The 97,355-nt window shown below is 59.9% G+C and carries 92 protein-coding genes, 2 tRNA genes and 6 pseudogenes; 45 read left to right on the top strand and 55 right to left on the bottom strand.

All coding sequences use genetic code 11. From position 1 onward, the window contains the following. The 3 genes and pseudogenes from ACEN2R_RS14305 to ACEN2R_RS14295 form a co-directional block, all read left to right on the top strand. Positions 1 to 259 (top strand): ATP-binding protein (locus tag ACEN2R_RS14305; RefSeq protein ID WP_442043348.1); only part of this gene is annotated, 259 nt, incomplete at its 5' end. Positions 260 to 359: 100 nt separating this feature from the next. Then, a pseudogene (locus tag ACEN2R_RS14300) lies at positions 360 to 564 on the top strand (IS66 family transposase); the annotation flags it as partial. Positions 565 to 656: 92 nt separating this feature from the next. Next, the gene (locus ACEN2R_RS14295; RefSeq protein ID WP_442043346.1) at positions 657 to 968 is read left to right on the top strand and encodes a plasmid pRiA4b ORF-3 family protein; all 312 of its coding nucleotides are present in this window, start codon (positions 657 to 659) and stop codon (positions 966 to 968) included. Between the two features lie 123 nt (positions 969 to 1,091). On the opposite strand, the gene ACEN2R_RS14290 is transcribed toward ACEN2R_RS14295, so the two are convergent. The 14 genes and pseudogenes from ACEN2R_RS14290 to ACEN2R_RS14225 all read right to left on the bottom strand — a co-directional run bounded on the left by ACEN2R_RS14290 (position 1,092) and on the right by ACEN2R_RS14225 (position 12,501). After that, positions 1,092 to 2,021, bottom strand: coding sequence for an AEC family transporter (locus ACEN2R_RS14290; protein ID WP_442043344.1), 930 nt, complete (start codon positions 2,019 to 2,021; stop codon positions 1,092 to 1,094). Positions 2,022 to 2,025: 4 nt separating this feature from the next. After that, the gene (locus ACEN2R_RS14285; protein WP_442043342.1) at positions 2,026 to 2,823 is read right to left on the bottom strand and encodes an MBL fold metallo-hydrolase; all 798 of its coding nucleotides are present in this window, start codon (positions 2,821 to 2,823) and stop codon (positions 2,026 to 2,028) included. After that, positions 2,823 to 3,614, bottom strand: a complete 792-nt coding sequence (locus ACEN2R_RS14280) for a TatD family hydrolase (RefSeq protein ID WP_442043340.1) — start codon at positions 3,612 to 3,614, stop codon at positions 2,823 to 2,825. Before ACEN2R_RS14280 ends, ACEN2R_RS14285 begins: the two co-directional genes overlap by 1 nt. Positions 3,615 to 3,623: 9 nt before the next feature. Next, on the bottom strand, positions 3,624 to 4,754 hold the full coding sequence (locus ACEN2R_RS14275; RefSeq protein ID WP_442043338.1) for a DNA polymerase III subunit delta': 1,131 nt from the start codon (positions 4,752 to 4,754) through the stop codon (positions 3,624 to 3,626). After that, complete coding sequence (gene tmk / locus ACEN2R_RS14270) at positions 4,751 to 5,374, bottom strand: dTMP kinase (RefSeq protein ID WP_442043336.1); 624 nt, start codon at positions 5,372 to 5,374, stop codon at positions 4,751 to 4,753. Before tmk ends, ACEN2R_RS14275 begins: the two co-directional genes overlap by 4 nt. Next, positions 5,374 to 6,540, bottom strand: coding sequence for a D-alanyl-D-alanine carboxypeptidase family protein (locus ACEN2R_RS14265; RefSeq protein WP_442043334.1), 1,167 nt, complete (start codon positions 6,538 to 6,540; stop codon positions 5,374 to 5,376). The genes tmk and ACEN2R_RS14265 overlap by 1 nt, the downstream gene beginning before the upstream one ends. Positions 6,541 to 6,563: 23 nt before the next feature. Further along, complete coding sequence (locus ACEN2R_RS14260; protein WP_442043332.1) at positions 6,564 to 7,439, bottom strand: SPOR domain-containing protein; 876 nt, start codon at positions 7,437 to 7,439, stop codon at positions 6,564 to 6,566. A gap of 686 nt (positions 7,440 to 8,125) precedes the next feature. Continuing rightward, positions 8,126 to 8,386, bottom strand: coding sequence for an integrase core domain-containing protein (locus tag ACEN2R_RS14255; RefSeq protein WP_442043330.1), 261 nt, complete (start codon positions 8,384 to 8,386; stop codon positions 8,126 to 8,128). Between the two features lie 52 nt (positions 8,387 to 8,438). Continuing rightward, a pseudogene (locus tag ACEN2R_RS14250) lies at positions 8,439 to 8,678 on the bottom strand (hypothetical protein); the annotation flags it as partial. Between the two features lie 244 nt (positions 8,679 to 8,922). Then, positions 8,923 to 9,228, bottom strand: coding sequence for a transposase (locus tag ACEN2R_RS14245; protein WP_442043328.1), 306 nt, complete (start codon positions 9,226 to 9,228; stop codon positions 8,923 to 8,925). Between the two features lie 75 nt (positions 9,229 to 9,303). Then, positions 9,304 to 10,928, bottom strand: a pseudogene (tnpC, locus tag ACEN2R_RS14240) (IS66 family transposase). 54 nt (positions 10,929 to 10,982) lie between these two features. Continuing rightward, complete coding sequence (gene tnpB / locus ACEN2R_RS14235; protein ID WP_442043326.1) at positions 10,983 to 11,336, bottom strand: IS66 family insertion sequence element accessory protein TnpB; 354 nt, start codon at positions 11,334 to 11,336, stop codon at positions 10,983 to 10,985. Beyond that, positions 11,333 to 11,764 (bottom strand): IS66-like element accessory protein TnpA, encoded by a 432-nt coding sequence (gene tnpA / locus ACEN2R_RS14230; protein ID WP_442043324.1) that lies wholly within the window; start codon positions 11,762 to 11,764, stop codon positions 11,333 to 11,335. The genes tnpB and tnpA overlap by 4 nt, the downstream gene beginning before the upstream one ends. A gap of 647 nt (positions 11,765 to 12,411) precedes the next feature. Continuing rightward, positions 12,412 to 12,501 (bottom strand) — tRNA-Ser (locus ACEN2R_RS14225). A 299-nt stretch (positions 12,502 to 12,800) separates the two neighbouring features. On the opposite strand from ACEN2R_RS14225, the gene ACEN2R_RS14220 reads away from it, so the two are divergent. Then, the gene (locus tag ACEN2R_RS14220) at positions 12,801 to 13,217 is read left to right on the top strand and encodes a transposase (RefSeq protein ID WP_442043322.1); all 417 of its coding nucleotides are present in this window, start codon (positions 12,801 to 12,803) and stop codon (positions 13,215 to 13,217) included. Here the strand turns inward: ACEN2R_RS14220 and ACEN2R_RS14215 are convergent. Further along, positions 13,145 to 13,417: pseudogene (locus ACEN2R_RS14215) on the bottom strand (integrase core domain-containing protein); the annotation flags it as partial. The gene ACEN2R_RS14220 and the pseudogene ACEN2R_RS14215 overlap by 73 nt on opposite strands. A 138-nt stretch (positions 13,418 to 13,555) precedes the next feature. Here ACEN2R_RS14215 and ACEN2R_RS14210 point away from each other — a divergent pair. Then, positions 13,556 to 14,814: pseudogene (locus ACEN2R_RS14210) on the top strand (IS110 family transposase). 218 nt (positions 14,815 to 15,032) lie between these two features. Next, positions 15,033 to 15,319 (top strand): annotated as a pseudogene (locus tag ACEN2R_RS14205) (integrase core domain-containing protein); the annotation flags it as partial. 449 nt (positions 15,320 to 15,768) lie between these two features. On the opposite strand, the gene modC reads toward ACEN2R_RS14205, so the two are convergent. The 10 genes from modC to ACEN2R_RS14155 form a co-directional block, all read right to left on the bottom strand. Further along, the gene (modC, locus tag ACEN2R_RS14200; protein WP_442043320.1) at positions 15,769 to 16,860 is read right to left on the bottom strand and encodes a molybdenum ABC transporter ATP-binding protein; all 1,092 of its coding nucleotides are present in this window, start codon (positions 16,858 to 16,860) and stop codon (positions 15,769 to 15,771) included. After that, complete coding sequence (modB, locus tag ACEN2R_RS14195) at positions 16,857 to 17,579, bottom strand: molybdate ABC transporter permease subunit (RefSeq protein WP_442043318.1); 723 nt, start codon at positions 17,577 to 17,579, stop codon at positions 16,857 to 16,859. Before modB ends, modC begins: the two co-directional genes overlap by 4 nt. 4 nt (positions 17,580 to 17,583) lie before the next feature. Then, positions 17,584 to 18,366 carry a molybdate ABC transporter substrate-binding protein gene (gene modA, locus ACEN2R_RS14190; protein WP_442043316.1) on the bottom strand — a complete coding sequence of 261 codons (783 nt, stop codon included), beginning with the start codon at positions 18,364 to 18,366 and terminating at the stop codon, positions 17,584 to 17,586. Positions 18,367 to 18,433: 67 nt separating this feature from the next. After that, positions 18,434 to 18,817, bottom strand: coding sequence for a winged helix-turn-helix domain-containing protein (locus tag ACEN2R_RS14185; protein ID WP_442043314.1), 384 nt, complete (start codon positions 18,815 to 18,817; stop codon positions 18,434 to 18,436). Positions 18,818 to 19,018: 201 nt separating this feature from the next. Next, the gene (locus ACEN2R_RS14180; protein ID WP_442043312.1) at positions 19,019 to 19,867 is read right to left on the bottom strand and encodes an asparaginase domain-containing protein; all 849 of its coding nucleotides are present in this window, start codon (positions 19,865 to 19,867) and stop codon (positions 19,019 to 19,021) included. A gap of 107 nt (positions 19,868 to 19,974) precedes the next feature. Next, entirely contained in the window at positions 19,975 to 20,394 is a 420-nt protein-coding gene (locus ACEN2R_RS14175; RefSeq protein WP_442043310.1) for a rhodanese-like domain-containing protein, read from the bottom strand. Positions 20,395 to 20,493: 99 nt separating this feature from the next. Beyond that, a complete protein-coding gene (locus tag ACEN2R_RS14170; protein WP_442043308.1) occupies positions 20,494 to 21,501 on the bottom strand; it encodes an LLM class flavin-dependent oxidoreductase in 1,008 nt (335 codons plus the stop codon). A 416-nt stretch (positions 21,502 to 21,917) separates the two neighbouring features. Continuing rightward, a complete protein-coding gene (locus ACEN2R_RS14165) occupies positions 21,918 to 22,574 on the bottom strand; it encodes an acyl-homoserine-lactone synthase (RefSeq protein ID WP_442043306.1) in 657 nt (218 codons plus the stop codon). A gap of 89 nt (positions 22,575 to 22,663) precedes the next feature. After that, positions 22,664 to 23,365 carry a helix-turn-helix transcriptional regulator gene (locus ACEN2R_RS14160; protein WP_442043304.1) on the bottom strand — a complete coding sequence of 234 codons (702 nt, stop codon included), beginning with the start codon at positions 23,363 to 23,365 and terminating at the stop codon, positions 22,664 to 22,666. A gap of 142 nt (positions 23,366 to 23,507) precedes the next feature. Continuing rightward, positions 23,508 to 23,870 (bottom strand): helix-turn-helix domain-containing protein, encoded by a 363-nt coding sequence (locus tag ACEN2R_RS14155; RefSeq protein ID WP_442043302.1) that lies wholly within the window; start codon positions 23,868 to 23,870, stop codon positions 23,508 to 23,510. Positions 23,871 to 24,208: 338 nt separating this feature from the next. On the opposite strand from ACEN2R_RS14155, the gene ACEN2R_RS14150 reads away from it, so the two are divergent. Next, positions 24,209 to 24,877 carry a sugar transferase gene (locus ACEN2R_RS14150; protein ID WP_442043300.1) on the top strand — a complete coding sequence of 223 codons (669 nt, stop codon included), beginning with the start codon at positions 24,209 to 24,211 and terminating at the stop codon, positions 24,875 to 24,877. A gap of 85 nt (positions 24,878 to 24,962) precedes the next feature. Here ACEN2R_RS14150 and ACEN2R_RS14145 read toward each other — a convergent pair whose 3' ends face one another. From ACEN2R_RS14145 to ACEN2R_RS14130, 4 genes are all read right to left on the bottom strand, one after another. Then, positions 24,963 to 25,781, bottom strand: a complete 819-nt coding sequence (locus tag ACEN2R_RS14145) for a substrate-binding domain-containing protein (protein WP_442043298.1) — start codon at positions 25,779 to 25,781, stop codon at positions 24,963 to 24,965. Between the two features lie 17 nt (positions 25,782 to 25,798). Further along, complete coding sequence (locus ACEN2R_RS14140; RefSeq protein WP_442043296.1) at positions 25,799 to 26,521, bottom strand: ATP-binding cassette domain-containing protein; 723 nt, start codon at positions 26,519 to 26,521, stop codon at positions 25,799 to 25,801. Further along, the gene (locus tag ACEN2R_RS14135) at positions 26,514 to 27,221 is read right to left on the bottom strand and encodes an ABC transporter permease (protein WP_442043294.1); all 708 of its coding nucleotides are present in this window, start codon (positions 27,219 to 27,221) and stop codon (positions 26,514 to 26,516) included. The genes ACEN2R_RS14140 and ACEN2R_RS14135 overlap by 8 nt, the downstream gene beginning before the upstream one ends. Positions 27,222 to 27,406: 185 nt before the next feature. After that, positions 27,407 to 28,579: a type III PLP-dependent enzyme gene (locus ACEN2R_RS14130; RefSeq protein WP_442043292.1), complete on the bottom strand. Its 1,173-nt coding sequence runs from the start codon at positions 28,577 to 28,579 to the stop codon at positions 27,407 to 27,409. A 328-nt stretch (positions 28,580 to 28,907) separates the two neighbouring features. Between ACEN2R_RS14130 and rimK the strand changes: the two genes are divergently transcribed. Continuing rightward, positions 28,908 to 29,813 (top strand): 30S ribosomal protein S6--L-glutamate ligase, encoded by a 906-nt coding sequence (gene rimK / locus ACEN2R_RS14125; RefSeq protein ID WP_442043290.1) that lies wholly within the window; start codon positions 28,908 to 28,910, stop codon positions 29,811 to 29,813. A 6-nt stretch (positions 29,814 to 29,819) separates the two neighbouring features. Continuing rightward, entirely contained in the window at positions 29,820 to 30,857 is a 1,038-nt protein-coding gene (locus tag ACEN2R_RS14120; RefSeq protein ID WP_442043288.1) for a succinylglutamate desuccinylase/aspartoacylase family protein, read from the top strand. A 119-nt stretch (positions 30,858 to 30,976) separates the two neighbouring features. Here ACEN2R_RS14120 and ACEN2R_RS14115 read toward each other — a convergent pair whose 3' ends face one another. From ACEN2R_RS14115 to ACEN2R_RS14100, 4 genes are read right to left on the bottom strand one after another with little or no spacing between them, the layout of a single operon-like run. After that, on the bottom strand, positions 30,977 to 31,561 hold the full coding sequence (locus tag ACEN2R_RS14115; RefSeq protein ID WP_442043286.1) for a PqiC family protein: 585 nt from the start codon (positions 31,559 to 31,561) through the stop codon (positions 30,977 to 30,979). A 4-nt stretch (positions 31,562 to 31,565) separates the two neighbouring features. Next, entirely contained in the window at positions 31,566 to 33,656 is a 2,091-nt protein-coding gene (locus tag ACEN2R_RS14110) for a PqiB family protein (RefSeq protein ID WP_442043284.1), read from the bottom strand. Then, a complete protein-coding gene (locus ACEN2R_RS14105; protein ID WP_442043282.1) occupies positions 33,649 to 34,290 on the bottom strand; it encodes a paraquat-inducible protein A in 642 nt (213 codons plus the stop codon). The genes ACEN2R_RS14110 and ACEN2R_RS14105 overlap by 8 nt, the downstream gene beginning before the upstream one ends. Next, the gene (locus ACEN2R_RS14100; protein ID WP_442043280.1) at positions 34,257 to 34,907 is read right to left on the bottom strand and encodes a paraquat-inducible protein A; all 651 of its coding nucleotides are present in this window, start codon (positions 34,905 to 34,907) and stop codon (positions 34,257 to 34,259) included. The genes ACEN2R_RS14105 and ACEN2R_RS14100 overlap by 34 nt, the downstream gene beginning before the upstream one ends. A gap of 530 nt (positions 34,908 to 35,437) precedes the next feature. Here ACEN2R_RS14100 and ACEN2R_RS14095 point away from each other — a divergent pair. The 5 genes from ACEN2R_RS14095 to ACEN2R_RS14075 all read left to right on the top strand — a co-directional run bounded on the left by ACEN2R_RS14095 (position 35,438) and on the right by ACEN2R_RS14075 (position 38,832). Then, positions 35,438 to 36,067 carry an ATP-dependent Clp protease proteolytic subunit gene (locus tag ACEN2R_RS14095; protein ID WP_442043278.1) on the top strand — a complete coding sequence of 210 codons (630 nt, stop codon included), beginning with the start codon at positions 35,438 to 35,440 and terminating at the stop codon, positions 36,065 to 36,067. 138 nt (positions 36,068 to 36,205) lie between these two features. Then, on the top strand, positions 36,206 to 37,474 hold the full coding sequence (clpX, locus tag ACEN2R_RS14090) for an ATP-dependent Clp protease ATP-binding subunit ClpX (RefSeq protein ID WP_442043276.1): 1,269 nt from the start codon (positions 36,206 to 36,208) through the stop codon (positions 37,472 to 37,474). A 145-nt stretch (positions 37,475 to 37,619) separates the two neighbouring features. Next, positions 37,620 to 37,994 (top strand): NADH:ubiquinone oxidoreductase subunit NDUFA12, encoded by a 375-nt coding sequence (locus ACEN2R_RS14085; RefSeq protein WP_442043352.1) that lies wholly within the window; start codon positions 37,620 to 37,622, stop codon positions 37,992 to 37,994. Positions 37,995 to 38,014: 20 nt separating this feature from the next. Beyond that, positions 38,015 to 38,479: an outer membrane lipid asymmetry maintenance protein MlaD gene (gene mlaD / locus ACEN2R_RS14080; RefSeq protein WP_442043274.1), complete on the top strand. Its 465-nt coding sequence runs from the start codon at positions 38,015 to 38,017 to the stop codon at positions 38,477 to 38,479. Next, the gene (locus tag ACEN2R_RS14075) at positions 38,476 to 38,832 is read left to right on the top strand and encodes a DUF2155 domain-containing protein (protein ID WP_442043272.1); all 357 of its coding nucleotides are present in this window, start codon (positions 38,476 to 38,478) and stop codon (positions 38,830 to 38,832) included. The genes mlaD and ACEN2R_RS14075 overlap by 4 nt, the downstream gene beginning before the upstream one ends. Here the strand turns inward: ACEN2R_RS14075 and aat are convergent. From aat to accB, 3 genes are all read right to left on the bottom strand, one after another. Next, complete coding sequence (gene aat / locus ACEN2R_RS14070) at positions 38,796 to 39,437, bottom strand: leucyl/phenylalanyl-tRNA--protein transferase (protein WP_442043270.1); 642 nt, start codon at positions 39,435 to 39,437, stop codon at positions 38,796 to 38,798. The two genes, ACEN2R_RS14075 and aat, sit on opposite strands and share 37 nt — an antisense overlap. Positions 39,438 to 39,539: 102 nt before the next feature. Continuing rightward, on the bottom strand, positions 39,540 to 40,886 hold the full coding sequence (accC, locus tag ACEN2R_RS14065) for an acetyl-CoA carboxylase biotin carboxylase subunit (protein WP_442043268.1): 1,347 nt from the start codon (positions 40,884 to 40,886) through the stop codon (positions 39,540 to 39,542). A gap of 12 nt (positions 40,887 to 40,898) precedes the next feature. Then, entirely contained in the window at positions 40,899 to 41,381 is a 483-nt protein-coding gene (gene accB / locus ACEN2R_RS14060) for an acetyl-CoA carboxylase biotin carboxyl carrier protein (protein WP_442043266.1), read from the bottom strand. A 296-nt stretch (positions 41,382 to 41,677) separates the two neighbouring features. On the opposite strand from accB, the gene ACEN2R_RS14055 reads away from it, so the two are divergent. From ACEN2R_RS14055 to preA, 3 genes are read left to right on the top strand one after another with little or no spacing between them, the layout of a single operon-like run. Continuing rightward, entirely contained in the window at positions 41,678 to 43,009 is a 1,332-nt protein-coding gene (locus ACEN2R_RS14055; protein ID WP_442043264.1) for an NAD(P)-dependent oxidoreductase, read from the top strand. Between the two features lie 42 nt (positions 43,010 to 43,051). After that, positions 43,052 to 43,888, top strand: coding sequence for a class I SAM-dependent methyltransferase (locus ACEN2R_RS14050; protein ID WP_442043262.1), 837 nt, complete (start codon positions 43,052 to 43,054; stop codon positions 43,886 to 43,888). A 13-nt stretch (positions 43,889 to 43,901) separates the two neighbouring features. Continuing rightward, entirely contained in the window at positions 43,902 to 45,206 is a 1,305-nt protein-coding gene (gene preA, locus ACEN2R_RS14045; RefSeq protein WP_442043260.1) for an NAD-dependent dihydropyrimidine dehydrogenase subunit PreA, read from the top strand. 69 nt (positions 45,207 to 45,275) lie between these two features. On the opposite strand, the gene ACEN2R_RS14040 is transcribed toward preA, so the two are convergent. Continuing rightward, positions 45,276 to 45,890, bottom strand: coding sequence for a TetR family transcriptional regulator C-terminal domain-containing protein (locus tag ACEN2R_RS14040; RefSeq protein ID WP_442043258.1), 615 nt, complete (start codon positions 45,888 to 45,890; stop codon positions 45,276 to 45,278). 293 nt (positions 45,891 to 46,183) lie between these two features. Between ACEN2R_RS14040 and ACEN2R_RS14035 the strand changes: the two genes are divergently transcribed. The 6 genes from ACEN2R_RS14035 to ACEN2R_RS14010 all read left to right on the top strand — a co-directional run bounded on the left by ACEN2R_RS14035 (position 46,184) and on the right by ACEN2R_RS14010 (position 52,643). Then, positions 46,184 to 47,434 (top strand): Zn-dependent hydrolase, encoded by a 1,251-nt coding sequence (locus ACEN2R_RS14035; RefSeq protein WP_442043256.1) that lies wholly within the window; start codon positions 46,184 to 46,186, stop codon positions 47,432 to 47,434. Between the two features lie 12 nt (positions 47,435 to 47,446). Then, the gene (gene hydA / locus ACEN2R_RS14030) at positions 47,447 to 48,910 is read left to right on the top strand and encodes a dihydropyrimidinase (RefSeq protein WP_442043254.1); all 1,464 of its coding nucleotides are present in this window, start codon (positions 47,447 to 47,449) and stop codon (positions 48,908 to 48,910) included. Next, positions 48,911 to 49,696, top strand: coding sequence for an ABC transporter ATP-binding protein (locus tag ACEN2R_RS14025; RefSeq protein ID WP_442043252.1), 786 nt, complete (start codon positions 48,911 to 48,913; stop codon positions 49,694 to 49,696). A gap of 220 nt (positions 49,697 to 49,916) precedes the next feature. Next, on the top strand, positions 49,917 to 50,780 hold the full coding sequence (locus tag ACEN2R_RS14020; RefSeq protein WP_442043250.1) for an ABC transporter permease: 864 nt from the start codon (positions 49,917 to 49,919) through the stop codon (positions 50,778 to 50,780). Next, on the top strand, positions 50,777 to 51,622 hold the full coding sequence (locus tag ACEN2R_RS14015; protein WP_442043248.1) for an ABC transporter permease: 846 nt from the start codon (positions 50,777 to 50,779) through the stop codon (positions 51,620 to 51,622). Before ACEN2R_RS14020 ends, ACEN2R_RS14015 begins: the two co-directional genes overlap by 4 nt. A gap of 34 nt (positions 51,623 to 51,656) precedes the next feature. After that, on the top strand, positions 51,657 to 52,643 hold the full coding sequence (locus tag ACEN2R_RS14010) for an ABC transporter substrate-binding protein (RefSeq protein ID WP_442043246.1): 987 nt from the start codon (positions 51,657 to 51,659) through the stop codon (positions 52,641 to 52,643). 52 nt (positions 52,644 to 52,695) lie between these two features. Here the strand turns inward: ACEN2R_RS14010 and ACEN2R_RS14005 are convergent, their stop codons facing one another. The 7 genes from ACEN2R_RS14005 to ACEN2R_RS13975 form a co-directional block, all read right to left on the bottom strand. Beyond that, positions 52,696 to 52,971: a glucose-6-phosphate isomerase gene (locus ACEN2R_RS14005; protein WP_442043244.1), complete on the bottom strand. Its 276-nt coding sequence runs from the start codon at positions 52,969 to 52,971 to the stop codon at positions 52,696 to 52,698. A gap of 186 nt (positions 52,972 to 53,157) precedes the next feature. Beyond that, positions 53,158 to 55,107: an acetate--CoA ligase gene (gene acs, locus ACEN2R_RS14000; protein WP_442043242.1), complete on the bottom strand. Its 1,950-nt coding sequence runs from the start codon at positions 55,105 to 55,107 to the stop codon at positions 53,158 to 53,160. Between the two features lie 86 nt (positions 55,108 to 55,193). Further along, positions 55,194 to 55,943 carry an ABC transporter ATP-binding protein gene (locus tag ACEN2R_RS13995; protein ID WP_442043240.1) on the bottom strand — a complete coding sequence of 250 codons (750 nt, stop codon included), beginning with the start codon at positions 55,941 to 55,943 and terminating at the stop codon, positions 55,194 to 55,196. 12 nt (positions 55,944 to 55,955) lie between these two features. Continuing rightward, positions 55,956 to 56,714: an ABC transporter ATP-binding protein gene (locus ACEN2R_RS13990; protein WP_442043238.1), complete on the bottom strand. Its 759-nt coding sequence runs from the start codon at positions 56,712 to 56,714 to the stop codon at positions 55,956 to 55,958. A gap of 12 nt (positions 56,715 to 56,726) precedes the next feature. After that, entirely contained in the window at positions 56,727 to 57,911 is a 1,185-nt protein-coding gene (locus ACEN2R_RS13985; RefSeq protein WP_442043236.1) for a branched-chain amino acid ABC transporter permease, read from the bottom strand. Positions 57,912 to 57,914: 3 nt separating this feature from the next. Next, positions 57,915 to 58,946, bottom strand: a complete 1,032-nt coding sequence (locus tag ACEN2R_RS13980; protein ID WP_442043234.1) for a branched-chain amino acid ABC transporter permease — start codon at positions 58,944 to 58,946, stop codon at positions 57,915 to 57,917. A 93-nt stretch (positions 58,947 to 59,039) separates the two neighbouring features. Then, positions 59,040 to 60,398 (bottom strand): substrate-binding protein, encoded by a 1,359-nt coding sequence (locus ACEN2R_RS13975; protein WP_442043232.1) that lies wholly within the window; start codon positions 60,396 to 60,398, stop codon positions 59,040 to 59,042. 221 nt (positions 60,399 to 60,619) lie between these two features. On the opposite strand from ACEN2R_RS13975, the gene ACEN2R_RS13970 reads away from it, so the two are divergent. From ACEN2R_RS13970 to ACEN2R_RS13950, 5 genes are all read left to right on the top strand, one after another. Next, positions 60,620 to 61,930, top strand: coding sequence for a short-chain fatty acyl-CoA regulator family protein (locus ACEN2R_RS13970; protein ID WP_442043230.1), 1,311 nt, complete (start codon positions 60,620 to 60,622; stop codon positions 61,928 to 61,930). A gap of 68 nt (positions 61,931 to 61,998) precedes the next feature. After that, complete coding sequence (locus ACEN2R_RS13965; protein ID WP_442043228.1) at positions 61,999 to 62,367, top strand: response regulator transcription factor; 369 nt, start codon at positions 61,999 to 62,001, stop codon at positions 62,365 to 62,367. Continuing rightward, positions 62,364 to 62,687: a hypothetical protein gene (locus ACEN2R_RS13960; RefSeq protein ID WP_442043226.1), complete on the top strand. Its 324-nt coding sequence runs from the start codon at positions 62,364 to 62,366 to the stop codon at positions 62,685 to 62,687. The genes ACEN2R_RS13965 and ACEN2R_RS13960 overlap by 4 nt, the downstream gene beginning before the upstream one ends. Continuing rightward, positions 62,687 to 65,383, top strand: a complete 2,697-nt coding sequence (locus ACEN2R_RS13955; RefSeq protein ID WP_442043224.1) for an ATP-binding protein — start codon at positions 62,687 to 62,689, stop codon at positions 65,381 to 65,383. The genes ACEN2R_RS13960 and ACEN2R_RS13955 overlap by 1 nt, the downstream gene beginning before the upstream one ends. An 85-nt stretch (positions 65,384 to 65,468) precedes the next feature. Beyond that, positions 65,469 to 66,425: a FliM/FliN family flagellar motor switch protein gene (locus ACEN2R_RS13950; protein WP_442043222.1), complete on the top strand. Its 957-nt coding sequence runs from the start codon at positions 65,469 to 65,471 to the stop codon at positions 66,423 to 66,425. A gap of 46 nt (positions 66,426 to 66,471) precedes the next feature. Here ACEN2R_RS13950 and ACEN2R_RS13945 read toward each other — a convergent pair whose 3' ends face one another. Continuing rightward, a complete protein-coding gene (locus ACEN2R_RS13945) occupies positions 66,472 to 66,897 on the bottom strand; it encodes a TIGR01244 family sulfur transferase (RefSeq protein ID WP_442043220.1) in 426 nt (141 codons plus the stop codon). Between the two features lie 117 nt (positions 66,898 to 67,014). Here ACEN2R_RS13945 and ACEN2R_RS13940 point away from each other — a divergent pair, with 117 nt between their 5' ends. Next, complete coding sequence (locus ACEN2R_RS13940) at positions 67,015 to 67,344, top strand: TraR/DksA family transcriptional regulator (RefSeq protein WP_442043218.1); 330 nt, start codon at positions 67,015 to 67,017, stop codon at positions 67,342 to 67,344. Positions 67,345 to 67,364: 20 nt separating this feature from the next. Then, complete coding sequence (locus tag ACEN2R_RS13935; protein WP_442043216.1) at positions 67,365 to 67,577, top strand: hypothetical protein; 213 nt, start codon at positions 67,365 to 67,367, stop codon at positions 67,575 to 67,577. On the opposite strand, the gene ACEN2R_RS13930 is transcribed toward ACEN2R_RS13935, so the two are convergent. Continuing rightward, entirely contained in the window at positions 67,574 to 68,794 is a 1,221-nt protein-coding gene (locus tag ACEN2R_RS13930) for an acyl-CoA dehydrogenase family protein (protein WP_442043350.1), read from the bottom strand. The genes ACEN2R_RS13935 and ACEN2R_RS13930 overlap by 4 nt on opposite strands. Before the next feature lie 72 nt (positions 68,795 to 68,866). On the opposite strand from ACEN2R_RS13930, the gene ACEN2R_RS13925 reads away from it, so the two are divergent. Together ACEN2R_RS13925 and ACEN2R_RS13920 are read left to right on the top strand one after the other, a co-directional pair. Next, positions 68,867 to 69,925 carry a phosphotransferase family protein gene (locus tag ACEN2R_RS13925; protein WP_442043214.1) on the top strand — a complete coding sequence of 353 codons (1,059 nt, stop codon included), beginning with the start codon at positions 68,867 to 68,869 and terminating at the stop codon, positions 69,923 to 69,925. Further along, on the top strand, positions 69,922 to 72,024 hold the full coding sequence (locus tag ACEN2R_RS13920; protein ID WP_442043212.1) for a 3-hydroxyacyl-CoA dehydrogenase NAD-binding domain-containing protein: 2,103 nt from the start codon (positions 69,922 to 69,924) through the stop codon (positions 72,022 to 72,024). Before ACEN2R_RS13925 ends, ACEN2R_RS13920 begins: the two co-directional genes overlap by 4 nt. A gap of 103 nt (positions 72,025 to 72,127) precedes the next feature. Here ACEN2R_RS13920 and ACEN2R_RS13915 read toward each other — a convergent pair whose 3' ends face one another. Further along, positions 72,128 to 72,343, bottom strand: coding sequence for a hypothetical protein (locus ACEN2R_RS13915; RefSeq protein ID WP_442043210.1), 216 nt, complete (start codon positions 72,341 to 72,343; stop codon positions 72,128 to 72,130). A gap of 123 nt (positions 72,344 to 72,466) precedes the next feature. Here ACEN2R_RS13915 and ACEN2R_RS13910 point away from each other — a divergent pair, with 123 nt between their 5' ends. Further along, a complete protein-coding gene (locus tag ACEN2R_RS13910; protein ID WP_442043208.1) occupies positions 72,467 to 72,727 on the top strand; it encodes a DUF2312 domain-containing protein in 261 nt (86 codons plus the stop codon). Between the two features lie 23 nt (positions 72,728 to 72,750). On the opposite strand, the gene ACEN2R_RS13905 is transcribed toward ACEN2R_RS13910, so the two are convergent. Next, positions 72,751 to 73,626, bottom strand: a complete 876-nt coding sequence (locus ACEN2R_RS13905; RefSeq protein ID WP_442043206.1) for a hypothetical protein — start codon at positions 73,624 to 73,626, stop codon at positions 72,751 to 72,753. Between the two features lie 85 nt (positions 73,627 to 73,711). On the opposite strand from ACEN2R_RS13905, the gene ACEN2R_RS13900 reads away from it, so the two are divergent. Both ACEN2R_RS13900 and ACEN2R_RS13895 read left to right on the top strand, forming a co-directional pair. Then, the gene (locus ACEN2R_RS13900; protein WP_442043204.1) at positions 73,712 to 75,370 is read left to right on the top strand and encodes an ABC transporter permease; all 1,659 of its coding nucleotides are present in this window, start codon (positions 73,712 to 73,714) and stop codon (positions 75,368 to 75,370) included. A 41-nt stretch (positions 75,371 to 75,411) separates the two neighbouring features. Beyond that, positions 75,412 to 75,487, top strand: a tRNA-Thr gene (locus ACEN2R_RS13895). A gap of 615 nt (positions 75,488 to 76,102) precedes the next feature. On the opposite strand, the gene ACEN2R_RS13890 is transcribed toward ACEN2R_RS13895, so the two are convergent. After that, entirely contained in the window at positions 76,103 to 77,320 is a 1,218-nt protein-coding gene (locus tag ACEN2R_RS13890) for a DUF3644 domain-containing protein (protein ID WP_442043202.1), read from the bottom strand. A gap of 300 nt (positions 77,321 to 77,620) precedes the next feature. Here ACEN2R_RS13890 and hsdR (ACEN2R_RS13885) point away from each other — a divergent pair, with 300 nt between their 5' ends. From hsdR (ACEN2R_RS13885) to ACEN2R_RS13860, 6 genes are read left to right on the top strand one after another with little or no spacing between them, the layout of a single operon-like run. Further along, on the top strand, positions 77,621 to 80,062 hold the full coding sequence (gene hsdR, locus ACEN2R_RS13885; protein ID WP_442043200.1) for an EcoAI/FtnUII family type I restriction enzme subunit R: 2,442 nt from the start codon (positions 77,621 to 77,623) through the stop codon (positions 80,060 to 80,062). Then, positions 80,059 to 80,793 (top strand): hypothetical protein, encoded by a 735-nt coding sequence (locus ACEN2R_RS13880; RefSeq protein ID WP_442043198.1) that lies wholly within the window; start codon positions 80,059 to 80,061, stop codon positions 80,791 to 80,793. The genes hsdR (ACEN2R_RS13885) and ACEN2R_RS13880 overlap by 4 nt, the downstream gene beginning before the upstream one ends. Before the next feature lie 3 nt (positions 80,794 to 80,796). Next, positions 80,797 to 82,245 carry an N-6 DNA methylase gene (locus tag ACEN2R_RS13875; protein ID WP_442043196.1) on the top strand — a complete coding sequence of 483 codons (1,449 nt, stop codon included), beginning with the start codon at positions 80,797 to 80,799 and terminating at the stop codon, positions 82,243 to 82,245. Then, positions 82,242 to 84,026 carry a restriction endonuclease subunit S gene (locus ACEN2R_RS13870; RefSeq protein ID WP_442043194.1) on the top strand — a complete coding sequence of 595 codons (1,785 nt, stop codon included), beginning with the start codon at positions 82,242 to 82,244 and terminating at the stop codon, positions 84,024 to 84,026. The genes ACEN2R_RS13875 and ACEN2R_RS13870 overlap by 4 nt, the downstream gene beginning before the upstream one ends. After that, on the top strand, positions 84,023 to 84,718 hold the full coding sequence (locus ACEN2R_RS13865) for a hypothetical protein (RefSeq protein WP_442043192.1): 696 nt from the start codon (positions 84,023 to 84,025) through the stop codon (positions 84,716 to 84,718). Before ACEN2R_RS13870 ends, ACEN2R_RS13865 begins: the two co-directional genes overlap by 4 nt. Further along, entirely contained in the window at positions 84,705 to 85,568 is an 864-nt protein-coding gene (locus ACEN2R_RS13860; RefSeq protein ID WP_442043190.1) for a hypothetical protein, read from the top strand. The genes ACEN2R_RS13865 and ACEN2R_RS13860 overlap by 14 nt, the downstream gene beginning before the upstream one ends. An 81-nt stretch (positions 85,569 to 85,649) precedes the next feature. Here ACEN2R_RS13860 and ACEN2R_RS13855 read toward each other — a convergent pair whose 3' ends face one another. The 6 genes from ACEN2R_RS13855 to ACEN2R_RS13830 form a co-directional block, all read right to left on the bottom strand. Continuing rightward, complete coding sequence (locus tag ACEN2R_RS13855) at positions 85,650 to 86,003, bottom strand: HGGxSTG domain-containing protein (protein WP_442043188.1); 354 nt, start codon at positions 86,001 to 86,003, stop codon at positions 85,650 to 85,652. A gap of 306 nt (positions 86,004 to 86,309) precedes the next feature. Beyond that, entirely contained in the window at positions 86,310 to 87,812 is a 1,503-nt protein-coding gene (locus tag ACEN2R_RS13850) for a DUF3987 domain-containing protein (RefSeq protein ID WP_442043186.1), read from the bottom strand. Then, positions 87,809 to 88,585, bottom strand: a complete 777-nt coding sequence (locus ACEN2R_RS13845; RefSeq protein ID WP_442043184.1) for a DUF7146 domain-containing protein — start codon at positions 88,583 to 88,585, stop codon at positions 87,809 to 87,811. The genes ACEN2R_RS13850 and ACEN2R_RS13845 overlap by 4 nt, the downstream gene beginning before the upstream one ends. Positions 88,586 to 88,699: 114 nt before the next feature. Further along, the gene (locus ACEN2R_RS13840; protein ID WP_442043182.1) at positions 88,700 to 89,080 is read right to left on the bottom strand and encodes a hypothetical protein; all 381 of its coding nucleotides are present in this window, start codon (positions 89,078 to 89,080) and stop codon (positions 88,700 to 88,702) included. Positions 89,081 to 89,640: 560 nt separating this feature from the next. Continuing rightward, positions 89,641 to 90,519, bottom strand: a complete 879-nt coding sequence (locus ACEN2R_RS13835) for a hypothetical protein (protein ID WP_442043180.1) — start codon at positions 90,517 to 90,519, stop codon at positions 89,641 to 89,643. Continuing rightward, on the bottom strand, positions 90,516 to 91,724 hold the full coding sequence (locus ACEN2R_RS13830; RefSeq protein WP_442043178.1) for a tyrosine-type recombinase/integrase: 1,209 nt from the start codon (positions 91,722 to 91,724) through the stop codon (positions 90,516 to 90,518). The genes ACEN2R_RS13835 and ACEN2R_RS13830 overlap by 4 nt, the downstream gene beginning before the upstream one ends. A gap of 311 nt (positions 91,725 to 92,035) precedes the next feature. Here ACEN2R_RS13830 and ACEN2R_RS13825 point away from each other — a divergent pair, with 311 nt between their 5' ends. The 4 genes from ACEN2R_RS13825 to ACEN2R_RS13810 all read left to right on the top strand — a co-directional run. After that, positions 92,036 to 92,905 (top strand): N-6 DNA methylase, encoded by an 870-nt coding sequence (locus tag ACEN2R_RS13825; RefSeq protein ID WP_442043176.1) that lies wholly within the window; start codon positions 92,036 to 92,038, stop codon positions 92,903 to 92,905. Then, positions 92,902 to 94,089: a restriction endonuclease subunit S gene (locus ACEN2R_RS13820; RefSeq protein ID WP_442043174.1), complete on the top strand. Its 1,188-nt coding sequence runs from the start codon at positions 92,902 to 92,904 to the stop codon at positions 94,087 to 94,089. Before ACEN2R_RS13825 ends, ACEN2R_RS13820 begins: the two co-directional genes overlap by 4 nt. 15 nt (positions 94,090 to 94,104) lie before the next feature. Next, entirely contained in the window at positions 94,105 to 96,450 is a 2,346-nt protein-coding gene (gene hsdR, locus ACEN2R_RS13815) for an EcoAI/FtnUII family type I restriction enzme subunit R (RefSeq protein ID WP_442043172.1), read from the top strand. Between the two features lie 221 nt (positions 96,451 to 96,671). Continuing rightward, positions 96,672 to 97,355, top strand: a 684-nt coding sequence (locus ACEN2R_RS13810) for a hypothetical protein (RefSeq protein WP_442043170.1), incomplete at its 3' end; no start/stop codon positions are given.

The raw sequence follows: 97,355 nt of genomic DNA, 5'->3' as shown, positions 1-97,355 counted from the left end.
CTTGACGGATCAGCAGCGCCTTGATCTGCTGGAACTGTTCGAGGAACGATATCAACGCCGATCAACCATCATCACAGTGCAGCTGCCTGTCTCAGGCTGGCACCAGATGATCGGCGAACCTACCATCGCCGACGCGATCCTCGACCGCATCATACACAATGCCCATCGCGTCGAGCTCAAAGGCGACAGCATGCGCAGAAAAAGCCAAGCGCAAGGATTGACCCAAGCCGAAAACTCCGAAACCATCACCACAGACTAATGACAGCAACGCAATGACCAGCCGCCAACCAATTGTCCGGGACTTAATGAAACGGCTGTCCGCGACTTAGTGAAATCGCTGTCCGGTTTTGCCGAAATCCGCACCACCTGCCGCCTTGTTCAAGTTCTCCCGTGACCGTCAGATGATCCAGCCGAACAAGCATCTCGCTGGGTTGCAGGGTGTTTTGCAGGCGGATGCCTATTGCGGCTATAGTGACCTATATCTGGCCGACCGCAGCCCGGGGCCTGCGCGCCGCGCTCTGTTGGAGCCACGCACGGCGCAAGTACTTCGAACTGGCCGATGTCTTGGCGTGGCTACCGGACATGCCGGTCTCCCGCGTTCAGGAATTGCCGCCCTGGAATTGGAAAGCCACCACAGAAATGGAAAGGATCGCCGCATGACGCTCGTGGCACGCCTCAAGGTCACATTGTCCGATATCGAGCCTCAGGTGCTTCGACGCTTCGATGTGCCACTAAGGATCAAGTTGAACCGCCTGCACGATGTGATCCAGGCCGCCATGGGATGGACCGACAGTCACCTCTATGAGTTCAGAGCCGGCGGCGTCGGCTGGGGCGTGCCAGATCCTGACGGTTTTTACGATGGCCCGCTGCCAGCCAGCAAGCCCAGCCTGCTTGATGAGCTCGAAGATGTCGGCACCCACTTCAGTGCGAGATCGCGCAAACCCAAAGCAGCGGCAAAACGTATCTGAGAAACCCTACATGCCCACGGCCTTCGCCGGACTGACCCCGCCAAGGGCAAGCCTTCGCCGGATAAAGGATACTGACGGCACATGCCGACAAAGGGCGCGCGGCATCACCGTGGCGCCCGTTTTCTATCCCAGAACCATAAGCCACAGCCAGACTGTTATCACCGACCCTGCCGTTGACATCAAAACGGCGCTTGCCGCCACCCGCTTGGCCCGTCCGTACATATTGGCGAAAACATAGGCGTTGACGCCCGGTGCCATGGACGATGTCAGCACTGCCGACCGGAAGGCATTCTGTGGCAGGTGGAACGCGCTGCCCATCAGCCAGACGATCGACGGGTGCAGGATCAACGAGACGCAGCAGACGAAAAGGATCGTGCGCATGTCGCCTTCGGGGCGATAGCGGTACAGAACCCCACCCAGACCGAACAGGGCCGCCGGAAGCGCTGCGCGCACCATCAGGCCGATTGCGTCGGTCAGGGTGCCGGGCAGGGCCACGCCGCTGATGTTCACAATCAGCCCCAGCGTGATGCCGATCACCAGGGCGTTCTTGAACACGGACCGGATGATCCGCCCGCCGGTTGCCAGCACACCGCCCCCCTGCGCACGGGCGATTTCCATCGCGGCGATCCCCAGCATATAGCAAAACGGCGAATGGATCGCGACAATGGCATAGTTCGCCTCCAGGGCTTCGGTTCCATAGGCGCGTTCCGTGATCGGCAGCCCCAAAAGCAGCGAGTTCGAGAACAGGCAGCAAAAGCCGATAACGACGCTGTCTTCCCAATCGCGCCCGAAGATATAGCGGCCCCCCAGCAATCCTGCCAGAAAGCCGGCCGTGGCCCCGCTATAGAAGCTGAACAGCATCGCGATGTCAAAGTTCTGCCCAAGGTCAAGCATCGATATGGCGCGGAAAAGCAGGCAGGGGATGGCGAAATTCTGGGTGAACTTCATCAATCCATCGACGCCGCTGTCGCTGAACAGGTTGCGCCAAACGGCGACATACCCGAACCCGATCACAAGGAAAACGGGCAGGATGACTTCGATCAGGGCGTTCAAGGGGTCAGACCTCGAATTTAAGGGTCATGCCGTCGTAGGCGGGCGTGATGTGATCGGGGGTTTCCGCGTCAACCGTGGCATAGTCCAGATCGTTGTGCATATTGGTCAGGACCGCCTGTTTCGGGGCCATGCGGGCGATCCAGTCCAGCGATTGCGCCAGATTGAAATGCGTTGGGTGCGGTGCGCGGCGCAGGGCGTCGATGATCCAGCAATCCAGCCCTTCAAGCAGGGGAAGTGCGTCGTCGTAGATCCGTGACACATCGGGCAGGTAGGCCACGCCCGCGACGCGAAACCCAAGCGCGTCGATAGAGCCGTGCTCGACCTTGAACGGGGTCAGTGTGATCGTGCCCCCGGCACCCGTCACCGCGATGTCGCCCTTGATCGTTTGCATGTGCAGGATCGGCGGATAGGGCGATCCGTCGGGTTGCACGAAGGCATAGCCAAAACGCGAGAACAGGTCATTCTGTGTGGCGCCATCGGCCCAGACATCCAGCCGCGTCTTCATGTTGAAAACGACCTGCCGCAGGTCGTCCAGCCCGTGCACATGGTCCGCGTGGGAATGGGTATAGACGACCGCGTCCAGTGTGCCGACGCCCGCGTCCAGCAGCTGTGCACGCATATCGGGGCCGGTGTCGATCAGGACGCGGGTGGCGCCGTCTTCGTTTTCGCGGGTCACCAGCAGCGAACAGCGGCGGCGCGTGTTCTTTGGGTTGGCGGGGTCGCAATCGCCCCAATGCCCGCCAAGCCGCGGCACCCCACCTGAAGACCCGCAGCCCAGAATGGTGAAGCTCAGGCGTGCCATCACAGGGCGGCCTTGCGGAACAGCCGGTCGAAATTGGCGGTCGTTTGCGCCGCGAAGTCGGCGTAGTCCATGCCGAAGGTTTCGGCGGCGCGGCGGGCGGTGTGGGCGGAAAAGGCCGGCTCGTTCCGTTTGCCGCGATGGGGCAGGGGCGCCAGATAGGGCGCGTCGGTTTCCACCAGAATGCGGTCAACTGGCGCACTGGCGAAAATGTCGCGCAGATCGCCCGATTTCGGGAAGGTGGTGATGCCCGACATCGACAGATAGAACCCCAGATCAAGCGCCGCGCGCCCCAGTTCCGCACTGGAGGAAAAGCAGTGCATGACGCAGGAAAAGGCGCCCTTGCGATGTTCCTCGGACAGGATGCGGGCCATGTCGTCATCTGCGGCGCGGGCATGGACAATCAGCGGCAGGCCGGTTTCGCGGGCGGCCGTGATGTGAACCCGCAGGCTGTCCTTTTGGATCTGCGCGCTTTCGGCGGTATAGTGATAGTCCAGCCCCGTCTCGCCGATGCCGACAAATTTCGGGTGCTGTGACAGGGCGATCAACTGATCAACTGTCGCCATCGGTTCCTCGGCGGCGCTCATCGGGTGGGTGCCTGCGGCGTAGAACACCGGCGCGTAGGTTTCCGCGATGGCGCGGACCTGCGGCTCGTTCTTCAGGCGGGTGCAGATCGTCACCATGCGGGACACGCCCGCGTCCAGGGCGCGTTGCACCACGTCCGGCAGTTCATCCGCAAAGTCGGGGAAATCCAGATGGCAGTGGCTGTCTACGATGTGTGGGGTGTCGGTCATGCCGCTGCCTTATCTTGCGGCAACACGCGTTGCCGTCTCGTCAATCTTAAGAACCATATCAAGGATCAGCGCAGCAGGGTCAAGGTTCACGGACTTGCCATGGCGCGCGCGCGCGCCAAGGGTTTGCTGCAATTCGGCCCAGGCCCGCCCCGCGTGATGCGACGGCGCAAGGCGCTGCAACAAGGCGCGTTCCCCGTTCGAGGCCTCGGCGGCGGGGGGTAGCCCCGCACCGACACGGGCGACACGGGCCAGAAACAGATCCATCAGGCGCAGCATCATGTCAAAGCGCGGCTCGTTCGCGCGGCCTACAGCGCTTTCGGCAAGGGCCAGCGCGCGGGGCCGGTCCAGCATCGGAAGGCCCGCGAACAGCGCGATCATCTGGTCGTAGATTGTCAGACCCTCAAGGTTCGTCAGGCGGATCGCCTCTCCCACCGACCCACCCGACAGTTCGGCAAGGGCCGCGGTATCAGGGCCGGCATCGGCGCCCGCGGCGGCAAGGGCCTGCGCCATTTGCGGCGGCGTCAGGGTGCCGCAACGCAATTCGCGGCAGCGGGACCGGATCGTCGGCAAAAGGCGCGAAGGCTGATGGCTGACCAGCAGCAACACCGCGTCGGCTGGGGGTTCTTCCAGCAGTTTCAGCAGGGCGTTTGCGGCGTTCGTGTTCATATCATCCGCGCTGTCCACAATTACCACGCGGCGGCCGCCGTCGGTGGCGGACATCTGGAAAAAGCCTTTGACGCGGCGCACCTCGTCCACGGTGATGTCCTGCTTCAGCTTTTCGGCTTTCTCGTCGTAGGGGCGGCGCAGAACCAGAAGCCGCGATTCCGATCCGGCCATAACACGGCGCATGACGGGAAGTTCGGGGTCGACCGTCAGATCGTGCCGCACAACGGGGGCAGGGGCGAACATGCCGCCGTCGCCCAACTCCTCTGTCAGCAGAACGCGGGCCAGTTGCCAGGCCAGCGTCGCCTTTCCAACGCCGCGCGGTCCGGTGATCAGCCAGGCGTGGTGCATCCTGTGGGTATTCAGCGCGTCCAGAAAGGCCGCCTCTGCCTGCGCCTGCCCGATCAGCGTCAGGGTCTCGCGGGGGTGCGGCGCGCCTTCGATGCGGTCGGGTTCCGGGATGTCGTCGCTGCTCATGCCCGGGCGGCCTCGACGGTGGCAATCACATCGCGCGTCACGCTGTCGATGTCGCGGTTGCCGTCGATCACGCGAAAGCGGTCGGGGAATTCGGCCGCCAGCGCCAGAAAGCCGTTCCGCATCCGCACCTGAAGCGCCTCGCCGAAATCCTCGAACCGTTCTTCTGCCGTTTGGCGCGATTTGGCGCGGGTCAGGCCGGTGGCGGGGTCCATGTCGATCAGGATTGTCAGGTCGGGTTCCTTGCCGATCATCAGCGCGTGCAGCTTGTCCACGGTGTCGCGCAGGTCGCCGCGCGAGAGGCCCTGATACATGCGGGTTGAATCGGCGAAACGGTCGCAAATCACGATTTTCCCTGCATCAAGTGCGGGTTGGATCGTGCGTTCCAGATGGTCGCGGCGGGCAGCGGTGAACAGCAGGATTTCGGTTTCCGCCGACCAGCGATCCGGATCGCCTTCAAGCACCAGCTTGCGGATTTCCTCGGCACCCGGCGATCCGCCGGGTTCGCGGGTCAGCACCACGTCGTGGCCAAGGCCGCGCAGGTGATCGGCCAGAACCCGCGCCTGCGTGGATTTGCCGGAACCGTCGATCCCTTCGAACGTCAGGAACATACCCAAACTCATCAGAAAAAGCCCTGCGCCTCCTTGGCGATACGGCCCATCAGAATTTGCGCGGCCGTTCTGATACGCGGCACAAAGCCACCCTTTGCGACAGCGCGATCCGCAATCAGCGGCAAACGCGCCTCTGGCAGACCTTCGCGGGTGATCACCAGTTCGGCAACCTCCTGACCCTGGGCGATGGGGGCCTCCAGCGGGCCGCGATAAACGATCTGGCCGCTGACCTCGCTTGTTCCGACCGACGACACCAGCAGGCTAAGATCCTTGGGGGCCACAAGATTGATCCGCTGTTCGCTGCCCATCCAGACGGGGGCATCGGCCAGAATGGCACCCTGCTTTGCCACTGTTTTCTCTACAAACTGGCGAAAAGCCCAGTTCACGACCTTTTCCGCTTCCTCGCTCCGCTCTTGTTCGGACGCCATGCCCGAAAGAACAAACACGACGCGGCGGTTGCCTTGCTTTGCCGAACCGACAAGCCCGTATCCGGCCTCGGAGGTGTGGCCGGTTTTCAATCCGTCGGCGCCGATGTCCAGTTTCAGCAGGGGGTTGCGGTTATGGCGGTTATCGGGTGCGCGGTTGTCAAACACGAATTCTTTTTCGCCGAAGACCGGATAGTATTCCGGAAAGTCGGTGATCAGACGCTCTGCAAGAGTTGCCAGATCCTTTACGCTCATCCGGTGCCCCGCCTGCGGCCATCCGTTCGAGTTGGTGAAATTCGATTGCGTCAGGCCGATTTCCTTGCCACGTTCGGTCATCATGCGGGAAAATCCTGCCTCTGTTCCATCGGGCGACAGGGCCTCTGCCACGACGGCGCAGGCATCGTTGCCGGACAGGACGATGATGCCGCGGATAAGATCCTCGACCCGAACGCGGTCGGTGGTGTTCAGGAACATCGTCGAGCCCGCGTAGGACATCGCGTGGGCGGAAACCGGCAGGGTCTCGTCCAGCGTCAGGCGGCCATCTCTCAGGGCCTCGAAAACCATGTACACGGTCATCAGTTTCGACATGGATGCGGGCGGAAGCGGTACATCCGCGTTCGTGGACATCAAAACGGTACCCGTCGTGTGATCAATGACATAGGCGGCGGTCGCTTTGGTATCGAGGGCGGTTGCCGGACCACTGGCCAAAACGGCCAGTGTCAGGGTGATCAGTGTCAGGGTGCGTTTCAGCATCGGGGCATGCTCCGTTTCTATCCTTAGTTCGTCACGAAATAGGCATCGGCAAACCCTTGGCCCGTCACACTTTTCTTAAGCGCGTCCGCCTCTGATTTGTTAGCTGCGGGGCCAACGATGACCCGCCAGAACGTCTTGCCACTGCTTTCCTGCTTTTTCACAGTGGGCACCATACCGGATTTGCGCATCAGATTTGCGGTTGCGTCGGCATTGCTTTCGACGCTGAAAATCCCGATCTGAAGATAGGGTTTGGCCAGCCCCGAGGCAGACGCAGCGGCGGATTTCGGTGCGCCCGCCGGAGCCTTGACCGGTGCCAGCGCGGCTGTCGCAGGTGCCTTCGCATCGGCCCTGGCTATGGCGGCAGCGGCCCCAGCGATCGGGTCCAGCTTTGCCTCTGCGATGGCTTCGGGTGCGGGCAGGGTCGGACTTTCCGTGGCGGCAGGCGCGACCTCTGGCACCTCTTCGCGGCGCAGCGCCGTGACGTTCAGCTTTGCCGGTTGACCGGCCAGCATCCCGAGGGCGTTGGCGGCATCGGACGAGACCTGCATTTTCGGACCCGGATTTTCACGCTCGCGGCGGAACAGGGCACCGATTACGAATTTTCCGTTCGACTGGTTGCGGATGATCACCCGCTCGGGATCCTGAACGCCCGGATAGGCGACCCAGACACCGCCAAGCGACGGGCGACCATCCCACAGACCGTCCTCTGTCACCTGAAACGCATCCGGAGACTCGACATCACGCTCGACAAGTTTCGTGCTGCTGCTGCGGGCCACGCCGCTGTCAGACGCGTCCGTTTTGGATTTCAGAAACCCCATCCGGCTGTTTTCGTCGCATCCTGCCAATAGCAGGGCCACGCCAGCCACTATGGCAAGCCTACCGATGCTTGTCTTGTCCATGCCTTGCCCCCTGTGCACGCGGACTGTGCCGCGTTTTCGCCGATTGTCCGGCCTGTCTGCCCGATTGCACAATTTTGCCCGTGTGCGCAGGCGCATCCTAACCACAGAGAGGTGTATTTGAAAGGGTGCGCGGAAGGACGTCGGCAAAAAACGGCTTGAGAGGCATGCTTTCACAATCACGGCGTAATCTGAGGGACAGCTCTCGTGCTACGCTACCGCTTTCATCAGTATGGAGGAGAAGATGAAGCATTTTGTGGGACTAGACGTGTCTATGAAGGAAACGGCGGTCTGCGTTGTGGACGATGCCGGGGAGCGGATCTGGGAAGGTAGGATTACCGGTAGTCCGAAGAAGCCAAAGGCTAACTCGCACTAGACCGACGAACTAGGGCATTCCTCGGGCGATTTGACCGTCAGCGGGGGTGCTGCGACTCCACGTCACGCGCCCTCACTCTCGGCGATGGGCAGACCGGCGTCTGCATGCGGCATCCAAAGCTGGACAGAAGGGCTGCATAGCATGTCCTGATCCAACACGCCGATGAGAAGCGGAAATTCGTCTGCCCATCCCGTCTCCCCGCCGCTGGACGTCACACGAAACGAAGCATAGACTAAGTAGATCGACGCAACCAGAGGTGGTACTAGTTTTTCGACCAGTTTGCAGCCCTGTTAAGGTGGATCAGGGTTTCATGTCAGGCTGCTAATCTCATTGGTTCTGTTTTGCTTGCATAGGCCTCATTCGGGGTCAAAATGCCGTGGGTCGAGTGCGGCCGTTCGGCGTTGTAATAGGCCAGCCATTTTCCAATGCCGGTTTTTGCCTCTGAACCTTTCTCAAACGCGTGCAAATAGACACATTCGTACTTTAGGGATCTCCACAGCCGTTCGATCATTCGGTTATCAATCCACCGCCCTTTGCCATCCATGCTGATCTTGATCTTCGCGTCGGTCAGCACGTCGATCCAATCGCCGCTGGTGAACTGTGATCCTTGGACGCCCTTCTAAGTGTCAAGCAGCGATCTGAGCCTGATTTATCAGTTTGTGTCGACGTGCGATGATGTTGATGATTTCGCGCGCAATATATCGTTTGACGCAGCGGATCGCTTCGAGTTTGGAGTGGCCTTGGGCTACTCGACGCGCCACGTATTCTTGGGTCGTTGGGTCGTTGGGTCGTTGGGTCGTTGGGTCAAGCCGCAACCGTCCGATTGCGATGATGTGGAGGGCGCTGTTGGCGGACACGATGCCGCCCGCATGCGTGGTTGTTGCGCTTCATATGACGTGCCATTTGGCGCGATCCGTACCACGGCGTCTCCAGGAACTGCTGGTCCCCTCTCGGCAGATTTGTTTCACAAATCGCCTGCCGGGCAATGGATGATTTCCATGAACCGCAGGTTCTCCGCGCTCTCGCCCTTCGGCTCATAGTACAGATTCGATCGCGCCAATGTCAGCAACGCACACTGCCGACGCACACTCAACTCATGATTCTTGCTCACTATTTTTTGCCTCGCGTCCCGAGCAACTGGTGCGAGGCATCGGCCAAAAAATCCCGCTTCACCACAAGCTGGCCAATCTTGGAATGCAGCTTGTCGACTTCAGCCGCGCTGACCTGTTCTGGGGCTGCACCTCGGCGGGTAAATGCCGTCGCCATGTTCTCTATCGCCGCGCGCTTCCAGGTGCCGATTTGGGTCGGATGAACACCGTATCTCTTGGACAACTCCGCCAGCGTCAGCTCCTCGCGGATCGCTTCAAGCGCAACCTTGGCTTTGAATTCAGGCGAATGGTTCTTTCGTTTCTTCATTCTGGATCCCTTCTCTCGTCATGCGATCCACCTTAACAACTGGTCCGAAAGCGTTAGCTGAACAGCACCAGTGGGTTAGCTTGACGGCGCAAACTTCCACGGCAGAAGGTCGTCAATGCGGCTTTGCGGGTGACCGTTGGCGATCGCTGTCAGCGTTGCCTTGAGGTAGGCGAAGGGTTCGACGCCGTTGATCTTGCAGGTCTCGATCAGCGAGGCGATGCGGCCCCAGGCGATGCCGCCCTCGTCGTTACCCGCAAAGAGCGCATTCTTGCGATTTAGAGTGATGGGGCGGATCAGGTTTTCGACGCGGTTGTTGTCGATCTCGACGCGCCCGTCGGTCAGGAAGGTTTGCAAACCGTCCCAGTGATTGTGGATGTAGGTCAGCTTTTCGCCCAAGCGGGATTTGGCCGAGATCTTGCGGCGTTGGGCCTGCAGCCAGTCGCCGAAGGCCGCGACCAGCGGGACGCTGCGGGTTTGACGGGCAGACAGACGCTGGCCGGACGAGACGCCACGGATATCGGCTTCAACGGTATAGATTTCGGCGATGCGGCGCAGGCCTTCGGCGGCGATCTCTGAGCCATCGCGGTCAAAGACTTCCTTCAGCTTGCGGCGCGCGTGTGCCCAGCAATGGGCCACCCGAATGGGGGCACCGCCCTTGCGGGTCAGTTTGGTCAGCCGGTTGTAGCCCTGGTATCCGTCGATCTGCAGGATGCCGTCAAAGCCTGTCAGGAATGTTTCGGCATTCTCGCCCGCCCGACCGGGGGCATAGAAGTAAACCACGGCGGGCGGGTCCTCGCCGCCCCGTTGCGCCAAAAGCGCACCTTTGGTGCGACGCCGGTCATCGCGGGCCAGGGCCCAGAGATACCCGGTCTTTGTCTTTCCGCGCCCCGGATCCAGCACGGGAGCCGTGGTTTCGTCCATGAACAGCTTGCCGGATCGTTTCAGATGTTCGGCGAGCCGGTCGACGACGGGCTTGAGGTGGAACGCTGCCTTGCCGACCCAATCCGCCAGCACGGCACGGTGCAGATCAAGGCCTGCGCGCGCCAGGATCTGGCTTTGGCGGTATAATGGCAGGTGGTCAGCGTATTTGCTGACCCGCTGACCGGCAGGCGATGCTTTGCATCGCCGAGAGGGGGCACATGGGCGATGCTGGCCTCAGTTGGCAACCCACCCATGATCAGGTGCGCTGGTGCTGAAGCTTGGGTCACACCGTCGGTGCAGGTCCGGCAGGCGTATTTGGGCCGGACGGTGACAATCACACGCAACTGGGCCGGCACGATGTCGAGCCGTTCACTGCGGTCTTCGCCGATCTTGTGCATGACGCCGCAGCCACAAGGGCAGATCAGACTGTCGGGTTCGATAACCTCTTCGATGCGCGGCAGTGCGGCGGGCAGGTTGCCGATGGTGCGCTTTGGCGCAGGTTTGGCTGCCGTCTTGTCATCCGTTTTGGCGGCCAGATGTTCCTTCTCTGCCTCGACCTCAGCAAGTGCGATGGACAAGTCCTCGAACGCCAGCTGCCGCTCATCCTCGGTCAGCTTTTCCGACCGTTTGCCATGCAGGGCGTGGTTCAACTCGGCGATCAGGTGCTCTTGCCGTTGGGTGATTTCTGTGAGCGCCGCCACCTTTTCCATCAACGCCAGAACCGCCGCGCGTTGCGCAGCAGGGATCGTCGAAAGGTCAATGGCCAGTGTCGTAATCATGGCCCGAGATTACGACAAAACCCCAGTAAAATCACGCAAAAACATGCGGTTGATTCATTCTGCCGCAGCAGGTGGGCGCGTCTCCAAGGCCTTAACCTTACGCCAGTCCAGTCCGGCAAACAGGGCCTCGAATTGGGCATGGTTCAGCGCCATCATCCCGTCCTTGATAGCCGGCCAGGTGAACGTCGTATCTTCCAGTCGCTTGTAAGCCATCACCAGTCCGGTGCCATCCCAGTAGAGCAGCTTCAGCCTGTCAGCACGGCGCGAGCGGAACACAAACACCGTGCCCGTGAACGGATCCTTGCGCAGCACCGATGACACGATTGCCGCCAACCCATCATGACCTTTGCGAAAGTCCACAGGCTGCGTCGAGACCAGAACCCGCATGCGGTTTGACGGGAACATCATGGCCGCGCCCCGACGGCCCGCACGATCTCGGCAATCCGGTCAGAACTGGTGGTGCCATCAAGCCGGATTGTCACTTGGCCGATCTCAATCTCAATGGGTTTACAGGACAACCCGTCAGACTTTGTGGGCTGCCCGGCGACAGCCGGCACATCCGCACCGCCAACGCCATCCGACACGACAATCGGTGCAAAACAGAAGCTGTCATCTTCAACAGAAGGCAAAACCAACCGGCCATCGCGTGCCCGACTACGCCATTCCGATAACTGGTTCGCCCGAAGCCCATAACGCGCAGCAACCGCATTCACCGTCGCGCCCGGCTTCAACGTCTCGGCAACGATCAGCGCCTTGACCTCGTCGGGCCAGCGACGCTGACCATTCCCACGTATCTCTACACCATAGTCCCTGAGTAACTCACCCGTAGTCGCCATCGCGAAACTCCCGCCCTAATCTACGTCAGATGCGAAATCTCAGGTCAGGTCAGAATTGGGAAGGTGCGGGCCAGGAAACGCTTACACTTCTCTCGTCATGCGATCCACCTTAACAACTGGTCCGAAATTTCGCGACCACCTCTTTATTCTATGTTGCATAGATCCAACCCGCAAAGTGTGAGTTCTACATGCTTTTGATTGCGCGGATGCGGCGAATGGCAGGTTCGACTGGCTGCGCCGCAGCATTCTGGAGGTAGTCGAAGGTCCGGATTGGGCCGCTCATGTAGGTTGCCCGGCGGCGTGGAGATACTTTGCAAATGGCGTTTTCTGCGCATCGCTGCCCCACCGACCTTCGTCCGAACGAAGGGGGCGCACCAGAGGCAGGCTGGGAAACTTGCGTCAGGTGCAGAACACTAGCTGACTCTGACGTTACAAAACCTGACATTGCTACCGGCGCCGTGAACAATTGGATGTTCCGACGTCACGCCCGCAAGAGTAGCCATAAACCGATTCATCGCGGCTGGAATTTGGAACTCTGTTCCGCGCAATTCCAGCATGTTCTCGAAAGAGGTGGGGGATATTGCGGGGGAGGAAATTGGCTATGTGCCAATAAAATAAATGAAAATCAATATCTTACATATAGGCGGTGGCGGATGGGGTGGGATTCGAACCCACGGTGGAGTTACCCCCACGCCAGTTTTCAAGACTGGAGCCTTAGACCACTCGGCCACCCATCCCAGACACAGGCCCATCTAAAGAGCACGGAACCGAAATTCAAGCCGAATTGAGAGCGTATCGGTCAAATCAAATCCCGCCGGACGCTGCGCGCCACCTTGGCCCCGGGGGCAGGCGGTAGGGGCTTGCCCACGAAATCCGCGCCGACCGCAGTGTGAACATTGCCTCCCCCCCGAAAGTCGCGCCTTTCGCCGCTCGCCCGGTTGTCGTCTAATCGTTCAGGGCAATTTTCAGGTCTTCTTTGTCGCGGTGCACCCATTGTGTTGTCGTCTCCGAGGTCAGGTGTTCAGACCGCCTCACAATGGCGCCATGCTTGAAAGAGAGGTGGTCGCGAAATTTCGGACCAGTTGTGTGCTATGATCTAAGACACGTTCTTAACGACGTCGTTAGCGACGTGTCTTATGCGGGGTCTGCGATGCGTGGCGAAATTCTTGGGTTGGAGCGGCGGCGTTTCTGGCGTGACGAGGACAAACTGGAGATTGTCACATCGGTTGGTGTCGGCGGAGCGACTGTGACGCAGGTGGCGCAGCGCCACGAGATTATGCGGCAGCAGATTTACGCGTTGCGGCATGAGTTAAAGAAGAAAGGTCTGTGGTCGCCTGAGGCGGCAATCCCCGGCTTTTTAACGGGGTGCATCCGTAGGAATCACGCGGCCATTTTCAATTTCATGGCGGGTGTGATGCCGCCTATGCCCATGTTGGGGCGGTCGTTGTTATAATTCCACAACCATTGTGTGGCCTGATCTTGGGCCTCCTCGATGGTTTCGATGATGTATTGGTCGAGCCATTCATGCCTGACCGTGCGGTTGTATCGCTCGATGTAGGCGTTCTGCTGGCGCTGGCCGGGTTGGATGTGCTGGATGGTGATCTTGTTCTTCTCAGCCCATTTTCTCAGCGTTTCGCTGATGTATTCGGGGCCATAACACCTTCGGAATATCGCTGATTGAGAGGCTATGACAGCCTGCGCTGCCTTCAAATTGCGCAGCAGGTGGTCATAGCCGGGTTTCAGGTCCCTATAGTGATTTTGCAACAAACCACACCGCAGAGGAGACCGACTATGACCGATACGACTATTGCTCAGTCCGAGCCCGTTTTGGTGGCCATCGACATGTCGAAAGCGCGTCATGAGGTGCTGATTGCCGTGCCCGGCAAGGCGCGCCAGCGTCGTTTGACCGTGCTGAACCAATTGGACGACTTCAACCGACTGGTTGCGACAGTCGCAGAATATGGGCACCCAGTCCGCGTGGCTTTTGAAGCGACGGGTAATTACCACCGGGCCTTGGCTTATCACCTCGGCTGCGCCGGCTTCGACGTAAAGCTGGTGGCCTCCGTGGCCCTCGCCAGAACCCGGGAGACTTTGAACAACAGCTGGGACAAGAACGATCCCAAGGACGCGCAGGTGATCCTGCACATGATGGCGATCGGGAACGAGCAGTTTTATCATGACCCATTCCTGTCTGGCACCAATGACCTTCAGGAGCAGTCCAAAACCCACGACATGGTATCTCGCTCGAAGACCGAGCTCTGGCACCGGGTGCTGACGCATTATCTGCCGCTGTATTTTCCCGAAGCCGATCGCTTCCACCGTAGCTCGCGCAGTGATTGGTTCTTTGCCTTCCTCGAACGCTATCCGTCGCCGCACATCATCGCGGCAATGAACAAGGAGGCTTTCATTGCCGATGCTTGGGCGGCGATCGGTCGCCGCGTGTCGAAAGAGCGTTTACTGACAGACATTTACCAGACCGCCAAAACATCGGTGGGGCTGCTGGTCGACCCAGGGTCCGATGCCATCACGATGTTCGGCCTGGTTCTTGCGGAAGGGCGTGGCCTGATTGCACAGCGCAACGAGATAGAAGACCGTGCCGTCGCGTTACTCAAAGATAATCCCGACTATCAGCTTCTCACATCAATCCCGGGCATCGGCCCGATCAATGCCCTGACTATTCTGGCAAAAGCGGGTGACCTGCGCCGGTTTGGGCACCACCGGCAATTCCTGAAGTTCTGTGGTATGGACCTCGCAACCATTCAGCCCGGCATGTTTCGGGGGCAGACCAAGCTATCAAAATACGGCGACGCCCGACTGCGCCGCACTCTGTGGATGGCGGGTCAAGTCGCCATTCTGCAGCGCGTCAACAGCTTCCGTGACAAGTTCGAGCGTTACATCTCAAAAGATCGCCACAACACCCATTTGCGCCGCAAGGCATATACCGCAATCGCTGCCAAAATGGCCCGCACAGTTTACGCAGTCGTCAAAGGTGGTGAACCCTATCGTCCCTTCTTTGAGGGGCGATCGACAGCAGAAGGACCTTTCTCTGATAGGGCCGTGGAGGCAGCGTGCTGACCTCGTAGATAATGTTCAGGCCTTCTGCTCAACGGTGCAAGGATATCGTCTTAAGGACGGTGAGAGCCGCAATAGCGTACTCTGTGTTTGTTATGGGAGAGACCGTTCGTTGACCAAAGCGCCGAACTGAGGCAAAATCCGACGCCGGGATCGCCCGACACGACAATGACCTGATGCCAAATCAGCGACATTCCGAAGGTGTTATGGCCCCGAATACATCAGCGAAACGCTGAAAAAAAATGGGCTGAGAAGAACAAGATCACCATTCAGCACATCCAACCCGGCCAGCGCCAGCAGAACGCCTATGTCGAGCGCTACAACCGGACGGTTCGGCACGAATGGCTGGACCAATACATCATCGAAAGCATAGAGGAGGCCCAAGATCAGGCCACACAATGGCTATGGACTTACAACAACGACCGCCCCAACATGGGGATCGGCGGCATCACACCCGCCATGAAACTGAAAATGGCCGCGTGATTCCTACGGATGCACCCCGTTAAAAAGGGGGAGATTACCGCCTCCCGGTCGGAGCCGGACATAAAGCGCATTCCCGTCGCCCATGCGTTCCGGTTGAATGCCGAATTTCGCAGCTTCGATCCGCTTGTGTGTCAGTCCCATGTTCAGCACATTTCCTGTTCACTGGTTAGGTGCCAAGGTACAAAAAGGCGCTGAACTCGTCTAAATTCCCATGAGGGCCAATGCGGGCCTGTGACGAAAAAATATATGTATAACAGATATTTATGAGTAATTTGTGATACTCTGTGACGGCGGTTGAAGGGCTCGCATGGCTTTCACCCCATCCGCCACAATTCCTGATCCTTGCCTGAGGCTGAGCGGGGGGCGATATGCCGGGGAAATCCGCGGACCAACCGCGCCGTCGAATGCCGCATTTCGTCACGGCAGTCAGTTGCTGCGGCGCATTCAGCTTACACACCGGCCGCGCCGATGTCGTCGCGGGAGACAGAGACGGATTTCACGATCGCAAAGCAGTCGGACCCTGCCCGAAGGTCAAGCGCCTGTGCTGACCGGCGGGTGACGCGGGCCAGCATCAGGTCATCGCCAGCGCGCAACTGGACCAATGCACCGGGGCCGTCGCCAAGGCGAACCTCTGTCACCACGGCGGGCAGGATGTTCAGCGCAGACAGGCCCTGCGGCCGTGTGCGCGACAGGATCACGTCATGCGCATGGATGCGGATGCGCAAGGTAGAGCCAAGCGGTGCCTCGACCCGGGGCAGCAGGATCGCGCCAGCCGAAGTCTCCAGCCGGGTCAGTCCGTCTTCTTCTTGTGCTGCGATGCGGGCAATAATCACAGCGCCGGCTTCGCGAAGGCCAAACCCTTGCGCGGCCTCGGGGGCGGACAACAGGGCGTTTGTGGGACCAGCCCGCAGCACCCGTCCCGCCTCCATCACCACCAGCGTCGTGGCAAGGCGCGCCACCTCGGCCATAGAGTGGCTGACATATAGGATCGGGATGTCGGTCTGGTCGCGCAAGCGTTCCAGATAGGGCAGAATTTCGGCCTTGCGGGCCTCGTCCAGCGCGGCCAGCGGTTCATCCATCAGCAAAAGACGCGGGCGGGCCAGCAGGGCGCGCCCGATGGCGACGCGCTGTTTCTCTCCGCCCGACAGCGCGCCGGGGCGGCGCGGCAGCAGCGGGCCGATGCCCAGCATTTCGACCACCCGTTCCAACGCCACGCCGTCCCCTTTGGGGGCGAAGCGGCGGCCATAAAGCAGGTTCTGCCGCACCGACAGATGCGGGAACAGGCGCGCCTCTTGAAAGACATAGCCCAGACGACGGCGGTGCACAGGCAGGTTGCGGCGCGTGGCGCTATCGAACAACAGCAGATCATCCACCGCCACCCGGCCCTGATCGGGGCGCAGCAGGCCGGAGACCGCGTTGATCACCGTTGTCTTGCCCGACCCGGACCGCCCGAACAGTGCCGTCACACCGGCGGGGGCCTCGAATGCCACATCCAGCGTGAAGCCCGCAAAGGCGTGTTTCAATTGCACCGAAACCGTCATGCGCCCGCGATCCTTTTGGCCACGATCCGCCCGATCCATTCCGACAGGATCAGCGCCACCATGGCGATGATGACGGCGATCAGCACCAGTCGGAACGCCTGCGCATCGCCCCCCGGAATTTGCAGCAAGGCATAGATGGCAGAGGGCAGCGTTTGCGTCTGACCGGGAATGTTGGAAACGAAGGTAATCGTGGCACCGAATTCACCCATCGCCTTGGCAAAGGCAAGGATCGCGCCCGCGACCACTCCGGGCAGGATCAGCGGCAATGTGACCGTCAGAAAGACCCAAGCCCGCGACGCGCCAAGGGTTCCGGCGGCTTGTTCCAGTTTCGGGTCCACCGCCTCGATCGCAAGGCGGATCGCCCGCACCATCAGCGGAAACGCCATCACGGCGGCGGCTAGGGCCGCGCCTGTCCAGCGGAACGCCAGCACGATCCCCAGATATTGCTCCAGCAGCCCGCCCACCGGCCCCTTGCGCCCGAAGGCCAGCAACAGCAGGTATCCCGTCACCACCGGAGGCAGGATCAAAGGCAGGTGCACCAGGCCGTTCAGCACCTGTTTTCCCCAGAATTCATACCGCGCCAGCACATAGGCCACATAAATGCCCAAAGGCAGGCTAAGCGCTGTGGCCCAGAACGATACGCGCAGGGACAGGGCCACTGCGCGCCATTCATCAGGGGTCAGGGCGGCGAACCAGTCGCCTGACAAGCCTTCCAGCATCCGCTTACTTGTTCAGAACGGTGAAGCCCTGGCGCTCGAAGGCTGCCACGGCCGCAGCACTGGAAAGATAGGTCAGGAAATCCTCTGCCTCGGGTTTGGTGGTCTCGGCGGTGACGGCTGCGGGATAGATGACCGCAGGGTGCGTTTCGACGGGGAAGGTGCCGACCACACTGACGTCCGGCTCTGCCACCGCATCGGTTGCATAGACGATGCCCATCGGGGCCTCGCCCGTGGCGACCAACGCCAGCGCCGCGCGCACGTTGTCGGCCTGTGCGACGTTCGGCGCGACCGTCTCCCAGACGCCAAGGCTGGTCAGGGCGGCCTTGCCGTAAACACCCGCAGGCACACTGTCGACCATCGCCATCGCCAGCTTGTTCGCGCCTAGCAGTCCGGCCAGATCAAAGCCGGATGCGATATCGACCGGGGCGGCATCGGTGCCATGGGCGATCAGCACGATGGAGTTGCCCAGAAGGTCAATGCGGGTGTCGGGCTTGATCAGGTTTTCGCTCTGTAAGGTGTCCATCCAGTTGACCGCAGCCGAGATAAACACATCGGCAGGCGCGCCCTGCTGGATCTGCTTGGCCAGTGCCGAACTGCCCGCATAGGACACGACCGCGGTATTGCCGGTCTCGGTGGTCCAGTTGGTTATAACCTCGTCCAGCGCGTTTTTCATGCTCGCGGCGGCAAAGACGGTGATGTCCCCGGCCATCGCGGCAGCTGGCAACGTCAGCGATGTTGCCAAGGAAAGGGCAAGGACCAGCGTGGCGCGGCGGGTGCAGGTAAACATCGGGCCGTCCTTTGGTTTGGATATGTTTTCAAAAACATATCACGGGTTGCGCCAGAAAAAGCAACCGCTATTTCCTGTCGGGAATATCCCTTAGCATTCCGCGCAGAACGGAAATCTGCGCCGCGCCGCTTTTGGCGACGGTTTCCTCAAAGCTGCGATATTGCGCCAGAACGGCAAGCCCTGTCTGCGTCAGTTTCGCCCCGCCGCCCTTTTTCCCGCCGCGCGTGCTGTCCACCAGCGGCTCGCGGAAAATGGCGTTCAGCGTCTCGACCAGCATCCAGGCGCGCTTGTAGCTCATCTGCATCTGCCGCCCGGCGGCCGAAATCGACCCGGTGTCGCGGATGCGTTCAAGCAGTTCCGCCTTGCCGGGGCCAAGCATTGCATCCTCGTCAAAGACCAGCCGGATGCGAACCTTTGTCGGGGATAGGGCAGTGGGATTTGTATCATTCATTGGCGCAATGTTTCGCCGCAAGGCGCGCAATGCAAGCGAAATGATCGGCTGGAATGTGCTGGAAATGGAGCAGGTTATCGAAAGGGTGTTCGCAACCAACAGATCGGACGTGTGACACGGGACAGGGTGCCGGGATCAATCGGATAAGGCTAACTATTACGCAGTGGGTTTGTTGCCGGGGTCTATATTGAAACGCCTGACTCAAGGGTTCAGCCACAGATGGATCAATGCCGCCTCCGATGTCTCTGGTCCGCCGTTTTCCACACCCGCCTGCCACAGCCCGGCACCGGCGGCATATGCGCCGGGTTCCAGTCCGCCGGCCTCGCACTGGCTGACCGCGCGAATGCGTTTTCCCTGTGCGACAGCGTCGGTCAGGGCCGCAAGTATGGCGGGGTCGGACATCACCGTGCCCGCGCCAAAGACCCGCAAAACGGCAGCGTCCAATCCCCCAAGTGCGGCCACCAGAACGGTGGCGGGCAAGCCGGGCGACAGCGTCAGGATCGCAAGGCGCCTGTCGTCAAAGCGGCGTTTGCGGGGCGGCAACAGGGTGGCCTGTGGCTGGCTGCGAAAGGCGTCGTGGCCACGACTGTCATGTTTCACAAGTCCCGCCGCGGCAAGGCGCTGTCCCGAAAAGACAAGTTCGACCGTCGCGTCGGGGCTTTGCGCGGCACGGACCGCCAGCGCCAGATTGGCCTCGGCGTCGCCGCCTTGCCCAAGGGGCACCATGGACCCGCACAAGACCACATGCCGGCCCGATCCGGCCAGAGCCTGTGCAAGGGCCGCGCCGGAAAATGACATCGTATCAGTGCCATGGGTCACAATCACGGGGATTCCGGGGTGCGCGTCGATCACGTCAAGAATGCGGTTCCAGTCAGACGGGCTTAGATCCGCACTGTCCAGAAGCGGGTCAAAGATATGGGTCAGAAGCTGGACATTATCCGGCAAAAGGGCGGTCAGTGCCTGTTCGACAAGACCCGCTGCGGGTTCAAGGCCCAGCGGCCCCGGTGCCATGCCGATGGTGCCGCCGGTGTGAACCAAAAGAAGGGTCATGCCATATCCTTTTTGCGGGTGACTGCCCCGTTCTTGTGCGACGCAACCCGCCGCGTCAAGGCGAACGATTGACCCTGTTGCACGCCCGCTGACGGTCACAAACGCGGCTAGCCCAGCTTGCGATAGGCGTTCAGGCCGCCCGCAATGAATTTTGCGTTCTTGAATCCCATTCCCCGCAGCGTTGCCGCAGACAACGCGCCGCGGTTATAGGCGTTGCAGTAGCAAAGGATCGTGGTTTCAAGGTCGGGGATCACCCCCTCGACGTTCATTTCCAACTTGCCGCGGCTGATGTTGACAGAGCCTTCGATGTGCCCTGCGTCATGCTCTTCCTTGTCGCGAATATCCAACGCCACGGCACCCGCCGCGATCAAGGCGTCAACGTCTTGCGGGTTTACTTCGTCAACCTGTGCGCGTGCGGTGTCTGCAAGGGTCTGGAACTTTTCGGTATAGGCCATTTTCAGGTCTTTCTGTGTTTGAATATCCGGGGTCCGTTGACCTGCAGCGCCGCCACAGATCACGTGTGCCATATTAGATCCCGCAGCCGCGTGGGGCCATCGCGTAACGGGGGTTGCGACAATCTGCGTGCGGCACCGGCATTTTCCTTGCCCTTGGGGGGGACACCCGTTTCAGGCCGCCGGTCGCCGCACGTCCGCCTCTGCCAACAGGCCCGCTGCGATCTCGAAGGACCGCAATCGCGCGGCGTGGTCGTGGATTTGTCCGGTCAGGATCACCTCGTCCGGTTGGTAGCGATCCAGCAATGCACCCAGTTCCGATCGCACCTTGTCCGGCCCGCCCGAGGCGGAACAGGCCAGCGCCTGATTGACCATCCGCAGCATCGCGGGGTCGATGTGCCGGGCAATATCATCGACGGGGCGTGGCAGTTTGCCGGGGCGTCCGCTGCGCAAATTGGCAAAGGCCATTTGCATCGAGGACTTAAGATACCGCCCCGCATCATCGGTTTCTGCGGCAAAGACGTTCATCGCAAGCATGAAGCGGGGCCTGTCCAGATGGACAGATGGCCGGAACGTCTGGCGATAGATCGTCAGTGCCTGATCCAGATCGGCCGGTGCGAAATGCGAGGCGAACGCATAGGGCAGGCCAAGATGTGCCGCCAGTTGCGCACCATAAAGGCTGGACCCAAGAATCCACACCGGCACATGCGTTCCCGCTCCCGGAATGGCCCGAACCGGTGTTCCCTCGGGCGCTTCGCCCAGATATCCGATCAGTTCCGATACGTCCTGTGGAAAACCCGTGCCGTCATCCAGCGTCCGGCGCAAGGCCCGCGCCGTTGCCATATCGGTGCCGGGCGCACGCCCGACGCCGAGGTCAATGCGTCCGGGGTGCAGGGTTGCCAGGGTGCCGAACTGCTCTGCGATTATCAAAGGCGCGTGATTGGGCAGCATGATCCCGCCCGACCCGACGCGGATGGTCGTGGTGCCGCTGGCCACATGGCCGATCAGCACCGAGGTTGCGGCGCTGGCGATGCCCGACATGTTGTGATGCTCTGCCAGCCAGAACCGGTTATAGCCCCACTGCTCGGCGTGCTGCGCAAGGTCAAGGGTATTTCGCAGCGCGTCTGCGGTTGTCTGGCCCTCTGGAACGGGTGACAGATCAAGGACGGAGTGGGGGATCATCGGGCGCGCCTTTCAGGTGGTGGCCCCTTTAGATAGTGCCTTGTGGTCGGGATTGGTAGGTCAGCGCAGCCCGATCCACCGCAATCGGCGCGGAACGCCTGTCCGGTCCTGTCCCGCCGATCATTGAAAGGCCGCAGGGCGCGGATCGCGATGCGGCGTTTCCGCCCTGACGCGATCCGATATGCGCCCCACAGAGGTCTAGTTGCCCGTTCCGTAGGGCAATTGCCTGTCAGACATGCCCCACGCGATCTCTTCAACAAGGTGAATCGCGGCGGACAGTTCTTCTGTCGTCTTTGCGCATCGGATCTGCTCTGTGCAGTAAATGCGCAACCCCTGGTTTGTTATCGACGAAAGAAGGTCTGAAAAAGCATCGCGTTCCAACCGGGTGGGCGGAGGAAAATCGATTACTTCGCTCATTATGCTACTGCCTTTTCGGATATTCTGGATGCGACCTCTTCCGAGGCGAAGATATCCCCGGTGATCCCCGCAAAGTCGCGAATGGCGTTGATCCGTTCGGAAGAGCAATCCATCAACGCGGCCAGCGCTGTGACTTTGCCCATGGATTTCGGCGATCCCAGATAGTCGTAAGGTGCATTTGCCGACCGTTTCAGAACCCGGTCCATAATCGGGTCAATCACGGCCACAGCATCGGTAACACCTGCCCTGCGGGCATATTCGAACGCGCCCAGCATCACTTCGCTGGTGACGTAAGAGATGGAGTTGCGGGTGCGCCCGCCGGACAGGCGCTCGGTATCAACGCAAAACCGCGTTGCTTCCCATAGTGTCGAACTGCGGAGTGGTGGCTCGCCGTCAAGAAGGTTGGAAAAGACGTCCGACAGCATATGCGGTCCGGTCGTCTGAAGAAGCCGCATGCATCCCACGACATGCCCTTCTTCGTCAAAGCTGACAACATGGGCCGGATTCAGTTTGTCGAAGGCATCAATTTCACACCCGTTTACGACCTTGACGTCCCAATCAAGCCTGTTTTTGAAAACGCGTGCCCGCAACCTGAAAACTTCTGTCATCAGTTCGGGAAAGCGATGTTCGTTAAGCCCGTCAATTACGAAAATCATCTAGGTAGCTCCTTACATAGGTAAGGAGATAGTCACTGTTCCAGATATATATGCTATACGGTAAATCCCTTAGTCGTGGTTAACAGGTCTTAACCTGGCAGGATCAAACCAAGTCCGATCGCGCGTCCGACAGCCTGCGCCGTTGTCAGCGCGCCAAGCTTTTCGCGTGCGGATCGCAGATGCACCTCGACCGTTCTATACGAAATGCAAAGAATGTCACCTACGTCTTGTTGCGATTTTCCCGCCGCTGTCCAGTGCAATATTTCCAGTTCGCGCGTCGACATCTTTGGTTGGCGCAGGGCGCTGGACAAAACGTCTGACTGCATCACTGAATCGTGCATGTGGACTGCGGCCATCTGAAGCTCGCTGGCGATTTTCCGGCGCAGCTTTTCCCATTCGGTCTGGGTGCAGGATTTCGTGATGCTGAACAGGCCGCAATCGCCATATGGGCCGCGGACAGGGACGGTGATGCCGCGCGAGGATATCCCGAAATCATGGGCGGCAAAGAACACCGATCGAAATTTCTCGTCCTTCTCGAACCGTTCCCAATCGACCGGCGCGATGCTTTTTGCGGATTGATGCAGGGTCGGGTCGATCCGGTGCAGACCCATTTTCATATATCGCATTTTCCATGCGTCGGGATAATTGGCGTAGCCCTGCACCGCCCCCGTAATCGGGTTTGTCGCCGCATAAGAGGCATAGTCGACCTCCAGCAGGTCGCAGATCTGGTCCAGATAGGTCACATAGCTGTTATGCTCACCCTTCAGCGCGCTAAGGTCGATCAGGTTCATAACAAAGACCGCCTTTCGCTTGGCAACTTATGGGTGTGTCTGCATTCTTCGGGTGGCATAATGCTTTTAGGTATACCAGCAGTATACGTCTCTGGCGTCAACAGTTTGAACTGCCCGCTTTCGCGACACGTGCAAGGACATCCTAAGAGGGCAGCGTCGGCTTGCCCGCCGTGTCAATTTCCGCATGGATCAGGCTCAATCTGGTCTTTGCATTGCGATTTGCTCGCACGAAACTGCCCCGTGCTTCCGCTTGCTGGTCAAGCGAAAGATCATAGTGCGGGCCGTGAAAGAAGAAGGTGACGGGAACACGCAAAAAACCGGAAATCAACCAAAGGGCCAAGGCGCTGACCCGCAGTGTTCCGGCTTCGAACTCTTGAAGCACAGCGACGCTTACCCCGATTTCATCTGCCATAAAAGGCACAGATATATCGAGTTCCATTCTTTTTGCGCGGATCCGTCGACCGATGTTCCGGTCGATCGCGCCTGTCTTCGGGTCCGGATGCATATCCCGCCTGTCCATATTGTCCCTTTCCGCATGGACCAAATATCGCAACGCGGTTTGATCCGTCGGTTGTCAGAGGTTTAAGCGTCGGATCGACCCACCGCAGGGCGACCCGTTACTGATACCTTGGGCGCATTGTGGTGCCCCAATGCGCGGTCAGGGTGAATTTCCTTGACACGGGCGGGGGCCGATCCATGCAACCAACACAAATCGAACTGCGGCAAGGGATACACCAATTTGATGCAAATATAAACTTAAAGGTGATTAAATATTTGGTAACTCTCCCCTGGCTAGGATCAAGGCAGCGCCAGTCGGGCGTGCGTTGATCCTGGATGTTTCCGATGCAGCATGTTGTGTTTCTTGTTCCCGAACGGACCGCCATCGCCCAACCCGATCCTGTTGTTATCCCCGCAAGGGGCAAGCGGGTGTTCGATGTGGTTTTCGTGTTGCTGTTGCTGCCGTTTGTCGCCCCGCTGATCGGGCTTTTCTGGGTGCTTGCCAGACGGGACGGGGGGCCTGGTTTCTTCGCCCATACCCGTGTCGGGCAAAACGGAAAACTGTTTCGATGCTGGAAGTTGCGGACGATGTTGCAGGGGGCCGACGACCTGCTTTTTGCCCATCTGTCGCGCAACCCGCAGGCGGCGATTGAATGGCGCGACAATTTCAAACTGCGCGACGATCCGCGCATCACGCGGTTCGGCGGCTTCCTGCGCCGGACAAGTCTGGATGAGCTGCCGCAAATCTGGAATGTCCTGCGCGGAGAGATGAGCTTTGTCGGCCCGCGCCCGGTGGTTTCGGCGGAACTGGAAAAATATGACAGGCATGTCTGGGCCTATCTGGCGATGAAACCGGGCATCACGGGGATATGGCAGGTGTCGGGCCGCAACGACATCGCCTATGAAGAGCGGGTGCAGATGGATGTCGACTATATGTCCACCGCATCGCGCCTGTATGATCTTTGGATCATTGTCAAAACGCTTGGGGTGGTGTTCCGGCGGACGGGGTGCTGAGCGTTTGAAACCAAATCAAAACCGACGGGTTGCAGGCCGAACGTGATGTCGGCCTGCCTGTTTTGATCGGCGGGAAAACTCTGCGCTATTGCCCTGCGTTGGGAAAGAACAGTTGCTGGCCGTCGATCTTGTAGTCTGCGATCGACGCCTGACCTTTATCCGAGATCAGCCAGTCGACAAAGGCCTGACCGTCTTCGGCTTTGACGCTTGGGCATTTGGCGGGGTTCACCAGAATCACACCGTATTGGTTGAACAGGTTTGTGTCGCCTTCGACCTCGATCTTGAAATCGGCCTTGTTGGCAAAGCTGATCCATGTGGCGCGGTCGGTCAGCACATAGGCCCCCATGCCAACCCCCGCATTCAGCGTCGCCCCCATGCCCGAGCCCGTGGACCGATACCAGCCCCCCGAGGCCGCAGCGGTGTCGATGCCGGCGGCCTGCCACAATTGCAGCTCTTTCTTGTGGGTGCCGGAATCATCCCCGCGCGAGGCAAAGGGGGCTTTGGCGTCGGCGATTTTGGTCAGGGCGGCGGTGACGTCTGTCATGCCGGCCACCCCCGCAGGATCGGCTGCGGGGCCGACGATGACAAAGTCGTTGTACATCAGGTCAAAGCGGGCCACGCCAAAGCCGCTTTCGATGAACTTTTCTTCGGCGGCCTTTGCATGCACCAACAAAACGTCGCCATCGCAGTTCTCGGCATTCTTGATCGCTTGCCCGGTGCCGACGGCCACAACATTGACGGTGATCCCGCTGTCCTTGGTGAACTCGGGCAACAGCGTGTCGAACAGGCCGGAATTCGCGGTCGATGTGGTCGACTGCACCAGAATGGATTTGTCCTGCGCCATGGCGGGCAGGGCGATCAGCGTTGCGGACAAAAGGGCCGCGGTAAAAGTTTTAAAGTTCATCACATCCTCTGGGTTGGTTAGGGAAAAAGGTCGCCCGCCAGATAGGCGCGCGCCGCCGCGCTTTGCGGTTTTGCAAAGAAGGGGGCGGCGCGGGTCACTTCGGTGATCCGACCGTTGTGCAGAAATACAATTTCATCTGCCATGCGCCGCGCCTGCGCGGGGTCATGCGAAACAAAGATGATCTTGGTGCCCGCCTTGTGGACCGCGTTCATCGTATCCTCGAACAGTCGGACGGACAGCGGGTCAAGATTGGCGGTCGCCTCGTCCAGAAACAACACTCTGGGTCGCAGTGCCAGGGCCCGTGCCAGTGCAAGCCGTTGCTTTTCGCCGCCGGACAGCACCTGCGCGGGCGTCTCTGCCTTGTCGAGCAACCCGACCTGATCCAGCAGGTGCCGCGTCAGATCCGCCCCCGCCTTGCCGCGCAGACCTGCGGCAAAGGCGATGTTCTGCGCGGCGTTGCGCCGAAGCAGAACGGGTTTCTGGAACACCATCGCCTGCGCCTCGCGGCCCGCGCCTTGTGCCCAGACGATCCGCCCCGCACTGGGTGCGATCAGCCCGTGCAGACAGCGAAGCAACAGGCTTTTGCCCGCGCCGTTGAACCCCATAAGGCAGGTGCGCGCATCCGTGCCCAGCGTCAGGTCTATCCCGTCAAGCAACACCCGGTCGCCCGACAAAAGCCGCACCCCCTCGACCCGTAAGGAGCAGGGCGAGGGGGTGAGCTGTGGTTCGGTGTCAAACATATCCGACCCGCCGTTCTGTGAACCTGAAGGCAGAAATCGCCGCATTCAGGCCAAGGGCGATCATCAGCAGGATGACCCCCAATGCCAGGGCAAGCGGTAAATCCCCCTTGGAGGTTTCCAGCGCGATTGCCGTGGTCATCACCCGCGTCAGGTGGTCGATGTTGCCGCCGACGATGATCACCGCGCCGACCTCGGCGATAGAGCGGCCAAATCCGGCGAGGGCCGCAGTGACCAGCGAAAACCGCGCGTCCCACAGAACGGCGCGCATCGCCGTCCAGCGGCCGACCGTCATGGACACGAACAACTCTGCGTATTCGTCGTGCAGGTCTTCGACAATCTGGCGTGCGATCGCGGCGACAATCGGCGTGATCAGAATAACCTGCGCGATAATCATCGCGGTGGGTGAATACAAAAGCCCCAGAAATCCCAGCGGGCCAGAGCGGGACAGGTTCAGATAGACAATCAGCCCGACGACGACGGGGGGTAGCCCCATCAGGGCGTTCAGCACAAGCACGACAAAGCCGCGCCCGCGAAACCGGGTCGTCGCCAGAAGGGCCGCCAGCGGGAACCCGATCGCACAGGCAATCGTGACCGCGCTAAGGCTGACAAACAACGACAGGCTGACGATCTCGATCAGGTCGCGATCCATCGCCGCGATCAACCCGAAGGCCTGTGCCAGAACACTGTCTTTCATGTGCATAATTTACCGAAATTGCCATATTCAGTAAATTATGCATCTCAATGGGTGGAAACACAACCTTTATCCGGATGCCTGACACACTGTCCGGCCTGTACCTGTTGCTGGCCTTTTGCCGTCGGGGCTGTAGCACAAAAAAGGGCGGCACCCTGCCTAAGGTGCCGCCCCGTTCCATGCGTGGGTCAGGTTCAGATAACGACGACGTCCAGCGGCGGGAAGCCGTTGAAGCCGATCGACGAATAGGTCGAGGTATAGGCCCCGCAGTTGCGGATGATAAAGCGGTCGCCGGACGTCAGCCCGAGGGGCAACTGAACGGGGCGCTTTTCATACAGGACATCGGCACTGTCGCAGGACGGCCCGGCCAGAATGCAGGCGCCCATTTCCTCGTGGTCACGGTCGGTGATGAACTGATACCGGATCGCTTCGCCCTCGGTTTCGGCAAGGCCGGAAAACCGACCAATGTCGAGGTAGACCCAGCGGTGCATGTCACTTTCGGATTTTCTGGACACCAGCAGCACTTCAGCAGCGATCATGCCAGCCTCTGCCACCAGACCGCGACCGGGCTCTGCCATGATCCGCTCGACCTTGCCGAACCTTGCGCGCACCAGGTCCATCACGGCGGCGGCATAGGCGGTGGGGCTGTCGATTTCCTCGCCGTAGAAGGCCGGAAAGCCGCCGCCGATGTTCAGCGTTGTCAGGGCGTAACCCGCGGCAATCGCGCTGTGCCAGATCTCGGCGACCTGATCCAGAACAGTGGTCCACATGCGGGCCTTGCGGGTCTGCGACCCGACGTGGAACGAGAAACCCACTGGCTTCAGGCCCAGTTCTGTCGCCAGTGCCAGCAGGTCCAGCGCCTTGTCACGGGCGCAGCCGAACTTGCGTGTCAGGGGCCAGTCGGCCTCGGACGCATCGACGATCAGCCGGACGTAGACCTCTGCGCCGGGCGCTTGGGCGGCGATCTTGTGCATCTCTTCTTCGGCATCGACCGCGAACAGGGTGATCCCCGCGTGAAAGGCAAAGGCGATGTCGGACGGGCGTTTGATGGTATTGCCGAACGAGATATCGTCCGGTGCCGCACCCAGCGACAGGCACAGCTCGATCTCGCCGCGCGAGGCCGCGTCGAACCGGCTGCCGTTGGCGATCAGTGTCTCGATGATCTCGCGGGCGGGGTTTGCCTTGACGGCATAGTGAATGTGGGCCTCGCCCAGACCGGCCTTCAACGCGCGGAACTGGGTTTCCACGACCTGCGTGTCGATCACCAGAGTCGGGTGGTCGAAACGGGTCGAGCGGATGAAGTTTTCGATACGGGAGGCGGGCGCGACGACAGGGCCGCCGACGATGTCGGTTACAGTAGCATTCATTGGTCATCTCCAGACAGACCCGGCCATATATGACCGCTCACTTCCAAAAGGAGACGTTACCGTCGCTACGTAAACACGGGTGGACGTAAGACCCACCGGCCAGAGGCGCGTGCGTTGGCGTCTATAAAACGGCACATAGGGCCGCGCGTGATTCACCGCAAGACGGAAAGTCCCCGCAGCGCATTTTTTCCCGCAGGGGCTGCGCCAGCACGGTTTTCGCCCCCTGAATGCCCCTTCGATCCCGCTGGCCGGACGCCCCCGGACCGTATAAGAAGCCGCGACACCGATACGCGCCACATGGGGCATCCCCCCGACCGGAGAGACCCAGATGAAAATCGCCATGCTAGCCCGCAACCCCGACCTTTATTCACACCAACGGCTGAAGCAGGCCGCCGAGGATCGCGGCCACGAGTTGGACATCATCAACACGCTGCGCTGCTATATGAACATCGCGTCCCGCCGGCCCGAAGTGTATTATAATGGCGAAAAACTGGGCCATTATGATGCGGTCATTCCGCGGATCGGGGCCTCGATCACCTTCTACGGGCTGGCCGTGCTGCGCCAGTTCGAGATGATGGGCGTCTATCCTCTGAACGAATCGGTCGCCATTGGCCGGTCGCGCGACAAGCTGCGCTCGATGCAGTTGCTGGCGCGCGACGGAATCGGCCTGCCGGTGACGACCTTTGCCCATGACGCCAAGCAGACAGAGGAAATTCTGGCACTGGCGGGCGGCGCGCCCTTGGTGATCAAGCTGCTCGAGGGCACGCAGGGCATCGGCGTGGTTCTGGCCGACACCAACCGTTCGGCGAAATCGGTGATCGAGGCGTTCCGCGGTGCCAATGTGAACATCCTTGTGCAGGAATTCATCAAAGAGGCAGGCGGCACCGATATTCGCGCGATCGTGGTGGGCGGCAAGGTCGTGGCAGCCATGCAGCGCACCGGCGCCGAGGGCGAGTTCCGCTCGAACCTGCATCGCGGCGGCACGGCCAAAACCATCAAGATCTCCCCCGAGGAACGCTCGACCGCATTGCGGGCCGCGAAATCGCTGGGCCTGAACGTCTGCGGCGTCGATATGCTGCGCGCCAATCACGGCCCTGTGGTGATGGAGGTCAACTCCTCTCCGGGGCTTGAAGGCGTCGAAGGCGCGACCGGACTGGATATTGCCGGAATGATCATCGACTTTCTGGTCGCCAAGGCGAAACCCCACGCGACGAAAACCAAGGGCAAAGGATAACGCGCCATGGTGCCTGCGTTCAAGATCGCGGGGCATAATGTTGCCGCCGGAACCCGCACCACGATCAACCTTCCGGTCAGTGTGTTGTCCGACCATACGCCCGTCACGATGTCGGTGCATGTGGTCCATGGGCGCAAGCCCGGACCGGTGATCTTTGTCAGCGCGGCGGTTCATGGCGACGAGGTGATCGGCGTGGAAATCGTGCGCCGCCTGCTGCGCGCACCCAACCTCGACACGCTGCATGGCACGCTGATCGCGGTGCCTATCGTCAACGCCTTCGGCTTCCTGAACCATTCACGCTATCTGCCCGACCGCCGCGACCTGAACCGCTCGTTTCCCGGCACTCCGGGCGGCTCTCTGGCCTCGCGGCTGGCGCATCTGTTCCTGACAGAGATCGTGGCACGGTGCGATTTCGGGATCGACCTGCATTCCGCCGCGATCCACCGCACCAACCTGCCACAAATCCGCATATCCCCGAAAAAGGCGCAGACGAAAACCCTGGCAGAGGTCTTCGGTGCCCCTGTGATCCTGACTGCCCCGGTGCGCGAGGGATCGTTGCGGGGGGCCGCGGGCGATCTTGGCGTCGATGTCCTGCTTTACGAGGCCGGAGAGGGGCTGCGGTTCGACGAATTCTCGGTCCGCGCCGGCGTCTCGGGCATCTTGCGGGTGATGCGCGAGTTGAACATGGTCGCGGCCAAGGGCATCGCCAAGCCCAAGACGACCGCGATGCACTGCTCCACCAGCAAATGGGTGCGCTCGCCCGCGGGTGGTCTGGTGCGCACCTTCAAATCTTCGGGTGACGTTGTGGAAACGGGCGACCTTCTGGGTATCGTTGCCGACCCCTTCGGGCAGGCGGAAACCGAAATTCTTGCGGGTGCCCCCGGCATCATCATCGGTCGCGCCGTGCTGCCGGTCGTGAACGAGGGCGACGCGCTGTTCCACATCGCCTCGGTCCACCCCAAAGACGACGCAGAGAAAAAGATGGAAACCCTGACCGCGCAACTGGATGCGGACCCGCTGTTTGACGAAGACGAGATCATCTGACCCGCCCTAACGACCGGTCTTGCCCCTCTTCTCGGCAAAAATACTCTCGCGCGAAGCGCAAAACCCGAGCCCCTGAAAGGGGCGAGACCAAGGCAATCGCGCGCAGCGCGTCTGCTGGGTCAGCGGCCCATGCGCTTGGCAATTGCCTCTGACAACAGGCGCACGGCTCTCGCGTTGGCGCGCGACAGCGCGATATAATCCTCGCCCGCCACCGGCACTTCGAACGCGAACCGCTCGGCCCGTTCGCGCGCATTGCCCGAAACAGAGGTCACGAAATAGGTGCCGTTGAACTTCAACACACCGCCCAGCGATGCGATCAACTGGTCGACACGCACTTCGATCCGCGCATCGGGGTATTGCTCCAGCGGCCAGGGTTCGGCTGCCACAGTGGCCGATGTAATCTGCGCCAGATTGCTGGCCAGCATCGAAGTCAGCGCGGCATCCGGGGCGTCGGCCCAGACCTGTTTGTCGGTGATCCGCACCGATCCGTCCGCCGCCAGAACCGGAATTTGCTCTGCCTTGGCGTATAGCGGCAGGGCGATGGTCCGCACCTCGATGTAATTCGGGGCGACGTTGACGCGCGCCGTGGTTGTGTCCGCCTCCAGCATGACGCGGGCGATATCCGCGTCGCTTGTGCATCCGGCGAGGGCTGCAAGAGCAAGGCACAGGGCGATGGGTGGGATAATGGTTTTGCGAAATATCATGGTTTTAACGTCCTGTAATCAAGGAATTGGGGCGTCGTTCTATCGCACGGGACAGGGATGCAAAGGCCGCTGCGGCCTCTTTGATCTGGCGGATCGCGTCGCGCGTTTCGCGGCTGAAAGCAGAATTGTCATCATAGCCGGACAACGTATTGCCCGCCTGTGTCGCCAGCGCGTTCAAGCGGTTCGTCAGGGCGGGCAGGTCGGCCACGGCTGTGGCCACCGCATCCGACGCCGAGGCCGCCGACGACAGAGCGGTGTTCAGGTTGTCGACAGCGCCGCCATCCTCCAGCGTGCCAAGAAAGCTGCGCACGCGGTCCAACGCGCCATTCAGGGCGGCGGGCAGCTCTTTCGCCGCCTCGGTCCCGATGACGCTGTCTGCCGTTTCGATCAGCCCGCGGGTCGAGGTCATCAATTGTTCCAACGGTAATCCGGCGGCGGTTGTGGCCAGTTTATCCAGCTGCGCCACCAGATCCGGCAGGGCCTGCGTTGCGGCATTGACGGTCTTGGCGGCGGCGTCGGCCTCGTTCAATGCGGACAGCAGGCTTTCCGCCGCGCCGCCCGCCTCGATGGTCGCCATCATGCCCCGGACCTGTTCCGAAATCGCCCGCAGTTCCGCCGGGATCGCCTTGACGTCGTCAGAGTTCACAAGGGTCCGCGTGTCATTCAAAAGTGCCACAACCGCGTCGGGGGCCTCTTTCATGCCCTCGCTTGCGGCGATGCGGCTGACGTTGTCCATCAGGTCGATGGCAGAGCCCATCAGCTCCTCGATCGGCAGTTCGTTGATCCGGTTCAGCACGCCCTCGGCGGTGGCGGTGAAATCGCTGACGTTCGATGCGATAGACGGCAGGATCGGATAGGGTGCGCGTTCCAGCGAGACATCCATATCGACCGGCGCCACATCGTCCAGCTGCACCAGTTCCACCACCAGCGATGTGCCCAACAGATTGGCAGAGGCAATCCGTGCCCGCAGGCCCTGCGCCACATTCGCCTGAAGGAATTCAACCGTTGCCTGCGGGCTGGTGCCCGATGGCAGGCCAAGCCGCGACGGATCGATCACGATATTGACCAACAGGCGCACATCGGCCAGCGCCCCGTCCACCACATCTTCGACGGAGGTGGTGATGCTGTCGACCTCGCCCACACGCACCCCGCCGAATTCCACGGCAGAGCCCGCGTTCAACCCGCGCACGTTGCCCTCGAAGATGATCGAAAGGCGGGTGGCGGCGGCAAGGCGGCGGTTGAAAATACTGGCGCGGGCGGTTTCCTCGTCGTCGAAAATGTCAAAGACCTGTTTTTCGGAAATGGCAAAGCCGCCGGAATAGACCGTGTCGAAGCCAAGCCCGCCCTGCACCAGCGACGCAAGGCTGTTCACGTCCAGCGAAACCCCCGATGTGTCCAGTTTCAGGCTGAACCCCGACAGGTTCCAGAACCGCGATGCGGTGGAAATCAGCCTGTCATAGGGCGCGTCGACAAAGGCGTCGACCACGACACTGTCGCCAAGTTCGCTAAGGTTCACGGTTTCGATCTGCCCGACCTTGACGCCGCGATACAGGATCGGAGAGCCAACCGAGATCGACCCGCCGGTCGGTGCCCGCAACTTGATCTGCTTGCCCTTTGCGCCGGGCCGCACCAGCGGCGGGATCTCAACCCCGGTGAAGACGGTCATCGGCCTGCCGGCCTCTGCGTTCCAGCTACCCTCGATATAGGCGCCGGCCAGAACCGTATCCAGCCCCGAGATGCCCTGCGCCGTCACGCGGGGGCGGGCGATCCAGAACTGCGCGTCCTCGTCCATATAGGGCACAACCGTTTCATCGACGCGGGCGGTGACGATGACATGCTTGATATCATTCGAAAAACTCACGCTTTCCACCATGCCGATTTCAACATCGCGATACTTTAGACGGGTCTTGCCCGCCTCGACCCCTGCGCCGTTCTCGAACTGGATGGTGATGGCGACGCCGCGATCGGAATAGGATTGCCAAGCCACGAACATAGAGATCACAAGCGCCAGAAGCGGCACCAGCCAGACAACCGAAAGGCGCGCCCAAAGCGGGCGGCTTTTTGTGCTGATGGCAAGGTCTGCGGGGTCACTCATGAACATCATCCTCGTTCGAGACATCCCAGATCAACCGGGAATCAAAGCTTTGGGCCGAGAGCATCGTGAATGCAACGGACAGGGCGAAACAGGCCGCAGCCGGGCCGGGGTTGACCGTGGCGACAAAATTCAGCTGCACCAGCGCCGACAAGATCGCAACCACAAAGACGTCGATCATCGACCAGCGGCCGATGAATTCCACCACTTCGTAAAGCACAAGGCGCCTGTGCCCGTCCAGAAGGGCGGGGCGTTTGATGCTGATCGCCAGAAACGCCACAGCCATGAATTTCATCACGGGAATCACGATACTGGCAATAAACACGATCGCCGCGATCCCGTAAGAGTGGTGATGCACCAGCTCTATCACCCCGCCGATGATGGTGCTTTGGGTTGCGTCGCCAAGGGTCGAGGTCAAAAGCATCGGGTAAAGATTGGCAGGAATATACAGCAATAGACCCGCCGCCATCCAGGCCCAGACCCGTTGCAGGCTTTGTGGGGACCGCGATTCCAGGCGTGTGTTGCAGCGCGCGCAAATAAGGTCCGCGGGCGGATGAACCAGCCCGCAACTGGTGCAGGCGACAAGGCCCGCCTCGCGGGCGGTCAGGCCGTGAGCTTTTTGGTCAGTTCGTTCCATATGGTCCAATTGCAGATCATGTTGTCCTTGAGGACGGTGATGATGACAAGGGCGCAGAACGCCCAGAATGCGGGGCCGGGCAGGACGGTGGCAAGGCCCGCCACCTTGACCAGTGCAACCGCCACCCCGAGGATGAAAATTTCCGCCATCGCCCACGGTTTCAGGTGTTGGGCCAGCCGGAACGCCTGTGCTGCATGGCGGGCAGGGGGGCGGCCCCAGACCAGCGGAAACAGCGCGTATAGCAGCGCCACGACCCGCGTCACGGGGATGACGACGATCAGCGCGGCCACGGCAAAGGACAGCGGAATCAGCCAGCCGTCGGAAAAGGCAGATGCGGCGTCGAACAGCGAGGCATTGTTGCTGAGCCCGCCGGTTTCGAGGTGCAGAAACGGGAAAAAGGTTGCCGCGAACATCAGGATAAGGACCGTGATCGACAGGGCGACGATACGCGGGATCGCGTCCAGCCGGCCGGTGATCAGAACGGTTCCGCATTGCGTGCAGCGCGCGATCTCGCCCACCTCAGGCCGCTGCGCGCGGTGCAGACGGTCGCAGCGCGGGCAGGCCACCAGATCGCTCAACGGGCCGAGGGCCGCTGTTGGGCTCGAGAGGTCCGACATGGGTTCGCGCCTTTCTGTATCAGGGCTGCAACATGAACGAGCTGCTGGCAAAGTTCAACTGCGCCGACGGCTTTCCCGTTACATCGCATCGCATCGGGCCGGTCCAGCGGTATCACGGGAAAGGCCCCGGGGCGGGCTTCACAAGTGCGGCACATTCCATCCACATCTGGCCAAGCATATCGGATGCACAAACCCCGCGCATGCAACGGGGGGGGGGCGGTGCAATGCCGGTGCGGGGAAACGTCTGTGAGACTGCCTTCACGATTAAGCGTTCGTTAAGGCTGGTCTGATACTGCGCCCTGATCCCAGATGCCGTTCCGGCAATGTATCCAAAAGGTGCCGACCATCGTTACCCATGGCATTTCCCGCAGCAGGTGCTGTCACACAGGCTGAACCCAGAACCGGAGCCCCAAGTTTCCCGGCAACTGTCATAAAGTGGCATCGGCCCCTTGCAGGGGTCGGACTGCAGAACTAAGACTCTGGGTATGACCGCTCTTGCGAGAGCACCCCTTACGCGGCAAAGGCTGAAAATGTTCGATCCTATTTCGCAGGTCCAAAACTTCATCATCCCGACGGTCGAGGAAACAAATTCACGCGGTTCGATCCGCTACGATATTTTCTCGCGCCTTCTGAAAGAACGTATCATCTTTGTCTCTGGTCCTGTCCACGACGAGATGGCGACCGTGATCGTGGCCCAGCTTTTGTTTCTCGAGGCGGATAACCCGAGCAAAGAGATCGCGATGTATATCAACAGCCCCGGTGGCGTTGTGACGTCCGGCCTGTCGATCTATGACACGATGCAATATATCAAACCGAAGGTGTCGACGGTTTGCATCGGTCAGGCGGCCTCTATGGGGTCGTTGTTGCTGTGCGCGGGCGAGCCCGGCATGCGCTATTCTTTGCCCAACAGCCGCGTCATGGTGCACCAGCCGTCCGGCGGGTATCAGGGGCAGGCGACGGATATCATGATCCACGCGCAGGAAACCCAAAAGCTGAAGGACCGCCTGAACAACATCTACGTGCGGCACACCGGCCAGACCCTGAAAAAGGTCGAGGCGGCGCTGGAGCGGGACAATTTCATGTCCGCGGAAGATGCAAAAGACTGGGGCCTGATCGACGAAATCGTCGAAAACCGCGCCAAACTGGACGAGGCGAAGTGATCACATGTTCCTGCGGTCGCACGGCCGCAGGGCATTTTGACGTTGTAGATGAAATTTCGCTGTCCTAGACTTACAGGCTAGGGGGCGAATGCCCAGGTGAAGCTGGTAAAAACGAAGGCAAAAGCCTAGGGGAATTTGATGGCGAACAAGGCAAGTGGCGATAGCAAGAACACTCTCTATTGCTCGTTCTGCGGCAAAAGCCAGCACGAGGTCCGCAAACTGATTGCCGGACCCACGGTGTTCATCTGTGATGAATGCGTCGAGCTGTGCATGGACATCATCCGCGAGGAAACGAAAACCGCCGGCCTGAAATCGGGCGAGGGCGTGCCGACTCCGCGTGAGATTTGCAGTGTGCTGGACGATTACGTCATCGGACAGGAGCACGCAAAGCGCGTGTTGTCCGTGGCCGTTCACAACCACTACAAGCGTCTGAACCATTCGTCGAAATCCGGCGATATCGAGCTGGCGAAATCCAACATCATGCTGATCGGCCCGACCGGCTGCGGCAAGACCCTGTTGGCGCAGACGCTGGCGCGCATTCTGGATGTGCCGTTCACGATGGCGGACGCGACCACCCTGACCGAAGCCGGTTATGTGGGGGAAGATGTTGAAAACATCATTCTGAAGCTGTTGCAGGCGTCCGAATACAACGTCGAGCGGGCGCAGCGCGGCATCGTCTATATCGATGAGGTCGACAAGATCACGCGCAAGTCCGACAACCCCTCTATCACCCGCGACGTGTCGGGCGAGGGGGTGCAGCAGGCGCTTTTGAAGATCATGGAAGGCACGGTTGCATCGGTTCCGCCGCAGGGCGGGCGCAAGCATCCGCAGCAGGAATTCCTGCAAGTGGACACGACCAACATCCTGTTCATCTGCGGCGGCGCCTTTGCGGGCCTCGAGCGGATCATCGCGCAGCGCGGCAAGGGGTCCGGCATCGGCTTTGGTGCCGACGTCAAGGACAACGAAAGCCGTGGCGTTGGCGAGGTGTTCAAAGAGTTGGAGCCGGAAGACCTGTTGAAATTCGGCCTGATTCCCGAATTTGTCGGTCGTTTGCCGGTGATCGCGACGCTGACTGATCTGGACGAGGACGCGTTGATCATCATCCTGACCAAGCCGAAGAATGCGCTGGTCAAGCAATATCAGCGCCTGTTCGAACTGGAAGATGCCAAGCTGACCTTTACCGAGGATGCGCTGGCGGCGATTGCAAAGCGTGCGATTGCCCGCAAGACCGGCGCGCGCGGATTGCGGTCGATCATGGAAGACATCCTGTTGAACACGATGTTCGAACTTCCGGGGCTTGAGGGAATCGAAGAGGTTGTTGTCAACGAAGAGGCCGTGAACGCAGGGGCGGCGCCATTGCTGATTTATGGCGATACCGCCAAGAAAGAACCCGCCGCAGCGCGGTAAGTTTCGGACAAGTCACAGAAAACGGCGGGCAATGTCCCGCCGTTTTTCGGTTTTGCGCCACGCGTCGTGGCAAAGCATGCCCTTGCCACTGGACCTTGCCCGCCGCATCGGGCATATCGGGGGCAACGATCTGCGGAGGCGTTTCATGGGTTTTATTCTTCGTCTAGTCACCTGGTGGAACAGCCAGACTGTCGGCACGCAACTGTTCACATGGCGCAAGGGCGTCAAGGTGGGCGAGGACGCGCAGGGCAATATCTTTTACGAGACCCGCGACAAGAAACGTCGCTGGGTCATTTTCAACGGCGAGGCGGAAGCGTCGCGGGTCGATGCCGATTGGCACGGCTGGTTGCACTGGACGTGGAACGACGCGCCCACCACAACACCGCTGACGCACAAGCCATGGGAAAAGCCGCATCAGGAAAACCTGACCGGCACCGCGCTGGCCTATGCGCCTGCCGGATCCATTCGCCGCGCGCACCCTGCCGAGCGCCGCGACTATGAGGCGTGGACGCCCGAATAGGGCGCCACGAGGACGCATTTATGTCGGAAAACACTACAGAAGTGATCGTGGGCGGCGTTGTTTTGGCGGCGGCAATCGGGTTTGTGGTCTTTGCGGGGCAGGCAACGGGGTTTTCCCGCGCTGGCGGCGACTATCCTTTGGTCGCCAGTTTCCGGTCTGCCGAAGGCATTGAAATCGGGTCCGATGTCCGCCTTGCGGGCGTCAAAATCGGCACGGTGACCGGGCTTGAACTGAACGCTGAAACCTTTCGGGCCCAGACCCGCGTGGCGATCGTGAATAGCGTCCAGATTCCGGATGACAGTGCGATTGTCGTGGCGTCAGAGGGACTGCTTGGCGGGAATTTCGTGGAAATCATGCCCGGCGGGTCGTTGACCACATTCGCGCCCGGTGACGAGATCGAGGACACGCAGGGGTCTGTCAGTCTGGTGTCGTTGTTGATGAAATTCGTGGCGGGCAGTACGGCACCGGCAGAGGTGACAAATTGATCCGCAGGTTTGCCTTGGCCACGATCCTGTGCGCGGGGACTGCCCATGCGCAAGAGGTGGCAAGTTCCGGGACGGCGGTGCTGCGGACGCTGGACAAGGTCGCCGGCACGACGACCGATGTCGAGATCAACGCGGGCGACAGCAAGACCCAAGGCCGGTTGCAGGTGACGCTGGGCGATTGCCGGTATCCTGCGGGCAACCCCTCGGGCAATGCCTATGCCTATCTGACGATCCGGGACACGGGCAAGGATGCGCCTCTCTTCCAAGGCTGGATGGTCGCCTCGGCACCGGCATTGAACGCGCTGGACGATCCGCGCTATGACGTCTGGGTGTTGCGCTGCAAAACGTCCTGAGCACTGGGGGTTTCGCCCTGTGCCATAAAGTCCGCCTTTGACTTCAACGCGCGCTCAAGCAGCTTTTTATAGGCGGCGCGGCTGATTTCAATGCCGCCCAGCGACGCAAGATGGGGCGTGATGAACTGTGTATCCAGCAGGCTGAAGCCGCCGATGCGCAGCCTGTCCACCAGATAGGCCAGCGCGATTTTCGAGGCGTTGGTGCGCCGCGAAAACATGCTTTCGCCGAAAAACGCCCCCCCGATCGCCACACCATACACACCGCCGACCAGTTCGTCGTCCTGCCAGACCTCTACCGCGTGGGCAAAGCCGGTCATGTGCAGCGCCATATACAGCCGGTGGATGGTGTCGTTGATCCAGGTTTCGTCGCGGTCGGCACAGCCGCGCAGGACGCCGGAAAAGTCGGTGTCGACCGTGATCCTGAACGGTTCCGCCCGCATGTGCCGGGCCAGAGAATGCGAGATGTGGAACCCGTCCAGCGGCAGGATGCCGCGTTTGCGCGGATCGACCCAGAACACCTCTTCGTCATCGCGCCCCTCTGCCATGGGAAAGATGCCCGCCATATAGGCGCGCAGCAGAAGTTCGGGCGTGAGCGGCAGGGTCATTGTGTTCGGAACACCTTTGTCAAAAGGGGGTATTCGGACGAACCTAAGTCAATTTATCGCGCGGGGCCAAGGCTTTCGCAGCAATGGCCCCGCGCATTTGTCTTATTGCAGATGGGTTTCCAGCCAGTGTTCCAGCCAGTGGATGTTGTAATCGCCGGATTGGATGTCCGGTTCTTGCAGCAGCGCGTGGAACAGCGGGATCGTGGTGTCGATCCCGTCGATGATCAGCTCGTTCAGGGCGCGGGCAAGGCGGGCCAGCGCCTCTGTCCGGTCGCGGCCATGCACGATCAGCTTGCCGATCAGACTGTCGTAGTAGGGCGGGATCGAGTAGCCGGCATAAAGCGCCGAATCCATCCGCACGCCAAGGCCGCCGGGGGCGTGGAACGACACTACCTTGCCGGGGCAGGGCGAGAAGTTCGGCAGCTTTTCCGCATTGATCCGCACTTCGATTGCGTGACCGTTTATCACCAGATCGTCTTGCGTGAAGGACATGGGCAGGCCTTCGGCCACGCGGATCTGCTCGCGCACCAGATCGACGCCAAAGATGCCTTCGGTCACCGGATGTTCCACCTGCAAGCGGGTGTTCATCTCGATGAAATAGAACTCGTCGTTTTCGAACAGGAACTCGATCGTGCCGGCACCGATATAGTTGATCGAGGCAACGGCATCGGCGCAGACCTTGCCGATACGGGCGCGCAGTTCGGGGGTGATCGCGGGGCCGGGGGCCTCTTCAAAGACTTTCTGGTGGCGGCGCTGAAGCGAGCAGTCGCGTTCGCCCAGATGGACGGCATTGCCCTTGCCGTCGCCGAACACCTGAATTTCGATGTGGCGGGGCGTGGTCAGATATTTCTCCAGATAGACTTCGTCATTGCCAAAGGCGGCCTTGGATTCGGACCGCGCGTTGTGAAAGGCGCTTTCGATGTCAGCGGCGGTTTGCGCCACTTTCATCCCGCGCCCGCCCCCGCCCGCCGTGGCCTTTATGATCACGGGGTAACCGATTTCGGCGGCGACCCGTTTGGCATCGGCAAGGGTCGGCACGCCGCCATCGGACCCGGGCACGCAAGGCACGCCCAGCTTTTTCATCGTGTCCTTGGCGGTGATCTTGTCACCCATGATGCGGATGTGTTCGGCGGTGGGGCCGATGAAGGTGATGTCGTGATCCTCGAGGATCTGCACGAAGCTGGCGTTTTCGGACAGGAAGCCATAGCCGGGGTGGATCGCGTCGGCGCCGGTGATTTCGCAGGCCGAGACAATCGCCGAGACCGACAGATAGCTGTTGGCGCTTGCGGCCGGTCCGATGCAGATCGCCTCGTCAGCCATGCGCACATGCATGGCGTCGGAATCGGCGGTGGAGTGGACGGCGACCGATTTGATCCCCATCTCGCGGCAGGCGCGGATGACACGCAAGGCAATCTCGCCCCGGTTGGCGATCAGGATCTTTTCGAACATATCGCGTGGTCCTTATTCGATGATCATCAGGGGGGCGCCGTATTCAACAGGCGCGCCGTCTTCGACCAGAATGCGTTTCACGGTGCCCGAACGCGGTGCGGGGATCTGGTTCATGGTCTTCATCGCCTCGACGATCAGCAGGGTTTGACCTTCGGTCACGACGGACCCGACGCTGACAAAGTTGTCCGCCGTGGGTTCCGGTTTCATGTAGACGGTGCCGACCATAGGCGAGGCCACGACGCCCGGATGGCTGGAGGGGTCTTCGACGGCGGCGGGGGCTGCGGCGGCAGGGGCGGGCGCGGCTGCACCTGCGGTTGGGGCTGCTGCGACCTGCGCGGCTGCGACGACCTGCTTTACGCGGCTGACGCGCACGTTAAGGCTGTCGTCTTCGCCGTATTCCCGCTTGACCTGAAGTTCGGTAAGGTCGTTCTCGCGAAGAAGCTCCGCCAGCGCCTGAATGAAAGCAACATCTGAATCGTGTGAATTTTTTGTCATGCCGTCCTCGATCGGTCTTGCCTGCCCGTTTGAAGCGGGTCTGCCTTGTTGATGCTGTGCTTATACGTCAGCAAGGCATAGGTGAAAAGCGCCTCGTGTGGATTTCTGGCGTTGGGGCATCTTCTGCATGCCTGATTTTGGTGCATTGGGCGGGTTTTTCCGCGAAATCGGGCGCCGCCTTGTGTGCGGGGCATGAAAACAGGGGTTTTGCGCGGTTTCTAAAATTTACCATTTGATAAAAAAATGGACCTGTGGCAGCGTTTGACCATCAAGGATCAGCCATCAGGGAGGCAGGTATGCCGAATAGCCCCATGACACCCGGAATTGCAGCGGCGCGTTTGCCGGATCAGGATTACGCGCGCAACTTTGACGATCTGCACGCGCCCTACGACGGGCACGAGGCGGCAGTGGCGGCGGACCGGTGCTATTTCTGCTATGACGCGCCCTGCATTCAGGCCTGCCCGACGGCGATCGACATCCCCCTGTTCATCCGCCAGATCCAGACCGCACAACCCGAGGCGGCGGCAAAGACGATTTTCAGCCAGAACATCCTTGGCGGCATGTGCGCCCGCGTTTGCCCCACGGAAACCCTGTGCGAAGAGGCCTGTGTGCGCGAGGCGGCAGAGGGAAAGCCGGTCGAGATCGGCCGTTTGCAGCGCCATGCGACCGATATGCTGATGGCGGCAGGCGTGCATCCGTTCACCCGCGCGGCGGCGACGGGAAAGTCCGTGGCGGTGCTGGGGGCGGGGCCGTCGGGCCTGTCGTGCGCGCACCGTCTGGCGATGCTGGGCCACGAGGTGACAGTGTTCGAGGCGAAGGCGAAGGCGGGCGGATTGAACGAGTTCGGCATCGCCAGCTACAAATCCACCGATAATTTCGCGGCGAGAGAGGTCGAATGGCTGCTGTCGATCGGCGGGATCACGGTGCAATATGTGCGCCCGCTGGAAACCGAGGACGACCTGAAGATGATCCGCTCGCGGTTCGATGCGGTGTTTCTGGGCGTCGGTCTGGGCGGGGTGAACGCCCTGCAGACCAAGGGCGAGGACAAGGACGGCGTGCGCGACGCGGTGGATTTCATCGCGGAACTGCGGCAGGCGAATGACCTGTCAACGCTACCGGTGGGGCGCAATGTTGTGGTGATCGGCGGCGGGATGACGGCTGTGGATGCCGCCGTGCAATCCAAACTGCTGGGGGCGGATCAGGTGACGATTGCCTATCGCCGTGGCCGCGACCGGATGGGGGCATCCGCCTATGAACAAGATCTGGCGGCGTCGAAGGGCGTGCGCATCCTGACCAATGTGCAGCCCGTCGCAGTGATCGGCAATGGCGCGGTGCGCGAGGTGGAATTCGAATATACCGCCGAGACGGGCGCGGGGCTGAAAGGCACCGGAGAGACGATCCGCATCGCCGCCGATCAGGTGTTCAAGGCCATCGGCCAGACATTGGCGACGGATGTCGGCCTGACCGTCGAGGGCGGCAAGATCGCCGTGACGGGCGCCGGGCGCACGTCGCTTGCGGGGGTCTGGGCGGGGGGAGATTGCGCCAGTGGCGGCAACGATCTGACCGTCACGGCCGTGGCCGAGGGGCGCGATGCGGCGATGGACATTCACTCGGTTCTGGTCGGTTAATGTGGTAGAGTCAGGTTCGCCGGAACATTTCAGGAGGTTGCCATGACTCTCGAAAAAAGCGTTTCCCAATACTACACGACGAACGACCTGCTCGACCGCATTCTGACCGGTCTGAAACAGGCGGGAATTGATCCCGACCATCTTGCCATCGACGATCTGAAGCCGGTGGACGAACTGCATACAGGCGGCATCGAGGCGACCTCGGCGTTGTTGGAGCAGATCGAGATCACGCCGCAGATGACCGTGATCGACATTGGCTGCGGCATCGGCGGCGCGGCGCGGCACATCGTGCATCGTTACGGTGCGCGGGTGCTGGGCGTTGATTTGACCGAGGAATTCGTGGCCACCGGGCGGGCGCTGAACGCGCGGTTGCATCTGGAGGACCGGATCGACCTGCAACAGGGCAGTGCCACCGCCTTGCCGTTCGAAGACGAAAGCGCCGATCTGGTGACGATGTTTCACGTCGGCATGAACATCGAGGACAAGACCGCGCTTTTTTCCGAAGTTGCGCGGGTGCTGAAACCGCTTGGGCATTTTGCCCTGTTCGACGTGATGCGCGATCAGGATGACAGCCCGCTGGTCTATCCGCTGCCCTGGGCGAACACCGCCGATACCAGCCATGTCGCGGCGCCGGGTGTCTATCGCCGCGCCGCCCATGCCGCCGGACTGACAGAAGTCACCGAGCGGGACCGGCGCCAGTTCGCGTTGGATTTTTTCGGCAGGGCCTTTCGACGTATCGCAGCCGAAGGCCCGCCGAAGCTGGGGCTTCATCTGGTGATAAAGGACGCGATCGAAAAGCTGAAAAACTATGTCGCCAATGTCGAAGCGCACCGGATCACTCCGGTCGAGATGATTTTCAGACGGCCCAAGGGCCAATGACAGGAGGACGCCAATGGCCGATCTGACCAGCAGTTTCATCGGGATCAAATCCCCCAATCCGTTCTGGCTGGCCTCGGCGCCGCCGACAGACAAGGAATACAACGTCCGCCGCGCCTTCGAGGCGGGCTGGGGCGGCGTGGTCTGGAAAACGCTGGGGTCAGAGGGGCCGCCCGTGGTTAACGTCAACGGCCCGCGCTATGGCGCGATCTGGGGGGCGGACCGGCGGCTTTTGGGGCTGAACAACATCGAGCTGATCACCGACCGCCCGCTGGAGGTGAACCTGCGCGAGATCAAGGCGGTCAAGCGCGACTACCCCGACCGGGCGATGATCGTATCGCTGATGGTGCCCTGCGAAGAGGCCGCATGGAAGGCGATCTTGCCGCTGGTCGAGGACACGGGGGCCGACGGAGTCGAGCTGAACTTTGGCTGCCCGCACGGCATGGCCGAGCGCGGCATGGGCAGCGCCGTGGGGCAGGTGCCAGAGTATATCGAGATGGTGACGCGCTGGGTCAAACAGAACTCGCGTCTGCCCTGCATCGTCAAGCTGACGCCGAATATCACCGACATCCGCGCCCCTGCCGCAGCGGCAAAGCGGGGCGGGGCCGATGCGGTCAGCCTGATCAACACGATCAATTCGATCACATCGGTCAATCTGGATGCGATGTCCCCCGAGCCGATGATCGACGGCAAGGGCACCCATGGCGGCTATTGCGGGCCTGCGGTCAAGCCGATCGCGATGAATATGGTGGCCGAGATCGCACGCGGCGCCGACACGCGCGGCCTGCCGATTTCGGGGATCGGCGGCGTGACCACGTGGCGCGATGCGGCGGAATTCATGGCGCTGGGCTGCGGCAATGTGCAGGTCTGCACGGCGGTGATGACCTACGGGTTCCGCATCGTGGAAGAGATGAAGGCGGGCCTGTCCGAGTGGATGGACGAGAAAGGCTATGCCAGCGTCGACGCGTTTGTCGGGCGCGCGGTGCCCAATGTGACCGACTGGCAATACCTGAACCTGAACTATGTCGCCAAGGCGAAGATCAATCAGGACGCCTGCATCGGCTGCGGCCGCTGCTATGCCGCCTGCGAGGATACCAGCCATCAGGCGATCAGCATGTCCGCCGACCGCGTGTTCGAGGTGATGGACGATGAATGTGTCGCCTGTAACCTGTGCGTCAACGTCTGCCCGGTGGAGGAGTGCATCACCATGGTCCCGATGGACAAGGGCGCGGTTGACCTGCGCACCGGCAAGGTTGTGGCGGCGGATTATGCCAACTGGACAACGCACCCGAACAACCCCGGTGCCACGGCGGCCGAATAGGGCGGGATTGCCTGCGGCGCGGATATTTTCAGAACCAAGAACGGGCGCCGCGCCGCGCCATCCTCGATGTCAGGGCTTAAGAAGTTTGGTGAAAAGCTGCGTCAGATATTCCTGTGCGCCCTTGTGGGGGTCGGTGACGTCCGGCCCCAGAACGGTGCGCACCTGCACGTCGAAATCGGCGTAATGCTGGGTCAGCGACCAGATCGAGAACATCAGGTGATAGGGATCGACCGGCGCGATTTTACCGGCCTCGATCCAGCCCTGAATGACCTTTGCCTTTTCGTCGACCAGCGGTTTCAGCTCTTGCGAGAGGCCGTCGTGAATTGTCGGCGCGCCTTGCAGGATGTCGTTGGCGAACAGGCGGCTTTCGCGCGGCAGGTCGCGGCTCATCTCCAGTTTGCGGGTGACGTAGGCCAGCAGCTCTGTCACCGGGTCGCCATCCGCATCAAGGTCGCGCAGCGGGTCAAGCCATGTGTCCATCAGGCCCGACAACAGTTCGACGTGTATCGCCTCTTTCGAGGGGAAGTAATACAGCAGGTTGGGTTTCGACAGCCCTGCGGCCTGTGCGATCTGGTCCAGTGTCGCGCCGCGGAACCCGTATTGCGAAAAGACGTCCAGCGCGGCCTCCATGATGGCAGAGGTGTTCTTTTGCTGGATGCGCGTGCGCGGGCGGGCAGTGGTCATTCTGGCATCCTTATCCCGTAATGGGGTCACCTGGACTATATCAACCGTCAGTGTCGCCCATTTTTGTGACACGGGAAAGCGGACTTTGCGGTTTAATGTGGCTTTCGATGGTGCGGGCCAATGTGGTGGGGTGCGAAATCCTTGACTGCCCGAAAGGCTCTGCTAGCGTGATCTTGACCGATTGGTCAAACTATTGACCCGCGTGCGACCACGGGCCTGCGCCACGCAGAAGAACGACGACAGGGCGCGGGCGGGCCTTTGTCGGGATGGAATTGAACCGAGGAGAGAGCGCAATGGCAGCCGCTGGTGAGAACCTGAAGATCAACGCAGAGCGTTTGTGGGACAGCCTGATGGAGATGGCGAAGATCGGCCCCGGCGTGGCCGGTGGCAACAACCGCCAGACCCTGACAGACGAGGATGCCGAGGGACGGATGCTGTTCCAGAGCTGGTGCAAGGAGGCGGGGTGTTCCATGGGGCTGGACCAGATGGGTAACATGTTCGCGCGTCGCGAGGGGACGGACCCGGATGCGCTGCCGGTTTATGTCGGCTCGCATCTTGATACGCAGCCGACGGGCGGCAAATACGACGGTGTTCTGGGCGTGCTGGGCGGGCTGGAAATTCTGCGGTCGTTGAATGATCTGGGGATCAAGACGCGGCACCCGGTCATTGTCACCAACTGGACCAACGAGGAGGGCACGCGCTTTGCCCCGGCGATGCTTGCCTCTGGTGTTTTCGCGGGGCTGCACGATCAGGATTGGGCCTACGGGCGCGTTGATGCCAAGGGCAAGACCTTTGGGGACGAGCTGACGCGGATCGGCTGGCGCGGAGACGAGCCAGTGGGGCAGCGCAAGATGAAGGCGTTCTTCGAATTGCACATCGAGCAGGGCCCGATCCTTGAGGCCGAGGGCAAGGATATCGGCGTGGTGACCCACGGGCAGGGCCTGTCCTGGACCGAGGTGACGATCACCGGCAAGGACGCGCATACCGGATCGACGCCCATGCCGATGCGCAAGGACGCAGGGCTGGGGTTGGCGCATTGCCTTGAACTGGTGAACCAGATCGCCCTGTCCCATGCGCCACATGCGGTGGGGGCTGCGGGTCACATCGACGTTTTTCCCAACAGTCGCAATGTGATACCGGGCAAAGTCGTGTTCACCGTTGATTTCCGCTCGCCCGATCTGGCGGTGATCGAGGATATGGAGACGCGGTTCAAGGCCGGGGCGCAGGCGATCTGCGACGAGATGGGGCTTGGCGTGACCTTCGAGAAGACCGGCGGCTTTGATCCTGTTACATTCGACGAGGGCTGTGTCAGTGCCGTGCGCCGCGCCGCCGAGCGGTTGGGCTATAGCCACATGAACCTGATTTCCGGCGCGGGGCATGATGCCTGCTGGATCAACCGCGTGGCCCCCACGGCCATGGTGATGTGCCCCTGCGTCGGCGGGCTAAGCCATAATGAGGCCGAGGAGATCACAAAGGATTGGGCGGCAGCGGGGGCCAACGTGCTGTTTCACGCCGTGGTCGAAACCGCCGGCATCGTAGAATAGGGAGACAAGACCATGACCAAAGTCATCAAGGGCGGCACGGTCGTCACCGCCGACCGCCAGTACAAGGCGGATGTCCTGATCGAGGGCGAAAAGATCCTGGAGATCGGCGAGAACCTGAAGGGCGACACCGTGATCGACGCCGAAGGGGCCTATGTCATCCCCGGCGGCATCGACCCGCATACGCATCTGGAAATGCCCTTTATGGGGACCACGGCGGCGGAGACGTTCCAGTCCGGCACCTTTGCGGCGGCGGCGGGCGGCACCACCATGCTGGTCGATTTCTGCCTGCCCGGCGCGGACGGATCGCTGCTGAACGCGATTGACGACTGGGACCGAAAATCGCGCGACCAGATCTGTTGCGATATCAGCTATCACATGGCAATCACTGGCTGGAATGAACGCATTTTCAATGAAATGGCCGAAGTTGTTAATGCACGCGGCATCAATACGTTCAAGCATTTCATGGCCTATAAAGGCGCGCTGATGATCGAGGATGACGAGATGTATGCCTCGTTCAAACGTTGCGCGGAACTGGGTGCGCTGCCCTTGGTGCATGCGGAAAACGGCGATATCGTGCAGGAGTTGCAGCAGAAATATCTGGCGATGGGCATCACCGGGCCAGAGGGTCACGCCTATTCCCGCCCGCCCGAGGTCGAGGGCGAAGCCGCCAACCGTGCCATCATGATCGCCGATGCGGCGGGGGTGCCTTTGTACATCGTCCATGTCTCCTGCGAGCAGGCGCACGAGGCGATCCGGCGCGCGCGGCAAAAGGGCATGCGGGTTTACGGCGAGCCGCTGATCCAGCATCTGACGCTGGACGAATCCGAGTATTTCAACAAGGACTGGCACTATGCCGCGCGCCGCGTGATGTCGCCGCCGTTCCGGTCCAAGGACCATCAGGCGTCACTTTGGGCAGGGCTTGCCTCGGGGTCGTTGCAGGTGGTGGCCACCGATCATGCGGCGTTCAGCGACAAGCAAAAGCAGATGGGGCTGGACAATTTCACCGCCATCCCCAATGGCACCGGCGGGCTGGAGGAACGCATGGCGATGCTGTGGACCACGGGGGTTGAAACCGGCCGCCTGACACCCGAAGAATTCGTTGCCGTGACCTCGACCAATATCGCTAAAATCCTGAATATCTATCCGATGAAAGGCGCGATTGTGCCGGGGGCGGATGCCGATGTGGTGGTCTGGGATCCGACGATATCCAAGACGGTTGCGGTCAGCACGCAAAAATCCATCATTGATTACAATGTGTTCGAGGGCCGAACCGTCACGGCGCAGGCGCGTTTCACCCTGTCGCGCGGCGATGTGATCTGGGCCTATGGCCAGAACAGCCAGCCGCAACCCGGGCGCGGCAAATTTGTGCGCCGCCCGGCGTTTTCCAGCGCCAATCAGGCGCTTTCAAAGTGGAAGTCGCTGAACACGCCGCGCAAGATCGAACGCAATCCACTGAATATTCCGGCAGGGGTGTAGATGACCGATCCAGTGATCGAAGCGCGCGGGCTGGACCTGACGTTTCAGACGAATGACGGGCCGGTTCACGCGTTGAAAGATGTGAACCTGACGATCAACAAGGGCGAGTTCGTGTCCTTCATCGGCCCGTCGGGCTGCGGAAAGACAACGCTTTTGCGGGTGATCGCGGCGCTGGAACAGCCGACGGCGGGCATGATTACAGTCAACGGCATGTCACCGGACGAGGCCCGCCGCGTCCGTGCTTACGGCTATGTGTTTCAGGCGGCGGGGTTATATCCGTGGCGGACAATTGCGGGAAATGTGAAGCTTCCGTTGGAAATAATGGGGTATTCACGGTCAGACCAAGAAGAACGTGTTCGAAAAGTGCTGGATCTGGTGGATTTGTCTGGGTTCGAGAAGAAGTTCCCCTGGCAACTGTCCGGCGGAATGCAGCAACGCGCGAGCATCGCACGGGCATTGGCCTTTGATGCGGATATCTTGCTGATGGACGAGCCATTCGGGGCGCTGGATGAAATCGTGCGCGACCACCTGAACGAACAACTTCTGGCGCTTTGGGCGCGGACGGAAAAGACCATCGGCTTTGTCACCCACTCGATCCCCGAGGCGGTCTATCTGTCGACCAAAATCGTGGTGATGTCGCCGCGCCCCGGACGGATCACCGATGTGATCGACAGTCCCTTGCCGAAAGAGCGCCCGCTGGATATCCGCGACAGCCCTGAATTCATCGCAATCGCCCACCGCGTGCGCGAGGGCCTGCGCAGCGGTCACGGCGAGGCGGACGCATGATCGCCCTGCAGACAATCTCCCGCCCCGACCAAGGGACAGGAGACCGACTTCGTTCGCGGTCATCGGCTCTCCAGCCTGTACCGCAGGGGTATTCAGACCCGATTCTGGTTACTTTGTTCTTAAAATACTCAAACTCCGTAAGCACAATTTTCCCGGGGTCTGGACCGTGCGAACCCGCCAGATTTGAGTATTTAAGGAACAAAGTGGGGAGGAGGGGCGTATGAAGCGGTTTTATCCGGTTCTGACGGTTCTTGGGGCGGCGATTGTGCTTTGGTATGCGGCTGCGGTCTGGATGAACGGCGCTTGGGCGCGGGATCAGGCGGCGCGGGCGGGGGTGACGTTAAGCACGACGGCCTTTGTGGCGGAGACCTGGACGCAGGATCGGCCGGTGCTGCCCGCGCCGCATCAGGTGATGACAGAGCTGTGGCAGACCGTGGCGATGAAGCCCGTGACGTCCAAGCGCAGCCTGGTCTATCACGGTTGGATCACGCTCAGCTCGACCCTGCTGGGGTTTGCCATAGGCACCGGGCTTGGCATTTTGCTGGCCGTGGGGATCGTGCACAACCGTGCGATGGATATGAGCGTCATGCCATGGGCGATTGCCAGCCAGACGATCCCGATTCTGGCGATCGCGCCGATGATCATTGTGGTGTTGAATTCCGTTGGTATTCAAGGGCTTGTGCCGAAGGCCATCATCAGCGCCTATTTGTCGTTCTTTCCTGTGGTGGTGGGGATGGTCAAGGGGTTGCGCAGCCCCGATACGATGCAGTTGGACCTGATGAAGACCTATAACGCCAGCGGCGCGCAATCGTTTCTTGCGCTTCGGCTGCCGTCCTCGATGCCGTATTTCTTCACTTCGCTGAAGATCGGCATAGCGGCGGCGCTTGTCGGTGCGATTATCGCCGAGTTGCCCACGGGGGCGGTGCGCGGCTTGGGGGCGCGACTGTTGTCGGGGTCTTATTACGGTCAGACCCTGCAGATCTGGGCGGCGCTGTTCACGGCGGCGATTCTGGCGGCGTCGCTGGTGGCCATTGTCGGCATGATCCAGCGGCGAACGTTAAAGCGGATGGGGATGCAGGGATGAGCTGGATCGTCTTTGCCGTTTTGTTCTGGCTGGGCGCATGGGCGCTGAACCATTGGCTTTCGGTTTCTCGATGGTGCGATGCGCGGGTGGTAAGGCTGGCGGTGCCGACGGTGTTCGGCGTGACTTTGCTTGTGATATGGGAGGGGCTGGTGCGCGGGTTGAACGTGTCGCCGGTGATCCTGCCGCCCCCCACGGCGATTGCGGTGCGGTTCGGGGCAAGCCTGCCGATCCTTTGGGTGGATTTCGTGCAGACCTTTGTGAAGGGCGCGCTGTCGGGCTATGCGATTGGTTGCGGGGCCGCCTTTGTCACGGCGATTCTGATCGACCGCTCTGATTTCCTGCAACGCGGATTGCTGCCGGTGGGCAACTTTATCGCGGCGCTGCCGATTGTGGGAACGGCCCCCATTCTGGTGATGTGGTTCGGGTTCGACTGGCAATCCAAGGCGGCGGTAGTTGTCGTTATGGTCTTTTTCCCGATGCTGATAAATTGCGTGCAGGGACTGGCAGCGAGCGATTCCATGCAGCGTGACCTGATGAACACCTACGGGGCGACCTACTGGCAGCGGCTGTTCAAGTTGCGGCTGCCGGCGGCGATGCCGTTCATCTTTAACGGGCTGAAAATTTCGACAACGCTGGCGCTGATTGGCGCGATTGTGGCCGAATTCTTTGGTTCGCCGACGCTGGGCATGGGGTTCCGCATTTCGACAGAGGTCGGGCGGCTGGGGCTTGAAATGGTCTGGGCAGAAATCACCGTCGCGGCCCTTGCCGGCTCGGCGTTCTACGGGCTTGTTGCAGTGATAGAGAAGGGGGTCACGTTCTGGCACCCCTCGCAACGGGGCTGACACCACACCAAAAACAACAATCAGGAGGTTAATTATGAAACGGATTTTGACAACAGCACTGGCGGGGGCAATGACCTTTGCCGCCGGTATGGCGCAGGCGGCAGACGATCTGACGCTGCAACTGAAGTGGGTCACGCAGGCCCAGTTCGCCGGCTATTATGTGGCCAAGGACAAGGGGTTCTACGACGAGGAAGACCTGAATGTCACGATCAAGCCCGGTGGCCCCGACATTGCGCCGGTACAGGTTCTGATCGGCGGCGGCGCGGATGTGATGGTGGACTGGATGCCGTCGGCGCTGGCTGCTCGCGAGCAGGGCGCGCCGATTGTGAACATCGCGCAGCCGTTCAAATCGTCGGGCATGATGCTGACCTGCCTGAAGGAAAGCGGCGTCGCGTCACCCGAGGATTTCAAGGGTCGCACCCTGGGCGTCTGGTTCTACGGCAACGAATATCCGTTCCTGTCGTGGATGAGCAGCCTTGGCATCGGCACCGAGGGGGGCGATGGCGTGACCGTGCTGAAGCAGGGGTTCAACGTCGATCCGTTGCTGCAAAAGCAGGCCGATTGCATTTCGACGATGACCTATAATGAATACTGGCAGGTGATCGACGCGGGCCTGACGCCCGAGCAACTGGTGACGTTCAAATACGAGGACGAGGGCGTGTCGACGCTGGAGGACGGGTTGTATGTGCTGGAAAGCGCGCTGGCCGATCCGGCGATGGAGGAGAAGCTTGCGCGGTTCGTCCGCGCCTCGATGAAGGGCTGGAAGTACGCAGAGGCCAACCCCGACGAAGCGGCGATGATCGTTCTGGAGAACGACGAGACCGGTGCGCAGACGGAACAGCACCAGAAGCGGATGATGGGCGAGGTGGCCAAGCTGACCGCAGGGTCGAACGGCGCGCTGGACGAGGCGGATTATGCCCGCACCGTGGCCACGTTGATGGGTGGCGGGTCTGATCCGGTCATCACGAAAGAGCCGGTTGGCGCGTTCACCCATGCGATTACGGACAAAGCCCTGAACTGAGTGCATTCGCGACGAACGATGGAAAGGGCGGCCCGCAGGCCGCCCTTTTCGGTCAGATGCAGCGCACGACGCGGTAGGTGCCGTCGCCGTTCGAAATCGCGCATTGCTGTGTGGCATTGTTCTGGGCGACGATTGTGCCGATTGTGGCCCCTGCAAGGCCGGCGATGAGAACCCAGTTGCGGTCGGCATCGAAGGCATCCGCAGTGATGACGCCCAGCGTGGCGCCCGCCAGTCCGCCCACAACCATCTGCTGGTCGCTGGTCATCGTTTCGCAGGCTGCAAGCGACAGAAGGGCTGCGCATATCAAGGGACGTGTCAGGTTTTTCATTTTGTCCTCCTTGGATGAAAGAGGGCAGTATGATGGGGTTTTCCCCGGCGCGAAATGACGGCTGTCAAGCGGGTGGAGGCGTGGTTCCAGCCTTCGGCAAGGATATTTGGAGACGCAAGAAGGGCAAGGAAACGGCGAAGGGCCAGCGCGGTGCACCGGCCCTTCGTGGCCCGCAGAAATGCGGGATCAGGCGTGGTTCATGCGGTTTGTGATCAGATCGTCCACCACCGATGGGTCGGCAAGGGTCGAAGTGTCGCCAAGCGCACTGAAATCGTTTTCGGCGATTTTGCGCAGGATGCGGCGCATGATCTTGCCGGAGCGGGTTTTCGGCAGACCCGGTGCCCATTGGATCAGGTCGGGTTTGGCGATCGGTCCGATTTCATTGCGGACCCATTTTTCCAGATCCTTGCGCAGATCGTCCGTTGCCTCGACGCCGTTCATCAGGGTGACATAGGCGTAGATGCCCTGTCCCTTGATCGAGTGGGGATACCCGACCACGGCAGCCTCGGCGACGGCGGCGTGGGCGACAAGCGCGGATTCGACCTCTGCGGTGCCCATGCGGTGACCCGACACGTTGATGACGTCGTCGACGCGGCCTGTGATCCAGTAATAGCCGTCCGCATCGCGGCGGCAGCCGTCACCGGTAAAGTAGTAGCCTTTGTAGTCGCTGAAATAGGTCTGCTGGAAACGGTCGTGGTCGCCGTAGACCGTGCGCATCTGGCCGGGCCATGACTCTTTGATGCAAAGAACACCTTCGGCGGCGGTTTCGGTGATTTCGACGCCCGTGGTCGGGTCAAGGATCACCGGGACGATGCCGAAAAACGGTTTGGTCGCAGAGCCGGGCTTTGTTGCGGTGGCGCCGGGCAGGGGGGTCAGCAGGTGGCCGCCGGTTTCGGTCTGCCACCATGTGTCGACGATCGGGCATTTGCCCTTGCCAACAACGTCGTTGTACCAGGTCCATGCCTCGGGGTTGATCGGCTCGCCCACGGTGCCCAATAGCTTCAGGCTGGACAGGTCGTGCTGTTCCACGGGGTCTGTTCCATGGGCCATCAGCGCGCGGATCGCGGTGGGGGCGGTGTAGAACTGGTTGACCTTGTGCTTGGCGCAGACCTGCCAGAACCGGCCCGCATCGGGGTAGGTCGGCACGCCTTCGAACATCAGCGTGGTGGCGCCGTTCGCAAGGGGGCCGTAGATGATATAGCTGTGGCCGGTCACCCAGCCCACATCGGCGGTGCACCAGAACACATCGCCCTGATGGTAGTCGAAGGTGTATTCATGGGTCATCGAGGCATAGACGAGGTAGCCACCGGAGGTGTGCACCACGCCCTTGGGTTTGCCGGTAGAGCCGGATGTGTAAAGCACGAACAGCGGGTCTTCGGCGTTCATCTCGGCAGGGGCGCACTCGGCAGAGGCATTGGCCGCCAGCGCGTTGTAGTCATAGTCGCGCCCTTCGGTCCATGTGGTCTGGCCACCGGTGCGCTTGACCACAAGGTTCTTCACCGTGTCCTGGCAATGCAGCAAGGCCGCGTCGGTGTTCGATTTCAGCGCGGTGTTGCGGCCGCCACGGGGGGCCTCGTCGGCGGTGATCAGCACTTTGGCTTCGGAATCGTTGATCCGGTTGGCCAGCGCATCGGGCGAGAAACCCGCAAAAACGATAGAGTGGATCGCACCGATCCGCGCACAGGCCAGCATGGCATAGGCGGCTTCGGGGATCATCGGCAGGTAGAGCACAACGCGGTCGCCTTTGACGACGCCCAGATCCTTTAGCACATTGGCCATCTTGCAGGTGTTGGTGTGCAGTTCGCGGTAGGTGATATGCAGCGCTTGCTCTGTCGGGCTGTCGGGTTCCCAGATGATCGCGGTCTGGTCGCCACGGGTGGCCAGATGCCGGTCGATACAGTTGGCCGCGACGTTCAGGGTGCCGTCGGCATACCAGTTGATAGAGACCTTGCCATAGTCAAAGGTGACATCCTTGACGCTCGTGTAGGGCTTCATCCAGTCGATGCGCTTGCCGTGCTCGCCCCAAAAGGCGGCGGGGTCTGCGACAGAGGCGGCATACATAGCCTCGTAGCCTGCCGCGTCGATATGGGCGTGCTTTACGAAATCGGCGCTGGGGGCGTAGGTCTTATCGGTCATATTCGTATACTTTCTGTCTGTCCGGCTATCTGTCCGGTTGTGGTCCGCGCGCCGGGATCACTGTGGCGGCGCGCGGCAATTGGCCGTCAGATGGCCAGATATTCATGGCGCAACTTTTCGTTGCCAAGCACGTCTTCGGCTGTGCCGTCAAAGACGACCGTGCCCGTGTCAAGGATCACGGCGCGGTCTGCCAGATTAAGGGCGCGGATCGCGTTCTGCTCTACCAGGACCGTTGTGATGCCTTGGGCCTTGATGATGTTCAAGGTTTTTTCGATCTCGTCGACGATCACGGGGGCTAGACCTTCGTAGGGCTCGTCAAGCAGCAAAACCTTGATATCGCGCGCAAGGGCGCGGGCGATGGCAAGCATCTGCTGTTCGCCGCCCGACAGTGTGATGCCCTCTTGTTTGCGGCGCTCGCCCAGGCGCGGGAACAGGTCGTAGATCCGTTCAAGCGACCAGCCGATGGGTGGCGCGATCTGCGCCAGCTTCAGGTTTTCCTCGACCGTCAGGCCCGCGATGATGCGGCGGTCTTCGGGCACAAGGCCGATCCCCGCAGCGGAGGCCTCAAAGGCCTTCATGTTGTGCAGCGGCTGGTGATCCAGCCAGACCTCGCCATGGGTGATGCGCGGGTTTGCCAGCCGCGCGATGGCCCGCAGGGTAGAGGTTTTGCCAGCCCCGTTGCGCCCCAGAAGGGCAAGGATCTCGCCCTCGTGGACGTTAAAGCTGACGCCCTGCACGATGTAGCTTTCGCCGTAGTAGGCGTGCAGATCCCAGACCGAGAAAAAGGCGGGGGCGTTCGCGGCGTGGCTCGCGTTCATATTGCTTGGCGCGTTCATGGTTCTGCTCCCTTACCCGTGCGACGTTCCAAGGTACGCTTCCTGCACCTTGGGGTGGCCTTTAATGTTCGCCGGTATATCCTCGACCAGCGGTGTGCCCTGCGCCATGACGGTGATCCGTTCCGCCAGCGAGAACACCACATGCATGTCATGTTCGATGATGGCCATGGTGATGTCGCGCTTGGACTTGATCTCTTTCAGCAGGTCGATGGTGTTGTTGGTATCGGCCCGCGCCATGCCGGCGGTGGGTTCGTCCAGCAACAGCAATTTCGGGTCCTGCACCAGACACATCGCCATTTCCAGGCGGCGTTTGTCGCCGCGCGACAGGCTGGCGGCATGCATGTCTCGTTTGTCCTGCATGTTCACGTCGATCAGTATTTGTTCGGCCTTGTCGCGCATATCGGCCTGATTGCGCACCATCGACAGGGCGTTCAGCTCGAATGCGCCATCGCGTTTGGCAAAGCAGGGGATCAGAACGTTTTCATAGACGGTCAGGTCGCCGAAAATTTCCGGCGTCTGGAACACGCGGGAAATGCCCATCTGGCAGATCTCGTGCGGTTTGCGGCCCAGAACCGACTGCCCGTCGAACATTACCGATCCGGTGTCGGGCATCAGCTTGCCGATCAGGCAGTTCAGCAGGGTGGATTTACCGGCCCCGTTCGGGCCGATGATTGCATGAACCGTGTTTTCCTGAACCGACAGGTTCACATTGTTAAGGGCTTGCAGACCGCCGAAACGCTTGCCGACCCCTTTGATTTCCAGGATTCCCATATTTCAGGCTCCTTATTCTGCGGGGGACGTGGCGGAGGTGCCAGCGTCCTTGGGTTTGCGGCGGAACAGGCGCCCCAGCTTCTGACCGCCCTCCATCAGGCCACCGGGCAGGAAGATCACCACGGCCATGAACATCAGGCCAAGGGTCAGGCTCCAGCCTTTGCCGACAAAGGGATGGACGATGAAGACAACGAAATCCTCAAGCCCGTCCGGCATGAACGAGAACCACTGGTGCAGCACGTTGTCGTTGATCTTCGAGAAGATGTTCTCGAAATACTTGATAAAGCCCGCGCCAAGGATCGGCCCCAGAAGAGTGCCGGCCCCGCCAAGGATCGTCATCAGCACCACCTCGCCAGAGGCTGTCCACTGCATCCGGTCGGCCCCTGCCAGAGGGTCCATCGAGGCCAGAAGGCCACCGGCCAGACCGGCATACATGCCCGAGATCACAAAGGCCGCCAAAGTGTAGGGGCGGGTGTTGATGCCGGTGTAGTTCAGGCGCTGCTGGTTGGTTTTGACGGCGCGCAGCATCAGGCCGAAGGGCGACCGGAAGATGCGCATCGAGATGTAGAAGGCGACCAGCATGATGATGGCCGACAGATAGAAGCCCGCGTTGAACTGGAACGCCCAGGGACCCATCGCAAGGGTGTAGGTTTCATTCATCTGAAGGCCGAAGATGTTGGTGTATTTGGCCGAATTCACCCCGTCCAGAATACGCGGATCGCGTAGCGTGATCTGCAGGCCGGTTTCGCCGTTGGTGATCGGGGTCAGCACCGAATAGGCCAGGTTGAACGACATCTGCGCAAAGGCCAGCGTCAGGATCGAAAAGTAGATGCCCGAACGGCGCAGCGAGATATAGCCGATCACCAAAGAGAACAGGCCCGCCACGATAACGCTGAGCAGGATAGCGGGGATCACGTTCATCGTCAGCAGCTTCATCATCCAGACGGCAGAGTAGGATCCGACGCCCAGAAAGGCGGCGTGACCGAAGGAAAGATAGCCGGTCAGGCCGAACAGGATGTTGAACCCGATCGCGAAAATCCCGAAGATCACGAACCGTTGCATCAGGTCAGGGTAGCCCGCGTTGAACTGCGCAAGTTCCGATCCCGAGGGGAAGGGGTTCAGCAGGAACGGGGCCGCGAAGGTCATCAAAGCGACGATGACAAGAAGTGTGGTGTCTTTTTTGTCCAGGCCAAACATGGCTTATTCCTCCATCACGCCTTTGCGGCCCATCAGGCCACGGGGACGGGTCAGCAATACGATGATCGCGATCAGGTAGATGATGATCTGGTCGATGCCGGGGATCAGGGACTTTATCTCGTTCATCGAGGCAAAGCTTTCCAGAATACCCAACATAAAGCCTGCCAGAACGGCGCCGGGCAGACTGCCCATGCCGCCGACAACCACCACGACGAAGGACAGCACAAGGAAATCCATGCCCATATGGTAGTTCGGACTGTTGATCGGCGCATACATCACTCCGGCAAGGCCCGCGACTGCGGCGGCAAGGCCGAACATTATGGTGAAACGCTTGTCGATGTTGATGCCCAGAAGGCCCACGGTTTCACGGTCGGCCATACCGGCCCGCACGACCATCCCGAAGGTGGTGAATTGCAGAAAGGCGAACACCGCACCGATGATCATGGCTGAGAAGCCGAAGTAGACCAGACGCCAATAGGGGTAAATGATCGCGTTGGGATCAAATCCGAGCAGAACACCGAAATCGAACGATCCGCGGAAAACCTCGGGGGCCGGGGTCGGGATCGGGTTGGCACCGTAGTAATATTTGATGACTTCCTGCATCACGATCGCAAGGCCGAAGGTCACAAGGATCTGGTCGGCATGGGGGCGTTTGTAGAAATGCTTGATCAGGCCGCGTTCCATGATGAAACCAACGGCGACCATGATCGGAATGGCGAACAGGATGGCCAGCGGAACCGACCAGTCCAGTATGGCACTGCCGGTCTCGACCCCGAACCAGCTTTCCAGAATAGGAGTCTTGATGACCTGAGGGTTCCCGAGAAAGTCGAGCTTTGTCGGATCTATCGTCTCTGTGGAGATCGAAAAGATCTTTTGAAGGGTGACCGCGCAGAACGCGCCGATCATGAACAGGGCGCCATGCGCAAAGTTCACCACGCCAAGCGTGCCGAATATAAGTGTAAGTCCGAGAGCAATCAGCGCATAGGCGCTGCCTTTGTCCAGACCGTTCAGGATTTGCAGAAGGATCGCGTCCATGTCCCCACCCGATTGATGTGATTGGTGGACCGGCAGCGGTTTTACCGCTCCGGCAGGAACGACCGCACCCGAAGGTGCGGTCGATGAGTAGGCTTATGCGCCCGGGTTGCATTCACCCAGTTCGCCACCGGCAAACATGGGGTGATCCGGCGGATAGGTAACCTGTGCGGCTGGTGTGACCTCGACCAGTTCCAGCAGATCGTATTCGTTCTCGGGGTTCTCTTTACCCTTCACAACAAGCACGTCCTTGAAGCACTGGTGATCCGAGCCACGATACAGCGTCGGGCCGTTGCCCATGCCGTCGAACTCGAAGTCTTCGAGGGCCGCGACAACCGCACAAGGGTTGAACGAACCGGCACGCTCGACCGCGTCCGCATACAGCAGGGTCTGGACGTAGCAAGTGTGCGCGGCCTGTGACGGCGGGAAGCCGTATTTGGTGCCGAACGACTTGACGAAGGCGGCTGTGCCCGCATCCTCTAGCTGCCAGTTCCAGTTGGACGAGCCAACGATGCCCTTGATGTTGGCGCCAGCGCCTTTTGCCATCAGCTCGGAGTAGAGCGGAACAACGATTTCGAACTTCTTGCCGTTCACTTCCTTGTCGCGCAGGCCGAACTGGACCGCGTTGGTCAGCGAATTGACCATGTTTCCGCCGTAGTGGTTCAGAACCAGCACATCCGCGCCGGAGTTCAGAACGGGCGCGATGTAGGACGAGAAGTCCGTCGCGGCCAGCGGGGTCAGCACGTTGTTGACCGTGGTCCAGCCCAAAGCCTCGGTTGCGGCCTGGATCGACTCTTGCTGGGTCCAGCCCCAAGTGTAGTCGGCGGTCAGGTGATACACTTTACGGTCATTGCCGTATAGCTTTTCCAGAACCGGTGCCAGCGCGGCAGCAGACATGTAAGCGTTGAACATGTGGCGGAAGCCGTTCGCCTTTTTGTCTTTGCCGGTGGTGTCGTTCGAGTGGGTCAGACCCGCCATGAAGATGACGCCGGCCTCTTGGCAGAGACCCTGAACAGCCACAGCCACACCAGAGGACGAACCGCCCGAGATCATGATTGCGCCGTCTTTTTCGATCATCGACTTGGCCGATGCGCGTGCTGCATCCGACTTGGTCTGTGTGTCACCGGTGACATACACGACTTTCTTGCCGAGAACGCCGTTGCCTTTCAGCGCCTTGGACGAGAAGGTCTGCAGCATGCCGCCGTCGCCTTCGCCGTTCAGATGCTCGACAGCCAGCTGGAACGCCCGCAGTTCGTCCGCGCCTTCGTCGGCATAGGGGCCGGACTGGGGCACGTTGAAGCCGAACGTTACGGTGTCGCCTTGTGGTGCGTTGGTAAAGCCGGTGTGCGCAGCGGCGTTAACGCCACCCGTGTAAAGCGCGGGCACTGCAAGTCCGGCGCCGGCAATGGCGCCTGTCTTGATCACGCCGCGGCGTGTCAGATTAGAATTGGACATAAATATCCTCCCATTTCGTGAAATGCGGTTTCCGTCTCCTCAAACGTCGACCGCTGACCTTTTACAGGCTGTTCACAGTATCGTGCTGAATACGAAAATTTCGCAACAACTGCTTTTAAAGAAACAATTATTTTGTAAAGAAATATTCAATGTCGTAAGGTAAGTTGTAAATTAGTTTACGCGCACTTGCAGAAACCCTTTGACAACTCGGGACAAATTCGATGCCACGTGACACTTTGACCGGCAACCGCATCCGCGAGCGCCGTTTGGCGTTAGCGCTAAAGCAGGGCGACCTTGCCAGTCAGGCGGGAATATCGGCGTCCTATCTGAACCTGATCGAGCATAACCGGCGCAGAATCGGCGGTAAACTTCTGGTCGATATCGCGCGCATTCTGGATGTCGACCTGTCCGCCCTGACCAGCGGGGCAGAGGCGTCGTTGATCGAAACCCTGCGCGATGCGGCGGCCGGGGCAGGGCGCGGCGCAGTTGAAATTGACAAGATCGAGGATTTTGCCGGACGCTTTCCGGGTTGGGCGCGTTTGATTGCCGATCAGCACCGCCGCACCGCAGCGCTGGAACGGACGGCGGAAACTCTGTCGGACCGCCTGACGCATGATCCATTTCTGTCCGCGTCGCTGCACGAGGTCTTGTCGACGGTGACCGCGATCCGGTCGACCTCGTCCATTCTGGCAGACACGCGCGACGTTGATCCCGAATGGCAGGCGCGGTTCCACCGCAACCTTTACGACGATTCCGTTCGGCTGGCCGAGGGGGCGCAATCGCTGGTGTCCTATCTTGACAGCGCGGGTGATGCGGCGGCCAGCCTGACCTCGCCCCAGGAAGAGGTCGAGGCGTTCCTTGCTGCGCGGGATTACCACATTGAGGAGTTGGAGCGGGCCTTGCCCCCGCCGCCCGCGCGCCTGATCGCCGATGCGCCGGAACTGACCAGCAGCCCGTCGCGGTCTTTGGCCGAAGGGTTCTTGCGGCTTTACCGGCGGGATACGGAGCGAATGCCGCTGGAGCGGTTCACCGCCGCCGCCCGGTCCGCAGGATATGATCCCGCACGGCTGGGGGCGGAATTCGGCACTGATCTTTTGTCGGTCTTTCGCAGGTTGGCAGCACTGCCCACGCCCGAAGGTGCGCCGCCCATCGGGCTGGTGGTCTGCGACGGCTCGGGCACACTGACCTTCCGCAAGCCGCTGGATGATTTCCCGCTGCCCCGGTTTGGCGCGGCCTGTCCGCTTTGGCCGCTGTATCAGGCGCTGACCCGTCCGATGGTGCCGGTGCGCACCGTGGTAGAACCGGCGGGCCGTATCGGGCGCAGGTTTCTGACCTACGCCATGTCGCAACCTGCCCATGCCGCAGGGTTCGACGGGCCGACGGTGTATCAGGCGGCCATGCTGATCCTGCCCGAAGACCTTGTCAGCCTGCCCGAAAATCCGCCCCAAAGGATCGGAACAAGCTGCCGGATCTGCCCGCAAAGCGATTGTGTCGCACGACGCGAGCCGTCCATTTTGTCGAACGGGTTTTGACAGCGACTGTTTTTGTGGCAATAGTCATGGAAAACAAGACTAAACATAACTCTGGGAGGGGGATACGGATGGGCAAACGTGTCCTTCTGATAGAAGACGAGCCGAACATCATCGAGGCGATCCGGTTTATCCTGTCGCGCGACGGGTGGGCGGTCGATACCCATTCCAATGGGGCGGATGCGGTTGATGTGGTGCGGGCAAAGGCCCCCGATGTGCTGATCCTGGATGTGATGCTGCCCAATCGCAGCGGCTTTGACATCCTGAAAGATCTGCGGGCCGATGGGGCGACGGCGGGCCTGCCCATTCTGATGCTGACCGCGCGCGGGCAAACCAAGGACCGCGAGCTGGCAGAGCGTTACGGCGTCAGCCGGTTCATGACCAAGCCCTTTTCGAACGCGGAAATCCTGACCTCTGTCCGGGCCCTTGTGACGCCATGAGGGAACAGGGGAAACCCGTGTTTCTGGCCCGCCAGACCTATCGGCAGAGGCGGATCATGGACGCGGCGCGGTTGTTGCCGATTGCGGGCGCGTTTCTGTTTTGCGTGCCGATCCTTTGGTCACCCGCCACGACACCTGCGGCAGAAACCGCAGGGGGCACGATCTATCTGTTCGCCGTCTGGGCGGGGCTGATCATGATCGCCTTTGCCCTGTCGCGCCGGCTGTCGGGGGCGACGCAGGACAAGGGCACACCCGATACGGCCAATGATGTGACGACTGATGCGACTGCCGATACGACTGCCGTGACCGGGGATCGCTGATGGTTCCGTTCAACCTGCTTGTCGGTGTCTGTATCGGGTATGTCGCCTTCTTGTTTCTGATCGCCTTTCTGGCAGAGCGCCGCGCGGAGGCGGGCAAGCTGGGGTGGCTGCGATCACCGCTGGTCTATACGCTGTCGCTGTCGATCTACTGCACCGCCTGGACGTTTTACGGCGCGGTGGGCTATGCGGCGCGGTCGGGGCTGGAATTTCTGACGATCTATCTGGGGCCGACGCTGGTGATGATCGGCTGGTGGTGGGTCGTGCGCAAACTGGTGCGGATCGGGCGCACGCAGCGCATCACCTCTGTCGCCGACCTGATCTCGTCGCGATATGGCAAGTCGAACCTGCTGGGGGTGATCGTGACCGTTCTGGCCGTGGTCGGCACCACGCCCTATATTGCGCTGCAATTGCAGTCGGTTACCCTGTCCTTTGCGGTGTTCGCCGCTGCCTCTCCGAATGGGTGGGAAATGCAGGACCTGAACGCGACCGCGCTTTGGGTTGCGGCGGGGCTGGCGCTGTTCACGGTCATTTTCGGCACGCGCAACCTTGATGCGAACGAACGGCACCACGGCGTTGTCACCGCGATTGCCGTCGAGGCGGTGGTGAAGCTCGCCGCCCTTTTGGCTGTCGGCGTCTTTGTGGTCTGGGGCGTGGCCAGCGGCCCGACAGACATCCTTGCGCAGATCGACGCCTCGCCCATTGCCGAGTGGCAGTTGAACAGTGGCCGCTGGGTGACGCTGACGTTCCTGTCGGGGGCCGCATTTTTGTGCCTGCCGCGGATGTTTCAGGTGCTGGTGGTCGAAAACGCGGATGAACGGCACCTGGCCACGGCAAGCTGGGCCTTTCCGCTGTATCTGTTCCTGATGAGCCTGTTTGTTGTGCCGATTGCCGTTGTCGGCCTGTCCCAGATGCCTGCCGGATCGAACCCGGACCTGTTCGTGCTGACATTGCCCCTGTCGATGAACCAGGAGGGGCTGGCGATGCTGTCGTTCCTTGGCGGGTTTTCCTCTGCCACCTCGATGGTGATTGTGGCGGCGATTGCCCTGTCGACGATGGTGTCGAACCATATCGTCATGCCGATCTGGCTTAGCTCTGCGCGACAGGGGGCCAGCATGTCGGGCGACGTGCGATCCGTTATCCTTCTGGCGCGGCGGGTGTCGATCGGGGCGATTCTGGCGCTGGGCTACGCCTATTTCCGGTTTTCGGGCGGCGGCACCGCGCTGGCGGCCATCGGGATCGTGTCCTTTGCGGGGCTGGCGCAGATTTTGCCTGCGATGCTGGGTGGTTTGTTCTGGCGCGGGGCGACGCGGGCCGGGGCGGCGGCGGGCCTGTTGATCGGCTTTGCGGTCTGGGCCTATTGCCTGCTGCTGCCCAGTTTCGGCGCCTCGTTTCTGATGCCCGAAAGCCTGCTGAACGCGGGGCCATGGGGCATTGCCTGGTTACAGCCGCAGGCGCTGTTCGGGATCACCGGACTGGACCCTGTTGTGCACGCGGTGTTGTGGAGCATGACGCTGAACCTGTCGGCCTTTTGTATCGTGTCGATGTTCAGTTTCCCCGGCCCGCTGGAACGGCTTCAGGGCGCGCAATTCGTCAATGTATTCGACCACAGCCCGAACGCGCGTGGCTGGACCCAAGGCGCCGCCGAGACCGAGGATCTGTTGTTGATGTCACAGCGGATCATCGGACCGGCAGAGGCGCAAAGCATCTTTCAAAGGGCCGCATCGGCACAGGGGAAACGCGGCTATCTACCTGATCCAACACCGGAATTCATCCAGAATCTGGAACGGGAACTTGCCGGGTCCGTGGGGGCGGCGACGGCCCATGCGATGATCGGTCAGATCGTCGGCGGGGCGACGGTCTCTGTCGAGGACCTGATGGCGGTGGCGGACGAGACCGCCCAGATGCTGGAATATTCCAACCAACTGGAGGCGAAATCGGCAGAACTGTCACGGGCGGCGCGGCAATTGCGGGACGCCAATGAGAAATTGACAGAGTTGTCGGTGCAAAAGGATGCCTTCCTGTCGCAGATCAGCCACGAGCTGCGCACGCCTATGACCTCTATCCGGGCGTTTTCGGAAATTCTGCGGGATGGCGGCGGGGCGATGACGCAGGGCGACCTGACGCGCTATTCCTCGATCATCCATGACGAGGCCATCCGCCTGACGCGGCTTCTGGATGATCTGCTGGATCTGTCGGTGCTGGAAAACGGGCAGGTCACATTGCACATGCAGGCGGGGCGGTTGCCGGCGCTTCTGGATCGCGCGATTGCGGCGACCAGTGCGGCGACGAATTCGGGCCATGAGGCGCACAAGCTGGTCATCCTTCGCGAGGACGTGTCCGAGGATCAGCCGCTGTGGACCGACACCGACCGCCTGACGCAGGTGTTCATCAACCTGATCGCCAATGCCGCGAAATATTGCGATGCCAGACGGCCAGAGCTGCGCATCCGCGTGCTGGACCAAGGCGGGCGCACCCATGTCGATTTTATCGACAACGGGTCGGGGATACCGACGAAAAGCCAGACGCTGATCTTCGAGAAATTCTCGCGGCTTGGCGATCATGCGGCGGCGGGCGGCGCGGGCTTGGGTCTTGCGATCTGCCGCGAGATCATGGCCAAGCTGGGCGGCGAGATTTCCTATCTTCCGGGGCAGGGCGGCGCGGCGTTCCGTGTGTCTTTGCCGCCGCCTGCGGCATAAGGCTTGCCGCGCCCCGCTTGCGTCAATGATTTGGTAACCCCGTTCTGCCACTTCTGGGATAACAAAGCCCGGGGCGGTTCACGGCATGGAGAAAGACAGCATTCAATCGGTTCTATGGCGCAAGGCCCACGCGGGGCAGCCTGTGGCGGGGGCCTCGCCGATGACCGTGGTCAAGGCATTGCGGCTGGCGGTGTCCAAGGCGGCGGACAAGGTGCTTGGCCTTGCGCTGGCCGTCACCAGCGTGACCGAGGAAATGGCCGCGCTTGATCCGCTGTTGGCGGCGCTTGACGGCGATGCGCTGCTTGCGGTGCTGGAAGGGCCGGATGGTGCGCTGGGCCTTGTGATGATCGAGGCGCAGGCGCTGGCAGCCCTTGTCGAGGTGCAGACATTGGGGCGGGTGACACCCGCACCCGCCCCCCCGCGCCGCCCGACCCGCACCGATGCCGCGATGATCGAACCGGTGATAAACCGGATGGTTGTAGATTTCGGACTGGCCCTGGCAGAGGACCCGGCTGCGGTCTGGGCCGGCGGGTTCACATATGGCGTCTATGTCGATCAGCTGCGCACGCTCGGGCTTATCCTTGACGACGTGCCGCACAGGGTGTTCCGGCTGTCGGTCGATCTGGGGGGCGGGGCCAAGCAGGGCGAAATCCTGTTGGCCTTGCCGCGCGATCCGAAGCAGGTGCAAGCCGCCGTTCCCGCCGATGACCCGCACGAAGGCTGGACCGCCGCGCTGCACAGCACGGTTCTGGGGACAGAGGTGCAGATGACCGCCGTGTTGCACCGCCTGACCCTGCCGCTGGCCACGGTCACGGAATGGGCCGTCGGCGACATGGTAACGCTGCCCGCATCGGCGCTGGTCAATCTGCGGTTGGAAGGGGCGGATGGCATGACGCATGGCCGCGCCAAGCTGGGGCAATCGGCGGGGTTCAGGGCCTTGCGCATTTTGCACGACGCGCCGGATGTGGCACTGCCCCCGGACCCGCGCCCTGCGGCAATTTCGCCGCCCGAGACCCCGAAAATGGCCACGGCGGCGGAATGAGGCCGATTGCGGGGCCCGGCATGTCGCCCGCCGGAGCGACCCCGGACTAGCGGTGTGCCAATGCGTCCAGATGGGCGCGGAGACCGGAAAGGTTATAGCCGGCGTTTGCTGCGGTTTCGATGATCTCGTCCGTTGGCAAGGTGCCGGCGTTGGCCATGCCCCAAACGATCGAGGACCGGTTGCCCGATGCGCAATAGGCCAGAACCGGACCTGTCGCCTCGGCGATTGCCCCGGCTTGGGTCTTCACGTTGTCCTCGGTCATGATGCCCGGAGAGACCGGATTGACGACAAACACCAGCCCGGCCTGTGTTGCGGCCGCCTCTATTGCCGCCGCCTGCATATGGGGCGGGATCTCGGCGTCGGGACGGTTGCAGATAACCGTTTTGAAGCCCGCAGCGATGATTGCTGGAATGTCGCCCACTTCGATTTGCGGGCTGACGGCGTATGCGGGGGTAAGGGTGCGTATATCCATGGACGATTCAGTAGCGCGGGGTTCAGGTTTCGTAAAGATGGTTCGGCAGGTTTGACCTGTGTCAATGCGCACCGTCCGGCCGACTGCAACTGTGATCTTGCAACATTGGAGGATGGAATGGTCACACTTGAGGAACGACGCAAGGCATTGAACGCCCGCCTGGCCGAACTTGATGATCGGCTGCATGTCATAGAGGACGCGCTGGACGAGACCCCGGATCGCGACTGGGAGGAGTTGGCGCTGGAGCGCGAGGATGACGAGGTGCTGGAGACGATGGGGCTGACAGCACAGGCGGAAACGCGTATGATCAAGGCTGCGCTAGCGCGGATGGATGACGGCACCTACGGTGTTTGTGTTTCCTGCGGCGAGACGATCTCGGACGCACGTCTGGATGTGCTGCCCTACACGCCGTTCTGCAAGACCTGCGCCGATCCGGAAAACCGCTGATCCCGAAAAGGAGGACACCCATGGCATTCGAACAATTTATGGCCGGTATCTATCTGCTGCTGGACGAAATCCAGAAACGCCCAGAGGATGCACATATCCTGCAAGAGCAGCTGCGCGAGAAAATCGCAGAGTTGCATGTTCTGGGCCTGCCGGTGCCCGAGGATCTGGCAAAGCTGGAAGAAGAGCTGTCTGCGGACGGTGCCGACGAGCTGTTCGACAATATGCCGGTCTAGATCCGGTCCTGCGTATATCGGCGCAGTTCGGCCCGCGCCACCTGGCGACGGTGCACGGCGTCGGGTCCATCGGCCAGCCGCAAGGTCCGCAGGTGGGTCCATTGGCGGGCCAGCGGGGTGTCCTGACTGATGCCCTGCGCACCGAACATCTGCACGGCCTGATCGGTGATCTTCAGCGCGATCGCGGGGGCCACCACCTTGATCTGGCTGATCCACGGCGCGGCGGCGCGGGCATCGCCCTGATCCATCATCCACGCGGCTTTCAGGCATAACAGCCGGGCCTGCTCTATCTCCATCCGGGCATCGGCGATATGGTCGTAATTCGCCCCCAGTTGCGCCAGCGGTTTGCCGAAGGCGTGCCGGTCCAGCGACCGTCGACACATCAGTTCCAGCGCCTTTTCCGCCTGACCGATCGCCCGCATGCAGTGGTGGATGCGCCCCGGCCCAAGGCGCCCCTGCGAAATTTCAAAGCCTCGCCCAAGCCCCAGCAACAGATTGTCCGCCGGAACGCGGACATCGGTGAACCGGATGTGCATGTGCCCGTGCGGCGCGTCGTCATGCCCGTAGACCTGCATCGGGCGCAGTTTCTGGATACCCGGCGTCGCGGCGTCCACCACGATCATCGAATGTTGCGCGTGTTTTGGCCCGTCGCCGCCGGTGCGCACCATGACGATGTAGACAGCACAGCGCGGATCGCCCGCGCCTGTCGCCCACCATTTCTCGCCGTTCAGCACAAAATCATCGCCGTCGCGCACACAGGACATGGCAATATTGGTCGCGTCGGAACAGGCCACCTGCGGTTCGGTCATCAGATAGGCCGATCGGATCTCGCCCGCCAACAGCGGCGCCAGCCAGCGCGACTGCATCGCGGGGGTTCCGTATTTCGCAAAGACCTCCATATTGCCGGTATCGGGGGCGTTGCAGTTAAAGACCTCTGCCGCCAGATGCGCTTTGCCCATTTCCTCGGCCAGATAGGCGTATTCGACGGTGCCAAGGCCATGCCCCGCACCTGCGTGCCAGAAATTCCACAGGCCCGCCGCCTTTGCCTTGGCCTTCAGGCCCTCCAGAATCGCGGTCTGGCGCGGGGTAAACTGCCAACGGTCGCCGATGTCGACCTCGGCCAGAAAGACCTCGTCCAGCGGTGCGATGTCGTCGCGCACCATGGCCTTGACCTGTTCCAGAAGGGGGGCAAGGCGGTCTGTAATCCCAAGGTTCATACCGGTCATATCTGTCTCCTGATCGGGGGCAGGGTTGCCGCCTGCTGCGGGCTTGTCAATCAAGGGATTGCAATGCCGGGGGGGCTGGTCGAAGAATACGCTATGGATCAGGGACTTGGCTTTGATATTGACCGGCTTGGCGCCTACTTGCAGACCCGCGTTCCGGGGTTTTGCGGGCTACGGCGCGTCGCGAAATTCGCCGGTGGCCAGTCAAACCCCACCTACAGGCTGGACGCCGACAGCGGCACCTATGTCCTGCGGACCAAACCTGCGGGCGCGCTGCTGCCCTCGGCGCATATGATCGAGCGGGAATACCGCGTGATGCAGGCGCTGTCGGGCAGTGCGGTGCCGGTGCCGAAGATGCTGCATCTGGCGGACGAGAGCGGGCCGCTGGGCCGCGGGTTTTTTGTGATGAGCCATCTTGAGGGGCGCATTTTCCGGGATCCTGCGCTGCCCGATCAGTCGTGGGTGCAGCGCGGGGCGATCTATGATGCGATGAATGCCGCGCTGGCGGCGCTGCATTCGGTCGATGTGGGACGTGCGGGGCTGTCGGATTTCGGGCATGCGGGCAATTACTTTGCGCGGCAGACGGCGCGTTGGTCGCGGCAATACCGTGCCTCGGCGGGGCGCCCGTCGCCGGAAATGGAGCGGATCATCGATTGGTTGGCCGCAAACATGCCCGACGATGACGGGCAGGTCGCGCTGGTGCATGGCGATTACCGGCTGGACAACATGGTCTTTGCCCCCGACAGCGCGGCGGTGATCGGCGTGCTGGACTGGGAGCTGTCGACGCTGGGCCATCCGCTGGCCGATCTGGCCTATCAATGCATGCAGTGGCGTTTGCCGCATCAGGGCGGCATGCGCGGGCTGGGCGGGCTTGACCGCCGCGCCCTTGGCCTGCCATCAGAGGAAACATATGTCGCCGCCTATTGCGACAGGCGTGGATTGACGGTGGCGGATCATTGGCCATTCTATCTGGTGTTTGCGTTTTTCCGTCTGGCGGCAATACTGGAAGGTGTGGTGGGACGCGCGGCAGGGGGCAATGCTTCTGATCCGCAGGCGGCGCGCCGCTATGCAGAGGCGATCCCCGTGCTTTTGCATATGGCGGTCGGTGTAATGGGAAAGACATGACGATGGGTGATCCGGTAACCGTAAAGATCTTGGATGGCACGGCCTTTGTGACCATCGACAACCCGCCTGTGAACGCATTGGGTCATGCGGTGCGCGTCGGATTGCTGGCCGCGCTGGACCGGCTTGAGGCGGCCCCGGTCGTGCAAGAGATTGTGCTGCTGGCAGAGGGGCGCACCTTTCCTGCGGGGGCCGAGATCAAGGAGTTCGGGAAAAAGCCCGAAGACCCCTGGTTGCCCGAGATTTTCGACTGGATAGAGCAGTGCCCGAAACCCGTGATCGCCCTGCTGCACGGAACGGTGCTGGGCGGCGGGCTGGAACTGGCAATGGCCGCGCACTACCGCCTGGCCGATCCCGAAACAAAGCTGGGATTGCCAGAGGTCGCTTTGGGGATTTTGCCGGGGGCGGGGGGCACCCAACGCGCACCGCGTCTGATGGGCGCCGATGCGGCGCTGGACCTGATGTTGTCCGGCGCACCGATCGGCGTGGCCGAGGCCAGCCGCAAGGGCATCATCGACGGGGTGGTGCGTGGCAATCTGCCAAGCGCAGGGGCGGCGTTTGCGAAATCCCTGCGCGACAGGGGCGCGGGGCCGCGCCCGACACGCGACGTGACACAGGGCTTTACCGATGCCGCCGCCTATCAGACAGCGGTCAACGCGCGGCGCGCGGCAATGGCGGGCGCGCCGCAGGACAACATCGCGCGGATCATAGATTGCGTCGAGGCGGCGCCTTTGCTTCCGTTCGAGGCGGGGATGGCGTTCGAGCGGGACGCCTTCGACGAGCTTGTCGCATCGGACCAGTCAAAGGCGCTGCGCCACGCGTTCTTTGCGGAACGCCGCGCCGCAAAGGTGCCGGAACTGGCAACGGGCCGCGCCCGCGCCATCCACCGCGTTGCGGTGATCGGCGGCGGGCTGATGGGCGCGGGCATCGCGGTGGCCCATCTTGACGCGGGGCTGGAGGTGAAACTGCTGGAGCGCGATGCCGCCAGCCTGCAATCCGCCCTTGCCCGGATCGCGCAGATTTACGACCGCGCAGCCGCGCGCGGCACGCTGTCCCGAGAGGACCGCGCCGCGCGCCTCGGGCGGGTGTCGGGCACCTTGCACTACACCGATCTGGCCGACGCGGACCTCGCAATAGAGGCGGTGGTCGAGGATCTTGCCGTCAAGGCGCAGGTCTTTGGCCGGCTGGATGCGGTGCTGATGCCCGGCGCGATTATTGCCAGCAACACCTCCTATCTGGATCTGGACGTGCTGGCGGCCGAAACACAAAGACCGGGCGATGTGATCGGCCTGCACTTTTTCTCGCCCGCGCATGTCATGACCCTGCTCGAGGTCGTGGTGGGGCGTGAAACCGGCGCCGATGCCGTGGCAACCGGATTTGCGCTGGCGAAACGGCTGGGAAAAACGGCGGTGCGCGCAGGCGTGACCGATGGCTTTATCGGCAACAGGATGCTGGCGGCCTACCGGCTTGCGGCGGATTACACCGTTGAACTGGGCGCGTCCCCCTTCGAGGTGGACGCGGCGATGCGGGGCTATGGATTTGCAATGGGGCCCTATCAGGTGCTGGATATGGCGGGGCTGGATATATCCTGGGCGCGGCGCAAACGTCTCGCCCCGACGCGGGCCGAAGGCGCGCATTATGTCGCATTGGGCGACAGGCTGTGCGCGGCCGGGCGGTTCGGTCGCAAGACCGGGCGCGGCTACTACCAGTATCCCGAAGGCAGCAAAACCGGACAGCCCGACCCCGAGGTGCTGCAGATGATCGCCGCCGAACGCGAGGCGAAAGGGATCAGCCCCCGCAGCTTTGCCCCCGCCATCATCCGCAGGCGCTGTCTGGCGGCTATGGCCAACGAAGGTATGAAACTGCTGGACGAAGGGATCGCCCTGCGCCCGTCCGACATCGACACGGTGATGATCCACGGCCACGGCTTTCCGCGCCATGCGGGTGGCCCGATGATGGCCGCCGATCTGACCGGATTGCCGCGTCTTCATAAGGACCTGCGCGACCTTTCGTCCGAGGACGATGCACTATGGTCGCCCCACCCGATGTTGGGCGAGCTGATCAAGAACGGCTGGAAATTCGACAGGCTGAACGAGGCTTGATCCATTCTTCTCGGTCCAAATACTCTCGCGCGAAGCGCAAAAAAACCTTTTTGAAACGATTTGCCTGCGGCGCGGATATTTTTAGAACAAAGAACGTGAAAGATCAGGCCAGAAAGATACCGACGACGACCATCATCAGGCCGATGACCGACAGGAAAAGCGCCCCGAGGTTGATGACCACGACCCGTTGCAGACGGGCGCGCATGTCGGGTTCGGACAGATTGGCGCGTTTTGCCCTGGCGGCAACGACGATACAATAGACCAGCCCCGCAAGGCCGGTCATAGACACTGTAGCGCCTGCCCAGATCAGAAATTCCATTGCGCGTGCTCCTGCCGATAAACCCACAGATGCGCTAATGGATGCGGTGCGGTATGGCAAGTGTCTTGCGGGGCGCGGGCAGGGCGGGTATCCAGTGCCTCCAGATGATTTGAGGGGCCAGACATGAGCGACACATCCACCGATGCAACCTACCGCGTGACCGCCGACGAACTGCGCCAGTTCATCGAGCGGATCGAGCGTCTGGACGCCGAGAAGAAAGACCTTGCCGATCAGCAAAAAGAGGTCATGGCCGAGGCCAAGGGGCGCGGGTACGACACAAAGATCCTGCGCAAGCTGATTTCGTTGCGCAAGCGCGACAGCAATGACATCGCCGAAGAAGAAGCCATTCTGGAGCTTTACAAAGAAGCGCTGGGGATGAGCTGAGGCCGACGTCCTGATCGAGGGGCTTAGGGGGTGATGAAATTCACCCCCGGCATGCGCTGAATCCGGTACATATCTTCCTCGTAGAGTTCGGTCAGTGTGTCGACGTAGACATCCGTCCAGCCGGGAAGGTCCAGTTCAAGCTCGATCTGGTCCTCTATCGCGAATTTATCCAGAAATGCCGAGATGATGCGGCGCAACTGCACTTCGGTCTGTGGCGGGTGCGATTCCAGATAGGCGCGGAAACGCTTCATCCCGTCGGGGGTCATGATCTCGGCCAGAAGGTCGAACGAACCGACGAGTTTCGTCATCGGCTCTGCCCCGGATATTTCCCGCAAGAGCTGTGACCAGATCAGCGGCGTATCCTCGTTGCACCAGACCGTCAGCGCGGCAGAGGGGCTTGTTGCGCGGATCCGTCCGACCATATCCGACCAGCGCAGGCCCATCGGATCGGAGCCCTGAAGCAGCGTATCGTATGTCAGATTGTCCGTGCGCGTCAGAAGGGTGGGGATGAAGGTTGCCGGATTGCTGACCGAAAGGTGGAATTCGACCGGACACCCGGGAAAGAGGTTCGACAGAGCGGCGATCTTTTCCTCGGTCTGGTCATAGAGGCGACCGTTTTCGAAAATGCGCGGCACGACGCAAATGAAATGCTCGTTCGACAGGATCAGGCGGTCTGCCTCGTCCTCGTCCATTGTGGCATCCAGAAGCAGCTCTTGAACGCTGGCGGGGGCTGGCGCACCTTTCAGCGACTGCACCGTTTCGCGAAAAAGCTGGCGATAGCGGCTGGGGCCGGGCACGACTATGCCCTGGCCTACCAGCTCTGCCTTGTTTTTCAACAGACTTTTCAGCAGGCGGTCTTCATCCGTGCTATGGGCGCCGATGTGGAAAACGACCTGCATAATGCTCCGTGAACGGTTGTTTCAATTGCGGGCAATATACGGGGTTTTCTGGACAGGGAAACCGCTTTCCGTTAAGTCGTTCGGCATGACCGAGCAAAACACTCAACTTACCACATGGCGTCGTCCGCGTCTGGCTGTCGATTTCTGGTCGATCGGGGCCCTTTTGATCGCGGCATTGGTCCTTATGCCGATCATCGCTGTCATCTGGCTGGCGTTTTTCCCGACGGAAAACATCTGGCCGCATCTGATTGCCACGACCTTGCCGCGCTATCTGGGCAACTCGGGGATATTGATGGTGTCGGTCGGCGTCCTGTCGGCCTGCGTCGGGACTGGCGCCGCCTGGCTTGTGGCCATGTACCGCTTTCCGGGCGTGCGCTGGTTGCAGTGGGCCCTGTTGTTGCCCCTGGCCATTCCGGCCTATGTCGGCGCCTATGCCTTGGTGGATTTTCTGGACTATTCCGGTCCGGTGCAAGCCGCACTGCGCGCTACATTCGGCTGGACATCCTCGCGTGACTACTGGTTCCCCGAGATCCGGTCGCGTACCTCGGCTGTGATCGTTCTGTCTGCGTCCTTGTTTCCTTATGTCTATCTTTTGGCCCGCGCCGCGTTCCGCGAGCAGTCCGGGTGCAGCTACGAGGTGGCACATGCGCTGGGGGCGGGGCCTTTTGCCCGCTTCTGGCGGGTCGGGCTGCCGCTTGCGCGTCCCGCCATTGCGGCTGGGGCGGCGATTGTGATGATGGAAACGATCAACGATTTCGGCGTGGTCGAGTATTTCGCGGTGCAAACCCTGACCACAGGCATCTTCAGCGTCTGGCTGGAAATGGGTAACGCGGGCGGAGCGGCGCAGATCGCGGTGGTGATTCTGGCGCTGATTCTGGGGCTGGTGGCGCTGGAGAAAACCAGCCGCCGCAACAGCCGCTTTTATAGCCTGTCGCGCCAACAGCGCCCCGTCGAGCCCGCAGCATTGGCCGGATGGCAGGGGTGGCTGGCAACGGCGCTGTGCGTCTTCCCGTTCCTTGTGGGCTTTGTTCTGCCTGCTGCGGTGATTCTGTCCTATGCGGTGCAAAGCGGCGCGGCATGGGTCGATCCCGGCCTGATCCGCGCCTTGATGCATACGCTGGTTGTGGGTGGCGCGGCGGCGGTGCTGACAGTGCTGCTGGCGCTGTTCATGGTTTACGGGGTGCGGCTTGCGGGGCGCGGTCTGCCCCGCACCTTGTTGCCGCTGACAACCATCGGCTACGCCGCGCCGGGGGCTGTTCTGGGGGTGGGGATCCTGATTCCCATGGCGGCGGCGGACAATGCATTTGCCGATCTTGTGCAGGGCTGGACCGGCTTTGACCCCGGGCTATTGATGACCGGATCGTCGTTTGCGATTGTTTTCGCCTATGTGGTACGGTTCTTTGCGATCGCACAGGGGGCCACGGATGCCGCGATGGGACGGGTGACGCCCAGCCTGCCGATGGCGGCGCGATCCCTTGGTCGATCTGCGGGAGGCACCCTGCGCGCGGTCTATATGCCGTTGATGCGCGGGTCCGTGGGCACGGCATTGCTGCTTGTTTTCGTCGATTGCGTCAAGGAATTGCCCGCAACGCTGCTGCTGCGCCCGTTCAACTACGACACCCTTGCGACCCGCGTCCACGAGAAGGCCTCGCTTGAAAATCTGGGCGACGCATCCCCTGCGGCAATCCTTGTGATCGGTGTTGGACTGCTTGCTGTAATTTTGCTTGCAAGAACCAATCGCTAGGGCTTGCATAAGCCGAAATGATTTCGTAAATGAGCCTCAATGCCCCTATAGCTCAGCTGGTAGAGCATCTGATTTGTAATCAGAGGGTCCGCGGTTCGAGTCCGTGTGGGGGCACCATAATTTTTACTTAACTAATTGATAATAAACAGTTTAACCCCAAGGTGGGTTTGAGGTATCCCCTCAATTATACACCTTTTACGTTTTGCTAAAATTTCTTGAAACTCCTAAGCATAGCGGAAAAATCAAGCCCCCACCAAATTCGGACGGTGTTTCAGCCAGGCGGTCGGCAGAAAAGTCATGACGACACTAAAGGCATTCCACCTCGCGATTGTGGCTGCCCCTAGAGGTCAGCGTGGGGCGGTTACGATAATCAAGAAACGGGACGCCGGATGGATGGTCGAGCAGGACTTACTCCTAGAGTCTCTTCTTCTACGGACAAAACCTACAAAACCTACAAAACTCCCCGCTCCCTGTTCCGTGTTAAGCAAGTGGCCAATACCTGACTGGGTGGTCGATGAGATCGAACGCACGCGCGGCGACATCGACTATGGTCTGCTGATGCCTTGGCGCTGCCCGACGGGACAGATCCTGGATTGATGACATCGGGCCCGCCGGGTATGGCCGGGCCTTAGCTTACGGCAAGTAGCCGGAGCCCCGTGCAGGGTTCTGGCCAAAAGGCATGATTTTAGCGCAATTCCTCGGGGGAGGTCATCAGAGTCGCCTGACCCAGTGTCATCGAAATTTGTCGCCTTCAGCCTCGCAGTGAACAAGCACCTGATCCAACCAGCGGTCAAACCAGACCCAGTTGCCGTAGTCGCCGACGCAGCCGTAGCCGTAGCCTTTGCCGTCCTTCTGCGCATCCAGGCTCTTCCAGAGCCGGATATGGTCGTGCATGCGAAACCTCGGGAAACCGGCGGCCTGAACCCTCTCGACCACGCGGCCCGGGGGGTAGCGTTCCTTGTTCACCTCTTTGAAGATTATCTTCTCGACCTCATCAGCCATCGCACTGCCTGCTGGTATGATTTGCACGGCGGTATCGGCTGCTCCTGGCTTTTTCGCAGCCATGGGGAAAAAGCCGTAGGTCATCCGGTAGGCTGGATCCTTGATCTGATCGGCGTTGAGCTCATGTTCGAACGTATCGATCGCTGATGCTATATGCTTGGGTAGGTCCGACGCCATCTTGAGGGCCATTCGTTGCTCAGGCCCGAAAGAGACAAACTGGAGGGCCAGTGGCAGCCGTTTTTCAAGGCCATACTGAGCCCCGAACTCCCTTTTCAGCAGTTCATTGAAGTTCAGCGCACAGGCTTGCAACTTTGCGCCCAAGGCATCGTCAATCCTGTTCGTTGACCGGTGTTCAATTTCATGTCGAATTTCGATCAGGAAGTGCAGGTTCGTCACAGCGCCACCCTTAACCGGGCATTTGTCATGCTTGAGGCATTGGCCGAGCTCCCAGAACTTATCGGCCCCTTCTTTCGTTTTTTGGCCTGGGTAGCGATAGTCCATACCTTCGCGTCGAAGCCATGCATGAAGCAGGTATGTCCATGCGATAATTGCCGTAACGATGAACAGTTCAGCCCGGAACGTCAGGCCCGCCGAATTGAACGTTTGGACAGCGGCAATCATGGCCTCGCGTGCCTTGATCAGAAGTTCGTCACCACGAAGGCTGAGACCAGTCTCGTGATCAATATCGGGCCACATCGAGACAAAGGCATCAAGGTCGTCATCGCTTGCGGCCTTGATTGTCCTGTGTTTGGCCTCGGATCGGATTTCGCTTATGAGACGATGATTGATCGACCGGGTGGGGCGTGTGAAATAGGCAAGAATGTCTTGATCATTTGTGAAAAGACCGCCCCGATTTATCATGGCCTTCGCGATCCCGACTTCCCAATGTTCGAGTGTATTGCCTCGACGCCGCTTGGTCCCCTTGGGCCTGATTTCATTTTTGGACATGCTGCACCTCCAAGAGGTTGGCTATCAGGTGCAGACGAAAGCACAAAGAAGATGCTTCCGCAGATTCCAAAAAGGCGGCAGAGGCAGGTTCTATCCATCGTGAGATGCGCGTCAATTACATGACGCTGTCACTATTGTGGGAAGGGAATCCCTAAGGTTGCGCCTCAACCACGAGCAGCGCACAAAATGCGCCGCTGTTTGGCGTTGCCCCGCGCCGTGAAACCCGTTTAAGCTTGTAAAACAAAACATTTATCCGATTTGCCGCTCTTACGGTGCATCGCGCAGCCGGGACATGACTGCATGGACAAGCGATCGCTCAGTGAGCGCGACATTTGCACCAAGTTTATCACGCCTGCACTTCGCGGTGCCGGGTGGGACGAAATAAACCAAATCCGGGAAGAGGTCAGCTTTACGAAGGGCAGGATCATTGTCCGCGGAAAGTTGGTGAGCCGGGGTAAGGGCAAACGTGCCGATTACATCCTCTCCGTAAAGCCAAACATTCCGATTGCTCTAATTGAAGCAAAGGAAAACACCCAAGCGATCGGAGCTGGGCTTCAGCAGGGTTTGGGGTATGCTGAAACACTTGAAATCCCGTTTGTGTTTTCCTCGAACGGCGACGGTTTTGTTTTTCACGACCGAACTGGCATGAGCCCAACGCCGGAAGTCACCCTGACGCTGGACCAGTTTCCGTCGCCTGCCGACCTCTGGGCGCGGTATTGTGCCTGGAAGGGCCTTTCTGATGCCGCATCGGTTGTGGCGCTTCAGGATTACTTTGACGACGGCAGTGGTAAGACGCCGCGCTACTATCAGGTCAATGCCGTCAATTCTGCCATTGAGGCAATTGCCAAAGGTCAGGACCGGGTCCTTCTGGTTATGGCGACGGGCACTGGTAAGACCTATACTGCGTTCCAGATCATCTGGCGGCTTTGGAAGGCAGGCCAGAAGAAGCGCATCCTGTTTCTGGCGGATCGCAATGTGCTGATCGATCAGACCATGGTGAACGACTTCCGGCCCTTTGCGGGCAATATGGCAAAGCTGTCGACCCAATCGAAAACTATTGAGCGCGCCGACGGCACGTCGACCGACGTGAGGCTGGCCTTGGACAAGCGCCGCAGGATCGATACCTCCTATGAAATCTATCTGGGGCTTTATCAGGCCATCACCGGCCCGGACGAAAGTCAAAAGCTGTACAAGGAGTTCTCACGGGATTTCTTCGATCTGATCGTGATTGACGAATGCCACCGGGGCAGTGCTGCGGACGATTCCGCTTGGCGGGAAATCCTCGACCATTTCACAACAGCGACCCAGATCGGTCTAACCGCCACGCCAAAAGAAACCGAATATGCCTCCAACATCGATTACTTCGGTGCGCCGGTTTACAGCTATTCTCTAAAGCAGGGCATTCGCGACGGCTTCCTTGCGCCCTATAAGGTCATCAAGGTCCATATCGACCGCGATGTGCAGGGCTATCGTCCGGTGCAGGGCCAGCTGGACCGCGACGGCGAAGAAGTCGATGACCGCATCTACAACACCAAAGATTTCGACCGCACACTGGTGCTGGATGATCGCACCAGGCTGGTGGCCCGAAAGGTGTCGGAGTTCCTGAAACAAAGCGGCGACCGGATGGCCAAGACCATCATCTTCTGCGTCGATCAGGAGCACGCCGCCCGCATGCGTCAGGCTCTGATCAATGAAAACGCTGATCTGGTGGCCCAAAACCATCGCTACGTCATGCGCATTACCGGCAATGACAAGGATGGCATCGATCAACTGGGCAACTTCATCGACCCCGAAGCGGCCTATCCGGTCATCGTGACGACCTCCCGGCTTCTGTCCACCGGCGTCGATGCGCAAACCTGCCGCCTGATTGTCCTCGACCGGGATGTAGGGTCCATGACCGAGTTCAAGCAGATCATCGGCCGGGGCACCCGTGTGCATGAGGATACACAGAAGCTTTTCTTCACTGTGATGGATTTCCGTGGCGCGACCAGCCATTTTGCCGACCCGGAGTTCGACGGCGAACCGGTCCAGATTTACCAGCCGGGCCCTGATGATCCGATCACGCCGCCAGATGATGCGCCCCAGACCGGTGAAGATGGCGAGCCGTTGCCGCCAGAACCGGGTGGCGAGGAAACCGTGCTGATTGATCCCGTGGACCCGTTTAGCGGCAGCCCGAACCGTAAGGTCTATGTTGACGGCGTGGGTGCGCTGATCGTCGCAGAGCGGATCGAATATCTTGACGAAAACGGCAAACTGGTCACGGAATCCCTGCGCGATTATACTCGGAAGGCCCTGCAAAAGCAGTTCGCCAGCCTTGATGATTTTCTCAAACGCTGGAATGGAGATGGGCGCAGGCAGGCGGTGTTGGAGGAACTGGAAGCCGAAGGTCTGCCGCTTGACCTGATTGCGGTGGAGCTTGGCAAGGATCTCGACCCTTTTGATCTGATCTGCCACATCGCCTTTGATGCCAAGCCTCTTACCCGGCATGAGCGGGCTGAAAGCGTGAAAAAACGCGATGTGTTCACCAAGTATGGCCCCCAGGCAAAGGCCGTGCTGGAAGCCTTGCTTGAAAAATATGCCGACGAAGGTGTTATGAACCTCGGCGATCTTGGCGTCCTGAAGATCGCGCCATTCAGCGGCATGGGAAGTGTGGTTGAACTCGTCCGCGCTTTCGGGGGAAAACCTGGGTTCGAACAGGCCGTCCACGATCTGCAATCTGCCATCTACGAAGAAAGCGCATGACCAAACCCCCATCGTCACGGCAACTTCGGCTTCCAGTCAAATATGTGGACGGTGTATGGGAATCCGCATACGGCGGAGTCATTCCGGTCAGTCCTGACGCGAAGGCCGCGTTGATTTTAGACAGGAGCTCAATTTCCGACCCGCTGTTTCTTGAGCGGATGGAAACGAAAAATCGGTACAAAGTTCTTGAGCAGGGAACGGAACTTCGCGTGATGCTCTCGATCAAAGAGAAGTCAAAAATTGAAAAGCCGTTTGCCGATCATTTGATCAATGGCAATGACATGCGTAGCAAACTTTCGCCGCTGTGTTTCGATGGTTGGAGCCCTGTGTTTCTGCATTTAGTCAGGGTAACGCTTGGCAAGCCCCATTACGCGCAAATGCGCACATATGATGAAGAATATGGTGGACTTTGGCTGATGACGCACGGCCCCCAAGCAATAGGTTTGCAGTCGACCTCGATTTGTCTGCCCGAACCGTTCTCGGACTCTCCAGTTCAAAGCCTCAATCATGCCTATACAAAACTGTCCGAAACGTACGAACCTTGGCGTCTCTCCCATACAGGTAACATTTACACCCGCGTCCTATATCAAGAGAAGAATGAGCGTTGGTATCCGCTCGATCTTCTGCGCAACGAAGCGTTGGACAAGGTTGATGAGGAAATCGCACACACCCTTTGGGATGATTTCATGAAGAAATCGTCACCTGCACCCCAAGAAAAGAAGAAGTCATAACCTATGTCCGTCCGCACCCTCGTCAAATCCATCCAAGACATCATGCGCAAAGACACCGGCGTTGATGGCGATGCCCAGCGCATCAGCCAGTTGTGCTGGATGTTCTTCCTGAAGATCATCGACGATCAGGATCAGGAACTTGAACTTACCAAGGATAATTACACCTCCCCGATCCCAGCCAACCTTCAATGGCGCGCCTGGGCGGCGGACCCCGAAGGGATCACGGGCGACACGCTGCTGGATTTCGTCAACAATACCCTGTTCACCGAACTCAAGACCCTGCCGACCAATGCAGGCCCCCGCGCCAAGGTCGTCCGCGATGTGTTCGAGGATGCCTATAACTACATGAAATCCGGCCAGCTGATGCGGCAGATGATCAACAAGATCAACGAGGTCGATTTCAACAACCTGACCGAACGCCAGCACTTCGGCGACATTTACGAGCAAATCCTGAACGACCTGCAAAACGCGGGCAATGCGGGCGAATATTACACACCGCGCGCCGTCACCGCCTTCATGGTCCAGCAGATCGACCCCAAGCCGGGTGAGATCCTGTTCGACCCGGCCTGCGGCACCGGCGGTTTCCTGACCTGCGCCATGCGCCACATGCGCGACAACTACGTTAAGCGTCCTGAACAGGAGGCCCAGATGCAGGGCGCCCTGCGTGCCGTGGAAAAGAAACCGCTGCCCCACATGCTCTGCGTCACCAACATGCTGCTGAACGGCGTTGAAGAACCCGACTTCGTGCGCCACGACAACACGCTGGCCCGGCCGCTGGTCAGCTGGACCCGCGATGAGCGTGTCGACATCGTCCTGACCAACCCGCCCTTCGGCGGCAAGGAAGAGGACGGGATCGAATCCAACTTCCCCACATTCCGCACCCGTGAAACCGCCGATCTGTTCCTTGCCCTGATTATCCGCCTGCTGAAACCCGGTGGCCGCGCCGCCGTGGTGCTGCCCGACGGCTCGCTGTTCGGCGAGGGGGTCAAGACCCGTCTCAAGGAACACCTGATGGAGGAATGCAACCTGCACACCATCGTGCGGCTGCCGAACTCGGTCTTCAAACCCTATGCCTCCATCGGCACCAACCTGCTGTTCTTTGAAAAGGGCCAGCCCACGCAGGACATCTGGTATTGGGAACACAAGGTGCCCGAAACGCAAAAGGCCTATTCAATGACGCGGCCGATCCGGCTGGATCATCTGGACGATTGCGCCGCATGGTGGGGCGGTGCCGCGCGCGAGGGGCGGGTCGAAGGCCCGCAGGCGTGGAAGGTCTCGGCGGAAGAGATCAAGGCGCGCGGCTATAACCTTGACGTCAAGAACCCCCATACGGTGGCCGAGGATCACGGCGACCCCGAAACCCTGCTGGCCGATCTGACAACGGCGGAGGCCGAGACTGCCGCCCTGCGCGATCAGTTGAAGGCTATCCTGACCGAGGCGCTGGCCCGATGAAGGACGCCACGTTTTCCTCTGCCCGCCTGCTGGCGCTTTACGACCGCATCTCTGACGCCGAAGACGCCATCCCCCGCCTGCGCCGCTTCGTACTGGACCTCGCCGTGCGGGGTAAGCTGGTGGAGCAAGATGCGGGCGATGAACCGGCGGCGGAGTTGCTGAAGCGGATTGTGCAGGAAAAGGCGCGGCTGGTGAAGTCGGGTGAGATCAGAAAGCCAAAAGCTAAGCCGCTTGATATTTCAGAATCGGAATTTCCTTTCTCGATGCCGGAAGGATGGCATTTAGCGGCACTGGATACGCTATCACCACGCTCTTTAGTTGATGGAGATTGGATTGAGACTAAGGATCAGGCTGAAAACGGTGGCGTTCGACTAATCCAGCTTGCTGACGTTGGGGTTGGCGCGTTCTTAGACAAATCAAATAGGTTCTTGACCGAGGAAACCGAAGTCAGGCTGAATTGCACACGACTAGAAGTCGGCGATGTTTTGATTGCGCGACTGCCAAACCCCATTGGAAGGGCCTGCGTTTTTCTGGGCATCGGTCAACCAGCAATAACCGTTGTTGACGTTGCTATTCTGCGTCCAGACAGGAACGCTTCTGCTGATTTCATTGTGCTGGCGATGAACGCCCCAACTACTCGCGCCCAAATTGAGGCTTACGGGAAAGGAGCGACGCGATTTCGCGTATCAACTGGCCATCTAAAAACAGTTCTGATCCCCCTCCCACCCCTCGCCGAGCAGCAGCGGATCGTGGCCAAGGTCGATGAACTCATGGCGTTGTGTGACAGGTTGCAGGCGGCGCGGGCGGGGAGAGAGGCGGTGCGGGATCGGCTGACCGCCGCCAGCCTTGCCCGGCTGACCGCCCCCGAGGCGGACGCGGAAACCATCCCCGCTCCCTCCTTCCAAACAAATGCCCGCTTTGCCCTGCAATCCCTCACCACCCTCACCACCCGCCCCGACCAAATCAAAACCCTCCGCCAAACCATCTTGGACCTCGCTGTTCGCGGGAAGCTTGTGGCGCAGGACCCGACCGACGAACCGGCGGCGGAGTTGATGAGGCGGATTGAGGAGAGCCCAAAGAAAGCGATGCGCGGGAAGGAGAGTTCTTCCGGCGAAGCAGCAGTCAAATCGCCGCACGATCTGCCGGAACAGTGGGTGTGGACTACGTTCGGAGAATTGCCCGTTGAGGCTCGCGTCGGCCTTGATCGAGGAAAAGCGCAGCAAGGACCTGAGCTCGCGTTCGCCTACTTTAAGATGAATAACATTGCCAACGATGGTGGCATGGATCTGTCGAGTCTTGCCCGCATTGACGCGAGTGAAGATGAGGCCAAGTGCTTCCGCCTGGAGAATGGCGATTTTCTGTTCAATACGCGAAACAGCCGGGAACTTGTAGGGAAGACCTGCATCTTTAGACTGACAGACTCCGAAATTTTCCTCTTTAACAACAATATACTTCGAGCAAAATTCCATCCCGACGTCTGCCCTGATTTTGTGGATATTTGGTTTCGAAGCCCCATTGGTAGAGATCTGATCGAAGGACTGAAATCAAACACGACGAACGTATGCGCCATTTATCAGGGCAAGTTGCTTTCCTACCCGTGTCCCCTCCCGCCCTTCGCCGAACAACACCGCATCGTGGCCAAGGTCGATGCGCTGATGGCCCTCTGCGATCAGCTGGAAGCCAGCCTCACCACCACCGCCACCACCCGCCGCAAACTCCTCAACGCCCTCCTGTACGAGGCGCTGGAGCCATCTGCTGAGGAATTGGAGGTGGCGCAATGACCCGTCCTCCTCGCCCGCTTCCGGCGGGGTCGCTAGAACCTGAAAAGATCGCCTATTGGTATTTTCGCCTCAATGGTTTTCTTCAAATTGAAAACTTTGTCGTCCATCCAGAGCGCCGCGGTGCGCAACGCACTGATGCCGATCTCTTAGCCGTACGATTTCCTTACCGTGCCGAGCGTCTGTTTGATGACCCGCAAGACATAATGCACGACGATGAGGCCCGGCTGTCCCTCTCTGCAGACCAGATTGATGTCGTCATCGCCGAAGTGAAGACAAACCAACCCTGCACGCTAAATGGCCCTTGGACGCTCGAAGATCACCAAAACGTGCACCGGGTCTTGGCCGCGATCGGTTGCCTGCCACCCGGCCATATTGAAAAAGCAGCATCGGATATCTACAAATCGGGCATTCACATTAGTGAAATGGGGCTTCGTGTGCGTCTGGTCGCAGTCGGATCTAGCCGAAATGATGATCTCGGTGCGACTTATCCTGAGGTGACGCAGCTTGTCTGGTCCGAAATGCTCGCTTTCATCTGGGATCGATTTCACACTTTTCGCCATCAGAAGACGCAAGTCGAGCAATGGGATGCGCAAGGGCGCCTGCTCAAGAAAATAGCTGATAGGTCGCGAGACGGCCAAGAGTTTGCAGCCACTGCGCTGACCCGAATGGGGGTGCGAGTTGCAAATACGTGAGCGCTGGGCGGCAAGGGGCGATATCGGATTTGAAGTTCTGGATCGGGTGCAAGGAAGCCTGACCGTCGGGATGATCATGACCCCGCGCGATATTCTGATGACCTGTCGGCGCGAGGAAAGTGCAGCGACCGTGATGGCCCGGAATGTGGACAGCTTCAGCTTTATCCCAGTGGTGGATGACAGGGGCCGATACCTTGGGCTTCACAACGCTGAGCAGTGGTTTGGGCGCACTGCACCGGATGCGCTGATTAAAGAAGACTTTGAGCCATTCTCGGAGGACATGGTGATCGGCGCAGACGCCAGCATCTTCGACTTTGTCAAAACGGCCGATGGTCGCCCAACCCGACTGGTTGTTTCAGGCCATCAGGTCGCCGGTCTGATCAGCCTGTCAGACTTGCAGCAACTGCCGGTCCGGGCCGCGCTGTTCACGTTGATGACCAGCTTGGAAATCGTGATGGCGCGGCGCATCGAGATTGAATGGGACGGTGAATCAGAGCAGTGGATGGGATTGATCAGCCAGGATCGACAGCGGCCGCTCCGTAAAGCGATCGCACGGGCGAAAGAAGGCGACGGATATGTGAACGACATCGTGTTCACCCAACTTTGCGATAAGGCGACAATCATCTTGAAGGGCAAGTTGTTGACGGGAAGCCGCCGACAGCTGGAGGCGAAGTTCAAGCGCATCGAAGGCTTGCGCGACGACATCGCTCACGCAAATTACTATGCAGAAACGCCGAAAGCTGCATGCAAGGTCTGTGCTACGGTCAGGATGATCTTTGAGATAAAAACAGATCTATTGCGCGGAATAAATGAACAGGACCCGCGCAATTTGGCCGGAGAGGCAGTTTGATAGGGCAGTGCGCTGGCCCTCTCCATGGGGCTTGCGGAAAGTATATTCGGGCGATTGCGGCCTTTTTACTATAATTTTTCATCAATTCGCAGCCTGCTGATAGTGCACCTTTGCCCAACGCAACTTCTGCGCTTCAGAGATCCTTTGCCGTCCTTCCGGCGTTTTTGGCCCGGTACTCGCTCCCCCATGGAACTTGCACCGTCGCTTGCCTGGAACGACAGGATTGCGGCAAGAGAATAGCTGTTTTGTAGCGGCATCGCATCGAGGTCGTTCTTTTGGTGGGAGAGGATGGCCTTCGATCGAGAGGCCGCGTTCAAAAAAACGACGACATTCGCCGACGTCGCACTCGAAACAAGCATGCCCGCATGATTGGTGGGGGCGCTTGAAATAGGGGCATTCGCGGCGATATGGGTTGAAAATTTCTTTGTCCTGCATGCTGGTGCCTCGTGTTTCTGTTTGTGTCATCGACGATTTTCAATGTGAACAATTGTTAACTCAAGATAAGACTCCATGAAGATTCGAGGGTAATTCAAAAAGCTGTATTCAGTTTCATTCAGGAAAATGTGCCTTCAGAAGATGCAAAGGACCCTTGGCGGCAGTGGTAATTGTCAAATGCTGTAGGTCACGCGCCTTTGCGATTTCTTCCGTTACGCGGTGCAACATTTGCTACAGTCGCTTCAAATTTCTGAAGCTTCTATCGTGCCCTCTTCTGACAAAACTGACAGCCCGACCTTCTGAAATTCATATCCGTTGCCCGTGGAGGGCTGGGTTTACAATGAAAAGCCGTTTTGGCCTTCCGCCTTGCGGCTTCACAGTCGGCTCAACCGAGCGAATGCAATCACCATCTTCCAGCAGTACCAACACCGGGTCGAGTTCGGCCTTGGTACCCAGCCCCGAGCGGTCAAGTTTCATGACTTCCCGTGAACTGAAGCGGTGCCATCCCTGTTTGCGAATGATTTCCGTCAGTCGTCGCGCCGCGCGTTCGACCTTGGTTGTTCCGGCATCATTATATGCCCGCCGCGCCATCGGTAAAAAATAGACTTCCACCAAACGCGCAGCGCGCCCAAAGTGCTGGACAGAGATCAATTGCGGTTGTTCATCTCCTTCCGCCGCCCAGTCTAGCAAGGCAAGCACCAGCGCCAGCCGTGCCGTTAGTCCGGGCAGCTTTCCAAGGAAGGATAACATTAGCCCATCGGCCTCACCCTCCCAGCCCCTCACCTTCTGCCGAAAGTCATCCATCAGGTCGCGCGCGTCTTCGCTGAAGTGAATAAAGAACGGGCGAATTACATCGTGTTCATCGGTCACAAGGTCAAGCGTCAGTAGCTTTGCCAAAACCCCTTCCATCATCGCTTCATCTGCCCACACCTGCGGACGGCGAAGGGGCGATGGGTTCGGCCAGATTGGCAGGAAGCGTGCAAGAAGCCCGTCATCATCGCTTTTGAATAGAAGCGTTTTAAGCCGCTCAGGTTGAATGCCGCCCAGCACTCCGATTGAAAGTCGGTCGATCGTTAGCGGTTCGCGGCCCATCCGCTCCACTGTGAAGCTCCGCCCCCCGAAAGCTTCGAGCCAGAACGGGCGGTCGGTTCCACCGCCCGCATAGCGTTGCATCCCTTCAAGCCATCCTGCCAATTCATCGCGCATTTGCAGCGTGCCGCGGGGTTGCTGCGCCAGAATAGCGCCTAGCCGCTCGATTGTACCATCATTGACCACCAGTCGGGGGACATGTGGAGCAGGTCCAATATCACAGCCCTTGGGCTTGGCGGGGGGTGTCTGGTCCGCCTTAATTGCCACCCTCGTGGCTTCTTTCCAGATTTGCTCCATTAGCCGAGCAACCTCCGCCTTTTCTGACCATTCGGCCAGCTCCTTTTTTGCGGCTTCACGCAGGGGGCGTTCGGCCTTGCGTAGCGGTTGAATTGCCGCGTCAATCGCTGGGCTTTTTCCCGCACTGGGCAGGCCGATGCACATAGTCCAAATGACGGGCGGTTCAGTCCATCCTTGCCAAACAAGCGCCCAGCGCGTGTTCCCAATGGTCGCGCCGGCCGCCGCCAGCATTGCCGCAAAAACATAATCAGGGGGCGCGCCCTTGGATTCCGCCGCCTGTTCCACCCATTGCGCCAAGCGCGGCCCCAGCACATCTCGCAGCGGCAGTGTCGGCGCTGGGGGCAGTTCGGTGCGCAATAGGCGCAGGTCAGGTTCCGGCCATGATGGTGCGAATGGTATTTCTTTCATGGATTGCGCGTTCATGCCGCTGCCCTTTCCGTCAAAATGTCGTTGAAGTCGCGCCCGGTTCCGGGGTCGAGTATGCCAACTTGCCAGCCCAAGCCGTGCGCTCGTTCGGCCAGAGCGTTCGCAGCCGCGCGGCCCGGTTCATCGCCATCGGGGGCAATGGTCAGCCGCTCCGGTCGATGAGGAAGGCGCAGCCCGCGAAGGCCCGAGGTCGAAAGTGCGGCCCAGACCGTTGCAGGCCCATCCAGAAGCCCGCAGGCCAGAGACAAGCCGGTTTCTATGCCCTCCGCCACCACCAGTCGCGAATGTCCGTCAGACAGCCGCACAGCGCCGCCCTGCGTGCCGCCCAGCATAAGCTTGTCGCCACCGTCTAACCCAGCTTTGCCCGAGCCATCGGGTCGCAGAAAAGTGCGGTGCACCGCAGGAAGCCTTGCACCTTGCACTGCCGCCACTATTGCAGGCTGGCGCCGAGCGGTCGGGCCGTGCCACGCTTCGGCGTGAAAACGTAGCGTCGCGGGCAGGGGGCAGGTGATACCTCGAACGTCACGCAGATAGATTTCGGCCAGCGTGCCGGCGATGGGCTGGGCTTCACGCCAAAGTCGCTTTGCCTGATCCGCCTTGCGCTGGGTTTGCATCTGTTGATCAGCATCGTGTTGCGCAAGTTCTGCCGAGTCCGGGACACGATAGTCACCGGCGCGCAGGCCCGCCGCCGCTAGAATGTCAATGAAGGCGCATTCTGAGCGCTTGCAGTGCGCCAGAAGGCGCCCGCTGCGCCCATCAGATAGCGTCAAGGCATTCTGCCGCTTGGCCCTTTCCGGCTGACAGCAGGGGCAAGGTGCAACCCCATAGGTTCGATACCACTTCCCGCCTAGGTCTTGGGTCAATTCCTGCGCGTCAGTCATGGGTCAATGTCCCTTTTGTACGGTATACAGATCGCGCAGCCATTTCACTTGCTTCGGGGTCAACGGATTCCCGTTTGTCAGAAGGTGCGATACGTTGTTCACAAATTCCCTGTGACGGAGCGTCAGCCGTGTGAACGCGTGAAGACGCAACCAGTGCGCCAACGCCAGAAGGTCCGCGCCGTCGTCGGGAGTGTTGGGCTTCGGATGCGCCTCGCGCGGGGGTTCGGTCAGGCGCGCCGCCAAGTCGTGAAGGTCCAGCCCTGCCTGATCGAGTGTTCGCCGGATTGCAGCCACGGTCGCCACCACTTCACCGGGGGAGTCAGATTCTAGCCTCGACAGAAGCCGTCCCAGACGTGCGCCCAATTCGGGGGAAAGGTTAGCCATTGCCCACTCCTCCTGCCACACTCAGCATCTTTCCAACTTTTACAGGATGACAGTTGCACTTCCCGCTCCAGGGTGCTGCGTGATCTCCCCGCGTGGAATTGCGCTGCCAAATATTGGCAACTTTTGGTGCAGGCATAACTGACAAACCAGTCGCGCCTACCTCGAAGAACGTATGGCAAAATAGTGGGAACTGCTTGTTGTGCTGGGCTGCAGTTGGTATAATTGACAGGCTTGCCGCATTCGCATGGCTGAGCATATCGACCCCGGACGCGCCCGCCAGCGCGCCGGGGTTTCTCTTTCTATCCATCTATTATGTGGCCAGATCGCGCAATTCGCGAAGACGAACGTCAATATCCACTTCAGGCCAATATAGCTTACCGCCCAACTTCACCGGCTGGGGAAGTCGACCGGCCGCTAGGTCGAGGTAGATGGCTGAACGTGAACGTCCGCCCAGCTTGGCGCGGAGTTCCGTGAACGTAAGGTACTGCATAGCTTGTCTATCCTTTTATGTATTGGATAGACCAAAGCTGACAGGCCTTGCCTGCCCTGAAAATTGTGAATTAAAAATCGAAATTAAAACACAATGCGCGAGCCTGCGCCCATTTGTCTCGCCCAGTTTGTTCGCTTTGCATCGTTTCCACGTGTAGGGCCGCTATCTCTGACCATGTTGCTCCCGCCTCCCGCGCGTCGAGTGAACGCAGATATTGAAGCCATTTCGTAGTATGACGACGGGTTTGAATTAGCTTGCCATGAATTTTTTTCTGCTGTGATCGAAGCACTTCACGTACTTTTTTCATTTGTGGCTCAAGGGGTTGATCCAGATCGAATTTTATAGCCACTTGATGCTGTTCAAGAGGCATTTCAAAAAAGTTGATTGGAGAAAGATTCGTAAAACTTCCCTGTTCTTGTGTGTATGACGGTCGCGTTGAAGGGAGCTGACTCTCCAATTGCTCGCAGACTATTTCAATGACCTCCTGCTTCGAGATGCTTTCATTGAGGTCCTGCTCGGGAATGCTTTCACTGAGGTCCCGCACGTTGCCGTTGATAACGTTTCCTGTCCGATAACTCTTCCACGGCTTAAGGATGCCCGCTGGCTGACAACCAATTCGTGGGTTTGGGATCGAAACATAATCAAAATGCTTTCGGCTGTTTACAACGCTTACCGTGAACCCGGGCTCTGAAGGTTTGCCGCCGAAACAATTAATAAGAATTGTGGGATCATTGAGAAGCCGCTGATTGGACTGGTATTCAGCTTCTGCATGGTCATCAAAACATTTCCGCAGATCTTCGCGGCGTCTGAAAAACTCCCAGCGCCAACGATCCAGTGTCCAACCGCTCGTTTCACCGTATGCTTCTTCGTCGCGCCAGTCGGGGACGCCCCACTCGTTCAGTGCAACCGGGGTTTTGTCAGTTTTGTCGGTTTTGTCCCTTGCCATCATCCCGCCTCCGCCAGCTTAACCACTTTCCCAGTTCCGCCCGTCACATGGTCGGCCCAACGTTCGGCCAACTCGCGCCGTTGTTCTATCCAATCCGTGCGCCGGTAGGCCCGCACCACGCCACTGTCGGTCATATGTGCCAGCATGGCTTCGGCCACTTCGTGCGGGGCGGCGGTCGCTTCGGCCAGCCATGTACGCAGGCTTGTGCGGAAGCCATGCGGGCGGGCTTCCATGCCGCGCCGTTCCATCATCCGTGAAAGTGTCATGTCGCTAATCACGCCGCCGCGTGTGTTTGGAAACAAAAAGCCGTTGCGCGCGTGCGGGCGTGCTAGGTCGATAATGCGCTGGGCTTCGCGTGAAAGTGGCACGCGGTAATCTTCCGTTGCACCTTTGCGGCCCTTCATCGCGTCGCCCGGAACGGTCCACACGTCGCCTTCGATCTGTTCCAGCCGCAAGGTGCGCAAAGGCGTTGATCGAACGCAGGTCAATATCAGAAGCCGCAACGCAAGATGCGTCAACGTCGGTTCTTCAAGACTGCAATAAAAGTCCGGCACATCGGCCCAATCCATCGCCGGAATGTTCTTTGGCTTGTGCCGTGTTTTCCCCAAAAGCGCCTTGGCCTTTTCGGTAGCTTGCATATCAACATCCAAGCCCAGCGCCGCCGCGTGTCGCAGCACGATTGAAAGCCTGTTCATCGCCTTTCGTGCCGTGTCGGCCTTCGTGTGCCAGATCGGGGCCAGCGTGTCGCGAATATCGCGCTGGTCCAGTTCGGTCACCGGCACACGGCCCAGCTTGGGCAGAACGTGAAGGGTCAAGGGGGATAACCACCGGCCCGCCGTGCCATCGCCCTTTAGTTCCGCCTTGCGGGCTTCGAAAGCGTCAGCGGTTAAAATGGCCAGCGATATATCTTCACGCCGTGCCGCGCGTTCTTCGGCTTCGCGTTCCTTTACGGGGTCACGGCCAGCCGCTGCGACATTGCGCCAGCGTTCCGCTACATTGCGCGCTTCTGCCAGTGACAGCGTTGGAAAACCGCCCAAGCCCATTTCACGCCGCCGCCCGTGAACGGTCACACGCAAGACCCATTGCGCGCCGCCATCGTCGCGCTTCACCAGCCATAGCCCGGCCCCGTCGCAATGTTTCCCCACGGGCGCGGTTTTCAGGAAAATCGCCGTCAGTCTGTTTTTTGCCCGCATTTTTGTATCCCCCATAATATCCACCTTAAGCTATTGGATAGGACCGAGCAGGACAAGGCACTTAAGGACAGTTGCGGCTATATTTTTAAGGTGGATGCACTCATGGAAGAGCAATTAAAAACATTTGTAAACAATGGGTTGGTTCCGTGTGGGGGCACCACTTTACCGTCCAAATTTATCCGATGACATCCAAATACCCCTGCATTATAAGGGCTTTGTGATCTCCTGTTGTCCAACGCCGTGTAATGGCGTTTTGCAAGATACCCCCGGATTGGGGGTGTTTGCGGGGGTGTCGGGTTTGTTCCGGAAAGGTGATACCCCCAGCGATGCCATTGTCAGATATTCAGGTGCGAAACCTAAAGCCGCGCGAGAAAGCCTATAAGGTTTCTGATTTCGAGGGGTTGTTCGTGCTGGTTAAGCCGAATGGCTCGAAGCTTTGGCAGTTCAAATACCGCATGGATGGCAAAGAACGGCTGCTCTCGATAGGCGTGTATCCCGATGTTGGTTTGGCTCAGGCACGCAAGGCCGCCCCCAATATCCGACGCACGAATACGCTGACCGAAAACGTGATGGATATTCAGGAAAAGGACCGTCACGACGTGATCCTTGCCAATCCGCCCTTCGGGTCTGGTGAGCGTGCAGAGGTGCAGCAGAACTTTCCAATCAAATCGGGCGAGATGGGCTATCTGTTTATCCAGCACTTTATCCGCAAGCTAAAGGCTGGCGGGCGCGCCGCTGTGGTGATCAAGAACACGTTTCTAAGCAATGGCGACGCCGCCGCCTTGCGCCGCGAGTTGTTAGAGACCTGCGATCTGCACACCGTGCTGGATTGCCCCGCAAAGGTGTTCCAAGGGGCAGGGGTGAAAACCGTCGTGCTGTTCTTTGAAAAAGGGCGCAAGACGCATAAAACGTGGTTCTACGCGCTGAACCCTGAACGGTCCTTGGGCAAGGGGTCGCCCCTGCGCGATGATGAACTGGCCGAATTTGTGGCACTGCAAAAGACGCGGGCCGACAGCCCCAAAAGCTGGACAGTGCAGCGCAGCGATATTGATGCGACCACGGTTGATATGTCCGTCAAGAACCCCTTTGCGCCCGAGGAAGCGGCCTTGCGCTCCCCTGCGGACATTATCGAAGACATGCTGGCGCGGGACGCAGAGACCGCAACAATCTTGGAAGAGATCAGGGGGATGCTGTGAAGGCGGGCTGGGAGGTCAAGATGCTTGGGGAGGTTTGTGCCATTCAAAACGGCGGCACCCCGAAATCGAACATTGCGGACTATTGGGGCGACGAAGTGCCTTGGCTAACCCCCAAGGACATGGGGCAACAAGAAACGGCCTATGTTGCTGATACGCCAAGAATGATAACGAAAATTGGGCTGTCCAAGTGTTCCGCCAAACTAATACCTGTCGGTTCAGTCATAATGTCCACTCGTGCACCGATTGGGCATCTATCAATCAACACCGTTCCAATGGCGTTCAATCAGGGCTGCAGAGGCTTAACCCCGAGCGATAAGCTTGATCTGAAATATCTGTTCTACTTCTTGACAGGTAATGTTGAACATCTCCAAGAACTAGGAACTGGTGCAACTTTCAAAGAACTTTCTGCGGGTTCTTTGAAAGGCTATGAAATCCCAATCCCTCCCCTCAAAGAGCAAAAGCGGATTGTGGCGGTTTTGGATGCGGCGTTTGAGGGGCTAACCCGCGCCAAAGAAAACGCCGAAGCCAACCTCCAAAACGCGCGGGAGTTGTTCGAGGCAACTCTTGATAAATGGTTAGTCCAAGATGCGCAGCAGTGGCCAAAATATGAACTGTCATCACTAGGCAAACTAACGACAGGAGGGACGCCCAAATCTGGAGAAGCTGATCAATACGGTAACGCTCTACCGTTTATCAAACCAGGGCATTTCCGGACTGATGGTTCGTTAGACTACGATGATGTGGGCTTAAGCGATGCAGGATTGGCTGGTGCTCGCATAATCCCTGAGAACTCTGCTGTGATGGTTTGCATCGGCGCGACCATTGGCAAGTCAGGCTACAATGATCGGCCCATCGCGACTAACCAGCAGATCAACGCCTTAACGCCGAATGATGGGCTGCATCATTACTTTGCATATCTCCACTTCATAACACCTACTTTCCAAAAACAAGTCATTGCAAATTCGGGGCAAGCTACCCTTCCGATCATCAATAAATCCAAATGGGGAAAGCTGAAGATCGGCGTGCCGTCTGATTTGAACGTGCAACAATCCATTGTGGATAGAATGACCGAGAATAGGGCGAAAGTTGATCTGGCAGCGCAAGATTACCGCACTAAACTCACCGACATCGCCGACCTGCATCAATCCCTCCTGCAAAAGGCCTTTGCGGGCGAACTGACTTGAGGCTACCCTCAACCCATGATTGACCAAGCCCCCCTTGCGAATGAGACCGAGGCAGATACCCGGGCCATGCGGATCGACCCTGATCTTGCCGCCAATGGCTGGGAGGGGACCGCCAAGATTGAAGGCGCGCGGGTGCACCGCGAAGAAATGCTCTGGCCCGGTCGGATCATGTCAGGGGGCCAGACGAACGCCCCCAAGCCCGCTGATTACGTGCTGCGCATGAATGGCCATGTCATGGCCGTGATGGAGGCCAAGCGCGCCGGTCTGGCCTTTACCGAAGGACGTGGCCAGTCGCTTGACTATGCCATCCGCATCGACGCGCGCTTTGCCTATTGCACCAATGGTCTGCGCTACTGGGAAATCGACCGCCACACTGGGGCCGAACAAGAGGTGGGTGCGGTGCCGTCGCCTGCGGACCTATGGGCGCGGTGTTACCCCACTGGCAACGCATGGCGCGACCGTTTCGGGCAGGTGCCGTTTGAAACCGACGGCGGCAAGTGGCAACCGCGTTACTATCAGGCGGGCGCAGTCAATGCCGTGCTAGAGGCGATGGCAGAAGGTGAACGGCGCATCCTGCTGACACTGGCGACAGGGACGGGCAAAACCTCCATCGCGTTCCAGATCGCGTGGAAGCTGTTCCAGTCACGCTGGAACCTGTCAGGAGAGCCGACGCGCCGCCCGCGTATCCTGTTCCTTGCAGATCGCAATATTCTGGCTGATCAGGCCTATAACTCGTTTTCGGCCTTTGCGCCCGACGCCTTGTCGCGCATCAACCCCAAAGAGATTAGCAAAAAAGGCAAGATGCCCCGCAACGCCAATGTGTTCTTTACGATCTTTCAGACGTTTATGACCGAGAACAAGAACGGCGAAGAGGATTTCAACTTTCGGGATTACGAACCTGACTTTTTCGATTTCATCATCATTGATGAATGTCACAGGGGCGGGGCCAAGGACGAAAGCACCTGGCGCAAGATTTTGGAATATTTCGAACCCGCTGTGCAGCTTGGTCTGACTGCTACGCCAAAGCGAAAGGTGAACGCTGACACATATTCCTACTTCGGCGAACCGGTTTACACCTATGCCCTGCGTGACGGCATCGACGACGGTTTCTTGACCCCGTTCAAAGTGCGCCAAATGGCCAGCACGATTGATACCTACGTCTATGATCCTGATGATGAAGTGGTAGGGGGCGAGATTGACCCTGACCACGTTTACACCGAAGCCGAGATCAATTCGAAAATCGTGATCCCCGAACGCGAACAAAGCCGGATTCACGAGTTCATGGATCAGATCAACCCGCGCCAGAAGACGCTTGTTTTCTGTGCCACCCAAAACCACGCCGCTGCGGTGCGCGACTATATCAACCAGATCAAAGACATCGACGATCCCCACTACTGCGAACGCGTCACCGCCAACGATGGTGCGCTGGGCGAACAGCACTTGCGCGAGTTCCAAGACAACGAACGCAGTATTCCAACGATCCTGACGACCTCTCAAAAGCTGTCTACGGGCGTCGATGCTCGCAACGTGCGCAATATCGTATTGATGCGCCCTGTGAAGTCGATGATTGAGTTCAAGCAGATCGTCGGGCGTGGCACGCGCACGTTTGAAGGCAAAGACTTCTTCACAGTATTTGATTTTGTTAAGGCGTATGAGCATTTCAATGACCCTGAGTGGGATGGTGAGCCGCTGCCACCTGATGATCCCAAGCCGCCAAAAACGACCTCTAACCCTACTGGTGTAGGCACGGGCGAACCGCCAGAGCCTAGTCCGGAACCCGAAGCAAAGATCGTGGTGAAGTTGGCAGACGGCAAAGAACGCCAGATCAAGTATATCGCAACGACCACGTATTTTTCGCATGATGGAAAGATGATCTCGGGTGCAGAGTTCATGCAGCAGCTGTTTGGCGATCTGAGTGACTTGGTAAAGGACGAGGAACATTTGCGCGCGATTTGGAGCAACCCCGAAACTCGCGTACAGTTTTTCAAAGTGCTTGCGGATCGTGGATATGACAACGACCGTCTAGAAGACATGAAACTTTTGATTGATGCGCCCAATAGCGACGTTTTTGACGTGCTGGCCTACGTGAAATTCACTTTGGCTCCGGTGGCACGGTCTCAGCGAGCCAATGCCGCGCGAGATGTTGGACTGTCAGGCATCGAAGGAGAGATGCGCTCATTTCTTGAGGCGGTGCTAGCAGCTTATGAGATCCATGGTGTTGATGAACTTGCTTTATCGAAGATAACTGATTTCTTACGTGTGAGATATGGTGGGACCAATGGTGCCAAGAATGCACTTGGCGCTATCTCTGGAATTAAGCGCGCTTTCATGGATATTCAAACCCACATCTATGCAAATTAGTATCTACAAAGTACCCTTAGATCTGCGGTTTGGGGAGGCTTTGAGAGGAAAGACGAACCCTGCTACAGCCGACGCTCAGGCAGGCAGTACTTTGCGCAGTCCGATTTCGCTTGACAGCCTGTGGCTAATCCAACAGCTCTCGGGAGAAAGCCTGTCACACCGCTCACTTATAAAGTGTGTTCTTGGATATTTCATCAGACTGCAAATCCGGAGTGTGTGTCATGCCGATAGTTTTATCTGAACGTCTGTCGGCTGAGTGTTGTCTGAATGAATGGTCGATCGAATCGGGTAAGCGAGAACAACTCGTCACCGTGTTGGCATACCTTTACGTGCAGCAAGAGCAGAACGCCGAACGCGTCATAAAGGAGCTTGAAACCAGGGCGCGTTCCTCAACAGACAGAGTCTTGCCGAACGCGATTCAAAAGCTCACTGCTCCAAAAAAGGCTGACCTCGAATTGTCGCGGGATGGCGATTTGAATGAGCAAAAAAAGGCGGGTGACCGAATTAAGGTATCGATCTATCACAGGGACGGACATCTCTTTCAAAATGTATCATGGGTAGCTGCTCGATTAGCTAATCCAGCGAGCATACTTGCACCTCCACATGTCCGGCAGGCTGATAAGGGATTTGACGGTTTTATAATCGAATTTGATGAGGCACAGAAGCGTGTGTTGAAGGTTGTTCTGTGTGAGGACAAGGCGTCAGAGAATCCACGTACTTTGATAACTAGGAGCGTCTGGAAAGAGATTGGTTCGATACAAGAAGGTGAACGTGAAGATGAGGCATTTTCGTCTCTCACCACGCTTCTAAAGACTATCCCAAACCTTTTGCGTATTCCGGAGGATCCGGCCATCCATTCCGACAACATCCGGCCACCTGTTCCGGGGTATCCGGCCACCTGTGAC

It is taken from the genome of Pseudogemmobacter sp. W21_MBD1_M6, assembly GCF_052119585.1.
GTDB lineage: Bacteria > Pseudomonadota > Alphaproteobacteria > Rhodobacterales > Rhodobacteraceae > JBGQOJ01.
Note: the sequence above shows the minus strand (reverse complement) of the source record. Positions and strands in the feature narration are given on the sequence as shown.

What these genes read in the sequence shown, in the direction of transcription:
- ACEN2R_RS13830 (WP_442043178.1), bottom strand. Translation starts at nt 91,724, where the DNA reads ATGGGGGATACAAAAATGCGGGCAAAAAACAGACTGACGGCGATTTTC.
- ACEN2R_RS14295 (WP_442043346.1), top strand. Translation starts at nt 657, where the DNA reads ATGACGCTCGTGGCACGCCTCAAGGTCACATTGTCCGATATCGAGCCT.
- ACEN2R_RS13900 (WP_442043204.1), top strand. Translation starts at nt 73,712, where the DNA reads ATGACCGAGCAAAACACTCAACTTACCACATGGCGTCGTCCGCGTCTG.
- ACEN2R_RS14135 (WP_442043294.1), bottom strand. Translation starts at nt 27,221, where the DNA reads ATGCACATGAAAGACAGTGTTCTGGCACAGGCCTTCGGGTTGATCGCG.
- modC (WP_442043320.1), bottom strand. Translation starts at nt 16,860, where the DNA reads ATGACGGTTTCGGTGCAATTGAAACACGCCTTTGCGGGCTTCACGCTG.
- modB (WP_442043318.1), bottom strand. Translation starts at nt 17,579, where the DNA reads ATGCTGGAAGGCTTGTCAGGCGACTGGTTCGCCGCCCTGACCCCTGAT.
- ACEN2R_RS14035 (WP_442043256.1), top strand. Translation starts at nt 46,184, where the DNA reads ATGGCAGCCGCTGGTGAGAACCTGAAGATCAACGCAGAGCGTTTGTGG.
- ACEN2R_RS13855 (WP_442043188.1), bottom strand. Translation starts at nt 86,003, where the DNA reads ATGCAGGACAAAGAAATTTTCAACCCATATCGCCGCGAATGCCCCTAT.
- ACEN2R_RS13945 (WP_442043220.1), bottom strand. Translation starts at nt 66,897, where the DNA reads ATGGATATACGCACCCTTACCCCCGCATACGCCGTCAGCCCGCAAATC.
- ACEN2R_RS14175 (WP_442043310.1), bottom strand. Translation starts at nt 20,394, where the DNA reads ATGGCACACGTGATCTGTGGCGGCGCTGCAGGTCAACGGACCCCGGAT.
- ACEN2R_RS14115 (WP_442043286.1), bottom strand. Translation starts at nt 31,561, where the DNA reads ATGATATTTCGCAAAACCATTATCCCACCCATCGCCCTGTGCCTTGCT.
- rimK (WP_442043290.1), top strand. Translation starts at nt 28,908, where the DNA reads ATGAAAATCGCCATGCTAGCCCGCAACCCCGACCTTTATTCACACCAA.
- ACEN2R_RS13910 (WP_442043208.1), top strand. Translation starts at nt 72,467, where the DNA reads ATGAGCGACACATCCACCGATGCAACCTACCGCGTGACCGCCGACGAA.
- ACEN2R_RS13875 (WP_442043196.1), top strand. Translation starts at nt 80,797, where the DNA reads ATGTCCGTCCGCACCCTCGTCAAATCCATCCAAGACATCATGCGCAAA.
- aat (WP_442043270.1), bottom strand. Translation starts at nt 39,437, where the DNA reads ATGACCCTGCCGCTCACGCCCGAACTTCTGCTGCGCGCCTATATGGCG.
- ACEN2R_RS14185 (WP_442043314.1), bottom strand. Translation starts at nt 18,817, where the DNA reads ATGAATGATACAAATCCCACTGCCCTATCCCCGACAAAGGTTCGCATC.
- ACEN2R_RS14140 (WP_442043296.1), bottom strand. Translation starts at nt 26,521, where the DNA reads ATGTTTGACACCGAACCACAGCTCACCCCCTCGCCCTGCTCCTTACGG.
- ACEN2R_RS14100 (WP_442043280.1), bottom strand. Translation starts at nt 34,907, where the DNA reads ATGTCGGACCTCTCGAGCCCAACAGCGGCCCTCGGCCCGTTGAGCGAT.
- ACEN2R_RS13980 (WP_442043234.1), bottom strand. Translation starts at nt 58,946, where the DNA reads ATGGACGCGATCCTTCTGCAAATCCTGAACGGTCTGGACAAAGGCAGC.
- hsdR (WP_442043172.1), top strand. Translation starts at nt 94,105, where the DNA reads ATGATTGACCAAGCCCCCCTTGCGAATGAGACCGAGGCAGATACCCGG.
- ACEN2R_RS13865 (WP_442043192.1), top strand. Translation starts at nt 84,023, where the DNA reads ATGACCCGTCCTCCTCGCCCGCTTCCGGCGGGGTCGCTAGAACCTGAA.
- ACEN2R_RS14020 (WP_442043250.1), top strand. Translation starts at nt 49,917, where the DNA reads ATGAAGCGGTTTTATCCGGTTCTGACGGTTCTTGGGGCGGCGATTGTG.
- modA (WP_442043316.1), bottom strand. Translation starts at nt 18,366, where the DNA reads ATGTTTACCTGCACCCGCCGCGCCACGCTGGTCCTTGCCCTTTCCTTG.
- clpX (WP_442043276.1), top strand. Translation starts at nt 36,206, where the DNA reads ATGGCGAACAAGGCAAGTGGCGATAGCAAGAACACTCTCTATTGCTCG.
- ACEN2R_RS13920 (WP_442043212.1), top strand. Translation starts at nt 69,922, where the DNA reads ATGACGATGGGTGATCCGGTAACCGTAAAGATCTTGGATGGCACGGCC.
- ACEN2R_RS13905 (WP_442043206.1), bottom strand. Translation starts at nt 73,626, where the DNA reads ATGCAGGTCGTTTTCCACATCGGCGCCCATAGCACGGATGAAGACCGC.
- hydA (WP_442043254.1), top strand. Translation starts at nt 47,447, where the DNA reads ATGACCAAAGTCATCAAGGGCGGCACGGTCGTCACCGCCGACCGCCAG.
- ACEN2R_RS14010 (WP_442043246.1), top strand. Translation starts at nt 51,657, where the DNA reads ATGAAACGGATTTTGACAACAGCACTGGCGGGGGCAATGACCTTTGCC.
- ACEN2R_RS14220 (WP_442043322.1), top strand. Translation starts at nt 12,801, where the DNA reads ATGGCGCCATGCTTGAAAGAGAGGTGGTCGCGAAATTTCGGACCAGTT.
- ACEN2R_RS14025 (WP_442043252.1), top strand. Translation starts at nt 48,911, where the DNA reads ATGACCGATCCAGTGATCGAAGCGCGCGGGCTGGACCTGACGTTTCAG.
- ACEN2R_RS14165 (WP_442043306.1), bottom strand. Translation starts at nt 22,574, where the DNA reads ATGATTTTCGTAATTGACGGGCTTAACGAACATCGCTTTCCCGAACTG.
- ACEN2R_RS14130 (WP_442043292.1), bottom strand. Translation starts at nt 28,579, where the DNA reads ATGAATGCTACTGTAACCGACATCGTCGGCGGCCCTGTCGTCGCGCCC.
- preA (WP_442043260.1), top strand. Translation starts at nt 43,902, where the DNA reads ATGGCCGATCTGACCAGCAGTTTCATCGGGATCAAATCCCCCAATCCG.
- tmk (WP_442043336.1), bottom strand. Translation starts at nt 5,374, where the DNA reads ATGAGTTTGGGTATGTTCCTGACGTTCGAAGGGATCGACGGTTCCGGC.
- ACEN2R_RS14170 (WP_442043308.1), bottom strand. Translation starts at nt 21,501, where the DNA reads ATGATCCCCCACTCCGTCCTTGATCTGTCACCCGTTCCAGAGGGCCAG.
- tnpA (WP_442043324.1), bottom strand. Translation starts at nt 11,764, where the DNA reads ATGGCGACTACGGGTGAGTTACTCAGGGACTATGGTGTAGAGATACGT.
- ACEN2R_RS13955 (WP_442043224.1), top strand. Translation starts at nt 62,687, where the DNA reads ATGGTTCCGTTCAACCTGCTTGTCGGTGTCTGTATCGGGTATGTCGCC.
- hsdR (WP_442043200.1), top strand. Translation starts at nt 77,621, where the DNA reads ATGGACAAGCGATCGCTCAGTGAGCGCGACATTTGCACCAAGTTTATC.
- ACEN2R_RS14120 (WP_442043288.1), top strand. Translation starts at nt 29,820, where the DNA reads ATGGTGCCTGCGTTCAAGATCGCGGGGCATAATGTTGCCGCCGGAACC.
- ACEN2R_RS14285 (WP_442043342.1), bottom strand. Translation starts at nt 2,823, where the DNA reads ATGGCACGCCTGAGCTTCACCATTCTGGGCTGCGGGTCTTCAGGTGGG.
- ACEN2R_RS13950 (WP_442043222.1), top strand. Translation starts at nt 65,469, where the DNA reads ATGGAGAAAGACAGCATTCAATCGGTTCTATGGCGCAAGGCCCACGCG.
- ACEN2R_RS13825 (WP_442043176.1), top strand. Translation starts at nt 92,036, where the DNA reads ATGCCATTGTCAGATATTCAGGTGCGAAACCTAAAGCCGCGCGAGAAA.
- ACEN2R_RS14160 (WP_442043304.1), bottom strand. Translation starts at nt 23,365, where the DNA reads ATGAACCTGATCGACCTTAGCGCGCTGAAGGGTGAGCATAACAGCTAT.
- ACEN2R_RS14005 (WP_442043244.1), bottom strand. Translation starts at nt 52,971, where the DNA reads ATGAAAAACCTGACACGTCCCTTGATATGCGCAGCCCTTCTGTCGCTT.
- ACEN2R_RS13915 (WP_442043210.1), bottom strand. Translation starts at nt 72,343, where the DNA reads ATGGAATTTCTGATCTGGGCAGGCGCTACAGTGTCTATGACCGGCCTT.
- ACEN2R_RS13970 (WP_442043230.1), top strand. Translation starts at nt 60,620, where the DNA reads ATGCCACGTGACACTTTGACCGGCAACCGCATCCGCGAGCGCCGTTTG.
- ACEN2R_RS13995 (WP_442043240.1), bottom strand. Translation starts at nt 55,943, where the DNA reads ATGAACGCGCCAAGCAATATGAACGCGAGCCACGCCGCGAACGCCCCC.
- ACEN2R_RS13985 (WP_442043236.1), bottom strand. Translation starts at nt 57,911, where the DNA reads ATGTTTGGCCTGGACAAAAAAGACACCACACTTCTTGTCATCGTCGCT.
- ACEN2R_RS14055 (WP_442043264.1), top strand. Translation starts at nt 41,678, where the DNA reads ATGCCGAATAGCCCCATGACACCCGGAATTGCAGCGGCGCGTTTGCCG.
- ACEN2R_RS14050 (WP_442043262.1), top strand. Translation starts at nt 43,052, where the DNA reads ATGACTCTCGAAAAAAGCGTTTCCCAATACTACACGACGAACGACCTG.
- ACEN2R_RS14280 (WP_442043340.1), bottom strand. Translation starts at nt 3,614, where the DNA reads ATGACCGACACCCCACACATCGTAGACAGCCACTGCCATCTGGATTTC.
- ACEN2R_RS13925 (WP_442043214.1), top strand. Translation starts at nt 68,867, where the DNA reads ATGCCGGGGGGGCTGGTCGAAGAATACGCTATGGATCAGGGACTTGGC.
- ACEN2R_RS14095 (WP_442043278.1), top strand. Translation starts at nt 35,438, where the DNA reads ATGTTCGATCCTATTTCGCAGGTCCAAAACTTCATCATCCCGACGGTC.
- accB (WP_442043266.1), bottom strand. Translation starts at nt 41,381, where the DNA reads ATGACAAAAAATTCACACGATTCAGATGTTGCTTTCATTCAGGCGCTG.
- ACEN2R_RS14275 (WP_442043338.1), bottom strand. Translation starts at nt 4,754, where the DNA reads ATGAGCAGCGACGACATCCCGGAACCCGACCGCATCGAAGGCGCGCCG.
- ACEN2R_RS14260 (WP_442043332.1), bottom strand. Translation starts at nt 7,439, where the DNA reads ATGGACAAGACAAGCATCGGTAGGCTTGCCATAGTGGCTGGCGTGGCC.
- ACEN2R_RS13870 (WP_442043194.1), top strand. Translation starts at nt 82,242, where the DNA reads ATGAAGGACGCCACGTTTTCCTCTGCCCGCCTGCTGGCGCTTTACGAC.
- ACEN2R_RS13890 (WP_442043202.1), bottom strand. Translation starts at nt 77,320, where the DNA reads ATGTCCAAAAATGAAATCAGGCCCAAGGGGACCAAGCGGCGTCGAGGC.
- tnpB (WP_442043326.1), bottom strand. Translation starts at nt 11,336, where the DNA reads ATGATGTTCCCGTCAAACCGCATGCGGGTTCTGGTCTCGACGCAGCCT.
- ACEN2R_RS14105 (WP_442043282.1), bottom strand. Translation starts at nt 34,290, where the DNA reads ATGGAACGAACTGACCAAAAAGCTCACGGCCTGACCGCCCGCGAGGCG.
- ACEN2R_RS13935 (WP_442043216.1), top strand. Translation starts at nt 67,365, where the DNA reads ATGGCATTCGAACAATTTATGGCCGGTATCTATCTGCTGCTGGACGAA.
- ACEN2R_RS13835 (WP_442043180.1), bottom strand. Translation starts at nt 90,519, where the DNA reads ATGATGGCAAGGGACAAAACCGACAAAACTGACAAAACCCCGGTTGCA.
- ACEN2R_RS13990 (WP_442043238.1), bottom strand. Translation starts at nt 56,714, where the DNA reads ATGGGAATCCTGGAAATCAAAGGGGTCGGCAAGCGTTTCGGCGGTCTG.
- ACEN2R_RS14150 (WP_442043300.1), top strand. Translation starts at nt 24,209, where the DNA reads ATGCAGCATGTTGTGTTTCTTGTTCCCGAACGGACCGCCATCGCCCAA.
- ACEN2R_RS13850 (WP_442043186.1), bottom strand. Translation starts at nt 87,812, where the DNA reads ATGAACGCGCAATCCATGAAAGAAATACCATTCGCACCATCATGGCCG.
- ACEN2R_RS14040 (WP_442043258.1), bottom strand. Translation starts at nt 45,890, where the DNA reads ATGACCACTGCCCGCCCGCGCACGCGCATCCAGCAAAAGAACACCTCT.
- ACEN2R_RS14245 (WP_442043328.1), bottom strand. Translation starts at nt 9,228, where the DNA reads ATGAAGAAACGAAAGAACCATTCGCCTGAATTCAAAGCCAAGGTTGCG.
- mlaD (WP_442043274.1), top strand. Translation starts at nt 38,015, where the DNA reads ATGTCGGAAAACACTACAGAAGTGATCGTGGGCGGCGTTGTTTTGGCG.
- ACEN2R_RS13930 (WP_442043350.1), bottom strand. Translation starts at nt 68,794, where the DNA reads ATGAACCTTGGGATTACAGACCGCCTTGCCCCCCTTCTGGAACAGGTC.
- ACEN2R_RS14155 (WP_442043302.1), bottom strand. Translation starts at nt 23,870, where the DNA reads ATGCATCCGGACCCGAAGACAGGCGCGATCGACCGGAACATCGGTCGA.
- ACEN2R_RS13840 (WP_442043182.1), bottom strand. Translation starts at nt 89,080, where the DNA reads ATGGCTAACCTTTCCCCCGAATTGGGCGCACGTCTGGGACGGCTTCTG.
- ACEN2R_RS13960 (WP_442043226.1), top strand. Translation starts at nt 62,364, where the DNA reads ATGAGGGAACAGGGGAAACCCGTGTTTCTGGCCCGCCAGACCTATCGG.
- ACEN2R_RS14085 (WP_442043352.1), top strand. Translation starts at nt 37,620, where the DNA reads ATGGGTTTTATTCTTCGTCTAGTCACCTGGTGGAACAGCCAGACTGTC.
- acs (WP_442043242.1), bottom strand. Translation starts at nt 55,107, where the DNA reads ATGACCGATAAGACCTACGCCCCCAGCGCCGATTTCGTAAAGCACGCC.
- accC (WP_442043268.1), bottom strand. Translation starts at nt 40,886, where the DNA reads ATGTTCGAAAAGATCCTGATCGCCAACCGGGGCGAGATTGCCTTGCGT.
- ACEN2R_RS13940 (WP_442043218.1), top strand. Translation starts at nt 67,015, where the DNA reads ATGGTCACACTTGAGGAACGACGCAAGGCATTGAACGCCCGCCTGGCC.
- ACEN2R_RS13880 (WP_442043198.1), top strand. Translation starts at nt 80,059, where the DNA reads ATGACCAAACCCCCATCGTCACGGCAACTTCGGCTTCCAGTCAAATAT.
- ACEN2R_RS14145 (WP_442043298.1), bottom strand. Translation starts at nt 25,781, where the DNA reads ATGAACTTTAAAACTTTTACCGCGGCCCTTTTGTCCGCAACGCTGATC.
- ACEN2R_RS14110 (WP_442043284.1), bottom strand. Translation starts at nt 33,656, where the DNA reads ATGAGTGACCCCGCAGACCTTGCCATCAGCACAAAAAGCCGCCCGCTT.
- ACEN2R_RS13975 (WP_442043232.1), bottom strand. Translation starts at nt 60,398, where the DNA reads ATGTCCAATTCTAATCTGACACGCCGCGGCGTGATCAAGACAGGCGCC.
- ACEN2R_RS14015 (WP_442043248.1), top strand. Translation starts at nt 50,777, where the DNA reads ATGAGCTGGATCGTCTTTGCCGTTTTGTTCTGGCTGGGCGCATGGGCG.
- ACEN2R_RS14180 (WP_442043312.1), bottom strand. Translation starts at nt 19,867, where the DNA reads ATGACCCTTCTTTTGGTTCACACCGGCGGCACCATCGGCATGGCACCG.
- ACEN2R_RS14265 (WP_442043334.1), bottom strand. Translation starts at nt 6,540, where the DNA reads ATGCTGAAACGCACCCTGACACTGATCACCCTGACACTGGCCGTTTTG.
- ACEN2R_RS13965 (WP_442043228.1), top strand. Translation starts at nt 61,999, where the DNA reads ATGGGCAAACGTGTCCTTCTGATAGAAGACGAGCCGAACATCATCGAG.